The sequence below is a fragment of the Chelativorans sp. Marseille-P2723 genome (assembly GCF_902809845.1).
Classification (GTDB): Bacteria; Pseudomonadota; Alphaproteobacteria; order Rhizobiales; family Rhizobiaceae; genus Chelativorans.
On sequence record NZ_CADDWI010000007.1, the window covers coordinates 57,672 to 172,036 of the forward strand.

Annotated in this window: 106 protein-coding genes, 1 tRNA gene and 1 pseudogene (2 of these 108 cut by a window edge); 60 read left to right on the plus strand and 48 right to left on the minus strand. The window is 59.9% G+C overall.

Annotated elements, in window-relative coordinates; genetic code table 11:
• A protein-coding gene (groL, locus tag HUS57_RS00325) for a chaperonin GroEL (protein WP_173930946.1) crosses the window boundary here: on the minus strand, positions 1–1,316 show its 5' portion. Its footprint begins 313 nt before the window's first position; the window shows 1,316 of its 1,629 coding nt (coding positions 1–1,316); its start codon is at positions 1,314–1,316; its stop codon lies beyond the left edge, outside the window.
• A 56-nt stretch (positions 1,317–1,372) separates the two neighbouring features.
• Complete coding sequence (locus HUS57_RS00330; RefSeq protein WP_173930947.1) at positions 1,373–1,687, minus strand: co-chaperone GroES; 315 nt, start codon at positions 1,685–1,687, stop codon at positions 1,373–1,375.
• Between the two features lie 401 nt (positions 1,688–2,088).
• Here HUS57_RS00330 and HUS57_RS00335 point away from each other — a divergent pair, with 401 nt between their 5' ends.
• Positions 2,089–2,367, plus strand: a complete 279-nt coding sequence (locus HUS57_RS00335; RefSeq protein ID WP_173930948.1) for an usg protein — start codon at positions 2,089–2,091, stop codon at positions 2,365–2,367.
• Here the strand turns inward: HUS57_RS00335 and HUS57_RS00340 are convergent.
• From HUS57_RS00340 to HUS57_RS00360, 5 genes are all read right to left on the minus strand, one after another.
• Entirely contained in the window at positions 2,361–2,669 is a 309-nt protein-coding gene (locus HUS57_RS00340) for a DUF982 domain-containing protein (protein ID WP_173930949.1), read from the minus strand. The two genes, HUS57_RS00335 and HUS57_RS00340, sit on opposite strands and share 7 nt — an antisense overlap.
• A 309-nt stretch (positions 2,670–2,978) precedes the next feature.
• Positions 2,979–3,233 (minus strand): hypothetical protein, encoded by a 255-nt coding sequence (locus HUS57_RS00345; protein ID WP_173930950.1) that lies wholly within the window; start codon positions 3,231–3,233, stop codon positions 2,979–2,981.
• Positions 3,234–3,717: 484 nt separating this feature from the next.
• On the minus strand, positions 3,718–4,320 hold the full coding sequence (locus tag HUS57_RS00350; protein WP_173930951.1) for a hypothetical protein: 603 nt from the start codon (positions 4,318–4,320) through the stop codon (positions 3,718–3,720).
• A gap of 191 nt (positions 4,321–4,511) precedes the next feature.
• Positions 4,512–5,438 (minus strand): hypothetical protein, encoded by a 927-nt coding sequence (locus HUS57_RS00355; protein WP_173930952.1) that lies wholly within the window; start codon positions 5,436–5,438, stop codon positions 4,512–4,514.
• 97 nt (positions 5,439–5,535) lie between these two features.
• Positions 5,536–7,617 (minus strand): FAD-dependent oxidoreductase, encoded by a 2,082-nt coding sequence (locus HUS57_RS00360; protein WP_173930953.1) that lies wholly within the window; start codon positions 7,615–7,617, stop codon positions 5,536–5,538.
• 322 nt (positions 7,618–7,939) lie between these two features.
• Between HUS57_RS00360 and HUS57_RS00365 the strand changes: the two genes are divergently transcribed.
• The 3 genes from HUS57_RS00365 to HUS57_RS00375 all read left to right on the plus strand — a co-directional run bounded on the left by HUS57_RS00365 (position 7,940) and on the right by HUS57_RS00375 (position 9,746).
• Positions 7,940–8,149 (plus strand): DUF2945 domain-containing protein, encoded by a 210-nt coding sequence (locus HUS57_RS00365; RefSeq protein ID WP_173930954.1) that lies wholly within the window; start codon positions 7,940–7,942, stop codon positions 8,147–8,149.
• On the plus strand, positions 8,149–8,703 hold the full coding sequence (locus HUS57_RS00370; protein ID WP_173930955.1) for a DUF488 domain-containing protein: 555 nt from the start codon (positions 8,149–8,151) through the stop codon (positions 8,701–8,703). Before HUS57_RS00365 ends, HUS57_RS00370 begins: the two co-directional genes overlap by 1 nt.
• 278 nt (positions 8,704–8,981) lie before the next feature.
• Positions 8,982–9,746, plus strand: coding sequence for an SDR family NAD(P)-dependent oxidoreductase (locus tag HUS57_RS00375; RefSeq protein ID WP_173930956.1), 765 nt, complete (start codon positions 8,982–8,984; stop codon positions 9,744–9,746).
• Positions 9,747–10,943: 1,197 nt separating this feature from the next.
• On the opposite strand, the gene HUS57_RS00380 is transcribed toward HUS57_RS00375, so the two are convergent.
• Positions 10,944–11,017, minus strand: a tRNA-Gln gene (locus HUS57_RS00380).
• 296 nt (positions 11,018–11,313) lie between these two features.
• Between HUS57_RS00380 and HUS57_RS00385 the strand changes: the two genes are divergently transcribed.
• Both HUS57_RS00385 and HUS57_RS00390 read left to right on the plus strand, forming a co-directional pair.
• Positions 11,314–12,552 (plus strand): Ppx/GppA phosphatase family protein, encoded by a 1,239-nt coding sequence (locus HUS57_RS00385; protein ID WP_246727693.1) that lies wholly within the window; start codon positions 11,314–11,316, stop codon positions 12,550–12,552.
• Entirely contained in the window at positions 12,549–13,265 is a 717-nt protein-coding gene (locus HUS57_RS00390) for an RlmE family RNA methyltransferase (RefSeq protein WP_173930957.1), read from the plus strand. The genes HUS57_RS00385 and HUS57_RS00390 overlap by 4 nt, the downstream gene beginning before the upstream one ends.
• On the opposite strand, the gene HUS57_RS00395 is transcribed toward HUS57_RS00390, so the two are convergent.
• The gene (locus HUS57_RS00395; RefSeq protein WP_173930958.1) at positions 13,244–14,659 is read right to left on the minus strand and encodes an MFS transporter; all 1,416 of its coding nucleotides are present in this window, start codon (positions 14,657–14,659) and stop codon (positions 13,244–13,246) included. The two genes, HUS57_RS00390 and HUS57_RS00395, sit on opposite strands and share 22 nt — an antisense overlap.
• Before the next feature lie 182 nt (positions 14,660–14,841).
• On the opposite strand from HUS57_RS00395, the gene HUS57_RS00400 reads away from it, so the two are divergent.
• The 3 genes from HUS57_RS00400 to HUS57_RS00410 all read left to right on the plus strand — a co-directional run bounded on the left by HUS57_RS00400 (position 14,842) and on the right by HUS57_RS00410 (position 18,712).
• The gene (locus tag HUS57_RS00400) at positions 14,842–15,792 is read left to right on the plus strand and encodes a DUF2243 domain-containing protein (RefSeq protein ID WP_173930959.1); all 951 of its coding nucleotides are present in this window, start codon (positions 14,842–14,844) and stop codon (positions 15,790–15,792) included.
• Positions 15,780–17,282 carry an IMP dehydrogenase gene (gene guaB / locus HUS57_RS00405; protein ID WP_173930960.1) on the plus strand — a complete coding sequence of 501 codons (1,503 nt, stop codon included), beginning with the start codon at positions 15,780–15,782 and terminating at the stop codon, positions 17,280–17,282. The genes HUS57_RS00400 and guaB overlap by 13 nt, the downstream gene beginning before the upstream one ends.
• A 143-nt stretch (positions 17,283–17,425) precedes the next feature.
• Positions 17,426–18,712, plus strand: a complete 1,287-nt coding sequence (locus tag HUS57_RS00410; protein WP_173930961.1) for an RsmB/NOP family class I SAM-dependent RNA methyltransferase — start codon at positions 17,426–17,428, stop codon at positions 18,710–18,712.
• Between the two features lie 23 nt (positions 18,713–18,735).
• Here HUS57_RS00410 and HUS57_RS00415 read toward each other — a convergent pair whose 3' ends face one another.
• A complete protein-coding gene (locus HUS57_RS00415; protein ID WP_173930962.1) occupies positions 18,736–20,097 on the minus strand; it encodes a PQQ-dependent sugar dehydrogenase in 1,362 nt (453 codons plus the stop codon).
• A 252-nt stretch (positions 20,098–20,349) separates the two neighbouring features.
• Here HUS57_RS00415 and HUS57_RS00420 point away from each other — a divergent pair, with 252 nt between their 5' ends.
• Positions 20,350–20,796 (plus strand): universal stress protein, encoded by a 447-nt coding sequence (locus tag HUS57_RS00420; RefSeq protein ID WP_173930963.1) that lies wholly within the window; start codon positions 20,350–20,352, stop codon positions 20,794–20,796.
• 78 nt (positions 20,797–20,874) lie between these two features.
• On the opposite strand, the gene HUS57_RS00425 is transcribed toward HUS57_RS00420, so the two are convergent.
• Entirely contained in the window at positions 20,875–22,419 is a 1,545-nt protein-coding gene (locus HUS57_RS00425) for a phospholipase D family protein (RefSeq protein WP_173930964.1), read from the minus strand.
• A 386-nt stretch (positions 22,420–22,805) separates the two neighbouring features.
• Positions 22,806–23,606 (minus strand): STAS/SEC14 domain-containing protein, encoded by an 801-nt coding sequence (locus HUS57_RS00430; protein ID WP_173930965.1) that lies wholly within the window; start codon positions 23,604–23,606, stop codon positions 22,806–22,808.
• Between the two features lie 294 nt (positions 23,607–23,900).
• Between HUS57_RS00430 and HUS57_RS00435 the strand changes: the two genes are divergently transcribed.
• The 5 genes from HUS57_RS00435 to HUS57_RS00455 all read left to right on the plus strand — a co-directional run bounded on the left by HUS57_RS00435 (position 23,901) and on the right by HUS57_RS00455 (position 29,781).
• Positions 23,901–24,449: a DUF1269 domain-containing protein gene (locus HUS57_RS00435; RefSeq protein ID WP_173930966.1), complete on the plus strand. Its 549-nt coding sequence runs from the start codon at positions 23,901–23,903 to the stop codon at positions 24,447–24,449.
• Positions 24,450–24,556: 107 nt separating this feature from the next.
• Entirely contained in the window at positions 24,557–26,227 is a 1,671-nt protein-coding gene (locus HUS57_RS00440; protein ID WP_210256036.1) for an arylsulfatase, read from the plus strand.
• Positions 26,228–26,339: 112 nt separating this feature from the next.
• A complete protein-coding gene (locus tag HUS57_RS00445; protein WP_173930968.1) occupies positions 26,340–27,254 on the plus strand; it encodes a bile acid:sodium symporter in 915 nt (304 codons plus the stop codon).
• Between the two features lie 103 nt (positions 27,255–27,357).
• A complete protein-coding gene (locus tag HUS57_RS00450; protein WP_173930969.1) occupies positions 27,358–27,954 on the plus strand; it encodes a YetF domain-containing protein in 597 nt (198 codons plus the stop codon).
• A gap of 48 nt (positions 27,955–28,002) precedes the next feature.
• On the plus strand, positions 28,003–29,781 hold the full coding sequence (locus HUS57_RS00455) for a SulP family inorganic anion transporter (protein WP_173930970.1): 1,779 nt from the start codon (positions 28,003–28,005) through the stop codon (positions 29,779–29,781).
• 114 nt (positions 29,782–29,895) lie between these two features.
• On the opposite strand, the gene guaA is transcribed toward HUS57_RS00455, so the two are convergent.
• The gene (gene guaA / locus HUS57_RS00460) at positions 29,896–31,458 is read right to left on the minus strand and encodes a glutamine-hydrolyzing GMP synthase (protein WP_173930971.1); all 1,563 of its coding nucleotides are present in this window, start codon (positions 31,456–31,458) and stop codon (positions 29,896–29,898) included.
• A gap of 416 nt (positions 31,459–31,874) precedes the next feature.
• Between guaA and HUS57_RS00465 the strand changes: the two genes are divergently transcribed.
• From HUS57_RS00465 to HUS57_RS00480, 4 genes are read left to right on the plus strand one after another with little or no spacing between them, the layout of a single operon-like run.
• Positions 31,875–33,944: a N,N-dimethylformamidase beta subunit family domain-containing protein gene (locus HUS57_RS00465; protein WP_173930972.1), complete on the plus strand. Its 2,070-nt coding sequence runs from the start codon at positions 31,875–31,877 to the stop codon at positions 33,942–33,944.
• A gap of 23 nt (positions 33,945–33,967) precedes the next feature.
• Positions 33,968–34,933, plus strand: a complete 966-nt coding sequence (locus HUS57_RS00470; protein WP_173930973.1) for an ABC transporter substrate-binding protein — start codon at positions 33,968–33,970, stop codon at positions 34,931–34,933.
• A gap of 56 nt (positions 34,934–34,989) precedes the next feature.
• Entirely contained in the window at positions 34,990–35,829 is an 840-nt protein-coding gene (locus HUS57_RS00475; protein WP_246727671.1) for an ABC transporter permease, read from the plus strand.
• Positions 35,830–35,837: 8 nt separating this feature from the next.
• Positions 35,838–36,656, plus strand: coding sequence for an ABC transporter ATP-binding protein (locus HUS57_RS00480; protein ID WP_246727672.1), 819 nt, complete (start codon positions 35,838–35,840; stop codon positions 36,654–36,656).
• Between the two features lie 30 nt (positions 36,657–36,686).
• Here HUS57_RS00480 and HUS57_RS00485 read toward each other — a convergent pair whose 3' ends face one another.
• The 3 genes from HUS57_RS00485 to HUS57_RS00495 form a co-directional block, all read right to left on the minus strand.
• Positions 36,687–37,937 carry an FAD-dependent oxidoreductase gene (locus HUS57_RS00485; protein WP_173930975.1) on the minus strand — a complete coding sequence of 417 codons (1,251 nt, stop codon included), beginning with the start codon at positions 37,935–37,937 and terminating at the stop codon, positions 36,687–36,689.
• Positions 37,934–38,107, minus strand: coding sequence for a hypothetical protein (locus HUS57_RS00490; RefSeq protein WP_173930976.1), 174 nt, complete (start codon positions 38,105–38,107; stop codon positions 37,934–37,936). The genes HUS57_RS00485 and HUS57_RS00490 overlap by 4 nt, the downstream gene beginning before the upstream one ends.
• Positions 38,108–38,497: 390 nt before the next feature.
• Complete coding sequence (locus tag HUS57_RS00495; RefSeq protein ID WP_173930977.1) at positions 38,498–38,974, minus strand: MarR family transcriptional regulator; 477 nt, start codon at positions 38,972–38,974, stop codon at positions 38,498–38,500.
• 423 nt (positions 38,975–39,397) lie between these two features.
• On the opposite strand from HUS57_RS00495, the gene HUS57_RS00500 reads away from it, so the two are divergent.
• The gene (locus HUS57_RS00500) at positions 39,398–40,540 is read left to right on the plus strand and encodes a PQQ-dependent sugar dehydrogenase (RefSeq protein ID WP_173930978.1); all 1,143 of its coding nucleotides are present in this window, start codon (positions 39,398–39,400) and stop codon (positions 40,538–40,540) included.
• 67 nt (positions 40,541–40,607) lie between these two features.
• Here HUS57_RS00500 and HUS57_RS00505 read toward each other — a convergent pair whose 3' ends face one another.
• Both HUS57_RS00505 and HUS57_RS00510 read right to left on the minus strand, forming a co-directional pair.
• Complete coding sequence (locus tag HUS57_RS00505) at positions 40,608–41,399, minus strand: alpha/beta hydrolase (RefSeq protein ID WP_173930979.1); 792 nt, start codon at positions 41,397–41,399, stop codon at positions 40,608–40,610.
• A gap of 8 nt (positions 41,400–41,407) precedes the next feature.
• Positions 41,408–42,472 carry an aminopeptidase gene (locus HUS57_RS00510; RefSeq protein ID WP_173930980.1) on the minus strand — a complete coding sequence of 355 codons (1,065 nt, stop codon included), beginning with the start codon at positions 42,470–42,472 and terminating at the stop codon, positions 41,408–41,410.
• Positions 42,473–42,913: 441 nt separating this feature from the next.
• On the opposite strand from HUS57_RS00510, the gene HUS57_RS00515 reads away from it, so the two are divergent.
• Entirely contained in the window at positions 42,914–44,182 is a 1,269-nt protein-coding gene (locus HUS57_RS00515; RefSeq protein ID WP_173930981.1) for a CoA transferase, read from the plus strand.
• Positions 44,183–44,410: 228 nt separating this feature from the next.
• Here the strand turns inward: HUS57_RS00515 and HUS57_RS00520 are convergent, their stop codons facing one another.
• From HUS57_RS00520 to HUS57_RS00545, 6 genes are all read right to left on the minus strand, one after another.
• The gene (locus HUS57_RS00520; RefSeq protein WP_173930982.1) at positions 44,411–44,695 is read right to left on the minus strand and encodes a hypothetical protein; all 285 of its coding nucleotides are present in this window, start codon (positions 44,693–44,695) and stop codon (positions 44,411–44,413) included.
• 651 nt (positions 44,696–45,346) lie between these two features.
• Positions 45,347–46,117, minus strand: coding sequence for an alpha/beta fold hydrolase (locus tag HUS57_RS00525; protein ID WP_173930983.1), 771 nt, complete (start codon positions 46,115–46,117; stop codon positions 45,347–45,349).
• 24 nt (positions 46,118–46,141) lie between these two features.
• Entirely contained in the window at positions 46,142–47,776 is a 1,635-nt protein-coding gene (locus HUS57_RS00530) for a thiamine pyrophosphate-binding protein (protein WP_173930984.1), read from the minus strand.
• A gap of 271 nt (positions 47,777–48,047) precedes the next feature.
• Positions 48,048–48,644, minus strand: a complete 597-nt coding sequence (locus HUS57_RS00535) for a DUF4286 family protein (protein ID WP_173930985.1) — start codon at positions 48,642–48,644, stop codon at positions 48,048–48,050.
• Between the two features lie 55 nt (positions 48,645–48,699).
• Positions 48,700–49,515: a GntR family transcriptional regulator gene (locus HUS57_RS00540; RefSeq protein ID WP_173930986.1), complete on the minus strand. Its 816-nt coding sequence runs from the start codon at positions 49,513–49,515 to the stop codon at positions 48,700–48,702.
• A gap of 2 nt (positions 49,516–49,517) precedes the next feature.
• Positions 49,518–50,552 carry a Gfo/Idh/MocA family oxidoreductase gene (locus HUS57_RS00545; protein WP_173930987.1) on the minus strand — a complete coding sequence of 345 codons (1,035 nt, stop codon included), beginning with the start codon at positions 50,550–50,552 and terminating at the stop codon, positions 49,518–49,520.
• Between the two features lie 321 nt (positions 50,553–50,873).
• Between HUS57_RS00545 and HUS57_RS00550 the strand changes: the two genes are divergently transcribed.
• Positions 50,874–51,704 (plus strand): oxidoreductase, encoded by an 831-nt coding sequence (locus HUS57_RS00550; protein WP_173930988.1) that lies wholly within the window; start codon positions 50,874–50,876, stop codon positions 51,702–51,704.
• Between the two features lie 26 nt (positions 51,705–51,730).
• The gene (locus tag HUS57_RS00555; protein ID WP_210256037.1) at positions 51,731–52,726 is read left to right on the plus strand and encodes an enoyl-CoA hydratase/isomerase family protein; all 996 of its coding nucleotides are present in this window, start codon (positions 51,731–51,733) and stop codon (positions 52,724–52,726) included.
• A gap of 506 nt (positions 52,727–53,232) precedes the next feature.
• On the opposite strand, the gene HUS57_RS00560 is transcribed toward HUS57_RS00555, so the two are convergent.
• Genes HUS57_RS00560 through HUS57_RS00570 form a run of 3 tightly spaced genes read right to left on the minus strand, consistent with a single transcriptional unit; the run spans position 53,233 to position 56,269 of the window.
• Positions 53,233–54,744 (minus strand): tripartite tricarboxylate transporter permease, encoded by a 1,512-nt coding sequence (locus HUS57_RS00560; protein ID WP_173930990.1) that lies wholly within the window; start codon positions 54,742–54,744, stop codon positions 53,233–53,235.
• Between the two features lie 49 nt (positions 54,745–54,793).
• Complete coding sequence (locus tag HUS57_RS00565) at positions 54,794–55,267, minus strand: tripartite tricarboxylate transporter TctB family protein (protein ID WP_173930991.1); 474 nt, start codon at positions 55,265–55,267, stop codon at positions 54,794–54,796.
• A gap of 33 nt (positions 55,268–55,300) precedes the next feature.
• Entirely contained in the window at positions 55,301–56,269 is a 969-nt protein-coding gene (locus HUS57_RS00570) for a tripartite tricarboxylate transporter substrate binding protein (protein ID WP_173930992.1), read from the minus strand.
• A 697-nt stretch (positions 56,270–56,966) separates the two neighbouring features.
• Between HUS57_RS00570 and HUS57_RS00575 the strand changes: the two genes are divergently transcribed.
• The 5 genes from HUS57_RS00575 to HUS57_RS00595 all read left to right on the plus strand — a co-directional run bounded on the left by HUS57_RS00575 (position 56,967) and on the right by HUS57_RS00595 (position 62,763).
• Complete coding sequence (locus HUS57_RS00575) at positions 56,967–58,607, plus strand: ABC transporter substrate-binding protein (protein WP_173930993.1); 1,641 nt, start codon at positions 56,967–56,969, stop codon at positions 58,605–58,607.
• A 210-nt stretch (positions 58,608–58,817) separates the two neighbouring features.
• Entirely contained in the window at positions 58,818–59,801 is a 984-nt protein-coding gene (locus tag HUS57_RS00580; RefSeq protein ID WP_173930994.1) for an ABC transporter permease, read from the plus strand.
• Positions 59,794–60,711, plus strand: a complete 918-nt coding sequence (locus HUS57_RS00585; RefSeq protein ID WP_173930995.1) for an ABC transporter permease — start codon at positions 59,794–59,796, stop codon at positions 60,709–60,711. Before HUS57_RS00580 ends, HUS57_RS00585 begins: the two co-directional genes overlap by 8 nt.
• A 17-nt stretch (positions 60,712–60,728) precedes the next feature.
• Positions 60,729–61,751, plus strand: a complete 1,023-nt coding sequence (locus HUS57_RS00590; RefSeq protein WP_246727674.1) for an ABC transporter ATP-binding protein — start codon at positions 60,729–60,731, stop codon at positions 61,749–61,751.
• On the plus strand, positions 61,744–62,763 hold the full coding sequence (locus tag HUS57_RS00595) for an oligopeptide/dipeptide ABC transporter ATP-binding protein (RefSeq protein ID WP_173930996.1): 1,020 nt from the start codon (positions 61,744–61,746) through the stop codon (positions 62,761–62,763). The genes HUS57_RS00590 and HUS57_RS00595 overlap by 8 nt, the downstream gene beginning before the upstream one ends.
• A gap of 121 nt (positions 62,764–62,884) precedes the next feature.
• Here the strand turns inward: HUS57_RS00595 and HUS57_RS00600 are convergent, their stop codons facing one another.
• Entirely contained in the window at positions 62,885–63,082 is a 198-nt protein-coding gene (locus HUS57_RS00600; protein ID WP_173930997.1) for a hypothetical protein, read from the minus strand.
• Positions 63,083–63,139: 57 nt separating this feature from the next.
• Between HUS57_RS00600 and HUS57_RS00605 the strand changes: the two genes are divergently transcribed.
• On the plus strand, positions 63,140–64,111 hold the full coding sequence (locus HUS57_RS00605; RefSeq protein ID WP_246727675.1) for a pyridoxal-phosphate dependent enzyme: 972 nt from the start codon (positions 63,140–63,142) through the stop codon (positions 64,109–64,111).
• Positions 64,112–64,126: 15 nt separating this feature from the next.
• On the opposite strand, the gene HUS57_RS00610 is transcribed toward HUS57_RS00605, so the two are convergent.
• From HUS57_RS00610 to HUS57_RS00630, 5 genes are all read right to left on the minus strand, one after another.
• On the minus strand, positions 64,127–64,924 hold the full coding sequence (locus HUS57_RS00610) for a heme ABC transporter ATP-binding protein (RefSeq protein WP_173930998.1): 798 nt from the start codon (positions 64,922–64,924) through the stop codon (positions 64,127–64,129).
• 7 nt (positions 64,925–64,931) lie between these two features.
• The gene (locus tag HUS57_RS00615) at positions 64,932–66,020 is read right to left on the minus strand and encodes an iron ABC transporter permease (protein WP_173930999.1); all 1,089 of its coding nucleotides are present in this window, start codon (positions 66,018–66,020) and stop codon (positions 64,932–64,934) included.
• 29 nt (positions 66,021–66,049) lie between these two features.
• Positions 66,050–66,889, minus strand: a complete 840-nt coding sequence (locus HUS57_RS00620; protein ID WP_246727694.1) for a hemin ABC transporter substrate-binding protein — start codon at positions 66,887–66,889, stop codon at positions 66,050–66,052.
• 61 nt (positions 66,890–66,950) lie between these two features.
• Positions 66,951–68,009 carry a ChuX/HutX family heme-like substrate-binding protein gene (locus tag HUS57_RS00625; protein WP_173931001.1) on the minus strand — a complete coding sequence of 353 codons (1,059 nt, stop codon included), beginning with the start codon at positions 68,007–68,009 and terminating at the stop codon, positions 66,951–66,953.
• Between the two features lie 11 nt (positions 68,010–68,020).
• Positions 68,021–68,206 (minus strand): hemin uptake protein HemP, encoded by a 186-nt coding sequence (locus HUS57_RS00630; RefSeq protein ID WP_173931002.1) that lies wholly within the window; start codon positions 68,204–68,206, stop codon positions 68,021–68,023.
• Positions 68,207–68,437: 231 nt separating this feature from the next.
• Between HUS57_RS00630 and HUS57_RS00635 the strand changes: the two genes are divergently transcribed.
• From HUS57_RS00635 to HUS57_RS00660, 6 genes are read left to right on the plus strand one after another with little or no spacing between them, the layout of a single operon-like run.
• A complete protein-coding gene (locus HUS57_RS00635; protein WP_173931003.1) occupies positions 68,438–70,609 on the plus strand; it encodes a TonB-dependent receptor in 2,172 nt (723 codons plus the stop codon).
• A gap of 4 nt (positions 70,610–70,613) precedes the next feature.
• The gene (locus HUS57_RS00640; RefSeq protein WP_173931004.1) at positions 70,614–71,039 is read left to right on the plus strand and encodes a hypothetical protein; all 426 of its coding nucleotides are present in this window, start codon (positions 70,614–70,616) and stop codon (positions 71,037–71,039) included.
• 2 nt (positions 71,040–71,041) lie between these two features.
• Positions 71,042–71,734, plus strand: coding sequence for a MotA/TolQ/ExbB proton channel family protein (locus HUS57_RS00645; protein WP_173931005.1), 693 nt, complete (start codon positions 71,042–71,044; stop codon positions 71,732–71,734).
• A complete protein-coding gene (locus tag HUS57_RS00650; RefSeq protein ID WP_173931006.1) occupies positions 71,724–72,113 on the plus strand; it encodes a biopolymer transporter ExbD in 390 nt (129 codons plus the stop codon). The genes HUS57_RS00645 and HUS57_RS00650 overlap by 11 nt, the downstream gene beginning before the upstream one ends.
• Positions 72,110–72,508, plus strand: coding sequence for a biopolymer transporter ExbD (locus HUS57_RS00655; protein WP_173931007.1), 399 nt, complete (start codon positions 72,110–72,112; stop codon positions 72,506–72,508). The genes HUS57_RS00650 and HUS57_RS00655 overlap by 4 nt, the downstream gene beginning before the upstream one ends.
• Positions 72,505–73,509 carry an energy transducer TonB gene (locus HUS57_RS00660; protein WP_173931008.1) on the plus strand — a complete coding sequence of 335 codons (1,005 nt, stop codon included), beginning with the start codon at positions 72,505–72,507 and terminating at the stop codon, positions 73,507–73,509. Before HUS57_RS00655 ends, HUS57_RS00660 begins: the two co-directional genes overlap by 4 nt.
• Before the next feature lie 135 nt (positions 73,510–73,644).
• Here the strand turns inward: HUS57_RS00660 and HUS57_RS00665 are convergent, their stop codons facing one another.
• Positions 73,645–73,911, minus strand: a complete 267-nt coding sequence (locus HUS57_RS00665) for a YMGG-like glycine zipper-containing protein (protein ID WP_173931009.1) — start codon at positions 73,909–73,911, stop codon at positions 73,645–73,647.
• A gap of 374 nt (positions 73,912–74,285) precedes the next feature.
• Here HUS57_RS00665 and sbmA point away from each other — a divergent pair, with 374 nt between their 5' ends.
• Positions 74,286–75,599: a peptide antibiotic transporter SbmA gene (sbmA, locus tag HUS57_RS00670; RefSeq protein WP_173931010.1), complete on the plus strand. Its 1,314-nt coding sequence runs from the start codon at positions 74,286–74,288 to the stop codon at positions 75,597–75,599.
• Positions 75,600–75,714: 115 nt separating this feature from the next.
• Here sbmA and HUS57_RS00675 read toward each other — a convergent pair whose 3' ends face one another.
• Positions 75,715–76,698, minus strand: a complete 984-nt coding sequence (locus tag HUS57_RS00675; protein WP_246727676.1) for a polysaccharide deacetylase — start codon at positions 76,696–76,698, stop codon at positions 75,715–75,717.
• A 371-nt stretch (positions 76,699–77,069) separates the two neighbouring features.
• Between HUS57_RS00675 and HUS57_RS00680 the strand changes: the two genes are divergently transcribed.
• The 9 genes and pseudogenes from HUS57_RS00680 to HUS57_RS17880 all read left to right on the plus strand — a co-directional run.
• On the plus strand, positions 77,070–77,738 hold the full coding sequence (locus HUS57_RS00680) for a tetratricopeptide repeat protein (protein ID WP_173931011.1): 669 nt from the start codon (positions 77,070–77,072) through the stop codon (positions 77,736–77,738).
• Between the two features lie 19 nt (positions 77,739–77,757).
• Entirely contained in the window at positions 77,758–79,185 is a 1,428-nt protein-coding gene (gene der / locus HUS57_RS00685) for a ribosome biogenesis GTPase Der (RefSeq protein WP_173931012.1), read from the plus strand.
• 202 nt (positions 79,186–79,387) lie between these two features.
• The gene (locus HUS57_RS00690; RefSeq protein ID WP_246727677.1) at positions 79,388–80,557 is read left to right on the plus strand and encodes a cell wall hydrolase; all 1,170 of its coding nucleotides are present in this window, start codon (positions 79,388–79,390) and stop codon (positions 80,555–80,557) included.
• 277 nt (positions 80,558–80,834) lie between these two features.
• A complete protein-coding gene (locus HUS57_RS00695; RefSeq protein WP_173931014.1) occupies positions 80,835–81,194 on the plus strand; it encodes an AtpZ/AtpI family protein in 360 nt (119 codons plus the stop codon).
• A 38-nt stretch (positions 81,195–81,232) separates the two neighbouring features.
• Positions 81,233–81,982, plus strand: a complete 750-nt coding sequence (locus tag HUS57_RS00700; protein WP_173931015.1) for a F0F1 ATP synthase subunit A — start codon at positions 81,233–81,235, stop codon at positions 81,980–81,982.
• A gap of 62 nt (positions 81,983–82,044) precedes the next feature.
• A complete protein-coding gene (locus HUS57_RS00705) occupies positions 82,045–82,269 on the plus strand; it encodes a F0F1 ATP synthase subunit C (RefSeq protein WP_173931016.1) in 225 nt (74 codons plus the stop codon).
• A 68-nt stretch (positions 82,270–82,337) separates the two neighbouring features.
• Positions 82,338–82,919 carry a F0F1 ATP synthase subunit B gene (locus HUS57_RS00710; RefSeq protein ID WP_173931017.1) on the plus strand — a complete coding sequence of 194 codons (582 nt, stop codon included), beginning with the start codon at positions 82,338–82,340 and terminating at the stop codon, positions 82,917–82,919.
• Positions 82,920–82,929: 10 nt separating this feature from the next.
• Positions 82,930–83,409, plus strand: a complete 480-nt coding sequence (locus HUS57_RS00715) for a F0F1 ATP synthase subunit B (RefSeq protein ID WP_173931018.1) — start codon at positions 82,930–82,932, stop codon at positions 83,407–83,409.
• A 363-nt stretch (positions 83,410–83,772) separates the two neighbouring features.
• Positions 83,773–84,016 (plus strand): annotated as a pseudogene (locus HUS57_RS17880) (IS110 family transposase); the annotation flags it as partial.
• 961 nt (positions 84,017–84,977) lie between these two features.
• Here the strand turns inward: HUS57_RS17880 and HUS57_RS00725 are convergent.
• The 8 genes from HUS57_RS00725 to HUS57_RS00760 form a co-directional block, all read right to left on the minus strand.
• Positions 84,978–85,724 carry a ribonuclease HII gene (locus tag HUS57_RS00725; RefSeq protein ID WP_173931020.1) on the minus strand — a complete coding sequence of 249 codons (747 nt, stop codon included), beginning with the start codon at positions 85,722–85,724 and terminating at the stop codon, positions 84,978–84,980.
• A 151-nt stretch (positions 85,725–85,875) separates the two neighbouring features.
• A complete protein-coding gene (locus HUS57_RS00730; RefSeq protein WP_173931021.1) occupies positions 85,876–87,027 on the minus strand; it encodes a PA0069 family radical SAM protein in 1,152 nt (383 codons plus the stop codon).
• Between the two features lie 122 nt (positions 87,028–87,149).
• Positions 87,150–87,689, minus strand: coding sequence for a molybdenum cofactor biosynthesis protein B (gene moaB / locus HUS57_RS00735; RefSeq protein WP_173931022.1), 540 nt, complete (start codon positions 87,687–87,689; stop codon positions 87,150–87,152).
• Between the two features lies 1 nt (position 87,690).
• Positions 87,691–88,569 (minus strand): 4-(cytidine 5'-diphospho)-2-C-methyl-D-erythritol kinase, encoded by an 879-nt coding sequence (locus HUS57_RS00740; RefSeq protein ID WP_173931023.1) that lies wholly within the window; start codon positions 88,567–88,569, stop codon positions 87,691–87,693.
• Positions 88,570–88,580: 11 nt separating this feature from the next.
• On the minus strand, positions 88,581–88,766 hold the full coding sequence (locus HUS57_RS00745; protein ID WP_173931024.1) for a hypothetical protein: 186 nt from the start codon (positions 88,764–88,766) through the stop codon (positions 88,581–88,583).
• A gap of 164 nt (positions 88,767–88,930) precedes the next feature.
• Positions 88,931–89,791, minus strand: coding sequence for a S49 family peptidase (locus HUS57_RS00750; protein ID WP_173931025.1), 861 nt, complete (start codon positions 89,789–89,791; stop codon positions 88,931–88,933).
• 30 nt (positions 89,792–89,821) lie between these two features.
• The gene (locus tag HUS57_RS00755; RefSeq protein ID WP_173931026.1) at positions 89,822–90,646 is read right to left on the minus strand and encodes a methyltransferase; all 825 of its coding nucleotides are present in this window, start codon (positions 90,644–90,646) and stop codon (positions 89,822–89,824) included.
• 62 nt (positions 90,647–90,708) lie between these two features.
• Positions 90,709–90,933, minus strand: a complete 225-nt coding sequence (locus tag HUS57_RS00760) for a DUF2007 domain-containing protein (protein WP_173931027.1) — start codon at positions 90,931–90,933, stop codon at positions 90,709–90,711.
• A 148-nt stretch (positions 90,934–91,081) separates the two neighbouring features.
• On the opposite strand from HUS57_RS00760, the gene HUS57_RS00765 reads away from it, so the two are divergent.
• The 7 genes from HUS57_RS00765 (at position 91,082) to HUS57_RS00795 (ending at position 101,523) form a co-directional block, all read left to right on the plus strand.
• Positions 91,082–92,098, plus strand: a complete 1,017-nt coding sequence (locus HUS57_RS00765) for a polyprenyl synthetase family protein (RefSeq protein ID WP_173931205.1) — start codon at positions 91,082–91,084, stop codon at positions 92,096–92,098.
• A gap of 228 nt (positions 92,099–92,326) precedes the next feature.
• Entirely contained in the window at positions 92,327–94,411 is a 2,085-nt protein-coding gene (locus HUS57_RS00770; protein ID WP_173931028.1) for a tetratricopeptide repeat protein, read from the plus strand.
• A gap of 103 nt (positions 94,412–94,514) precedes the next feature.
• Positions 94,515–95,447 (plus strand): glycine--tRNA ligase subunit alpha, encoded by a 933-nt coding sequence (locus HUS57_RS00775; RefSeq protein ID WP_173931206.1) that lies wholly within the window; start codon positions 94,515–94,517, stop codon positions 95,445–95,447.
• A 644-nt stretch (positions 95,448–96,091) separates the two neighbouring features.
• On the plus strand, positions 96,092–98,314 hold the full coding sequence (gene glyS, locus HUS57_RS00780) for a glycine--tRNA ligase subunit beta (RefSeq protein ID WP_173931029.1): 2,223 nt from the start codon (positions 96,092–96,094) through the stop codon (positions 98,312–98,314).
• Positions 98,315–98,343: 29 nt separating this feature from the next.
• Positions 98,344–99,315: an L-threonylcarbamoyladenylate synthase gene (locus HUS57_RS00785; protein ID WP_173931030.1), complete on the plus strand. Its 972-nt coding sequence runs from the start codon at positions 98,344–98,346 to the stop codon at positions 99,313–99,315.
• 9 nt (positions 99,316–99,324) lie between these two features.
• Complete coding sequence (locus HUS57_RS00790; protein WP_173931031.1) at positions 99,325–100,752, plus strand: FAD-binding oxidoreductase; 1,428 nt, start codon at positions 99,325–99,327, stop codon at positions 100,750–100,752.
• 207 nt (positions 100,753–100,959) lie between these two features.
• Positions 100,960–101,523 (plus strand): DUF6101 family protein, encoded by a 564-nt coding sequence (locus HUS57_RS00795; RefSeq protein ID WP_173931032.1) that lies wholly within the window; start codon positions 100,960–100,962, stop codon positions 101,521–101,523.
• 113 nt (positions 101,524–101,636) lie between these two features.
• Here HUS57_RS00795 and ubiA read toward each other — a convergent pair whose 3' ends face one another.
• Positions 101,637–102,620 carry a 4-hydroxybenzoate octaprenyltransferase gene (gene ubiA / locus HUS57_RS00800; protein WP_173931033.1) on the minus strand — a complete coding sequence of 328 codons (984 nt, stop codon included), beginning with the start codon at positions 102,618–102,620 and terminating at the stop codon, positions 101,637–101,639.
• Between the two features lie 178 nt (positions 102,621–102,798).
• On the opposite strand from ubiA, the gene purD reads away from it, so the two are divergent.
• Positions 102,799–104,118, plus strand: a complete 1,320-nt coding sequence (gene purD / locus HUS57_RS00805; RefSeq protein ID WP_173931034.1) for a phosphoribosylamine--glycine ligase — start codon at positions 102,799–102,801, stop codon at positions 104,116–104,118.
• Positions 104,119–104,262: 144 nt separating this feature from the next.
• On the opposite strand, the gene HUS57_RS00810 is transcribed toward purD, so the two are convergent.
• Positions 104,263–105,321: a D-alanyl-D-alanine carboxypeptidase family protein gene (locus HUS57_RS00810; protein ID WP_173931035.1), complete on the minus strand. Its 1,059-nt coding sequence runs from the start codon at positions 105,319–105,321 to the stop codon at positions 104,263–104,265.
• A 46-nt stretch (positions 105,322–105,367) separates the two neighbouring features.
• Positions 105,368–107,203 (minus strand): dihydroxy-acid dehydratase, encoded by a 1,836-nt coding sequence (gene ilvD, locus HUS57_RS00815; protein WP_173931207.1) that lies wholly within the window; start codon positions 107,201–107,203, stop codon positions 105,368–105,370.
• A 349-nt stretch (positions 107,204–107,552) separates the two neighbouring features.
• On the opposite strand from ilvD, the gene HUS57_RS00820 reads away from it, so the two are divergent.
• Positions 107,553–109,328 (plus strand): acyl-CoA dehydrogenase, encoded by a 1,776-nt coding sequence (locus HUS57_RS00820; RefSeq protein ID WP_173931036.1) that lies wholly within the window; start codon positions 107,553–107,555, stop codon positions 109,326–109,328.
• Positions 109,325–110,083: a crotonase/enoyl-CoA hydratase family protein gene (locus tag HUS57_RS00825; protein WP_173931037.1), complete on the plus strand. Its 759-nt coding sequence runs from the start codon at positions 109,325–109,327 to the stop codon at positions 110,081–110,083. Before HUS57_RS00820 ends, HUS57_RS00825 begins: the two co-directional genes overlap by 4 nt.
• Before the next feature lie 12 nt (positions 110,084–110,095).
• Here the strand turns inward: HUS57_RS00825 and pdxH are convergent, their stop codons facing one another.
• Positions 110,096–110,713: a pyridoxamine 5'-phosphate oxidase gene (gene pdxH / locus HUS57_RS00830; protein WP_173931038.1), complete on the minus strand. Its 618-nt coding sequence runs from the start codon at positions 110,711–110,713 to the stop codon at positions 110,096–110,098.
• Positions 110,714–110,748: 35 nt separating this feature from the next.
• Between pdxH and HUS57_RS00835 the strand changes: the two genes are divergently transcribed.
• The 4 genes from HUS57_RS00835 to HUS57_RS00850 all read left to right on the plus strand — a co-directional run bounded on the left by HUS57_RS00835 (position 110,749) and on the right by HUS57_RS00850 (position 113,810).
• Complete coding sequence (locus HUS57_RS00835) at positions 110,749–111,186, plus strand: RT0821/Lpp0805 family surface protein (RefSeq protein ID WP_173931039.1); 438 nt, start codon at positions 110,749–110,751, stop codon at positions 111,184–111,186.
• A gap of 153 nt (positions 111,187–111,339) precedes the next feature.
• Positions 111,340–112,269: a DnaJ C-terminal domain-containing protein gene (locus HUS57_RS00840; protein ID WP_173931208.1), complete on the plus strand. Its 930-nt coding sequence runs from the start codon at positions 111,340–111,342 to the stop codon at positions 112,267–112,269.
• Between the two features lie 95 nt (positions 112,270–112,364).
• Positions 112,365–113,183 carry an enoyl-ACP reductase FabI gene (gene fabI, locus HUS57_RS00845; RefSeq protein WP_173931040.1) on the plus strand — a complete coding sequence of 273 codons (819 nt, stop codon included), beginning with the start codon at positions 112,365–112,367 and terminating at the stop codon, positions 113,181–113,183.
• Positions 113,184–113,222: 39 nt separating this feature from the next.
• The gene (locus tag HUS57_RS00850; protein ID WP_173931041.1) at positions 113,223–113,810 is read left to right on the plus strand and encodes a histidine phosphatase family protein; all 588 of its coding nucleotides are present in this window, start codon (positions 113,223–113,225) and stop codon (positions 113,808–113,810) included.
• A gap of 10 nt (positions 113,811–113,820) precedes the next feature.
• Here HUS57_RS00850 and HUS57_RS00855 read toward each other — a convergent pair whose 3' ends face one another.
• The gene (locus HUS57_RS00855) at positions 113,821–114,069 is read right to left on the minus strand and encodes a DUF1344 domain-containing protein (RefSeq protein WP_173931042.1); all 249 of its coding nucleotides are present in this window, start codon (positions 114,067–114,069) and stop codon (positions 113,821–113,823) included.
• A gap of 159 nt (positions 114,070–114,228) precedes the next feature.
• On the opposite strand from HUS57_RS00855, the gene aroC reads away from it, so the two are divergent.
• On the plus strand, positions 114,229–114,365 hold the start of the coding sequence (aroC, locus tag HUS57_RS00860) for a chorismate synthase (RefSeq protein WP_173931043.1). Its footprint extends 964 nt past the window's final position; 137 of the gene's 1,101 nt are visible here — the first part of the coding sequence; its start codon is at positions 114,229–114,231; the stop codon falls past the right edge of the window.

Sequence of the window (114,365 nt, forward strand, 5' to 3'; positions counted from 1 at the left end):
CCATGCTTCTGGTCGGGGTTCTCGGTCTCAACATTGTCGAGGGCTTTGGCCGCCCGCAGCAGCGCGACGCCGCCGCCCGGCAGGATGCCTTCCTCGACCGCAGCGCGGGTCGCATGCAACGCGTCGTCCACGCGGTCCTTCTTCTCCTTGACCTCTACCTCGGTCGAGCCGCCTACGCGGATGACGGCTACGCCGCCGGCGAGTTTCGCCAGCCGCTCCTGGAGTTTCTCGCGATCATAATCGGAGGTCGTCTCCTCGATCTGCTGCTTGATCTGGGCAACGCGGCCTTCAATCTCCTCCTTCTTGCCGGCGCCGTCGACAATCGTGGTGTTCTCCTTCTCGATCACCACCTTCTTGGCACGCCCCAGCATCTCAAGTGTGACGTTCTCCAGCTTGATTCCCAGATCCTCGCTGATCGCGGTGCCGCCCGTGAGGATGGCGATGTCCTCCAGCATTGCCTTGCGACGATCGCCGAACCCGGGAGCTTTCACAGCCGCGACCTTCAGCCCGCCGCGCAATTTGTTGACGACGAGGGTGGCAAGTGCCTCGCCTTCCACGTCCTCGGCAATGATTAGCAACGGCTGGCCGGACTGGACGACGGACTCAAGGACCGGCAGCATGGACTGGAGATTGGAGAGCTTCTTCTCGTGGATGAGGATATAGGGATCCTCGAATTCCACGCGCATCTTCTCCTGGTTTGTAATGAAATAGGGGGAAAGATAACCACGGTCGAACTGCATGCCCTCGACCACTTCGAGCTCCGTCTCGGCGGTCTTGGCTTCCTCGACGGTGATCACGCCTTCGTTGCCGACCTTCTGCATCGCATCGGCCAGGAAGCGGCCAATCTCGGAATCGCCATTGGCAGAAATCGTCCCGACCTGAGCGATCTCGTCATTGTTGGTAACCTTGCGGGCATTGCCCTTCAGCTCGGCGACGACGGCGTCAACCGCCTTGTCGATGCCGCGCTTCAGATCCATCGGGTTCATACCGGCGGCAACGGCCTTGCTGCCTTCCTGCACGATCGCCTGGGCAAGCACGGTAGCAGTAGTGGTACCGTCACCGGCGATATCGTTGGTCTTGGAGGCTACCTCGCGCAGCATCTGCGCGCCCATATTCTCGAACTTGTCCTCAAGCTCGATTTCCTTGGCAACCGAAACACCATCCTTGGTGATGCGGGGAGCGCCGAAGGACTTGTCTACGACGACATTGCGACCCTTAGGGCCGAGCGTAACCTTCACCGCATTGGCGAGAATATCGATGCCGCGCAGCATCTTGTCTCGGGCTTCGGTATTGAACTTGACTTCCTTTGCAGCCATGGGATCACTCCTTCAATAGGCAGTATTCAGCGACTGGTTGATTTCTCAAGAAGCCTTCAGGCGGCCTTTGCCGCCGGCGCGGCTGATTCAATCACGCCCATGACATCGCTTTCCTTCATGATCAGCAGCTCCTCTCCGTCAAGCTTGATCTCGGTGCCGGACCATTTACCGAACAGGATGCGGTCGCCCACCTTGACATCGAGCTCGAGCAACTGGCCTGCTTCATTACGCGCGCCCGGACCGACGGCGATGACCTCGCCTTCGCTTGGCTTCTCCTTGGCTGTATCGGGGATGATGATGCCACCTGCCGATTTCTGTTCGGCTTCAATGCGGCGAACCAGGATACGGTCATGCAACGGACGGAACTTCATCTCGTTCTCCTTCAGGACAAACAGATTTTGAGAGGTCCCACCGCTCCGATCCGGAGGAGCGGAACGGGGCGCGCAACCCTTGTCAGGCGCCGCGCGCAATATCGAGCTAATCCTGAAAAATCTGCGTTTCAAGAGCTTGCGCAAAAAAATTTGGCACTCGCAGTGCCGGACTGCTAGTGCCATAAAATCATTGAGGAAAATCGCCTATGGTGCTTATAACGAGCCTTGAAATCCCGCACGGATAAGACAAAAATCGCGGGATGCGGAAGGCTCAGTATCGGCGAATCGAACAGCTTTCGAGGACGGAGCCTGGGAATGCTGATACGAAAGGAAGGTGCGCGATGGACAGGACACTCTTTTCGATCATCTCTCCTCAAGGGTTGAACGGAGGGTGAAAACGAATGGGTGGAAAAACGAACCAGGAATTCCGGATGCAGATGCAAGGCTATGGTCTGACAACGGCGGAGATCCATTACCACATGCCCGATCATCCAAGCCTACTTCAGCTCTATGTCTGGCAGGAATACGATCTTGCTCCGGAGTTCCCGGAGCTACGCAGCTTCCTCGATTATTGGACTGAGACGCTGGAGGGTCCGCTGCACTCCGTGCGCGTCGCCCACCACCGCCTGATCCAGCCAGCCGAATGGAAAGCCGTTGATGGGATCATAACGCTTCACTGAAGTCCGAGGACCAAGTTGGTCTGGGGCGCGGACTTGTTTCGTGCCGCCCCGGGCCTTGCAGGCTGTACGAAACCGGCCCTCATGGCCGCTTTCATGAAGCTGCGGCGGGCCTCAGTGGCCGTGCGCCAACCCTCAAGGGCATCTCGACAGGTGCGCACCGCCACACGCCAACGGCGGCCGCGTGCCCATTCCGGCCAATCGCGCTCAAGACATTCGAGCGCTTCGAAGCTGGTGGCCACCTTCCGTTCACCAATACCCGACATGCGCAAAACGACAGGGACGGCAAAAGCGACATCTTCCATCACTTCCTCCTTGTGTTCTGATCGTCTCAGGAGCAAAGGTAGCCTACTTTGCCCGCTAATAATCATCTGGTGATTGACGACGCTTCTTCAAGGATCGGCCGGGTGGCTCAGCTCGGCGGACGCGTCCTGTTGGGGCTCAGGCTCTGATCCAGCGCTCCGGCAAGAGCGGCGGGCATGCGGCTATGAGGGGAATGGCCCACGAACCGCAAAGCGCTTTGCTGCTTGCCAACTAAAGCTTCGTGGAAGCCGTGAAAAACAGAATGATGTTTATGTGGAATGCCCTTGCCATTTCATAGAACGAGGCGGCAATTAGAAAACCGCTTTGCTCGCGGGGACCGCCGCTCCCGCGTGAACATCACCGTCAAGGGGTGGCCGGTCGACGCCCACGCAGTAATTATGGTCTACAGGCCGGATGATCAGGGTTGATTGAGGGGCGAGCTCGACGCTACAGCCCGCTCCAATCGTGACGAGGGCACTGCCGTCATGCCCCGTCCGCACGCTGTCGCCAATAGCCAGGTTCTGCCCCCGCTGCGCCGCTTGCCAACCTTGCGGGGTGGTCGCCATAACCGTGTTCCGGACGCTCTCGATACGCCCAGCCAATTTGATATTCGGTATCAGGGCTTGTGAGAAATAGCACCGGCACTCACCGGCCGATGCCTGTGGGACAAAGAATACAGTGCCAAGCCCCACCGCAAGCTTCGCGAAAATGGCTAAACACCGGCGGCGTGTCGAGCGTGTCAGCAGGCATTCATACCCTAGAGAAATAATCCTGCTTGCAACCATGGCTCTCCCCCGGATGTGCCCAAAGCGGACCTGCAATAGCCGCCTCATGATCAATCGTCCCAGATTATCTTCGCGATACCGTTTTTCTCGGTCAGTATGCATAACTGTCAAGAAACGGCGTTACCCTCTCATTAAGTCCCGAGCCATGATTTGGTGTTGCGGCATGATCCAGATGGCCGAACTTTTATCATCGCATGAGCGCCGCACCCTGGTAATGCTCGTTACGCTGGCGTCCGACGCCAAGCGTAGGTGGCATACGAGCGGCTCAGGCTGCCCTTTTTCTTGACCTGCCAATAATGACGTTGCGCAGCAGGGCCAGGACGATCAGGACGGGCCCGGTAGCGGCTGCCATCCAGTACCCGGGCTTCAAAGCGCCGATAAACCGGGTGTTGCTACCTGTAATCGGATTGAAGACCAGCGAAGTCCCTATAAATTGAACGCCACCGGCGCCCGATCTGATCTGCGCGATGATGAAGGCAGTCACGACGGCGATCAGGTAAGATAGGCCTACAAAACCGATCAGAAGCTGTGCCAGGGAAATCCTGAACCGGCCGAGACTGACGGTTTTAGTGACGAAAATGCTGACCGCCAGCGCCAGCATGCATACCCCCAGATAGGTCCACATGAAGGGCTCGAAGAACCCTGGCATCGAATAGAGTGCCCTATTGGCGTAAGTTCTGACTTCGCTTACCAGCTCAACGCCCCACGGACGCAGTACCATGTGGTCCCTGCCGGGAAGGTCACTTATCTGGGCGCCCCACCACGGGCTGAACCAGGAAGCCAGCATGAGCCCGGCGCCCGCAAGTACCAAAACTCCGTAGAGCCAGAACCTGAGACTTCGACGCTCTGACACCTGTTCCGCATTCATGAAATCCTCCTTTGGCCGGGCAAGCCTTACTGCAATCGAATACTTCGCTGCCTGAAGGCACTTCTTCAGGTTACGGCTGAAAGTTACAACCCACCATCGAAGAGGGCTGGCGTTACCATGCTGCTAGTTCTACATAGGCAAGACCCACAATGTTGCCATCGCACAAAATCGATATGCCGCTTAACGGCATATCAGACGTAGTAGGATGCCGGGTCGATAATGGGCTCAAGGCGAAGCCCGGCCCTGATGGTTGTATGGTCCCGCACTTCAATCGTCTGGCTGGAGGCCACGTATTTGGTTCCAGAAACGAGGAGCTTATAGGTTCCTTTCACGACTTTAAGCTTCGCCACTCCATCCTCGTCTGCCAAGGCCCTGTAAGGATGCATCACGACGCGGGCTCCCTTTATCGGCGCCCGGTTTTCAGCGTCGACTACCTTTACGGTCACCTCACAGTCGGGTGCTTCCATGACCTTAACCGGGAAGTCAACTGCGCCTTGAGCATGGGGTGCTTCCGCGATGGAAGCGGGAATTTCGATCTTCCACTTGTAGTCACCGGGAACAGACGGAGCCTTGGCTTCAATCTCTGCGTAGTAGAGGGCGCTGGTCCCCGGCCAGACCTCGCCACCCAGCGTGCGCGCCGCGACCTGTTTACCCTCCCCGTCAAAGACACCTACCTCCTTGCCGGCAAGGTTGCAGCCCGACGAGCATTTGACGCCCACCTTGAAGGTGAAGGGTTCCCCAGCGTCGATCGCGCTCGGCAGATTCCAGACATTCAGCCTCGTCGAGTGAGCCTTCACGATGAATGAAAACGTGGTGGATATCGGCTCACATGCGTCGTCTTGAATGATGAGGGCGCGCCAGACTTGCTCGCCCATGGTCAAGGGCGCAGTGAGGGTCACATTTCCTGTCGAATGAATGTCGTCCTCGATTTGCGTCAACTCGGCGGTGGCGACCTCTTCATCGTCGCTGTCCCGTATGGAAACGACAATCCCGGTATCCGCCAGTTCCGGAGGCAGGACCACCTGGCATGTAAAGGTGAACTCGCTTCCGGCATCCACTTCGTCGGGCACCTCGACTGACCAGGTGCCGTAATCAGTGCTCTCGTGTTCCGCAATCATGGTTTCCGCAATACCCGCAATGTTCTCGTTAGGCGGCTAAAGCCCTAAACTTCCGGTGGGTTTAGCCACCGGAAGTTTCTGTGCGATCGCTGATTGCTCAAGCTTCCTCGGTCAAAGCGGTGCCAGCGATAAATCCAGTCATGTGAGCCCTTCCGAGACCATGCTGGTTACCGCTACCGGTAGCCTCGCCTCCGGCATAAAGACCCGGGATCACCTGTCCTTCGAAGTCGAGCACCTGGGACCTGCCATTGGTGCGCAACCCGCCATAGGAATCATGCCAGACCACCATGATCGATGCGGCATAGAAGGGCGGCGTGTTGATTGCGTGCATAGGTGCATCTTCACCCCGTCCGAATTCCTCGTCCCTGCCGGCGGCCACGGCATCGTTCCACTTTTCGACCGTTTCCACCAGATATTGCAGCGGAACTCGCTGGAACTCGTGTCCCTCCTCAATAAGACCGACCAGTTCCTCAATGGTATCGGCGGTAAAGAAGTAGCCGTTGTCAGGTGAGGTGAAGGGCGGATTGATGTTCCATCCGTCGCGTTCCACTGCGGCGCTGTCGAAGATTGCCCATAGAGGCCCGGAATAATACTCAGGCGCGGTGGAGCCTTCATTCATCGCCAGCGCGGCATCAACGCCATCGTACCGGCTGTACATTTGGCGGACCCATTGAGGTTCGCAATTGCGCCAATCAAGCGGAACGTGTTCGACGCCGGATCTGGGTGTGCCAGCCGCGGGGCCACTAGGATACCAGGAGAACGGCACCACGCGCGTCAGATTGATCTCATTGAAGAATCTTTTCCCCACCTGGTTCACAGCGATCAGATGCTCGAAGGAGTTGGCTCCGAAAAGGGCGATTCCAGTCGATTTCCTGAAGGGAAATGTCGGATGTCCGGGAAGCTCGCCGCTATAGGCATCCCGTGTCGCTAGCCGGGCGGGTATATGGTAGGTAATGGGTATACCAAGATTCTGCTGCATTCCGGACAAGGTACCGCCGACCTTCATTCCGGCGATGATTCCACTCGCATCCTGACCTCGAGGTCCAAGTACGGCCCAGGTACTCGCCGGAAAGGCAGGTTCTCTCATCGCTGGATAGAACATGCTGCGGAACTGCGGATTGCCGGAGTGCCCACCCGTCGCGATCATCACGCCTCTACGTGCACGGATGGTAACGGTTTCGCGCGTTTCATCGATATTGCCGTCGCTCCACAAGCTTTCAAGGCGCTCGCCCGTGTCCGGATCATTGCGGGGGGAATAACTAGCACGGATACCAAGGATTCTGCCTGCGAACGGCTCCTCCCGGATAAGCTCGTCCATATGCCGGTTGAGCATAAATTGGACGCCCTTTTCCCGGGCGCTGAACTCCAGAGGTCTGGCAAGGCATGCGCCATTGCCCACAGTATCCGGTCCGGCCACATCGCTGGTATCACCCATGGCAATTGGAGCGAAATGACTGGCCCGCTCGTTCAGCGTGCCGGCATCCTCGCGGGTGATTGTCCCTGCCTTGATGTCGGTTACGTCGCCAAGCTTGAGGAAAGGACCGGCCTGCCGGGCCCGCGATATTCCTGAGTTCGGGTTCGAGCCGCGGATTCGGGCAAATCGAACGTAATTATCCATCAGAAACTGCCTGGTTGCAGGTGCATTTTCTGCCATGGCGCGCTGGATCTCACGCTCATTGTACCGATAAGGTGCCTGGGCTCCAGCATCCAGTATCGACCAATCCGTCCATTCGGTAAAAAGGCGGTCTACATCGTCAGTAAGTTCTTCGGCGGTGTGTATGGGAGGAACCGTAATATATCCCTCGGGGTCGCTTTCTCCCGCTATGTCCCGTTGTTGCAGCGGATCATTGCCGCCCAGAGAAACCTGTCCCCCGCTATGCAGCATCTTACCGCCAACGTCGAAGTTCTGGTCGACGACCATCACGTCAAGTCCGGCATCCCGCGCCCGGATGGCGCATACAAGACCAGAAGCTCCTCCACCACAGACCACAACGTCGACTTCATAGTCCCACTGTTGTTGTTGCTGTTGCCCTTCTTGCTCTTGCGCCGATGCCGGCACGGACAGAGCTGCTACACCTAAACCAGCGGCTGCGCCCGCCTTGAAGACCTCGCGCCGGCTTATGGCCTTCTGGTCCTGAAGCTTTGCTTCACGCTTGTCGATGTCGGTTTTTTTGGCCATGACTCTCCTCCTGTTACCAACGCCTCGCTCATAGGCGTAGGGCTATTCGCCTGCGACTTGGGACAACCGCAAGCTGGAAAAATTTCGCGTAACGTAAGGAAAGCTAACGCCGGCTAATAGTCGAGAATTTGCTTTCCCGCCTTAAGAAGGTGGCGCACCCTCTAGTGGGTGTCAATAGGAGCGATCACACAATGAACGATCGGCGCCTGAACCGCCCGTAGCGCAAGGGAATAAAGCGCTTACAAAATGTTTCCGCCAGAATGGGCGAAGCACGGAACCGAGATGATCCGGATGCCATTATCCTCTTGATGAGGAGGTCGGCATGGCGAAATTTTCAGTGGGCGATCATGTAAGCTGGAACTCCGAGGCGGGCAGGGTAAGCGGAAGGATCATCAAGGTCCATTACAAGGATTTTGACTACAAGGGGCATCGCCGCCGCGCGTCGCGAGGCGATCCGCAATATGAGATCAAGAGCGACAAGACCGATCACATCGCTGCGCACAAGGAAGGCGCGTTGACGAAAATCGAGTAATGGTGGCGCAGTTCACTACGATCGGACACTCCAACCGCAGCCTTGGGGAATTTCTCGGCCTGCTGCGCGACGCGCGGGTCAACCTGGTGGTCGACGTCCGGTCTTTTCCAAGGTCGCGCACGAACCCCGCATTCAACATAGATACGCTACCGCATGAGCTTGAGCGGGTGCAGATTGGCTATTGCCATTGTCCTGCTCTGGGTGGGCGGCGGCCGCGTCAATCGCAAGTTGACGAAAAGATCAATTCCTTGTGGCGTGAGCCAAGCTTTCACAACTATGCTGACTATGCCCTCGGCGATGACTTTGCCGCCGCTTTCGATGAATTGCTCCACCTCGGCAGTCGAGGGCGTTTGGCGCTAATGTGTGCAGAGGCGGTCTGGTGGCGCTGCCACCGCCGGATCATTACGGATTACTTGCTTCTTAGCGGTCACCCTGTCGATCATCTGATGGCGCCCGGAAAGATCGACGCCGCCGAGCCAACGCCCGGCGCCCGCATGAACAGCGCGGGGAAGGTGACCTACCCCGGAGCGGATCAAGCTGGCTCAATCTCGTAGCGGCAGTACTTCCAGTATCTGCGAGGCGGGGAAGGCGGCCCTTTGTGAGCCAGATACTTGCGATGGACCTTTGCAAGAAGATGGACCGTTGCAAGAAGAAGCATCTGGTTTGCTGCATTTGATCATCGTCTCGCTCAATGATCTTGATGTTGGATGAGCTGGCAGCCATCGGCCAGAAGCAGTTGGCCAAGACGAGATTTCCCGGCCGCACAGCGCCTCCTTTACAATGGCTGACCCTGCTTTATCTCAATAGGTCTTGCGACCCACGGAGACGACGCATGACGTATTCTGATCTCGCCGGAAAAGTAGTGCTGATAACTGGTGGAGCTAACGGCCTTGGCGCGGCCGTCGCGAAGGCCTTCCTGTCCGAAGGCTCCAAAGTCGCGATCGTCGATATTTCTGCAGACTCACTGGAGAAACGAGCGGCGGATCTCGGAGCTGGGCCCGATCGATTGCTGACCATTGTCGCGGATGTATCCAAGGAGGACGACGTCAAGCGGTACGTGGAGGAAACCGCCGCGCATTTCGGTACAATCGACGTGTTCTTCAACAATGCCGGAATTGAAGGGGAGGTGGCGCAGATCATTGAGCAGAAGACCGAGGATTTCGACCGCGTCATGGCCATCAATGTGCGCGGTAGTTGGCTTGGGCTGAAATATGTTCTGCCGGTGATGTATGCAAAGAGATCCGGCAGCGTCATCAATACTTCCTCCATTGGCGGCCTCGTCGCCGGGCCGATGCCGGTATCACCTTACGTGACGTCGAAGTTTGCAATTCACGGCATGACGCGCATTGTGGCGAATGAAGCGGCGCCCTACCAGGTGCGGGTCAATTCAATTCATCCTTCTCCAGCCAACACCCAGATGATGCGGTCTCTTGAGAGCGGTTCCGGTGCCTCGCAGGAGGAAATCGCCCGCTCTATTCCGCTGGGCCGGTATGCCGAGGGCGAAGACGTAGCCAATATGGTGCTCTTCCTGGCGAGCGAGAAATCCAGCTTTGTTACCGGGTCCCAGTTCCGCATCGATGGCGGTATGCTAAGCTGAGGATTGCTGAACTAAGGCGCGATTGAGCGACGTTGTTTCCCACGGGGGTCATCAAGTTGCCGCCGGATGTTCAGATTGGATCTCGTCCATTCTGAAAGACATCGCTGCTTGTTCAACTCACTGGCCCCAGGAACCTGAAGCCGCCAATTGTTTCTTCCGAGTAAATGCGGAAGACAGCGACAGTTGGTCGCAAATAGTTTTCACAATATTGTAATGAGTGGGCTTAAGTACTGCAGCCTCCGCTACCATATGGTGGTCACAAGCGGCATGCAGGGCAATATCCACTTCATGGTGGTAGAGCGCCTGCGGCAAAGTTCAAACATCCCCTGTCGCGTCGAATGCGATCAACCTGTATCTTGAAAGAGGATTATGCTCGATACTTCCAAACGTCCTGTGGGTGACGTTCCCCTGATGAACCTTGGGCGCGATCAATGCCGTTTTCCGGTTCAGGAAGACCCGTCGGCAACGGGCGGCTATCGTTTCTGTGCAGCGCGAACCGCTGCGGATCGAGTCTACTGCGATCACCATCACGAGATTGTCACGGCCACGGAACCCCGTAGAGAACGCTCGACCTTTATCCCGCGCCGCTCGCGCTAGGCGTCTCCAGCACACACACAGCGGTACCGTGCAGCCTCCTGCGCGCTGCCTGCAACATCCGTCTGGAGAGTCTCTGAAATTCAATTCACATGGTCGGGCACGGCCGTCCAGAGACTCGACACGTCCGCCGGGTTTCCGAGCCTTCCGCGGTGCGACGGCGCCTCGTCCGATGGTGGGGCGAGGCGCTCCGACGCTCGCGCCGGCCCTTTCCCCACAATCCCGGAGAAGAAGGTCGGCATACCTTCGCCTTGTTGTTCGCGGGAGCAGACAGACGATCAGAACGGATCATAATTTATCCGGCTAATGATAGACGCGAAGAGGCGCGAAGAGGAGTACGTCAAAAAACATGCCCTGGGCTGTCGAACATGCAGCCCGGAGCGGTTCAGGTCTTGGCCGGCAACATATGGCGTGGCCTCTTTCAAAAGATTTTCGCGACGGATCGGTTTTGGTGGTCGAGCGGCGAGACCTGCTGGACGGTGGCGGTGCCCGGTTCGGCACTGCCGTGTCGTCGGAGGTGCAATCCTAGCCTCGCCTGATCGCATCACTGCCTATTTCAGGAAATCGAACTCTTTCAAGCGCTGATTCATTGATAAATAGAGCTGGCTGGGGAACCTGGATTCGAACCAGGACTGACGGAGTCAGAGTCCGCTGTTCTACCGTTAAACTATTCCCCATCAGGAGATGCAAAGCCCCTCAGGGCGATGCGGGCCAAGCTATTGAACCTTGCTTACTTAATAGTCAAGCCCATCGGGCTTTTCAAATCGCTCTTGAGGAGAGTTTTCCGCATCGGTCGCTCTTGGTCATTTTGCCCTTCGCTGCTAATGTTGCGTTAACAGTGGATATTGAGCGTCTGCGTCGCTTTGAAGTTGTGCGCGGCGCGAAAGGGATTGCGGTGGACGACCAGGAGGAAGCTGACGGCCCACCGGTCGCGGTGTTCGTACGCGATTACGTCCCGTCCAGGGGCGGTGCGGTGGAAAAGGGTTCCGAGAGTCTGGCTTCATCTTCGCAGGGCGAAGGTGAAGGGCAAAGGCGGCGCAAGCGCTGCAGAAGGCGCCGCCGAGGCGTCTACGTCCGCGACCGCGAGGCGGCTTCTCAAGAAGGGCCAGCATTGCGGCCCGAACAGAGCAGCAAGCCAGCGGCAGCCCCGCCACCAACCCGAAAGCTGATTTTCACCCCCAGTTTCCGTTCTTGCCAGGAGACGGAAGCCCTTTATGCCGCCCTCGATCTGGGCACCAATAATTGCCGGCTTCTGGTAGCGACGCCAAGCCGGCCAGGGCGATTCCGCGTTGTCGATGCCTTCTCCCGCATCGTGCGGCTGGGCGAGGGGCTTGCCGCCAGTGGCCGGCTGGGCGAAGCGGCGATGGACCGCGCAGTGGATGCACTTGCCGTCTGTGCGCGCAAACTCGATGGCCGCAGTGTGCGCCGGCTGCGCATGATCGCGACGGAAGCCTGCCGATCGGCGGAGAATGGCGCACATTTCATGGAGCGTGTCCGCAGGGAGACGGGGCTTACGCTGGAGATCATCGACCGCCACACGGAAGCGCGGCTGGCCGTTTCCGGCTGCAGCTCCCTGGTCGAACGGAATACGGAAGGGCTCGTCCTTTTTGACATAGGAGGGGGCTCTTCGGAAATCGCGCTGATAGATTTGTCGAAGCGTAGCACCCCGCGGCTTGCTGACCACATTGTCGCCTGGACATCCCTGCCGACCGGCGTGGTTTCGCTTGCGGAGAAGTTCGGCGGGCATGTCGTCACGCAGGAGATCTTCGAGGAGATGGTCAGCGAGGTGACCGACATGCTTTCCCGGTTCGAGGGCGCGGAACGTCTTTCCCACCTTGCCGGCAGCGGCCGATTTCACCTGCTGGGAACTTCAGGTACGGTGACAACGCTGGCGGGCGTGCATCTGGGATTGCGGCGCTACGACCGGCGGCGTGTCGACGGGCTTTGGATGGACCGCCAGAGCATCGACCGGATGATCGAAACAATTCTTGGCTGGAGCTTCGACGAACGCAAGGCCAATCCCTGCATCGGCACAGAACGGGCAGATCTCGTGCTTGCCGGTTGCGCAATACTGGAGGCGATCCGCCGTCAATGGCCCGCCGAGCGGTTGCGCGTCGCAGACCGTGGCCTGCGTGAGGGCATGCTCAACGAAATGATGGCGCGCGATGGCGTCTGGCGCCGCCGCAGGCGCATCGGAGCTCAGGCTGCATGAAGAAACCGGACAAGGCCGGAACCGCGCCCCGGGCATTAAAGACGCGGGTGAAGAAGAAGCGCGGGCTTAAGAGTTCCTCCCGCCGGTGGCTGGAGCGGCACCTGAACGATCCTTATGTGCGCCGCGCCACTGCCGAAGGCATGCGCTCACGCGCCGCATACAAGCTGGCGGAAATAGACGATCGCCACCGCATTCTTGCCCCGGGCATGAAGGTGATCGACCTTGGGGCGGCGCCGGGCGGATGGTCTCAGGTGGCGGCGAGCCGCGTGCGGTCCGACCCGGCGCGGCCGAGCGTCGTGGCCATCGACTATCTGGAGGTGGATCCCATCCCCGGGGTGGAGATCCTGCAGATGGATTTTCTTGACGAGGAGGCGCCGGCCAAGCTGATTGAGACGCTGGAAGGCGCGCCAGATATTGTACTTTCCGACATGGCTGCTCCAACCACGGGGCACCGGCGGACGGATCATCTGCGTACCATGCATTTATGCGAGGTGGCCGCAGATTTCGCCATTTCCGTATTGCGGCCCGGCGGCCATTTTCTGGCCAAGACCTTCCAGGGAGGGGCAGAGGGCGATCTTCTGGCGCGGTTGAAGCGCAGCTTCCGGTCTGTCCAACATGTCAAGCCTCCCGCATCCAGGGACGAATCGGTCGAACTCTACCTTCTTGCCAAGGACTTCAAGGGGACGGAGGATCAGGATGCACGGGAGCGCTGATCGGCCGCCTCCAGGTTCCTGCGCCGGTGGCCGGAGACATTGCTTCCGGTATCATTCGGCAATGTCAGGAAAAACAGGGAAGAAAGCGCCGACAGCACCGCCACGATAACGAAGGCGTGGCCGAAATCGTCAAGGCCGAGCGAAGCGCCGCTTAGGCGCGTTGCCGCCTCTAATATACCGCCGCCGACTGCCACGCCAATGGCTATGCTGATCTGCTGGCTTGCCGCGGAAATAGCCGTTGCCTGGCTCGCTTCATGGTCGCCGATCTCTGCAAAGACGAGGGCATTGGCTGAGGTGAAGAAGAGCGAGCGGAAAAAGCCGTTTGCCACCAGAACTCCGATGATGAGTGCATAGGGCGTCGTAGGATTAACCAGGGCGATGGACGCGAACATGGCGCTAGCCATGAGCGCAGCAAAGATCAGTACGAAGCGAAAGCCGGCTGCGCGCAAGGCCGCCGTGGCGATGAACTTCATCGCTATCGCGCCAAAAGCCGAAACAAAGGTGAAAAGACCGGACTGGAACGGCGTCATCCCGAAGCCGAGCTGAAACATAAGGGGAAGCAGGAACGGTATCGCTCCCGCACCGATACGGAAAGCCGAGGCGCCGAGAATCGCGGACCGGAAGGCGCGGTTGGCGAAAAGCCGAAAATCGAGCAGAGGGCGTTGCGTGTTGCGGGCGTGCCGCAAATAAAGCCCCGCAGCAATCAGGCCGCCGGCCACTGTTGCGGCGCCGACAGCAGGAGGCAGCGCAGGGAGGCTGATAACGGACGTGCCGAAAACAACCCCTGAAGCGGCAAGCGCTGCCAGCAGGAAACCCGTTACATCCAGCCGGGCTCCTGCTTCCGCCTCAAAATGAGGCAGGACCCAACCGGAAATGACGATGCCGGCAATCCCAATCGGCACGTTGATGAGAAAAATCCAGTGCCACGAAAAATAGGTTGTAATGAACCCGCCCACCGGAGGACCGACGACGGGGCCGATGAGTGCGGGAACGGTTAGCCATGCCATGGCTGTGATAAGCTCGCTACGCGGTGTGGCTCGCACGAGCACGAGCCGGGCGATCGGCGTCATCATCGCCCCGCCCATACCTTGCACAAAGCGGGCCGCGATGAAGGCGGGAAGCGAATTGGAAAGGGCGCACGCGATAGACCCAAGAACGAACACGCCGATAGCCATCCGGAAGACGCGCTTGGCGCCAAAGCGGTCCGCCATGAAGCCGCTGATCGGGATGAAGATGGCCAACGCTACAAGATAGGTGGTGAGCGCAAGTTTCAGCGATACCGGACTTGTGCGTAGGTCCTCGGCAATGGCCGGGAGTGATGTTGCGATGATCGTCGAGTCCATGTGCTCCATGAACATCGCGACGGCAAGAATCAACGGAACGGACCTTTTCAAGACGCAGTCTCTGATGCTTGCGCCGCATTTCGGAGCAGTTGCGGCGGATCGATAGAACTGCGATTGCCATTACCACAGTTAAGGGGTTCTTCCTTCATGGACTTCGTTCAGCGGGCGGCACAGCCAGGGGAACAGAATCACGTTGCTGCGGTTGCGCATTCCATTAACGGAAAGATGCGCGCATGAGCTTGCCGATCTACGATGGTGCTGCCCGAACCTCATCCTTCCGGTGGGCTGGCTACGTTCTTGGCTTTGCCATTGGAGGCTTCTTCGACGGGATCCTCCTCCACCAGATCTTGCAGTGGCACCATCTTCTTTCGGGCCTTGAAGGCGGCCGGTTCGGCGATCTGCGTTTTCAAATCATGGCCGATGGCGCATTCCATCTTGTGATGTATGTGGCGCTCATGCTGGGGCTCCTGCTTCTATGGCGCTCGCGAGCCAATTTTGTCCAGCCCGCGGCAGACCGCGCGCTCGCCGCCAACGCGCTCATCGGCTTCGGCTTCTGGCATATTCTGGACGGGATCGTCTCGCATTGGGTCCTCGGCATCCACCGCATCCGAATGGATACCGACATTCCACTCCTGTGGGATCTCGTTTGGTTTGTCCTGTTCGGAGTGGCCTTTGTTATTGCAGGATATTTGATGCGGCGAAGCGGCGGTGGCGGGCGAAGGGGAGGGCGGCTTGCGGCGGCAATGACGATCCTTGCGCTGGCGGGTGGTCTCCTGGCTCTGCTGCCGCCTGGCGGAAACGCGACGACAATCATTGTCTTCCGTCCCGGGATTTCTCCAGGAGCAGCATGGTCGGCTTTGGCGAGCGTAGAAGGGGAGCTGATCTGGTCAGACACGAATGACGGGGTCTGGGCCGTTTCGCTTCCCGAGGATGCGTCTCGGCTGGAATTATACAGGCGCGGTGCGTTGCTGGTCAGCGGATCAGCGATCACGGTTGGCTGTGCTGACTGGGTGGACATTTCGTGGCTGAAAACGCCAGAAAAGCGTGCCGCCGGTGCTTTTCAACAGACGGTCGACGTGGTACGAGCCAGCGGCAATCCTGAAAGGGAATCATTTCCGAACAGCCCTCTCTCCCTTGAGAGCAGGGCATCATCCATTTCCAAGGGTTGGCCATGGCAAGAATAATTGAAACCGCTACCGGCGCCGAGGCGCTGACCTTCGATGACGTGCTCATTCAACCGGGGCATTCGGAGGTCATGCCAGGCCAGACGGATACCCGCACGCAGATTGCAGGCGATATCGAGCTCAACATCCCCATCATATCCGCCGCGATGGATACGGTGACCGAAGCGAAGCTGGCGATCGCAATGGCTCAGGCGGGAGGGCTCGGCGTCATCCACCGCAACCTTTCGCCCGCCGAGCAGGCGGAGGAGGTCCGGCAGGTCAAGAAGTTCGAGTCGGGCATGGTGGTTAATCCCATAACCATCGGCCCGGACGCGACACTTGCCGACGCACACACATTGATGGACGCGCACCGGATCTCCGGCATCCCAGTGGTGGAGAACGGCGGGCTAGGCGGCCACACCCGCGGCCGTCTCATTGGCATCCTTACAAACCGGGACGTGCGCTTTGCCTCCAACCCGGCGCAGCCGGTGCGGGAATTGATGACTCATGAAAGACTCATCACGGTCAAGGAGGGCGTGGACCAGGAAGAGGCAAAGCGCCTTCTGCACCAGAACCGGATCGAAAAGCTGCTGGTGGTGGACGATGACGGTAACTGTGTCGGACTTATCACCGTCAAGGACATCGAGAAATCGCAGCTCAACCCGAACGCTAGCAAGGACGCGCATGGCCGGCTGCGCGTCGCGGCGGCGACAAGCGTCGGCGAGGATGGCCTGGAGCGGGCGGAAAGGTTGATCGATGCAGGTGTGGACCTGCTGGTGATAGATACGGCTCACGGCCACTCTCAGCGCGTTCTCGATGCCGTGCAGCGCGCAAAGAAGCTGTCGAACGCGGTGCGGATTATGGCGGGTAACGTCGCCACAGCAGACGGCACCAAGGCATTGATCGATGCAGGTGCGGATGCGGTGAAGGTGGGCATCGGGCCGGGCTCAATTTGCACCACGCGTGTGGTTGCAGGCGTGGGCATGCCGCAGCTCACCGCCATCATGTCCGCCGTCGAAGTGGCGCGGGATGCAGGCATTGGCGTGATCGCCGATGGAGGCATCAAGATCTCTGGCGATCTTGCCAAGGCGCTGGCCGCCGGGGCCAACGCAGCGATGATCGGCTCGTTGCTTGCCGGTACGGATGAAAGCCCCGGCGAGGTGTTTCTCTATCAGGGCCGCTCTTTCAAGGCTTACCGCGGGATGGGCTCTATTGGCGCGATGGCACGCGGATCGGCAGACCGCTATTTTCAGGCCGAGGTCCGCGACACGCTGAAACTGGTACCGGAGGGTGTTGAAGGGCAGGTGCCTTACAAGGGTCCCGTTGCCGGCGTTCTCCACCAGTTGACCGGGGGCCTGCGCGCAGCGATGGGCTATGTCGGCGCCCGCGATCTGCCCGAGCTGCGGGAGAAGGCCGTTTTCGTGCGGATATCCGGGGCAGGCCTTCGGGAGAGCCATCCGCATGACGTGACGATCACTCGGGAAAGCCCGAATTATCCCGGCGTGGGCTGAGACAGAGAGACCGGTATTCACTATTCAGCAGTTTTTAATGCCCCGGGTTCATGACTCGGGGCTTTTCTTTCGGCACAGTGAAGCTTGTCTAGGCAGCCCGACCAGCGTAGCAGGGGCCAAGACGGGCAACCGAAGGATAAGACATGCGGCTTGGCGGCAGGCTGGCGGCAGCCATCGAGATTCTTGAGGATATTGAGAGGCGGCATCGCCCTGCGGCGGACGCGTTGCGCGAGTGGGGGCTTGCACACCGCTTTGCGGGGGCCGGCGATCGTGCCGCGATCGGCAATCTGGTCTTTGACGGGCTGCGTCGCAGGCGCTCGGCGGCCTGGCTCTTTGATCAAGACACACCGCGCGCGCTCGTCTTTGGCGCATTTCTGCTGGAACGGGGTATTCTGCCGGAAGCCGTCAACAACGCGCTCGCTGATGATCGTTTCGCGCCGCCGCTCCTGGAAGAGGCCGAAATAGCGATGGCAGGAGAGCGTATTCGGCAGACGCCGCCCGACAGTGTCCGGGCAAACATACCAGAATGGAGCATGCCGCTGATGCAGCGATCCTTTAGCTCAGCATGGGTGGAAGAGGGGGCAGCGCTTGCCGAAAGGCCACCGCTCGACATGCGGTCGAACACGCTCAAGGCATCGCGGGAAAAGGTGCTTGCCAGGCTCTCGAATCTTGGTGCAATCCCTACAAGGCTGGCCCATGATGGCCTGCGCATACCGCCTGTCACCGGCGATGGAAGGCATCCTAACGTGCAGGCGGAGCAAGCCTTTGGCGACGGCTGGTTCGAGGTGCAGGACGAAGGATCCCAAGTGGTGGCCACGCTTGCCGGCGCGGCTCCCGGCAAGCAGGTTCTCGACTTCTGCGCGGGCGCCGGCGGCAAGACGCTCGCTATGTCGGCTGCGATGGGCAATCGCGGCCAGATATATGCCTACGATGCCGACAGGCAGCGCCTTGCGCCGATCTTTGACCGGCTGAAGCGCGCCTCATGCCGCAACGTGCAGGTTATTTCCGACCCGGCTCAGCTCGCGCCCCTCGAAACACAGATGGACATCGTTCTGGTCGATGCGCCGTGCACTGGCTCGGGCACCTGGAGGCGCAGGCCGGATGCGAAATGGCGCCTCTCGCCGTCGCAGCTCGACATGCGCAGGCAGGAGCAGATGCTCATCCTCGATGCAGCGAGCCGCTACGTGAAGCCGGGAGGCTGGCTTGCCTATGTCACCTGTTCCATCTTTACGGAGGAGAACGCGGAGGCAATCTCCGCGTTCCTGAAACGCTCGCCTGCCTTCCGGTTGCTTGACCACGAGGCGATATGGCGCCGCCATTTCCCTGCCGAGCAGACTCGGCCAACTATTACCGAGGGTATCACCCTGACGCCTGCAACAACCGGCACGGACGGCTTCTACTTCGCTGCCGTGGAACGCATCACCGCGTAGGGACACTCCGTTGTACGACCGGGCTACTGCGCATCACCCTCGTAGGTGATCCGGAATATCGTGCCGTTTGCGTCGTCGCTGACAAGAAGGGCGCCGTCAGGGGTTACCGCGATACCGGTTGGACGGCCCCAGACGGTATCCTCGTCGATGACGAAGCCGGTCATGAAGTCTTCATAGACCCCGGTGGGCTTGCCATCTTCCATCAGGGCGCGGATGACCTTATAGCCTGTCCGGTACTCCCGGTTCCAGGAGCCGCGCATCGTGGCAAAGATATCTCCTCGATACTCCTCCGGAAATGCGTCCGCATCGTAGAAGACGAGTTGCATGGTGGACGAATGCGCCTGCAGAAGTACGTCCGGCGTGATGACGTCCTCGCCAAGGTCAGGACGTTCCCCGGCATGGGCAGGATCTTCATTGCCGCCCGCATAGTACCAGGGCCAGCCATAGAAGCCGCCTTCCTCGACCGTCGTCAGGAAATCGGGCGCGAGATCCGGGCCGATATGGTCGCGTTCATTGCCGGTGCACCATAAGTTGCCGGTATCGGGCTGCACTGCCATGCCCGAGCAATTTCGCAGGCCGGTCGCATAGTTTTCGATATTGTCGCCCTCCGGGTCGAACACGCGCACGACGGCGCGATTTTCCTCCTCGTCCCAGGCGGCACCGCGGCCATGGGTTTCCTCATGCGCTCTGATCTCTTCTTCCGTCTTCTCCGACATTCCGCCAGCGACATTCGAGGCGGAACCGATGGAGACGAAGAGGCGATCTCCATCCTGAGACACCGCCAGATCACGGGTCCAGTGGCGCTCTGTAGGAATATCGGAAACGATGATTTCTGCCTCACCGCTCGCAGTTCGGTCGCCTTCACTATAGGGGAAGCGGACGACCTGGCTTGCTTCACCCACATAGATATATTCGGGCTCGTCCGGCGGGTAGAAGGCGATGCCGAAGGGACGGTCCAGACCTTCAACAAAGGCCTCCGGCTCTGCCGGCAGGTCTTCGGCCGAGTCCGCGGCGAAGACGGCGATGCGGCCAGCCTCACTTTCGGAAACGAAGATGTCGCCATTGGGCGCGATCCGGATGACGCGGGGCTGGGTCAGGCCGGTGGCGAACACCTCCACCGCAAAACCTTCCGGCACCTCCGGCGCAGCGCCCTCGGGCGCGTCGACCAGATTTGGCGCATTCTCGAAATCCGGCGCTTCGGGATCGTTTTCATGGTGGCTGGGCGGCGGGAGATCCTGCGGTGTAATGTGTCGGCGCATGCCGACAGCATCGTCTTCAGCGCTCCCGAAGGCAGCTTCGCCGGTCAAGACCTCCTGAGCTCCTGCCGGCACGGTGGCGATCACAAGTGCCAACGGCACGCTCGCCAAAATGGTCGATGCTCGCATGATTCTCTCCCTGGGATGGAATGCAGCGCTCGAACCGCGTCATGCGCCGAAGGTTCCGCGTAATGCGAGAGCTGCACGGTCATGTTACCGCGTGCATCCGCATCAGACCGTTCACTCGGGAAGCTCCTCAGAACAGTTCGCCGCGCTACCTATCGGGAATAATCGCAAGTGGAGGGGGGTGCTCAGTAGCCTTTTCTTGGCAGGACAACATCTCTTCTCAAGGTGGCTGCCAATAACTGTCGGGAGGACGATATGTACAAGCACATCCTAATTGCGACGGACGGCTCAGAATTGGCCGACAAAGGTCTGGAGCATGGCCTGAAGCTTGCCAGCGCGCTCGGCGCACAGGTGTCTGTTCTTACAGTATCTCCACCGCTCTCGCATAACGTAGTGCAGGCGGCCCGCATTGCGGGCATTGAGGACCCGATCTCCCGCTACGATCAGCAGATTGCCGACGAAATGAAGGAGCAGTTTGCGAGTATCGAAAAGAAGGCTGCGGCGCACGGGCTCAAGATCAATCTCATTCATGAGATCGACGACTTTCCCGCGGAAGCGATAGTGAGATTTGCCAAGCTGAAAGGTTGCGACCTGATCGTGATGTCGTCGCATGGCCGCAGAGGCGCTCGCCGATTGATCCTCGGCAGCCAGACGGCAGAAGTTGTGACGACGACCACCATACCAGTGCTGGTGGTCCGTTAGGCATCTGCGATTTCACGAGCCGGCCAGGCAGGACAACGCAGGACGCGCCAGGTGACGCGGTACCCTTCCTAGTGCGTGTTACAGGAGCCATTCGATCGGAAGCAGGCCGAGCAATCGCAGAAATAGGCGTGACAGCGGGCTGGTCTGCGGCTCCGTGTAGTGACGGATCCGCTCACCGTCGATCCCGACTTCGTCCCAGACGATCCCGTCTTCGCCCGTAAGCACAGGCAGGTAGCTCACCTGGGGGAAACGTTCGACAAATGCAGCGGCAACGGCCTCCGCAAGCCTCGGGCTGTCGATCAGGACGCCCATCTCCGTGTTAAGATGGAAGGAGCGGGGATCGAAGTTGAAGGAGCCGATGAAAATGCGTTGCCCGTCCACGGCGAGGGTCTTGGAGTGCAGGCTCGCCCTCGACGATCCAGCCAAGCCCTGCGTGCGCGGCTCCTCGCGAATCGCATGCTCCGGCTTGAGTTCGTAAAGCTTTATTCCTGATTGCAGAAGCTCTGGCCGGTATTTCACATAAGCGCTGTGAACGACGATAACATCGGTCGCCGCTTGGGAGTTGGTGAGTATCCGAACACGGACTCCTCCATCCGCAAGTTGTCTCAGCGCCCTGGAAAATGTCCTGCCAGGAATAAAATAGGCCGAAACGAGATCGACTGAACGCGTCGGCATGGACAGAAGCGACATCAGCTGCGGAAAAAGCAGATCGCGGTTCTCTGCCTTGCCCAGTCCCTTGGCCGGATCGTCACTGACCAAGGTAACTTCGGTCCACTCGAAATCCGGTCGGCCCGCGATTAGGTCACCGACGAGTTCCGAACTGCGCAGCCGTTCGAAATAAAGTCTTCCCTCTGCCGATTCCGCCGCACGCCGCGCGTCGGATATGAGGCGCTCAAGGGAATTCGCCTGCGGGCTGCCGATGATCCGCGCCACCGGATGGGAAGAGCCGCTGTGCCAGTAGCGATCGAAATCGGTTCCCACATCGGCGGCTGCCTTGCCCGCGACAATTACGTCGGTATCGATGAACTGGACACCATCACCGAAGCCGAAATAGACATCGCCGATATTACGTCCGCCAAGAATGCTGACTGCCCCGTCTGCGGTTAGCGCCTTGTTGTGCATCCGCCGGTTGAGACGCAAGAAGTCAAACGCATATCCAAACAGCTTGAACTTCCGCAAGATAAAGGGGTTGAAAAGCCGGACCTCGACATTGGGGAGGGCGTCAAGCGCCGCCAGATCTTCATCGAGCCCGGTGATTCCATTATCATCAAGCAGAAGCCGCACGCGCACTCCACGAGCGGCAGCCTTGCGTAGTTCGTCCAGCAGGATGAGACCCGTCGCATCGCGCTGCCAGATATAATACTGGACGTCCAGCGCAAGCTCGGCAGTGCGGATGAGGGCTATTCTAGCGGCAAAGGAATCGGGGCCGTCGATGAGCGGCAGGACACCGCTATCGCCATTCGGGCGCGGCTTCACGGCGAACTTGCCGAGCGTCGTCGCAGGAGAGGGCGACACGGCGCGGCTGGCAGTTCGTCCCTCAAGCGGCGGCGGCATGAAGATGAAATGCGCGCAAAGCGGAACCCCCGCGACGAGCGCTACTGTCAAGCCGATCTTCTTCAGCACCTTATGGCAGCGCCTTTCCCGTCACAGCGCCAGGCGTCAAAGCAAACGCACAAAGGACATTGCACGTTTATTATTGAATACGCTCATCCTCAGCTTTGACCAGAAGACCGTTTCCGGTTCTGGGCCCAATACCATAGCATCCAAGGTCTTCTGGTTCTATCAGAGCCGGAAGGTCAAGACCTGACGCAAAACTGGCCGGCCTATGTAGCGATTTATCCGAGCACGAAGGACGTCCAACATACCCGCAGGTGGTTCCTGGAAAGGTCTGATGGTTACCCGCTGACACTGCCGGAGGATCGATGCAAACGGCTGCCCTTTTCGATCGATAAAACGCCACAGGAAGAGCCAACCGCGTGGCCGACATCAAGAAAATCCGGTCTGCTGTTTCAAGCATGCACGCCCCGATCCGGGGCCCTGCTGTCTTTGTGGGGTCTTGTCCCGATCCAATCCCAGGCAGCCGCCTCGTCCTCAAGCGAGAAATGACGAATTTCGCCCTTGGTCAAGGCATCTATAAAAGTAACCCATCCCGCTAGCCATGCCGGCCCGCCTATCAGTGCATATCGCTCCACGTTTGAGAATGCATGCAGCTTCATCTTTACGAAATCGTCGTCGAAGAGACCCTTCATCTCGGCCCCGCCAAGGCGGATGATCTTGCCGATCACGCGTTTGGGCGCTGGTCGGCTCTCCTCTGGCTCGAACCGTTCGACAATCGTTTCTAGCTCATCTTCGGAAAGCTTTCCGTCGATCTCGAACGCCAGAACGTCTGGCCGGCTTGTCTCAATAATTTGTAGGCCCGCACCATGCGGCCTTGGCTCCCGGCCTTCAACCCATGCAAGGGCGCGCTCGCGCTCGCTCAGGTCGAATGTCTCGTAGCTGATGTTCGGCAGTAACGCGCTCTCGATCCTGGCGAGGGTTCGCAGCCAAGCCTGGTCAGAGACCACTGCAATGCGCCCGAAGCGTTTCAGCTTGCCGAGCAGCGGCAGCCCGCGCCGCAAATATTCCGGAACATGCTGGGGTTCGAAGCCGCTGAAATCGATGGCCTCGACAAGTACGTGCGTTTTTTCGTTTCTGAATAGCAAGTCCTCCAGCAAGTCGATCACGCGCAGCACATCTTCGTGCTCCGCCTTACCCTCGATGCGAAGAAGAACGACGTCCGGCGCAGAGGAAGGAAGAATTTCTATAGTCATCCTGAGACCTTTCCTGGCTGTCCATACAAGCCTTTTCCACCATGAGACAATTGGGGAGCAGCTCATCGTTTTGGCTCAGCCCGCCTGCGCTCAGCCTAAAGTAAACGGCCGGGGACCGGAATTGTTTCGAAGCTCACAAAAGCCAGAGAGGTCGAGCAGTCCATCCGGTGTCTCGATATACGGCATATGGACGAGCGGCACGGTTTGCTCCGCATCGACTGAACCTGGCTTCACTTGCCGCCCCACTCCGCCGCGCTATCTCTGCTCGTGATCGGAGTTTCAAAGGAGAAGATCATGGCCGAGCTCGTCGTCGTAGGGTTTGACTCGCCCACGGAAGCAGACCGCGTTCTGACCGAACTCAGCCGGCTTCAGAAAGAACATCTTGTCGATCTGGAGGATGCCGTTGTCGTCAGTCGTGACGAGAAGGATAAGCTCTACCTTAAGCAGGCCGTCAATCTCGTCGGCGCGGGTGCAGTGTCCGGCGGGTTGTGGGGCGGCCTCTGGGGAGCGCTTGTGGGCCTGCTTTTCCTCAACCCCATGCTCGGCCTCATCAGCGGAGGCATCTTGGGGGCGGGGGCAGGCGCGCTGTCAGGGCGCCTTGCCGACTACGGCATCAACGACGACTTCATCAGATCTATCGGCGAAACGCTTAAAGCCGGAAATTCGGCACTTTTCCTGCTGGTGCGGAAAGTGCAGCCAGAAAAGGTGTTCGATGAACTCTCCGAGTATAGCGGTCGAGTGATTCATACCTCGCTTTCTCCTGAACAGGAGAGCCGCCTTCGTGAGGCAATCGAAAGCTCAGGCGTGGCGCTTCCTGGCAGCATTGCTCAGCAAGCCGAATAGCCTTCGCGCGCCGCGTCTTTGCGTCTTCCGAGGCGCTGCAACTTGCTGAAGACGCGGTTTGTGGAAGCGGAAGCGGCGATCGAGGCAGCTGGTCAATGGAGGATTCGATGGTGACCCAGGGCAAGAAGCCGAACTTCCTGCTGATCGTAGTCGACGATATGGGATATTCTGATTGTGAACCCTTTGGCGGTGAAATCCGCACGCCAAACTTGGTCAAGCTGGCCGAAGAAGGCGTTCGCTTTCGCCATTTCTATACGTCATCGCTTTGTGCTCCCACACGCGCGCTACTGCTGACGGGTGTCGATAATCACCTGAACGGCCTAGGCGTCATGCCGCCTATGCACTCGACGAACCAGTTCATGAAGCGAGGCTATGAGGGTACGCTGAACGGCAGCGTCGCAACCATCGCAGAGCTTCTCGGCGATGCCGGGTATTTTACCTGCATTTCCGGCAAATGGCATCTTGGGAAAAATGCCGGCCAGAGGCCTGAGGATCGCGGCTTCCAGCGCGTGTTCAGCTTCCTGGGCGGGGGAGCGTCCCACTTCTCTGACGCACGCGCATTGGCACCGTCCGAGCAGCCGCACACCGTTTATGACGATGACGGCAAGGACGTAACCCACGAACTGCCTGACAATTTCTATTCCACGACCTTCTACACCGAAAAGATGATTGAGTTCCTGGAGGCCAGACCGAAGGAAAAGCCGTTCTTCGGCTATCTTGCATATACTGCTCCGCACGATCCTCTTCAGGTGCCGGATGAATGGCTGGACCGATATAGCGGCCAATATGATGGCGGTTATCCAGCTATGAGGATGGAACGTATGCGCCGGATGAAGTCCCTCGGCTTGATCAGGCAGGATATGGAGCTCAACCCAGGCACAGGCCAGTACGAGAATTGGGAAGACCTCACCGACGAGCAAAAGCGCCTCCAGGCCCGCAAGATGGAAATCTATGCAGCCATGATCGAGATGGTGGACGAAAGTATCGGCAAGATCGTCGAGCACCTTAAGCAGACGGGAGAATACGAGAACACGATCATCCTGTTCATGTCGGACAACGGAGCCAATCCAAAAGATCCCCATTTTTACTCCGACCTCACTCCCGACGAAATCGATGAGATTTTCGATAATAGCTGGGATAATCTGGGCAGGGTCGGCTCCTTCATCTCAATCGGGGGCGCCTGGGCAGAAGCGTGCAACACGCCGCTGTCCTACTTCAAGCTGACGACCGCAGATGGTGGAGTGCAGGTGCCGCTGATCGTGAGCGGTCCGGGGATCGAACAACGAGGCATCATCGCCGATCAGCTTCTTCATGTAACGGACGTGCTGCCGACACTGCTAGACTATGCTGGCGCGGAGCGACCAGAAACCAGAAATGGCCAGCGCCTGGCCCCGCTCTACGGCCGCTCGTGGCGTGCATTCCTAGAAATGACCTCCCGCCAGCCTATCCGCGGCCATTACGATGCGGTGGGCTTCGAGATGATCGAGTGCAAGGCGGTGATTAAAGGCTGCTGGAAAATCCTGTTCATGGCGCCTCCTTACGGCAAAAACGAGTGGCATCTCTACAATCTTTGCGATGACCCGCAGGAGCTTACGAATGTCGCGGACGAAAACCCCGACAAGCTGGCGGAGATGCTTGCAGAGTGGGAGGCATATTCCAAGGCCGTTGGCTATATCGAAGCTTCCGGCGAAAGGGTGCTATCCACGATGAGCCCAGAGGAATTCTTCGTCCGCTACGGCCACCAGGCTTCGCCGACGCCTGCTCTCGGCGACGATTGACGGGCTAACCCCTTGTCTACCAACTCGCCGCCAAGCGCAATCGCTCGAATGCGGCCAGCTCCGGCAGCGTCCTTGAGCAGAGCACTGATCAGGCATTCAGGGGCGTGAGGGCATGAGCGGGATTATCCAAAGCCTGAACAGCGCCTTCACCCTGGCCTTCGTCGTCACCAGCATGTTCGGGCTCGGCCTTGGCATGACGGTTCAAGATCTGCTTGCGCCCCTCAGGAACGTCCGGCTGGTCGTGGCGATGATCGGGATTAATTTCATTTTCATCCCCTCGCTTGCCTCGTTACTGACCCGCCTGCTTCCGCTTGAGCCGGATCTCCAGATTGGTCTCATCATCATGAGCACCGTCGCCGGTGCGCCGCTCGCGATCAAGGCTTCCCAACTTGCACGCGGCAACGTTGCTGTCGCCGGAAGCCTCGTGGCGCTTCAGGTTATCTTCACCGTTGCTTATCTGCCTTTTGTGCTTCCCCGTCTCATCCCGGGCATCGCTGTTGATACTGTGGCTATCTCTTTGCCATTGTCCCTCCAGGTCCTGCTGCCTCTTGCCGCCGGTATCGTCATGAACATCAGATATGATGAAGAGGCGGAGATGGCGCGGCCGATCATGGCAGACATCTCCAATATAAGTCTTGCTATAATGCTCGTCCTGAACCTCGGAAATGTGCGGCAAGTCCTGGGTCTGGTCGGAACGGGCGCAATCGCCGGAATCCTCATTCTCATCGTTGCAGGCCTAACGGCAGGGTACCTGCTGGGTGGACCGGACACAGGAACCCGTAAGACGCTTGCTCTGGGATCGGCGCAGCGGAACTATGCGGCTGCATTCGTGATTGCGCAGGGAAACTTCGCCGACCAGCCCGACGTCTTTCTGATGCTGCTGACGGCATCTCTGATAAGCATGATTGTCATTCTGGTTGTCGCAGGAGAATTCGGCCGCCGGGTCCGCGGTGGCGGGAGCAATCCAGCCAGGCCGGCTGCCGCTGTCCGGGAGCCTGTGAAAAGCGCACAGCAAGGAAAGCGGTGATGACGCCCACGAAGTCGCCGAAAACAAACCGGCTACTGCCTCTTTGGACGGAGCTTGGCAGGCAATTAGTTGGCGGTGAATGCAAGCTTCAGGGAGATGATGCTTGATCGACACTTGGTGGACAGTGCTTCGCGCCGTCCTTGAGCAGTTCAATTCGATACTTGGGTTTGATCGGGAACTGAGTGACGTTAACTCCGCCCAGATGGCGCTGCGCGCCGCCTTGACCTATACGCTGGCATTGTTGCTGGTGCGTATCGGCAGCAAGCGGTTTCTTAGCCAAGCGACGGCGTTCGACGTTATCATTGCAATAATGCTCGGCTCTATCCTGAGCCGCGCCATTAACGGGACGGCCCCATTCCTGCCAACCATTCTGGCGTCTGCCGCGCTGGTTGGGCTTCATTGGCTTTTCGCAGCGCTTGCTGTCAACACTTCGTTCTTTGGGCCGCTTGTGAAGGGAGAAAGGCGTCTCCTGATCGAGGATGGAAAGGTTCTGGAAGATCAGATGCGGGCGGCAAATCTCTCCGAAAACGATCTGAAGCAAGCGTTGCATGCCCAATCGCTGCGCGATCCATCCCGGGTGAAACGCGCCTATTTGGAGCGGGATGGAAGCATCAGCGTAATTCCCCTTGAGAGAGAACCGCGCATTCTTGATGTCGCGGCAGAAGAGGGAATGCATACCATCCGTATCAAGATCGAATGACATTTACGAGAAGTTGGTACCTGTAAGACGCGCCGCCAGGAGAAGACCTTGAGTCAGATAGAACGGCCACCGACCAAGATGGATGAGGCACCGGGGACAGCGGAAACAGACCAGCCGGGGCTCGCCGCAGTCCGCACTGCCGTCCATAACAGGATCTGGACCCGGCTCCCGAAGGGAGCCACGCTGCGGCGGGATGTCATCGCCGCATTGAGCAGCGCCGTCAGCAACGTACCCGATGGAATGGCGAATGGCGCTCTTTTGGGCGTCAGTCCCGTTCATGGGCTGTATGGCGCGATGGTTGGACCCGCGGTTGGAGGAGCCCTTTCCAGCACGAAAATGATGATGATAACCACGATGGCTGCGGCCTCGCTATCCGCCGCTCAGGCCCTCGGCGATCTAAAGGGCAGCGAGCGCATGGATGGTCTATTCGCCATGGTGATCCTGATCGGCATCATTCAGGTGCTCGCCGGTCTGTTTCGGCTCGGCCGGCTCCTTCGTTTTGTCTCCTATTCGGTCACTACAGGCTTTCTCCTCGGCGTCTCTGTTCTTCTTATCCTGAACCAGTTGCCGGTCGTAACCGGCCGCGATTCAGATGGCGGCATTGGCGGTGCGATACAGCTTCTCTTTTCGCCTGAGACGATTCACATGCCTTCGCTCGTCATCGCGTCGATCGCATTAATTCTGGCGCTCGCTCTGCCTTATACTCCTGTCAAGAATATCGGCCGGCTGATTGCTGTAGTTCTCCCATCCCTGATCGTTCTTGCGCTAGGGCTGGATGACGTAACGCAGGTACGCGACAACGGCGATATTCCTCAGGGCCTTCCGCTGCCGGTGCTTCCGCCGCTCTCCGCATTTACCCCGTCGGTGGTGACGGGTGCCTTCGCGGTGGCCATCATAATCCTTGTACAATCGGCAGGGGTGAGCCAGAGCGTTCCCAACCCGGATGGTTCCGCAAGGAAGATCTCGCGCGATTTCGCGGCCATCGGCTTTGCGAATATGCTCTCCGGATTGCTGCGCGGCCTTCCTGTGGGTGGCTCGCTCAGCGGAACGGCGCTGAGTGTGCTTTATGGCGGTGAAACAAGGTGGACGGCAATACTCGCTGGCTTCTTCATGGCGCTGATCGTCCTGCTGTTCTCGGGCACTGTTGGCCTCGTCGCCATGCCGGCACTGGGGTCCTTGCTGATCCTCGCCGGCTTCTCCAGCATCAACCTGCATGATATCCGTTTTGTTGTCGAAACAGGCTGGCCTTCATGGCTTGCAGGGGGAACGACCTTCGTCGCGATGCTTTTCCTGCCGATCCAGGCGGCGGTGGGCTTCGGCGTGGTGCTTTCCGCATTCCTCTATATCAACCGTTCGTCAACCGATGTTTCCGTCGTGGAACTGGTGGAGCGGGATGACGGTTTTATCGAGGAGCGCCATCCTCCGAGGCAACTTCCCTCAGAGGCCGTTACGGTTCTCGATGTGTACGGGCATCTGTTCTACGCTGGCGCGCGGACTCTTGAGCGCTTGTTGCCGCGCCCAGGCGACGCTAACCGCCCGGTTGTAGTCTTGCGGTTGCGCGGGCTGACCTCGATGGGCGCAACGCTGCAAGACGTTCTCTCGGACTACGCCGACAAATTGTCTTCGCGGGGTGGCCGTCTTTATCTCACCGGAGTGAGACCGGAAGTGCGCGTCCAGGTCAACCGTGCGAACCGCCTCGATCTTAGCGGCCCGGTGACGATGCTCGAAGCAACTGCGACACGCGGCGAATCTACGCGCAGAGCGGTCGCCGAAAGCCACACATGGCTGGTTCAGGGTGCTGCGGCTGAAGACCTCGAAAATGGCTGACTGCGCTGCGATGCGCGCAGCTTGCCAAACAGCAAGCTACCTTCCGTACAAATTTTGCAGGCAAAGCCAGACCTTGGCCCCTTCTCCGGTTCTACGCTTGCTCCAGCCGTCGAATTACTCCCACTCGATCGTTCCCGGCGGCTTTGATGTCACGTCGTAGACGACGCGGTTGATGCCGCGTACCTCGTTGATGATGCGGGTGGCGGCGCGGCCCAGGAACTCCATGTCGTAGCGGTAGAAATCCGCCGTCATACCGTCCACTGATGTTACGGCGCGTAAGGCGCATACATATTCATACGTACGGCTGTCACCCATAACGCCCACCGTCTGCACGGGAAGCAGAACGGCAAACGCCTGCCAGATCGCGTCGTAAAGGCCGGCTTTGCGGATCTCGTCCAGATAGATGGCATCGGCAGCACGCAGGATGTCGAGCTTCTCGCGGGTGACGCCGCCCGGGCAGCGGATCGCAAGGCCCGGACCGGGAAAGGGATGCCTGCCGATGAAGTGGTTGGGCAGGCCAAGCTCCTTGCCGAGCGCACGCACCTCGTCCTTGAAGAGCTCACGCAGGGGTTCCACCAGTTCCATATTCATGCGCTCGGGCAGTCCGCCCACATTATGGTGGGACTTGATCGTAACAGAGGGGCCGCCGGTGAAGGAAACGCTTTCGATCACGTCCGGATAAAGCGTTCCCTGCACCAGAAAATCAGCGCCGCCGAGTTTCTTCGCCTCCTCCTCGAAGACCTCAATGAAGAGGCGGCCGATAGTCTTGCGCTTCTTTTCAGGGTCGCTCTCGCCATGGAGCGCGGAGAGGAAGCGCTCCGATGCGTCGACCAGAACGAGGGGAACGTTATAGTGCTTGCGGAACATCTCTACGACTTCCGCGGCCTCGTTCTTGCGCATCAGACCATGGTCGACGAGAATGCAGGTGAGCTGTTCGCCCACGGCCTCATGGGCAAGCAGTGCGGCGACGGATGAATCCACCCCTCCGGAGAGGGCGCAGATCACCCGGCCTTCACCCACCTGAGAGCGGATGGCGGCGACTGCCTGCTCGCGATAGGTGGCCATCGTCCACTCGTCCTTCAGCCCAGCAATTTCCCGCACGAAATTAGCGATGAGCCGGGCGCCATCGGGTGTGTGGGCAACCTCAGGATGGAACTGAACGCCGTAGTAGTGGCGCTTGTCGTCGGCGATAGCGGCAAAAGGTGCGCCCGCCGATATGCCGATCACCTTGAATCCCTCCGGGAGGGCGGTCACGCGATCGCCGTGACTCATCCAGACCTGGTGGCGCGTCCCCGGCGCCCAGATTCCCTCGAAAAGCGGGTTGTCCGTTTCAATTTCCAGATAAGCGCGGCCAAATTCACGGTGATCGCCCGTTTCCACCTTCCCGCCGAGCTGGGCGCACATGGTCTGCTGCCCATAGCAGATGCCAAGCACGGGCACACCCGACTCAAAGACAATATCGGGCGCGCGAGGGCTGCCTATGTCGGTCGCAGAGGCCGGGCCGCCGGAAAGGATGACAGCCTTTGGCCTGAGGCGCCGAAATGCCTCTTCCGCGTTTTGAAAGGGAGCGATCTCGGAATAGACCCCCGCTTCGCGCACGCGCCGTGCGATGAGTTGGGTAACCTGGCTACCGAAATCGATGATCAGTACAGTTTCAGGATGAATAGCAGTGCCCATGGCGAGCCTTTAAAGAAGGATGGCGCAGCGCGCAACCGGTTTGCCGGACTATGTACAGGAACGAATGTCCCCCGCCCCGCGCCCGTTGCAGATGGACCATCCTGCTCTTCATGGCAAGAGCGAAGGGAACCGATGTTCATCCTGCAGGCGGGGTGAAAGCCGGTTGCGGTGTGCCCGCCAACCGGTGCGACGGTTCTGCCATGGGTGATGGACTGGCATAGACGGTAAGATTATGCCAGTAGAGCGTCGTTCTTCCGCCCATTTGGACAGAACTGTCGAATCCTGGACTGGCGAATGGAATGCGGATGTTGGCGGGTATATACCGACATCTCTTGATTTATAGCTCAAAAATATGAAGGAGGAACATGCGATGAAGCCGAACCGGCTGGATCGGGCGTATCGCGAGGGGTGACCTGGTGGAGCGGGCGGTCAATCATTCTGCTATGGCGGCGGTTGGGTATACGACGCCATGGAGCGTCAAGGCGGGGGAGCCTGTGGCGTTGCATCTGTCTTGCGGAAAGCCATTGCGCGGCGTTTCCGTGCGCCGGCTGGATCTGCCTAATCCGGAAGCGATGGGCTGGCCGGTCGAGGCGGCGGACGCCGCACTCCAGCACCGCACCCTCAAGCAGGGCTCCTACCTGCGGGTGAGCGCCGAGGACTTGGCAAAGGCCGGGCAGATCAGCGGCCTGCGTTTCGAATTGCTGCTGACGCGGAATCCAGGGCAGAGAACGATCTTCGAGGCAGGCTCGCTTCGCCTGACCATGTCCGACGGCGTGATTGCATTGGAAAACGGTGGTAGCAAGCTGGCGGATGGCATCGAATTTCCTGCCCGAACGTGGCTAACCTTGCGCCTGATGCAGGATGACGGATACATCTGCCTGAGCGTGAAAGGGCACGATCCGCTTGCTCCTTATAATTTTCAGAGTCGGTTTGCGGATGCCGCCTGGAGGGGACTGAACGGCGACCTTCTGTTCGGGGCAGATAAAGGCTTCAGCACGCCGACACTCAATGCCCGGTTTGCCGCCATTACGCTGGAGACGGACAATGGCGCTATTGGCTGGTCCTTCCCGACCTTGCTGCCGGCCGGCCCGATTTCCTCCACCGGTCCGGCCAAGTTATTTCTGGAAGCGGTGAACCAACCGACATTCTGCGTGACCTCTGTACGCTGGGACGGGTCGAGCTTCGATCCACGGACAGTGCCTTCTCATTACGACGCGGTACACTGCCATGACGACGACATGGGCCCGCTTGACTGGCCTGCTTCACACCTCGTTTTGGTGCCGGATGATGCGGAGGCGGGGGTCTATGCCTTCGTGGTCGAGTATGAAGGGGGAACCGAAGAGATTATCTTTTTCGTGGCTTCCCATGAGGTGCGCGCTCCGATACTCTTCCTGGTGCCGACGGCGACCTATCTTGCCTATGCGGACGAGTTTTTGCCCGCGCACCTTTACGAATGGAAATGCGAGGATCGCGGACAGCGTTTTGCCGTCGATAACAATCTGCGCTCCCTCTACGATTATCATAGCGATTTCAGCGGTGTTTCCATCTGTTCCTACAGGAAACCGAAGGCAACGCTGCGCGCCGATTACCGCTACCCGCTCTGCGGCTGCCCGCACAATCTTCCCGTCGATCTTCATTTCCTGCGCTTCTGCCGCGCCAATAACATCGCCATTGATCTCATCACCGACCATGACCTGCATGAAGACGGGGAAGCCTGCCTGCGCGGGTATCGTGCGCTCGTAACAGGCAGTCACCCGGAGTATATGTCGGTCGAGATGGAGCAGACGATCCGCTCCTTCCTGGCCGAGGGCGGGAGCCTTGCTTACCTCGGGGGCAATGGCTTCGCCGGCACTGTTGCGTTCAGGGACGATCTGATGGAGTTGCGGCGTTCGCCACTAGAAGCGGGACGCACCTGGGATGGGCCCGTGGGCGAGCAGGCACTGTCGATCACCAATGAGCCGGGCGGCTATTTGCGCTCACGCGGGAGCGGCGAGTTCTCGCTGGTTGGGGGAGCCATCTCGCTGATGGGCTTCGAAGGCTCCCGTCCCTTTACGCGTACGGCCGAAAGCTATGCACCGGAATATGCCTGGCTGTTCGACGGCGTGGAAAAGGACACCTTTGGCGAGGAGGGAATCGTACTGGGCGGGGCGGCAGGGTACGAGGTGGATGCTACGGACCCGCATCTCGGGACCTCTCCTGACGTGGTCGTCATTGCCCGTGCCGATGGTTTCCCTGATTCCTTCTACCACGACCCGGGTCGCTGGTATGCGGGCGGTGACGCAGAGCTTGAAAAGAGGCGTTGCGCAGAGATGACGCTCCGGCGTCTTGCTTCCGGCGGGTTGATCTTCAGCGCAAGTTCCGTCGCCTGGTGCGGCGCGCTCCCCTTTCCGGGAGCAATGAACGAAGTCGGAAGAATCGTCTTGAACCTTTTGGGCCGTCTTTCGGGCCAGAAGCAGGCCGACGGGGCACAAGATTCCAACCTGTAAAGCTGCCACTAGAGGAGATTGTCATGATTAGGAAACTAGGATTTGCATTAGCGGCGCTTGCCGCGGGCGCGGCAACGGCAAGCGCCGATCCGGTCCGGTTGGGCCTGCAGCCATGGCTGGGTTACGGCCCGCTCTGGGTCGCCGAGGAAAAGGGCTTTTTCGAAAAGCATGGCGTCGATGTGGAGCTTACGAACTTCAACTGGGATCAGGACATGACCGCTGCACTTGCCAGCGGCAATCTTGATGTCATCGCCGCCGCCACCAACACAACGATCGTCAACATCAATCAGGGTGTCGACCAGATGGGCTTTCTGGTCATGGATCTTGCCTTCGAAGCCGATGCGATTCTGGCTGGAGAGGGGATTGAGTCTATTGCCGATCTGAAAGGTAAAACCGTGGCGTTCGAGAGCGGCACAACGAGTGATCTTCTGATGAACTACGCGCTTCGTGAGAACGGCATGTCGATCGCTGATATCCAGCATGTGCCCATGGGGGCGTCGGAAGCAGGCCTGGCACTTATCGCCGGCCGGGTCGATGCTGCCGTTACTTACGAGCCCTATGTGTCGACAGCCCTCTCGCAGGACGAGAGCTTCAAGGTGATTTATACGGCAGCGGAAAAGCCTGGCCTTATCAGCGACATGCTTACGGCGACCTCAGACTGGATCGAGGCCAATCCCGAGGCTGTGCAGGGCCTGATCCGCGCTTGGGACGATGCGATAAACTTCATCCGCGAAAACCCGGAAGAGGGCGAAGCGATGATCGCGGAGGCCGTGGGCAGCCCTATGGAGGAGTTCAAGCCGGCCTTTGAAGGTGTGCGCCTCTACAATGTCGCCGAAAACGTGGAGTTCCTGGAGGGCGAATTCCAGGCCACAATTCAGGAGATCGGCGAGATCATGATGGAGACGAACCCGAGCGAGATAAAGAAAGTCCCTTCGGCGGATGAAATTCTCGCTTTGGATAACCTCTACGCGGTTGCAAACGAGCAGTAAGCGCACGGCACGGCGCCTCCTTGCGGGGCGCCGCAAATCCGGTACGGAGTCAAAATGTGAAGCGGCGTCAACCCAACCCTGCCGCGCCATACAGGAAGCGGCGCATCGGAAACCTTTTCCGCCTCCGCGAGGAGATTCCCCGCAGCATTTACTCCGCGGCCGGCTTCATCGTCCCGGCCGTCCTGCTTCTGGCATGGTGGGCGGTGACCTATTTCGGTCTGGCACGGCCGCTGTTCCTGCCCAGCCCCGGCGCTGTGCTTTCGGAAGGGTGGCGCCAGCTTACCGAGGGGATCCTGCTGGCGGATGCCTCGGTCAGCATCTACCGTATCGTTGTCGGCTGGCTTGCCGCCACTGTCGTGGCTGTTCCCGTCGGCATCCTCATGGGTAATTTCAGGATCTTCGAGGGCGCGCTCGAACCGCTCATCTCCACGGTCCGTTACATGCCGGTGGTGGCGCTCATACCGCTGTCGATCCTGTGGGCAGGCATTGGCGACGTGCAGAAGATCCTGATCCTGTTCCTGGGGACGTTCTTCCAGCAGGTGCTGATGATCATGGATAACGTTAAGAATATCGACGTGAACCTCATTCGCGCGGGCCAGACGCTTGGCTTCAACAACCGGGAGATCCTGATGCGCATTATTCTGCCGGCTGCCTCGCCGGCGATCTGGGATACGTTCAGGATCACCATCGGCTGGACGTGGACTTATCTGGTCGTTGCCGAACTGGTAGCCGCGAATGAGGGGCTCGGGCGCCGCATCATGGATGCACAGCGTTACCTGGCAACCCACACCATCCTGTTCGGCACGCTGTTCATCGGGGTGCTCGGTCTCTTGACTGACCAGATCTTCAAGCGCGCTGGCCAGTTGATGTTCCGCTGGAACATCCAGACACGATGAGAGGTATCGTGGCGCAGCAGAAGACAGTGACGCCGAAAGTCGCGATCGACGCCGTATCAAGGATCTTTCTCGTTGACGGGGCGCCCCTTGTCGCCATTGAGCGGATCGACCTCGACATAAAGGAGAATGAATTCGTCTCAATCGTCGGCACGTCCGGTTGTGGCAAGTCAACGCTGCTTAATATGATCGGCGGGCTTGACGAGCCGAGTTCCGGCGAGATCCGGATCGATGGCGTGCCAGTCGTGGGTCCGGGCCGCAATCGCGGCTTTGTCTTCCAGTCCTACAGCCTGTTCGAATGGATGACCGTCGAAGGGAACATCCGCTTTGCCCTGGAAAAGAGCCAGATCTCGAACGCCGAGAAGAAAGAGCTCGTTGCCCATTTCATCCAGGCGGTCGGGCTGTCAGGCTTTGAAGCAGCTTATCCAAGGCAGCTTTCAGGCGGAATGCGCCAGCGGGTGGCGATAGCGCGGGCGCTCGTCTACAGGCCTTCCATTCTCCTGATGGACGAGCCTTTCGGCGCCCTCGACGCGCAGACGCGCGGCATGATGCAGGAGCTTCTTCTGAAAGTGTGGGAGGACCACAAGGTGACGGTCGTCTTCGTCACCCACGACGTTGACGAAGCAATCTTTCTAGCGGACCGGGTCGTTGTGCTGGCAAGCCGCCCCGGCAGGGTCAAGAAGGACATCCGCATCACGCTCGAAAGGCCGCGCAGCTTCGAGATCATCACCGATGCGAAATTCACCGACTACAAGCGGGAAATTCTTGCGGATATTCGGGAAGAGACGCTGAAGGTGATGGCTCAGCAGGCCGGATCTTCAATCGTGTAAACCGGCCAAGCGGCGTTTAGTCTGGATGCCTCAGCCCCTGCCTTGCGCCGGTTCGCCCTTGGCAGGCGAGGCTGCTTGCTTGAACGCTTCGTTGGCGCGTCCGGCAGCCGCATCGCTGCGGCTAGGCGAAAAGCCAGCGGCAATCATCCTTCGCCCCATCATGTGGTCGGCGGGACGGTTGACCGAGTCGATCGCAATCAGTTTTCCGGCGGAGAAATGATAGACGGAAAAGGCATTGGCCGCCGGATCGCCGGAGATGAGCTGCTCGTCAGCGCCGATGGAGAGCCCTACCATCTGAAGCTTCATGTCTCCGATGTCGGACCAGAACCAGGGCACAGCCCGGTAGGGTTCGCGTATTCCCATGATCGTCTTGGCTAAAAGGCGTGCCTGATCGGTGGCATTCTGCACGGATTCCAGCCGCACCCTGGAGCCTGTCTGCCAATGCGGAAAGCGTGCGCAATCCCCGAGTGCGTACACATCGGGGTGCGAGGTCTGGAGGTACTCATCTACCAAAATCCCATCGTCGCACGCAATGCCTGCTTCGCGTGCAAGTTCCAGATCCGGTTCTGCGCCGATGCCTACAAGAACGAAGTCTGCAGGCAGTTCCTCGCCGCTGGTTGTAGCGACGGCCATGACCTGATCGTTGCCGAGGATCTTTGATACACCTGTATTGAAGGCAATCTTCGCCCCCGCGCCTGCCAGCCGCGAGGCTACATGTTGCGATATTGCAGGGCATACGGCGCGTGCCAGCAGCCGGTCTCCAATCTCGATTATGGTGACTGACTTTTCCATGGCAGTAAAGGTGGCCGCCGCCTCCAGGCCGATGAAGCCTCCGCCTGCCACGACAATGTGCCTTGCCTGCGGCAGGCGTGCGCGAATGCGGCGTGCATCCTCCGCTGTGCGAAGGGCGAAAACGCCATTTAGATTCGTCCCGGCGACACAGGGCCAGCGCGGCTTTGCCCCCGCGGCAAGCACGAGTTTCTCAAATGGGCGCTGAAGCCCGCCTAGACGGCAAAGCTTCCTTTCAAGGTCAATGCCGGTAACGGTGGTCGAAGGCAAAAATTCGATGGCGTTCTGCTTATAGAAAACATCCGCGCGCAACGACTGGATGCGGCTATCCTCACCCTTCAAGAATGTCTTGGAAAGGGGAGGCCGGTGATAGGGGAACTCCGGTTCGCTGCCAATCAGGGTTATAGGTTTGTCGTAGCCTTCCTGCCTCAGCGAAGCGGCAAGCTGGGACCCGCCATGGCCGGCACCGACGATGATGGTGCCATGGCTCATGCTGCGTTCCGGGCGAAAGCGGCATCCGGGCTGGCCAGCCACACTGCTCCGTCTGCCGCACAGTGCTGACCGCGCTTGTTCATGAGCATCGTGATCGTGGTGTATAGCCTGGCTGAACGAACGTGTAGGGCAGGGTATCCTGCAATGTTCTCAACTTTACGAACGAGCATTCGCTCCTTCCATGACCGATCCGCGATCAAGCTGGATTGCGGCTCGTTCCTTGTTTGCCCCATAAAAAGGAGGCAAGGCAGAGGTAGGAAAAATTGCGGCCCACGTCAATATTTCTCCGGCGAATGGGCGAGGCATCGTGCCTAGCGGATGCACAAAATTCCAAAAAGCTAAATAAAGCCAACGTGTTTGGTTTGCGAACAGTGAAGCTCGCACGCGCCGGCGGGGGTGGATTGGCCCGTAGCGGACGACCGCCTCTCCCACAGGTGGCGGTGCAGAAGCTCGCCTATTTCGGAGAGGCCGAGATGCTGTTCCTTGCAGAAGGGGATTGATGCCGCCACGGATCGTGGCGCACCTCCTTTTCTGATTTTGCCTATAACTGCTAAACGACCCTATCTCCGGTCGACCGGACCCACGTCGAGCAGCGGCGAGGCGTCAATGGCGCCAGCGTTCAGCATCGCACCCACCTTTTCAAGGGCGGCCACGATCATTGCCTGCTCCCAGTCGGGCAGCGCCTGAAATTGCTGCGAGAAAGTGCGCTGCAACGGGTCGGGCGCGGCTTCCAGCATCTCATGACCTGATTCGGTTGCGGCTACCCACACAACGCGCCTGTCTTTCTCGCTGCGGGTGCGGGTGACCAGCCCGCGCGCTTCCAGCTTATCGACCAGTGAGGTGGCCGTTGCTTGCCCGACGCCCGCCTTCGTGGCGATGTCCTTGGAGGTGATGCGGCCAGCAGCCGCAACAATCTCCAGAACGATGAGCTGAGGGGTTGTAAGCCCGGTGGCACGCGCAAGGGTACGTGCGTTAAGCTCTGTCGCTCGCAGGATGCGCCGGAGCGCAATAAGGCTTGTCTGGGTACGGTTTTCCATGGATCGAGGCCATCAGAAGGATAGGGTCATTCTTTGATAGCAGAAAAAACCTGATTTGATGAGCGAACGGATTTCCGTCTAAAAAACAATAGGAAAGGTGGCTGTGCTTGCTTGGTCAAAATGAGAAGCGACAATTTTCGCTGCAATGCCATTCGCAGACCGTAACATCAACCACTACGGAAGAGAGGCCGTGGCCATGGCGATATTGAGCTTTCCGGAATGCGCTGCCCAATCTTCCGTATCCGGACACTGAAAGCCGGCAGCTGTCCCAAGCTCTTGAGCGATACGAGCATCTGCGGAACAACTAAGCTGTGCAAGTGCCACAATTCCGGCGACTTTGGGAACGGTGACTCCAAAGGGGCTTTTATGCAATCCGGGACTGCGGCATGATTGCCGGCTGCTAAAGCGAGGAGAGAACCTGCCATGTCCAAATCGCTTCTATTAGCCAGTTCCTCGATTGCCCTTTTTCTCGCCTCGTCCGCATTCGCCGTGGATGAAGTTTTCGATACGGAAGAGACATCAATTCGCGTCACAACGCTTGCGGACGGACTCGCTCACCCCTGGGCGCTCGCCCTCCTGCCGGACGGTACCATGCTGGTTACCGAACGCCCCGGCCGGCTTCGCCATGTTAGCCGGGATGGGCAGCTCTCGGAACCGGTTGCGGGCGTGCCGGAGGTCGATGCCCGTGGCCAGGGCGGGCTTTTGGACGTCGCGATTGACCCTGATTTTCAGAACAACAGGCTCGTTTATCTCAGTTTTGCCGAAGCAGGCGAGGGCGGCAATGGCACGGCAGTGGCTCGTGGCCGGCTTAGCGAGGATATGACCAGCCTTTCCGGCGTCAAGGTGATCTTCCGCCAGCAGCCGAAACAGAACAGCACCGCTCATTTCGGATCGCGTCTCGTCTTCGATGAGGGCGGATATCTGTTCGTCACGCTCGGAGAACGTTCCAGTGTCCAATTTCGGGGGCAGGCGCAGGAGCTCAATTCGCATCTGGGAAAGATCGTTCGCATCCACCCTGACGGCTCGGTGCCGGGCGACAATCCATTCGTAGGGCAGGAGGGTGCATTGCCGGAGATCTGGTCCTATGGACATCGCAACATTCAGGCTGCCGCAATCAACCCGCAAACGGGCGTTCTGTGGGAGATCGAGCATGGCCCAAGGGGAGGGGATGAACTGAACATCGTCCAGCCCGGAGCAAATTACGGCTGGCCGATCGTGAGCCTTGGCATCAATTATGATGGTTCCCCTGTGGGGGAGGGCATTCAGCAGGCGGAGGGCATGGTGGACCCGAGCTATAGCTGGACGCCGGTCATCGCTCCCTCCGGGATGATTTTCTATCAGGGGGCAGCTTTCCCGGAATGGCGGGGCAACCTGTTCGTCGGCGGGCTTGCCTCCACCGCGCTTGTCCGCCTTGAACTGAACGGCAATGCCGTTGCTTCGGAAGAAAGGCTTCTCGAAGCTCTCGGCTTGCGCATCAGGGACGTCGCGGAGGGACCAGGTGGAGAGATTTTTGTGGTGACCGACCAAAGGAACGGCGAAATCCTGCGCATTACGCCGGCCGGATAGATGCCATTGCACTCGTCTTCATGCGTGTTGGCCTTCGGCTAGAGCAGGAACCGGATCGCGTCCTCCATCAGCCACGAAGCCGATGGCGGTCGAGAAAGGACGAGACGGTTTCGCCGAAGCGCCCGGGCTGCTGATAGGGAATGAAGTGCGCGCCGTCTTCGAACGCCACAAGTTCCGCGTCCGCAACCTGTCGGGCTATTTCTTGCGCGTGCATGGCCGCTGGGAAGAGCCCGTCGAGGCCGCCGGGCACAAGCATTGTGGGGCAGCGTATCAGGCCAAGCACTCCCGTGAGATCCGCTCCCTGTAATCCAAGTGCCGCCCACGCATAACCATCGGGATCATGGGACAGGAAGCGCTGTTCATAGCGCCGCCGGTTCGCTTCGTCGGTGCATCCCGCAAACGCATTGTCGATGGCCCCGGGCAGAAGCGCCTGCATGCCTTCGCAGCGGACCTTTCGTGCTCTTTCCGCAAGGTCAGCCCCCGCCGCTTCGGATATCTTGATTCCGGGGTTTGCCATGACGAGCCCGGCAGTCCGCTCGGGATGGCGAGCGGCGTAAAGGGCGGCAACCATAGCGCCCACCGCACAGCCGATCATCACTGCCCGTTCGATTCCAAGATGCGTTTTCAGCAAAGCTATGTCTTGGACACTACGCTCCAGCGTTACGGGTGCCGTAGCCGCGGGCGAGCTGCCCGCACCGCGAAGGTCGCAGGCAATGGCGCGCACACCTCCGCCAAACAAGCGGCGGCACTCCTCCCAGAACCGGCGGTCTGCCCCGAGCGGATGAACGAGTATGAGGGGGATGCCTCCCGCCTCACCCTCGACATCATACGCAAGCGTGCCTTCCGTCATGTTCGGCATGTAAAAGCTTAGTCCATTTCCCGTTCGATCGGTACCAAGAAGCGGCCACGCTCGATCTTCTTGACCCCGTCGACCTCCAGCGTCGGATGCAGGATCACGCCATCCATGTGAATCTTGGACTTGATTGAGCCACCGACATCGACATTGGTGCCGAGGCCGAAATGCAACGTGCCCCAGATGTTTTTGTCCTCTCGTTGTATGCCGCGGACGACTGCCTTGGCATTGACACCGATGGAGGCTTCTGCGGGGCACATATAGGCGTTCTCGTCGCCATAGGTTTCCAGATAGTCGCGCAGGATGCGGGCTTCGGGCCCCCCATCGATCCCGACCACTCGTCCATCCTTTACCGTGAGCTCGATCGGCGTCAGGAGCCGCCCGATATGGTGCATAGTCAGATCGATGACCAATTTGCCATTAGCGCTGCCTTCGACGGGAGCGACATTGAACTCGCCCGTCGGGAAAAGATAGTAGAGCAGGTTGTTGCCCGGACGGTTCTCGTCCTTTGCGAAATCTATAATCTTGTATTGATCGAAGTCGGACCCGGGTAGCGGCGGAAGGGTTATGCGGTTCTCGACGCTGTAGGTGAAGTCGGTTCCATAGTCGGAGGTCACGCGGCACATCCTGGCATTGGAGCCGAAGACATTCTTCGAGACATAGTGCTTGCGCACGGCGATCATTCTCATGTCATCCGTCACGGCACCCGACTGAAACATCTCCAGTGTCATTCCGCCATCCATGCAGATGGACGGGATGCCTGCGGCCATCGCATTGAAGCTGGCCGAGGAATGCAGCATTCCGGTGGAGGCAAGAAGGATATTGAAATCCGACTTCATCATGGCTTCTACGACGGCTGATGGCGGGTCGTAATAATCGGCCGGGCGTCGCTCGAAAAGGGTGAGCGTGGCATCCGCACCGATATCGGCAAGGATGGTCATCACCGCCTGCCAAACGCGCGGATCGTGATCGAAATCGGACAGTACCAGAACCTTCTTCCCCGCCTCGATGTTTCTGACAAGGGGGCGCCGGAGATATTCCAACGTCCCGCTTATCATCCCGCCTGTCGCCAAACTCATGAGCCCACTCCCTGTCAAGATGCGCGGATTTGCCGTTGCAACCTCGCATGAAGTCGACATTTTAGGAAAGTGTCAACAAGCAATTGAAGCTGAAAGACTCCGGGTGTGTACTATTAAGCACTTGTTTTATAAGAAAAAATGATGTTAACGCGCATGAAAAGCATCAACGAGTTTTTTGTTCTCTGTGATAGAAAACCAAAATGTGTCGACTTTCGATCTTGCAAGCGATGGCAGGATCCGCTTACGCCGTGTCATTTGCGGGTTGAGCGTAAAAGCTTCAACTGTGTCGACTTCTTGTACCTTATATCCGTTACATATGGACAATTTCGCTTGATTTTGGAAAGATAGTGTCGACAAAACATCGGAGCGAGACTAGGCTTGAACCAGTAGCGGACCCGGCCGCGCTCAGATTTTGTGCTGGCGAAGGAACGAGGGATCAGAATGCCTAACAGCAGTTCGATGCATGAAAGAGCGGGAGAGCAATTCGCCGCGGGGATTGGGGAGAAAGCCCTAAGAGATATTACAGTCGTCGATCTGACCCAGTTCGAGGCGGGACCCTCTTGCACTCAGATGTTGGGTTGGCTCGGCGCCAATGTGATCAAGGTCGAGCCGCCGGTAAAGGGAGAGCAAGGCCGCCGCGCCTCGACGGATGACCCGGAAGTCGATTCTGTCTATTTCATGCTGCTCAACGCTAACAAGCGCAGCGTCACATGCAATCTGAAGCATGAGAAGGGCAAGGAGCTTCTGCGCCGGCTGATCGAGAAGGCGGACGTCTTCATCGAGAATTTCGGCCCCGGTGTGATCGAGCGGCTTGGTTTCTCCTACGAAGAAGTGCAGAAGATCAATCCGCGCATCATCTACGCACAGGTAAAGGGCTTCAATCCGTCCGGACCCTATGCGAACCTGCTCGCCTTCGACAACATTGCGCAAGCGGTGGGGGGTAGCCTTTCGGTAACGGGCGACGCGGACGGACGGCCGCTTACGCCGGGCGTGAATGTAGGCGACACCGGAAGCGGCCTGCATTGCTCGGTGGGGATACTTGCCGCGCTTTGGCAACGTCAGCGCACCGGGAAAGGACAGCGGATCGAGATCGTCATGCAGGAAGCGGTCATCAATTTCGGCCGCATCCTTTATGCCGCACAGGACATTTTCAAGGCTCCGGTACCGCGCCGTGGAAACGCGCACATCATGGGAGCTAGCGCCCCTTGCGAGGTTTATCCATGCAAGGGAGGCGGGCCGAATGATTACTGCCTCATTTATACCAGCCGCGCGGGAAATCATCAGTGGCACGCCCTGCTTAAGGTAATGGGGCGGGAGGAGCTCATGGACGATCCGCGCTTTGCCAGTCCGCAGCTTCGCTTCCAGCATCAGGATGAGATCAATAAGCTGGTAACGGAATGGTCGCTTCAGAGGGACAAGCATACCTGCATGAAGGAGCTTGGCGAAGCAGGGGTGCCGGCGGGCGCCGTCTTCGATACGATGGAGCTTTATGAGGATCCCGTGCTTCGCAAGCAGGGCGCCTTCGTCACGGTCCAGCATCCGGTGCGCGGGGACTTTACTATGCCCGGTTGTCCCGTACGCATGTCGGATTCGCCAATAGAGACCAAGGCGGCGCCTCTCCTTGGCGCCGATAATAACGATGTTTACCGTGGTCTGCTCGGGCTTTCGGAAGCTGAAATTGCAGGACTTGCGGAAGAGGAAGTGATCTAACCTAAAGGATCTTAGCAGCTCCCGTTCGCATCGGGAGCTGCTAATTTACGCGGCGAACCCTGCCCGGCCTACCAAATAGGAAACCTGCAGGTTTTAGTTTGTGCGACGCCCATGCGCGCCAGCATCCCTGCGTCCACCAGATCGGTCATGGCGAGCTTTGCCAGTGGCTTCGGAAAACCGTTTTGCCTGGCGCGGGTTCACCTTGACCACGCGTCGGCGAGCCCACGCTCAAAAGCGCGGCGATAGAGGTCCCGCCGGCTCGTAGATCGCCCGGATAGGATGCGCCGAGCCATGACAGTAGGGCGCTGTGGCCGCTCCGTCATTGGTGAAGCGGCGGCTGGTGCCCTCGCTCACGCGGTAGGCATCGAGATTGGCTTTTGAGATGTCGACGCCGATGCTATCGTTGGTCATCTTTTGCTTGTCCTCCGGAGCCAAACTCCAGGTATCGTCAGGACCAAAGAGAAAGACGGCGGCGATTACCTTTAGCTCGAAACTGGATAGCCGGAGGTTCATCGATCCGCCTCTCGCCGCTTAGGAAGGGACGCAACCCTTTCCCAGCGGTTCATGTTCGCTGGCTTAGCGAAGAAAGTGACAAGCGGTTCAGGCTGTGTCTGAATCGGAGGGGATTCCGGCTTACTGTGTATTGTGATTGAAGATGCTTATTGAGTGGCGACCAGCATCGGTTGGCGCGACCTCTTTCGAATGATCTTCGCAAGCGTAGTTCTGGCGATCAAGGCGCGGGAACGTTGCCCGACGGTGTGGTCTGCGGCGAAGTGGTCCAGCCTCACCGCCTAGGCGGGACTGTTAGCCGGATAAGACAAGATGGGCGGGCGCCGCAAGCGCGTTCTGGAGCCGGCCGGACTTTCATCGCCGAGCGGATCAGCCAGATGCCGCATCCGACGCTGCACAAGCCGAGGGAAGAGCTGGCAGTGGATGGGGTGATGATAGCGCACGATAGTGCGATTTTTGCGCCGCGAGAGGCTGCCGTTCAAGAAAAACGCTGTTCGCCGGGGAGAACGCGGCCGGCATTTCTCCCGGCGGCAAGGCTGGCGTGCCGTTCAGCCCGGTCTCGATCCCAGACGCCTGGTGTTCATCGACGAGACCTGGATCAAAGACCAACATGGCACCACTATGGCTGTGGACGAAAAGCCAAGCGCCTGCGCTCTAAATCTTCATCTCGGAGAGGAAGCTGTCTACCGCTGCGGCGAAATCTTGCGGGCATTCCACCTGCATCATGTGCGGCGCATTTTCGAGAACTGTCAGCCGAGCGCCGGGGATCCGCTCTGCAATCGCCTGTAGCACCGCCGGGGGCGAGGCGGGATCGTGCCGTCCTGCAATGCATAGGGTGGGAACATTGATCCGATGAAGGCGGGGTTCGATATCTACCTGGCTGATCGCTTCCCAGACGGCGTTCCAGCCGGCCGGATCATCGGCAAGCAGTCGCTGCCGCACGGCTTCCGCTCCCCCACTTTCGAGAAATGCCGGCGTGAACCAGCGTTGCAGCGTCTCGTCCACAATCGCTTCCATCCCCATCGCGAGCGCAGCGCTGCCTCTGGCAGCCAGCACGGGGCGCGCCTGAGGCGGAAGGGTGGCAGGGCAGCCGGCCAGAACCAGCCGCGATGCCGCTTCCGGATAGGCGAGCGCCAACTCCTGGGCGACCATGCCGCCAACAGAGAGGCCCACTATGGCGGCCGGCAGAAAATCCGCCTGCTTCAACGTGTGGTAAACATCCCCTGCATAGTCGGCCAGCGTCATGCCGGCGCGCGCGGGCGACGAGGCCCCATGACCTGCCAGGTCAAGCCGCAAAATGCGAAACCGCGGCGAAAGCAGGGCAGCGACCTCGTCCCAGCCCGTTAGGTCAAGCCCGGCAGGGTGAATGAGGACGACCCTCGGTCCGGAGCCACTGATTTCATAGTTGAGCGTTTGGGGCGTCACGACCTCCTCCTCCCGGCCATGTTCCTAGGTGCTGTAATTGGTGAAGTTAGCAGTGCCCGCTCGGGCCCGCCAGTCGGTTACCACATTGACGAGCGCGACACGCCCCTTGGCGACCTCGGCCGCCGCCCGTTCGAGAGCGGGCCGGATACCCTCCGGCCGCTCCACATACTCCCCATAGCAGCCGAAGGCCTCTGCCATCTGGTCAAACCGAGTATAGCCCAGGTCGCGGCCGGGCTTCTTCCGTTCGGGATCCGCAGTCCAGCCGCCATTCAGGCTGATAACGATGAGGACTGGCAGCTTGTGGCGAACTGCCGTGTCGATTTCCAGCCCATTGAGTCCGAAGGACCCGTCGCCGTGGAGCACCACTACATCGCGCTCCGGCGCTGCCGCCTTCGCACCGAGCCCGAAAGGCAAGCCGACGCCCATCGTCCCGAAGGGCCCAGAATTCAGACGATGACCCGGACGGTAGCTGGGAATCGTCTGCCTGCCGTAGTTCAGGATCTCCTGACCGTCCACGCACAGAATTGCATCGCGAGAGATGAAGTCGCGGATCTCCTTGCACAGCCTGAGCGGGTGGATCGGCGTTTGATCGCTGGAAAGCGATGCTTCGTGCTTTTCTTCCTTGCGCCGGTTTTCCGCAGCAAGACGTTCCCGCCAGGGGGCATAGCGTTCGGGGTCCAACTTGCCTTCCGCCGCGCTGCGCAATTGGTTAAGCACTTGTCCGGCGTCTCCGACCAGTCCCGCTTCAAGGCGGAGCGAGCTGTCGATCTCTGCCGGATCTATGTCGATCCGAACGAGCCGCGCATTCTCGGAAAAGCGCGGTGGCTCGCCATAGGAGAAGACGTAGTTGAGCCGCGTTCCCGCAACGATCACGAGGTCTGCTTCGCGAAACGCCGCTGAGCGCGCAAGCGGAAAGAAGAAGTCGTGATCCTCGGGGATGACACCACGCCCCTGCGGGGTGGTGTAGAAGGGGATGCCCGTTGCCTCCACGAAGGCCTGCAGGACTTCGGAAGCTTGCGACCAGATGATGCCGCTACCGGTCAGAAGCAGCGGACGCTCGGCCTTGCCAAGCAGTTCGACAACCCGCGCTATCTCTGCGGGGTCGGCCGCCGGCTTCGCCTGCGGCTGCTTCCGCGGCCAGCGGACGGAAGCCTCGTCCACATCTGCGTAAAGCACGTCGCCCGGCAGGTCGAGATAAACGGGGCCGGGCTTTCCGGACGCCGCAATGCGGAAAGCACGCGCCACATATTCGGGAATGCGGGCGGCGTCATGAACACGCTCGGCGAATTTCGTTACCGGCTTCATGATCGCAAGCTGGTCGATTTCCTGGAAGGCGCCGCGTGCATATTGGCCAATCGGGCTCGACCCACCAAAAGCGACGACAGGGGCACAATCGATCAGCGCATTGGCAAGGCCGGTGGAAAGATTGATAGTGCCCGGACCAGACGCGGCGACGCAGAAACCGGGTTTTGCCCGTATGCGCGCATAGGCTTGCGCCATCATCGCCGCTGCCTGCTCGTGGCGTACGTCGATCATGCGCACGCCCTGCGCCGTGCACGCTTTGATCGCGTCATTGGAGGGGCCGCCCATGAGGAAGAAGCCGACGTCACTCCCTTCGGCTGCCACTGCCTGTCCGAACAGCTCGTATCCCTTGACCATCGCTAATACCCCTTTCCCGTTCCATCCTTGCCGGACTGCCCGCTCTTCCAGCCTGACGGATAGCCGGGGCCGTTCGTACGGCTAGTTGGCTAATTGGTATGCTATAGTTGAGCGGCCATCTTGTCGACATAACATATATCTACAGACAGTACATAAGCATATTCAGAGAAAACAGCCTATAACTGTCGACAGAAATGGAGCGCGGGACAATGATGATGCTGCTCAACGGCAGCCTCTCAGATGCAGACGTTTGTTCTGCGAGAGAAGCCGTTCAAAGCCTGGGATCGTAGGGCGCGTAGGTGGTGGCAAGATCCAACGCGTCGGCAAAGCGCCCCAGCCGCGGCAGCAACACACCGATGGCGATTGGCGCATGCGCCTCGACCAGTACGTAATGATCGGCGCTCTCGCTGCAGGCGAACACGCGCAACCTGGTAGTCTCCAAGTGCTTGCCGAAGGCCTCGCGCAGCGTGGTGACCAACTCCGCTTCCCCGTTTCCGGCAATTCCATGAAAACGCAGGACCATGAGGCGGGAGGCGCGTCCGGTGAGGGCGTTACCTGGTTCGATCTGCCGGCCGATCCGCCGGTCGACTAGGACGCGGCTGGTGACACGCTTTGTCCAGGGGCTGGATGATTCGCCTGAGACTGCTTTGTAGGCTTCGCTGTCCAGTACATCTGGCCTTTCCAGATCGTACATTGCCAGATAGCGGGGATGACCATCGACGCTGACAAAGCGGCGCGCCGAGAGAAACCCAGGCACAGCCAGCCGTTCCGGCACATGTTCCGTATCATACCATTCGTTGAATTCCTCTTCCATCGCCGGCGGCGGCTGCATCATGACAAGGAGAAAGCCGTATTGCGCGTTGTCCATCTGCTCCTCACCTCATTCTTACAGGCGTTGTTGGTGATTGCTTTCCCTGTGCGGCTCAACGTTTGCTGCGCTGGCCACGTTTGCTGGTCGCTTCCTCCGCGGCGAGGAAGCCTTCGAGCCGCTTCAAGGCGCCTGCGATGTTGGAGCGCATGATGGCCTGGGCAAGAACGGGGTCGCGATCACGATAGGCCTGAAGGAGATAGCTATGGTCGCGGCAGGACCGCTCGATGCCTTCCGGCCGTGACAGGCTGAGCTTGCGGAAGGAAAGCGAGCGCAGGTGAAGGGAATCCAGTATGCGCGTGACCACCTGATTGTTGGCTATCCTGTTGTTTTTCTCGTGAAAGTCGGTGTTGCTCCACAAATACGCGGAATAGTTCCGTGCCGCGCAGTCGGCCTTCATGATTTCAAGCTGGTCTGCAAGTTCGTCGATCTGCTCGGGCGTGGCCGTAACGGCAACCTTGGCCACAACCAGTTCCAGCAGCGCGGAACGGGTGTGATAAATGTCACGCACCGCTGAGGCGTTCCACTTCATGACTCTCGGGCGCCGTCGCGGCGGAATGTCGACAAGGCCTTCCTTTTCCAGAAGCATAAGGGCTTCGCGGATCGGCGTGCGGCTGGTGCGGTACTGGGTGGATAGGTCAACCGAATTCAGGTCCTCGCCTGGCTGCCGGATGCCCTCGATGATCTCGGCACCAATCTCGCAGGCAAGCTCCGATACGAGGGATGGCCGGACATGCCGTTGCGCCACGACGCGGCGTACCATAGCCGCAGCGTTGCGGAAGGATTCTGTGCGTTCCGCGCCGTTCTCTACCCATTCCGGCCGGAATATGGTTTCTCCGGAGGGACGGTTATCGTCGTCTGGATTTTGCATGGCTATTTCCCCGCAGTTTCCTCCAGCATCGCTAGCGGCTCATCAGGTGTGCCGCGCTTTTCTCCCGATTTTCCTCCGGTTGCATATGCGCTGTCCAGTAATCTCACTACCTTGGCCATATCACTCAGATCTGCGACCGGCGGAAGGCCTTCCCGCAAGCGTCGCACGACGTCGCGCACGAATTGAGGATATATCTCGATGTTGGTTGTCGTACCGGCGATGCGCCGGCGGTTTCCGGCCAGATCGCAAATGTCGATTGCGCCGGGCCCGGTCGCGGTGAAATAATGGTTCTCAGTGCGCACGGAGAAGTGCATGTCAAAAATGCCTGTAGGAGCTGGATATAGATAACCCGTCTCAACGTGGCCAAGCGCGCCGCCATTGCGAAGAGTCACGGCGGCAAAGTCCTCGACGTTACCTTCACCGCTGAAGTTCATGAATTCTGCGGAGGAAACGCTTGTATCGTCCACGGAGGTCAGCACCTGCATCAGATCGAGAAAATGCACGCCAAGATTGGTAAGGGAGCCGCCGCCCGCTTCTTGCCGGTCGAACATCCACTCGCAGCCTGCCTCACGGTAGCGCGAGGTAAGCCCCGCAATGAACTTGAACCCGGCATAAAGCACTTTCTCGCCACCTGCAGTTTCACGCACCGCCTGCATGAAGCCGCTGGAACGGAAGACAAGGGGCACGGCTGCAAAGACCCCGGCTTTTTCGGCTTCCCGTGCGATGCCTTCGACCTCTCCTGCGCCGATGCCTGCCGGCTTCTCGATCACGAAAGGAATACGCTCGCCGATAAGATAGCTGGCGGACTCGGCCATGGCGGAGTGCTTTCCCAGCACGAATGCGAGATCCGGGCGGGCGGAGGCGCAGAGCCGCTCAAGACTGGTCTCAGATATGCATCCGTACCGATTCGCAAGCGAGGCCGCCACCTGCGCATCGGGATCGCAAACGCCGGAAAGCTGGACGCTCTCCAGCCGCAGCAGCGGTTCGAGGTAGAGCGGCGTATGCCAATGGCTTACGCCAGCGAAGACAACTTTCATGGTGCGCGGATCTCTTCCTGTTGGCACGAGATTGCATTGTCGAGGGACAAGTGTCGACTTTTTGGGGCGTTGTTGCAAGCGCTTTCGTGGCGCGACGTTTGTCAAGAGGACGCTTGTCGTTCTTGCGGATCGCGGAAGATGGCTGGTTTCTTGTGTGGACGAAACTTCTTGCGTTGAGGGAAGAAAAGTTTGGGTGACCCAAGAGGGAGAATTCCGACTTGGGCAGGATTATAGAAAGTCGACACTTTAGCAATAATGCGCAATATTCACGCTGCCAACCTCCGTCTGGAGTGTCGAAGAATCATCATAAGGGAGTAAAGGATGAAGACCTGGCTGGTGACGGGCGCCTCGGGTGGCTTGGGAGCGGCAATCACAAAAGCAGCGCTGCACCGCGGCGACCGGGTGGTGGTCAGTGCGCGGAATATTGAAGGCGCTCGCGCGCTTGCGAGGGAAGTGCCCGACAGGGCACTGGCCGTTCGGATCGACGTAGAGGATTCCCAAAGCATCAGCCGGGGGATTGAGGAGGCCCTCGCCTGGGCAGGGCGGATAGACGTGCTCGTCAACAATGCCGGTAGAGGATTTCACGGCGCAGTGGAGGAGGTGAGCGACGCGGAGGCACGTGCCCTATTCGAGACTAATGTCTTCGGCCTGCTTTCCGTGACCCGCCCTGTTCTTGCCCATATGCGTGAAAATCGCACTGGGCATGTCATCAATATCGGATCCATGGCAGGATTGGCTTCGGGCGCTGGAACCGGCATCTATTGCGCCACGAAATTCGCCCTGGAGGGAATATCCGAAGCAATGCACGCGGAACTTTCGCCCCTGGGCATCAAGGTGACGATTGTGGAGCCTGGTCCGTTCCGTACGGAATTTAATGGCAGTTCCATTCGTCAGGCGGCGCGCTCCATTCCCGACTATGAGAGTACAGCAGGCGAGCGAATCGCGGCGTTGCGCGCGTCCAACGGCCACCAGCCAGGCGATCCCGCCAAGGCGGCAGAACTCATCTGCGACATTGCAGCCATGGATAGCCCGCCCTTGCATCTGGTGGTCGGCGGAGCCGCCATTGAACGGGCGCAAAGAAAGCTGGAGCAGCTCGGCGCCGAGATTGCCGCCTGGGAAGAACGCAGCCGCGCCACCAGCTTCAGCAGTTGATTTTCTTCAGAGTGTGAAGATATGGGATGGGAGAGGAAACATTGGGGAACGGGAGAAGTGACGGTGAAGACCGTCCCATTCGCACAGAGGAACTAGGGTCAGCCAGGATAATCGTGCTCGACAGGCCAAGGGCGCTTAATGCGTTGAGCCAGGCCATGGTGGATGCGCTTGCCGAAACGCTCGGCAACTGGCGCCGGGACGCTTCGGTAAAGTCAGTCATCCTAAAGGGCGCGGGAGACAGAGCTTTCTCTGCAGGCGCTGACGTGCGGGCGATGTGGGCTCATGCCCGCGCGGGCGAATACGATGCCATCGAGGACTATTTCGCAGCCGAATATGCGCTCGACCTAGCAATTGCGATCTATCCGAAACCCATATTGTCGATTGTGAACGGCATCTGTTTTGGCGGTGGCATGGCGCTTGCGGTCCACAGCCGATACTGCGTGGCGGGGGAGGGAGCGAGCTTCTCCATGCCGGAGACGCTGATCGGCTTCTTCCCCGATGCCGGAGCGACGTATTTCCTTTCCCGTCTTCCAGGAGCCATTGGCCGTTATTTGGGCATGACGGGTGCCCGGCTGAGCGGAGCGGACGCCGTGCATCTCGGCCTTGCCACCCACTACGTACCGGGCAAGGACCATGAACGAGCAGCGCAGGCTTTTGCAGAAGGCGGCGAATCTGCCCTTGCTGAATTGACGGTGCCGCTGCCGCCTTTCTCCCTGGCGCCCCATCGCGAGGCGATCGATGCCGGTTTCAGTGCTGACACGGTGGAAGGCGTATTCGAACGCCTGCGTGCGCAGGATACCGAATGGGCTCGGCAGACGCTGGACGTACTTGAGCAGCGCTCCCCGGCCTCGCTGCAGTGGACTCTCGAAAGTTTGCGGGCCGGTAGAGGGCGGACGCTCGAAGAATGCCTTGCAGCGGAACTTGAACTGGTTCGCGTCTCCACCGCCCATCTCGACTTTGCGGAAGGTGTCCGGGCCGCTCTTGTGGACAAGGACCGGCAGCCAAATTGGCAACGCAGATAGAACCGGCAGCGCATCATGCGCCGGCTGGCCTCAAGCGGTCGCTCAACCCTTCGCAAGGTTCGATATTGCAACTTTCTCCAAGGGCGTTCCGTGTCCGGTAATTAACCTGGCTCTCGTCCTACGGGATAGGCTAAACGCCGCCGAGCTAGAGCACATCCGGTTTAATATGGTGCATATTTTAATATGGTGCATATCCGGAAGCTTGAAGCAATTTCGCGCATTCTGTGGAGTGAAGCGGCCGAGGATCGAGGCGATCGTGTCCCTAGGGCAGCGATGTTCTTTCGGCCTTTGCGCGCAGCAGCCCTTTAGAGCCTGCAGGCGCGACGCACGCCTAGTCAATGTCTACCGAACAACCCATGCGGTACGCCATCCTCCCGCGCTCATTGTTCTTCCCATCACCCACCTGCGCCAAAGCGGACCCTGAAGCACCCGCCAACGCAAAACGTCACATCTCAATCGACTCATCGATAGCGAGGCGTGCTCCAGGCTGGTCCTGCCTCTTGCGGTCAAATGCTTTCTGGCTCCTGGAAGACCACGTTGCGCTTCTTGCGTAGTCCAGGCAGCGCCATCAATACGAGAGCAAGAAGCGAACAGCCCAATAGGCCGGCACTGATCGGCCGTTCGATGAATATCAGAGGGTCGCCTCGCGAGATGATCAAGGCGCGTCGGAACTGCTCTTCCAGAAGCGGTCCGAGGACAAAGCCCATCAGCAGTGGTGCTGGTTCGAAACGCAGCCGCATCAACGCGTAGCCCATCAGCCCGAAGAAGGAGACGAGCACCACCTCCACCGTGGAGAGCGAAACAGCATAGACCCCGACCATGCAGAAGGCGATGATGGCGGGAAACAGGTATCTGTAGGGGATGAGCAACAGTCTTACCCAAAGCCCGATCAGCGGCAGGTTTAGGATGACGAGAAAGATGTTGCCGATCCACATGGATGCTACCAGGCCCCAGAAGAGCTCGGGATTGCTTGAGATCACAGTCGGTCCTGGGCGGATGCCCTGGATGATGAGCGCCCCGATCATCAGTGCCATGACCGGATTGGCCGGCAGGCCGAGCGTCAGCATGGGAATGAAGGAGGTCTGAGCGGCAGCATTGTTTGCCGATTCAGGTCCCGCTACGCCTTCGATCGCCCCATCTCCAACCTTGACCGGCCCCTTTGCGAAGCGCTTTTCCGCGGAATAGGACGCGAAAGAGGAAAGCGTCGCACCCGCTCCGGGCAGGAGTCCGAGAAAAGAGCCGATGGCCGTGCCTCGAAGTATGGAGGGCGTCATCAGGCGGAAATCCCGCAGCGTGGGGAAGAGACCTTTCACGCGAGTCGTGGTCAGGTCCTGCTGGGTGGTATTCTCCAGATTGCGGATGATCTCACCGATGCCGAACAAGCCAACGGAGATAACGACAAAGCTGATGCCGTCTGCCAGCGCCATGTAGCCGAATGTCAAGCGATGGCTGCCTGTGTACAGATCGGTGCCTACCATCGACAGCATGATGCCTACGATGATCATGGCGAGCGACTTCAGTACCGGACCGTGCGCCAGGGTTGAGGAAGCAACGAGCCCGAGCACGATCAGGGCGAAATATTCGGCTGCGCCAAAGCGCAGCGCCAGATGCGACAGAGGAAGGGCAAAAAGAGCAATGAGAAAGGTCGCCACCGTACCGGCGAAGAGCGAGCCGAGCGCGGCTGTGGCGAGTGCGGGACCCGCGCGGCCCTTCTGCGCCATCTTGTAGCCGTCTATCGCCGTAACGACGGAAGAACCTTCCCCCGGAATGCGTACCAGAATGGCGGTGGTCGATCCGCCATATTGCGAGCCGTAATAAATGCCGGCCAGCATGATGAGTGCAGGCAGCGGATCGAGCGCGAAGGTGATCGGCAGAAGCAGCGCTATCGTGGCTGTTGCGCCGATCCCCGGCAGCACCCCGATCGCCGTTCCGAGAATGGCACCCACGAGGCAATAAAGAAGATTTTCAAATGAGAAGACAGCGTTGAAACCGATGCCCAGGCCTGCCAGTATCTCCATCAATCCTGTCCCGATATGTTGTTGCGCCTCTTCCGGCTTGCCTCAGGGCTCAGAACGCAAGCAATGGGCCGAACATCTGCAGCGGCAGGCCGAGCATCCATCGGAAAAGCGCAAGGCAGAAAAGCACCATGGCGAGTGAGACGCCGAGCGCGCCGACCAATGTTGTCGTGCGATTGGCGAGTGCGGCGGCGAACACGGAAACACCCAGCGCCGGGGCAAGGCCTAGCGGCACGACAATAAGCGCGAAGATGAGTGGGGCAGCCGCAACCAGCAGGATGCCGCGCAGCGGTACCGGCCCGCCCGCTTCGCCCGGGTGCTCCTCCTCTTCGCTCGAAGGGTCTGCCCTAAGGGCCTGGACGGTCATTGCTACGCCGAAAAGAACCAGAAGCCCCGCGAGCATCATGGGAAACAGGCCTGAGCCTATTCCCAGTGAACTCGTCATGCTCAGATTGCTGGCTGCGAGCGCATAGACGCCCGCAAATGCCAGCAAAGTGAGCCCGCCGGCGAAATCGCGTTTGAGCATGCTTTCTCCTCCAGCGCCCCGGCACGATCCGCCCTATTCGACGCGAATACCCGCAGCTTCGACAATCTCGCCCCAGCGCTTTGTGTCCGCGATGATGAGATCGCGCAATTCCTCTGGCGAGGAGGAGACTGGATCAAGGCCGCTGTCGTGATAACGGTTGATAACCTCTTCATTGGCAAGAGCGGCCTGCGTAGCCTCGCTCACCTTCTGGATGACCTCGTCAGGCGTCCCGGCCGGAGCCATGAGAGCACCCCAGGCAGCCGCCTCATAACCTTCAAGACCCGCCTCCTGCATCGTTGGCACATCAGGCAGCGTCCGGTTTCGCCGCGAGTTGGTCACCGCAATGGCGACCAGTTCGCCAGATTCGATATGCGGCAGTGCGGAGGGCGGTGAGTCCATCACCATGTCGACCTCACCGGACACCACGGCCACGCGGGCTTCCGCCGAACCCTTGTAGGGCACCTGACGCATTTCAATGTCCGCCATCATCTCCAGCATGACCGCGAACATCTGCACGGAGGAGCCGATCCCGGCCGATCCATAGGAAAGTTCTTCCGGCTTTTCCTTCGCCAGGGCGATTAGTTCCTCAAGCGTATCGACGCCGAGCGAGGGACGGACCACCAGCACGTGATCGACCTCGAAGGTCTTTGAGATCGGAACAAGGTCTTCCATCACGTCGAAATCCGTTTCGTAAAGATGCGGATTCGTCGTCATGGTGCCCATGGTCGCATAAAGCAGCGTGTAGCCGTCTGGGGCGGCAGCGGCGCCATAGGCCACGCCGATATTACCCGCGGCGCCTGTACGGTTTTCCACGACCACGGACTGGCCGAGCTCCTTGCTGAGCTGGTCGGCGAGGATGCGCGCGGAAACGTCAGTCGCTCCGCCGGGTGCGAAGGGGACGACGAGCGTGATGGGCTTGGATGGCCACTCCTGAGCGGCCGCAGCGCCGGTCAAGATGCAGGCGGCGGCCGCGAGACCAAGAAAAGTGCGACGAACGATCATTGATTCCTCCCTGAAAGAATCCTGTTACAAAATGGGCTCCAGTTGCAGCCGCCCATAAATGCATCATATCTGACCGAGTGGAGTTGTCGACACTTTTGATGAAGTGGTGCCCCTAAGAATCTGGCATGTTCCCGCACCGGAGGGGAAAGTGTGCTATGCTTGGACTTTGAACCAGGCGCTGACCGGGCGCCCCGCGCGGAAAGGCCCGTACTATGGTGGCCCACTGGGCGGAGCCGGAAGGCCGTAGCGCGCGCAATGACAGGCGTAACCGTGTCTTTCTTTGCCTCGCATGCCTTCCACGAAATCTTCCTTCGCGCGATGGTGGCTTTTACAAGCTATCCTGAAAAGCAGACTTTACGGCGACATTCACCATCTTTATCGGCTCTCCGCTCTTGCCTGTAAGTTCTGGCGGATGAGAAAAAAGCGCTCTCCCTCGGCGGAGCGTTCATTTTAAGTGTCGACATATTTATAAAAGTGGATCATTCTGAAGTTTCGGCTGTCCCAGCGGGGCCATGCGAAACGTGGTGTGGCGGGGGCCTGCGCTGCTAGTGATCGAGCCGAGAGAAGCGGCGCCTGCGGCGCAAAGTTCAGGAACGAGGCGGATTTCCGCCTCCGGCAAATCGGCGGCAATCGGCGCAAGTGTGCTCGCGTCGGCTACCATGGCGCTGCCGTGGTGGGAGGAAACGGGAGAAGAGTAATGATAAGCAGGTATTTGGCCGCGTTCCTTGTGGCGATGGTGGGAGGCTATGCCCACGCCCAGGATGCGAATGCGGATGTTGAGGGGCCGCGCTATGGCGGCACCTTCGTTGCGGCAATCGCCGGCGAACCGGGCGGGCTCAATCCGGTGCTCTGGCAAGGTGCGGAGCCGCAGATATCGACTTCGCCCATATTCGATCCGCTCATCCGGCTGGACATGGATGCAAATCCGACGGGCGTGCTTGCCGAGTCGTGGGAGGTCTCGGAAGACCGTACGACGTTCACCTTCAATCTGCGCGACGGCGTCACCTGGCACGATGGCGAGCCCTTCACCTCCGAGGATGTGCTGTGGACCTTCCTTGGCACGCGGGATGATTACATGCCCCACCCGCGCTACCAGTCGACCCTCGATACGCTGGTGGAGAGCTACGAAGCGCCTGATCCCGACACCTTCGTAATCAAGCTCAAGCACCCTTACGCACCCTTCCTCACCGTCTTCGGGGCGTCCAACTACGCCATGCCGATCGTGCCGAAGCATGTCTATGACGGGACCGACATCGCCAATAACGAGGCGAACTGGGCGCCCGTCGGAACAGGCCCCTTCAAGTTCAAGGAATGGGTGCGAGGCAGCCATATCGAATTGGTTCGTAATGAGAACTACTTCATCGAAGATCAGCCGCGTGTCGATTCCTTCATCATCCGCATCATGCCCGATGAAACAGCGCGGCTTCTGGCCCTCAAGCAGGGTGAGGTCGACTATCTCTACTACTATGCAGTCGCCTACAACTCGATTCCTGAACTGCAGAATGATCCGAATATCGTTGTTACGAGCGATGGAGCCGGTCTTCAGGGCCTCATCGAAATGTTCCACTTCAATCTGAAGCAGGAACCTTTTGACGACCTGCGCGTGCGGCAAGCCTTTGCCCATCTTCTGGACCGCGAGCTCATCAACCAGGTTGTCTATTATGGGCTGGCCCGACCGACTGGAAGCGCAATCGGCAAGACGGTGCCCTTCTGGAACGAGGAAGTGCTAGCCACATACGACAAAGGCGGCCTGGAGGAAAATATCGCTGAGGCAGAGCGTCTACTAGATGAGGCCGGATACACGCGTGACGCCTCTGGCAACCGCTTTGAAGTGACGTTGCTCTACATGAGCGGACGTCCTTATGCGGGCAAGGTTGGAGAGGTCTTCAACGACAATCTGAGCAAGGTCGGCATCCGCATGACCACGCAGCCGATGGATCGGCCTGCCTTCATCGAGCAGACCCACACACGGTGGGACTACAAGATCTCCGAGCAGCAGTTCTCGTCCGGCCCGCATCCCTATCTTGGCCTGCCGCGCTATCTGCTGTCCTCCCAGCACCAGCCCGGGATCTACCCCGCAAATGCAATGGGGTATGAAAATCCCGAGGTAGACAAGCTGTTTGAGGAGTCCACGGTGGCTTCGGGTCCGGAGGAAGAAGCCAAGATTTGGGCTGAGGTGCAGCGCCACCTTTCGGAAGACCTGCCGATCCTGCCGATCGTGGAGATGCCCTATACGAACATTTATCGCGCTGAATGGAAGGATGTGTTCTCCAGCATCGACGGTGTGTTCGACGTCAGCCGCACAGTATGGTCGGTAAACGGCAGCCCAAATCGCTAGATCGGCCCGCGTGATTTCTTCGGCGCCGGCGAACACTTCCACGTGGATCCGGCGCCCAAGGATTATGAAACGCAATCGCTAACACCGGGATGTCGAGACAATAATGATGCCGCCCCGCTTAGCCCACGCTTCCGAACGATGCCTGGCGTCTGTTCCAGCGCGGATGCGCCAGGAAATGCGCTGTCTGCATGAAGACGAGGCTAGTGCGCGATGAAGAGTACGTCCGTCGCCACGCTGGCTTACGTGATTCGGCGCTTGTTCCAGGCGATACCGCTCATCCTTGGCGTCATCGCCATAAACTTCACCCTTATCCATCTTGCCCCGGGCGACCCGGCGACTCTTCTGGCCGGCGAGTTTGCCAGCCCGGAAGCCGTTGAGCGGCTGCGGGAGGAGTTCGGGCTGAACGATCCGTTCTATAAGCAATTCCTGACCTATCTGGGTAAGGTCGCGACGGGAGATCTGGGCTATTCCTACCGTTTCCGTGCTCCGGTGCTGGATATCGTATTGGATCGGATCCCCAATACGCTTCTGCTTCTTTTCGTCTCCTTCGTTCTGTCGATGATCGTGGCCGTAGTGCTTGCCGTGCTATCGGCTCGGCGGCCGAACTCGCTCTTCGACAATGTGGCTTCCAGCCTTGCCATGGTCGGATATGCTCTGCCCATGTTCTGGCTCGGCATGATGCTGATCCTGGTGTTCTCCTCCCAACTCGGCTGGCTCCCGACGGGCGGGATGTATTCCCTGCGGGGAGAACGCACCGGGCTGGCGATGGTGCTCGACATGGCGCGCCATCTCGTCCTGCCTGCGACCGCCTTTGCCGCCTATTTCATGGCAATGGCCTATCGGCTCACGCGCAGCAAGCTCATTGAAACGCTTCGCGAGGACTATATTCGCACTGCCCATATGAAGGGGCTGAGCGAGAGGGAGGTCCTCTTCCGCCATGCCCTTCGCAACTCGCTCGTGCCGGTGATTGCGGTAATGGGGCTCGACCTTGGCGTCATGGTCGGCGGCGCGGTGGTCGTCGAGACTGTGTTCACGTGGCCCGGTGTCGGACGGCTGATGTATGACAGCATTCTGGCACGCGACTATCCGCTTTTGCTCGGTATCTTCGTCGTCGTCTCCTTCGGCGTCATCATTATCAATCTTCTGGCGGACCTGGTTGCCGCCCTCGTCGATCCGCGGATCATCTATGACTAGCAATCTCGTCAGCACTGCCGCACAGGCGCCGCAATCGGCGGTATCCGCACCGTCCCGCCGCAAGCAGGCTGCATTCCGCCTCTTTCTCAGGAAATATGCCGAGAACAGATCCGCTCTCGTCGGTGTCGCGCTTGTGCTGCTGCTCGTAGTTGTCGCAGTGGCCGCTCCGCTTCTGACGCCTTTCTCCCCGCGCACCCTCGGTAATGTCCCGCTGCAGCCGCCAAGCCTCACCCATTTCATGGGTACGGACGATCTTGGCCGTGACGTGTTTGCCCAATTCCTCTATGGCGGGCGCGCATCAGTGCTGGTGGGCGTTGTGGCGGCGACGATATCCACCGTCATCGGCGTGCTTCTGGGCGCGGTCTCCGGTTATTGGGGTGGATGGATCGATGACATCATCCAGCGTGTCACCGAAATGTTTTCGATCATCCCCCGCTATTTCCTCGCCATGGTGACCGTCGCCATCCTGGGCGCCAATCTCTTCAACGTCATCGTCGTGATCGGCCTTCTGAGCTGGCCGGCGGCCACCAAGCTGACGCGCGCAGAATTTGTTACCCTGAAGACGCGCTCCTTTGTCGATGCGGCAAAAATGAACGGCGCCAGCTCCTGGTCCATCGTGTTCAGCGAAATCCTGCCCAACGCCATGCCTCCTATCATCGTCCAGACAATCCTCACCATTTCCGTTGCGGTGCTGATGGAAGCGACCTTAAGCTTCCTGGGCCTTGGCGATCCGAATCTGGTGAGCTGGGGGCTGATGCTCAACAAGGCACAGAGCTTCCTGACCATCGCACCCTGGATGGCCATCTTCCCGGGGTTGGGCATCTCGCTGTTCATCCTGGGCCTTAATCTGATGGGTGACGGGCTTAATCAGGCGCTTAACCCGCGCTTACGCCGGGAAGCCAAGGCATAAACAGGAAGGAGCGAGCATTGACCGGGACTCTCTTGGAGAGCGAGACCGAGGCAACCGTGAAGGCCCGCGACCTTCTGGAAGTCGATCGCCTCGCTGTGCATATCGATACCTACCGCGGCACCGTGAAAGCGGTGGACGGCGTTTCCTTCCGCATCGGGGAGAAGGAATCCGTCGGCATCGTCGGAGAATCGGGAAGCGGCAAGAGCATGACCGCGCTGAGCCTGCTGCGCTTCACGCCACCTGGGGCGCGCTTTGCTGAAGGCCGCATCTTGTTCGAAGGGCACGACCTTGTCCGGCTGTCGCAGGAACAGATGCGCTCGGTTCGCGGCAATCGCATCTCCATGGTTTTTCAGGACCCCATGACCTTCCTTAATCCGCTGATGAAGGTCGGTGACCAGATTGCAGAAGGTCTGGTGAAACAGGGCGTCGGCCGCAGGCAGGCTCGGGAGAAGGTCATCGAGGCGCTGCGCCAGGTGCGCATGGCCTCGCCAGAGGATGTGGCCGATCAGTATCCGCACCAGCTTTCAGGTGGCATGCGTCAGCGGGCGCTCATTGCGATGGCGATCATCCGTTCGCCAGCGCTGCTCGTGGCCGATGAGCCAACCACCGCACTTGACGTGACGGTGCAGGCGCAAATCATCAATCTTCTGCGCGAGATCAAGGAGGAGCACGGTCTTTCGCTGCTCCTGATCACTCATGATCTGGGCATCGTCGCCCATGTTTGTGACCGCATCTATGTCATGTATGCCGGGCGCATCATGGAGGAGGCCGACGTGTTCTCCCTGTTCCGCGACGGCAAGCATCCTTATACGCGCGGCCTCATCGCTTCCGTGGCCTATGAAGATCAACCGGGCGGTGCTGTCAGCTTCATCGAGGGCAGCGTGCCCAGCCCCATTAATCCACCGGCCGGTTGCCGCTTCCAGACCCGTTGTCCGCACGTCATGCCAGTCTGCCGCGAAAAGCAGCCGCCGCGGACACGTATTTCCGATACGCAGGCGGTCTATTGCTGGCTTTACGAGGAGGAGGGCAGGGATGGCTGACATGACCACGGCTCCCGACATTCTGAGCGTCGAGAATGTCAGCCGGCATTTCACCCTCAGTAGCGGCCTTGCCTCCCTGCTGACGGGCGAACAGCGCGTATTGCATGCGGTCGACGGCGTGTCCTTCAGCATCCGCGCGGGGGAGACCTTCGCAATCGCGGGAGAAAGCGGCTGCGGCAAGTCAACGCTCGCGCGGCTCATCTGCCGCCTCGATTTGCCAACGGGTGGCGCTATCCGCTTCCTGGGCGAAGACACGGCAAAGCTCGATCGAGAGGGGATCAAGCGGCTTTATCGGAATGTGCAGATGGTCTTTCAGGACCCTATGGCTTCGCTCAATCCGCGCAAGTCGATCCACAGCATCCTGTCCCGCCCCCTTGCCATACAGGAGGGGCTGTCGGGCGCCGAACTGAACCAGCGCGTCCTGAACCTGCTCGAAGACGTGGACCTCAATCCGGCCGCCGAATATGCGCAGCGCTACCCTCACGAACTGAGCGGCGGTGAGAAACAGCGCGTTGTGATCGCACGTGCCGTGGCGCTGCGCCCCAAGCTCGTCGTTGCGGACGAGCCCGTCACCTCCCTTGACATGTCGATCCGTGGCAAGATCCTTAATCTGATGCGTGAGCTGCAGGAAAAATATGGGCTCGCTTACATGCTGATCACGCATGATCTGCGGGTCCTCAGGATCATGTCTTCGCGCGCAGCGGTGATGTATCTGGGGCAGGTGATGGAGATGGCGCCCACCAAGGCGCTCTTCGGCAATTCCTATCATCCCTATACAAAGGCGCTCTTTGCCGCGGAGATGGTACCGGATCCGGCTTCGGCACACCGCACCCGGGGCGAACTCCTACAAGGAGAGGTGACTTCCGCCGTGAATCCGCCTTCCGCCTGCCGCTTCCGCCAGCGTTGTCCGTTCCGGAAGGCCCGCTGTGATGCGGAGGCACCGGTTCTAGAGCAAGCCGGGGAGGAACACTGGGTCGCCTGCCATTTCTGGCGCGAAATAAGCGCGAACTAGCTGCATGGGAAGTGCCGCCTTCCGGAAGAGCGTTCTTTAGGTGGTTGGTCCACTGCGCTCTCCATTAGTGGAACAATGACGAAAGATAGGATTTTAGATCCTAACAGATTGAGAAAATAAACTAGATCGGTTGATATATCTTGCGCGTTGAAGCTGCGGGAGAGTACCAAGCAGTGACGCCGCTAATCAGATACTGCCCGTCTCTTTCTACGCCCGCGCTGATAGGGGACCTGCCACCGGTTTGATCGGCAAGTGCTTCCTTCGGCACCTGTTTTGGAAGACCGGTTATTTCTCGATGGAAACCATCTTCGAAGGTCATCCTCTTCTGCTGACGGGATGATGCATTAGTGGCAGACGCAGGGGTAAGGAGGCTGCAATGCATACGGCGCCGACAAGCGCGATGACGCTCCCCACCTATAACGATGTTCTGGCCGCACATGAGAGAATCGGTCCGTATATTCACCGCACGCCCGTGCTGACCTCCACCTTCATGAATGAGCGGACAGGCGCAGATCTGTACTTCAAATGCGAGAACTTCCAGAAAGCCGGAGCCTTCAAGGCGCGTGGCGCAGTGAACGCGGTCTTTTCGCTTCCAGAGGCGGCAGCCGCAAAGGGGGTTGCAACCCATTCTTCCGGCAATCACGCACTTTCCCTTTGCTATGCCGCTGCGCGCCGGGGCATCCCGGCGAGGGTTGTCATGCCCGCAACGGCGCCTTCTGCCAAGAAGGCGGCGGTTCTTTCCTATGGCGGGCAAATTGTGGAATGTGCACCCTCAATGGCCGCGCGGGAAGCCGCAGCCGCCCGCATTATCGATGAGACGGACGCCGATCTTGTCCATCCCTACGACGATCCGCGGGTAATAGCCGGCCAGGCCACCGCGGCCAGGGAACTGGCCGAGGACATCGCTGATCTCGACGCCTTCATCGCGCCAATCAGCGGTGGCGGCCTTATTTCCGGCTGCTGCCTTGCACTGTCGGCGCTTTCGCCGATGACCGCTATCTATGCTGCGGAACCTGATAATGCCGCCGACGCCCATGAATCATTGAAGGTCGGCCGTATCGTGCGGAAGGAGGCGGGCGAAACGGTTGCTGACGGGCTGAAGGCGTGTCTCAGCGAACGCACCTGGCATTTCGTTTCCCGGCATGTGGCGGACATCCTCACTGTGACGGAAGCTGAAATCATAGAAGCAATGCGGCTCGTCTGGGGACGCATGAAGATTGTTATCGAGCCATCGAGCGCGGTGCCGGTCGCGGCCCTGTTGAAGAATCCCTCCATCTTTGCGGGAAAAAGGGTCGGCATCCTGATCAGCGGAGGCAATGTGGACCTCGACCGGCTGCCCTGGCAGTAACCTCATCGGCCGGGATCACGGAGCACCAGAGCATGCCGTCTGGGGCAGCACGAAAGGCACCATGCCGCCTGGCAGGGCATTCACCTTCAAAGCGCATTGAAACACGCGGGCGAGGATATCATCCTTCAACACCTCGGCCCGCGCGCCGCTTGCCGCGAGCCGGCCGCCGCTCATCACGATCACATGATCAGCGAACATGGCCGTCAGATTCAGATCGTGCAGGATCGCCACGACGCCGCCTCCATTGCGAGCGAAATCTTGGGCGATTTCCATGATGACGAGCTGGTGCCTGATATCGAGGCTGGAGACTGGCTCATCCAGAAGGAGGTATCGTGGCACACCCTCCTCGACAGGCTGCCAGACCTGGCAAAGGACGCGGGCAAGCTGTACGCGCTGCTGCTCGCCGCCTGAAAGCTCCTGGTAGAAGCGGCCTGCGTAGCCGGCAAGGTCCACCCGCTCCAGCGCAAGTTCGGGCAGGCGCTCGCTTTGTGCTGCCCCGCCCGGTCGGCCGTCCAGAATGCCAAGTCGCACGATCTCACGCACGGTAAAGGGGAAGGCGAGGCTCGTTGCCTGCGGCAGCACGGCACGCATGGCGGAAAGTTGCCCGAGCTTTGTTCCCGCGATCTCGTTTCCGTTCATGCGGATACTTCCCGCATAGGGGATCTCGCCCGAAAGCGCCCTCATCAGTGTCGTCTTGCCGGAGCCGTTCGGGCCAATGATGACCGTTACCTCTCCGGCCCGGGCCTTCAGGCTGACTTCCGAGACGATGGGCTTTACACCGATCGCGACGGAAAGCCCCGAAGCTTCAATCATGGCTGCCTCACAGGTCGACTATTCCACGGATCCGCAGGAGCATCCAAAGGAAGAATGGTGCGCCTACGGCGGCCGTCACAATGCCGATGGGTAGCTCTGCCGGCGCCACCACCGTACGCGCAGCCGTGTCTGCCAATAGCAGGAGCACCGCACCAAGCAGTGCTGACGCGGGCAGGAGATAGCGGTGATCAGGCCCGATGAGCAGCCGCAGAAGGTGCGGAGCGACGATGCCCACGAAGCCGATGCCGCCGCTAACAGCCACCACCGCGCCGGTGGCCGCGGCCACCGCTATGATGGCGACATGTTTGAAGCGCTGCACCGAGACGCCCAGATGGCCCGCAACAGCTTCCCCCAGCGCCAGCGCGTTAAGCCCCTTGGCGAGGAAAGGAGCGGCACACAAAGCGGCGGCGACGGTGGGCCCGATCGCACCGAGCTTCACCCAGGTTGCTCCAGCAAGGGAGCCCAGCCCCCAGAAGGTGAGTTCACGCAATTGCTGGTCATCGGCGATGAAGATCAGAAGCCCGGTAAAGGCCCCGGCCATGGCTGCGATGGCTATTCCCGCAAGAAGCATGGTCGCAACGGAGGTGCGGCCCTTGCGCGTTGCCAGCCGGTAGAGTGTTGCCGTGGTGGCGAGTGCGCCGGCAAAGGCTGCGAGCGGCAGGGCATAAGAGCCCAGCGGTTCGATGAATGGCGCAAGGAACGTGTCTCCAAGGACGATGATGGTAACCGCGCCGAGCGCGGCACCGGAGGAAACTCCGACTACGCCCGGATCTGCCAGCGGGTTGCGGAACAGACCTTGCATGACCGCGCCGGAAAGAGCGAGCGAGGCTCCGACCAGAGCACCCATTGCGACGCGTGGGAGCCTGATGTCGTAAATGATGATCGTATCCGTCGCTGCAAGCGCCTCGCCGGCGAAGATGCTGCGCAGAAGCGCCACAAGGGAAGCATCCGACGCGCCGGCTGAAAGGCTGAAGAGGAAGGCGACCGGCAGCATAAGGAGGAGGACGGCGATCACGAGCCGGGCGCGGATGGATCGATCTCCCTCCGTCCGTGCCTGACGATGGAAGGAAGAGAAAATTCTGCCACCCCTTTCCATGCAAGACACCATCTCGGCTTTTCCTGACACTAGCGTGCGGCCTTCCTGCCATAGAATGCGGTGGAAAGGTCCCGAATGGCGGAAGGGGTGCGGGGGCCGAAGCCAAGGAGATAGGCACCGTCCATAGTCACGAAACGACGTTCCTGCCCCGCAGGAGTCGCAGCGATGGCCGGATGGGAGAGAAGCTCGTCCTTTGCTATGTTAAGGTTCTCGCTTCGGTTCATCATCAGGATTACGTCCGGCTGTGCTTCGATCAGCGCTTCCTCGGTTAGCTGTTTGTAGCCTTGGAAGCCTTCGACCGCATTCACCGCGCCCGCCATCCGGATGATCCCGTCTGCCGCGGTGCCGCTGCCGGAAGCAAGCACCCTCCCGCCCTGCAGCGAGAGGATGAAGAGGACGCGCACGCGTTCTGAAATATCAGCGGTGGCGCTTTCCGCCGCCTTGATATCCGCATCGACTGTCCGCGCAAGAGCAGCGGCCTCCTCCGGTATACCGAGGGCGGCGCCTACGGCCTCTATCTTTTTGACTATGCCGTTTCTGTCATATGTCTCCGGCACCAATCTGAGGGGAACGCGCGCCTTCCGGAGTACCTCCAGTGCTTCTGGCGGCCCGCTTCCTTCCAGCGCGATGATGCCCGTTGGATTCATCGAGAGCACACCTTCCGGCGAGAGCTGGCGCATATAGCCTACATCCGGCAGTTCCAATGCATCGTCTGGATAAATGCTTGTGCTATCGCGAGCGACCAGACTGTCCTGCTTGCCGAGCGCATAGACGATTTCGGTGATCGAGCCGCCGATCGTCACCAGCCGTGAGGTGTCGGTAATCGTCGTGTCCTCCGCCAGGGCGAAGGACGGAGCGAAGAGCGCCACTGCCAAGAGGCCAGCGCCGCTCTTACGCAGGAAAGGGAAGGGCAGCCTCACAGGGGCGCTCCTATGCTGCCGATTTCTGGCTGAGGCGCGGCAGGTTTTCCACCAGCATGCGCCACTGAGGCCGCTCCTCCTCGCCCTCCTGGCGCTGCCCGAAGAATTGTATGATGAGGTTCCCGGTCGCGTCATAGGCTTCGACGGAGGTGACATGGCCTTCGCTATTAGGCTTGCGCACGGCCCAGGCTTCACTGATGTGGTCGAGGCGCAGATGCAGATGGAAGGTCGGGTCCATCACATTAAGCCAAGGCCCCATCGGCCGGATGTGGGCGATTAAGCCGGTGTGGATCTGTATGCAGCCCCTGTTTCCAACAAAACACATGATGGGCAATGCCTCATTGGCGCTGAGGCGCATCAAGGCTGCCACCGATCCGGTGTCGAGCGGCCAGGCAAAATCTTCGCCGACGAGCCGTACTGCCTGATGTCGCGACAGGTTCAGCTTGCGCAAAATGCCAACGAACTGGTGCACGTCCGTCATCCGGCTCCACCGGTCGCGAAGCTCATTGAGATCCGCCGCTGGCTTCTCCGCTTCGTCGCTGTCATCCCCTGCTTGCGTGATTTGAAGCGCTTGCGATTGATCCTCCGACAACAGTTTATCTACAAGTCTGCGGTAGGCTTTTAGGTCGGAGTTAGGCCGCAGATGAATCTTGTGCACAGCTTCGCCGGATGCGTCGAAAAACTGAAGGCTGCGGCGGACCTCACCGTCGTCCCGCTTCTCTACCGCGAAGCCATGGCGCCATAGTGCCGGAAAGATGCGCAGGTCGATCTGCGCGCCCAGCATCAGCGCGTGCTGCTTGCCCGTGATAGGCTTGTCATAGACGCCGATTTTCTCGTGGACAGCACTTTCGTTGCGGGTGAGCGCCATGACTTCGCCAATCGCCTCCATGCCCAAGAGCAGGTCGTTGACGCGCGGTTCGATCCGCGTCACCGTTTCCCCGCAATAGGCGGCGAGCAATTCAGCTTCGGAAATCCCCATTTGATGCGCAAGATCGCGCTCACGCATTTTCGGGTTATCCGCTCGTGCCTTTCTAATGGCTGCGGTCTCCGGCCTTTCGGTCTTATCCATTCACTTCCCCCTTACTTATTCAGAATGAGCTTGCCCTGACGCGTGATCTTCAGGCGATAAAGAGAACCGGCATGTTCAATGGCGATCTCCGTCGCGCCCGAAAAAAGCTCCCGGCTCGAATAGGTCCTGACCAGCGGCAACGGGCGGAGGGTGGTAGAGCCACGCTCCTGGCTCTTGGAAGAATCGTTATACGGCATGCTGCAATGCTCGCGGCTATTCACGGAACAATGCCTTTCTGGCTGTTCGCGCCGGGCTTGCAATGCTGGCTGGGCGCCGTAATCAAGTGCGATTGCTGTTTATGTTGACAGTCAGTATCAAGTTTTTTAGGAGATGCAATAGTTGAGTTGCGCAGTCAAGTATCCTGAATAATCAATGCGAGCAAGCGATGAAGCCAGCCAGCATGATCTCGTTTCAAAGGAGTATCGGAAATGGGGTTGGCATCTGGCGATTCGGCCTTGCTTCGGGCGGGCAGAGCGGGCCGTTGCAGCCACGCATTCCTTCTCGCGGGAACAGCAGTTGCATCATTTTTTGCCGTTGTAGCGTCAGCGCAAGAAAGGGAGCCGGTTGCTGCTGAACCAGCGCAGCCAGGGCAGGCGGACACTACACTTCTCGACCGGATCACTATCATCAGCCGTACCGGCGAAACGCCGATCGAGACCATGGCTTCAGTAAGCCAGGTTGAGGGGGAACAGCTTGAGCGCCGCATGGCAAGCACGCCGCAGGATTTGCTGTTCAGCGTACCCGGCGTTTCCGTTCAGGCGGATTCCAAGCGCGTCGCCTCCAGCGTCAATATAAGGGGGCTTCAGGATTTCGGGCGCGTAGCAGTCATCGTCGACGGGGCGCGGCAGAATTTCCAGCGTTCCGGCCACGGCACGCAAAGCATGGTCTTCATAGACCCTGAACTCGTGCAGCAGGTGGATGTCATCCGCGGCCCCGTCGCGAACACCTATGGTTCGGGAGCCATTGGCGGTGTTGTTTTCTTCGACACCAAGGATGCGGAAGACTTCCTGCTGCCGCACGAGACATACGCCGTCTCTACGACCGGGCGGCTGGAAACTAATGGCCCGGGTTGGACGAACAGCACGGTGGGTGCTTACCGCGTCACCGAGTCCTTCGACGTGCTCGGCAACATCGTCTGGCGCGACAATTCAGATTACAGAGACGGGAGCGGCGACCTGTCGGAAGGCACCGGGTTCGACGTCTTGAGCGGACTTGTGAAGTCGACGATCCGTCCGACGGAAAACAGCGAGCTCAAGCTGGGATGGATGGGCGCGGATGATGGCTGGGTCGAGGGTCTCGACAGATATGATGTCGGCCTGAAACAGAACACCTTTACGGCGCGCTACCACATGGCCGACCCGGATCAGCCATGGCTCGACCTGCATGTGAACACGGCCTACAGCCGCACCGGATTGGACCAGACATTCCTGCAGGACGCGGCGCAATATCACTCCGGCACAGGTATGCCCATCGTTATACCGGCAGGCTCCCGCACTACTTACGATCTTGACACGCTCGGCGTTGATGTTTGGAACACCTCGCGCTTCGCGACGGGGCCTCTCGACCACGAATTGACCTATGGTGGCGACTGGCTTTCCGATGATGTGGAGACGGAAAGCCCAGCGGGTGGCAGCGACGTTTATACACCTTCGGGGAAGCGGCGCGTCTGGGGCGCCTATATCCAGGACAAGATCCGCTTTGACTGGTTCGAGATCGTCGGTGCACTGCGTTATGACAGTTACAGCCTCGACGGCGCCTCCGGTGAAAGCTCCGGGGACCGCCTGTCGCCGCGCCTGACAGTCGGCATCTCCCCCTTCGAGGGCGGTGCGATGAGCGGCCTTCAGTTCTACGGCACCTATGCCGAAGGATACCGTTCGCCCACGGTTACAGAAACCCTGATGAGCGGCCTTCACCCCAATGGCGTTGTTTTCCCATTCCTGCCTAATCCGGACCTGAGACCGGAAACAGCCAAAACCTGGGAACTCGGCATCAATTACGGGGTTGACGGCCTTTTTCACGGGGATGACCGGCTGCGCCTCAAGGCGGCTTACTTCCACAACGATATCAGCGACTATATCGGCCTGCGGGAGCTTTCCGCGTTCGATCCGACGGCCGGGTGCCCCTTCGTTCCGGGGCCGGGGCGGATCCCCATCTGCAACCGGTACGAAAATTTCGCCGAAGCGCGTATACAGGGTTTTGAACTTGAAGGCATCTACGATGCTGGCGCCTACTTTGGCGGCCTCAGCGTCTCGCTCATGGATGGATACAGGGTGAGCGAGGGCGTCAGGGAGGATCTGATCGACATTCCTTCCTCGCAGGTGACGGCGCAACTCGGGGTGCGGCTTCTTGAAGAAAGGCTGACGCTGGGCGGTGAGGTCCAGTACAACGCGGCTCCCGACGGCAATGACTATGCGGACGACTACACGCTGGTGAATCTGTTCGCCAGCTACCGCGCGACCGACAACTTCCGTTTCGACCTGCGCGCCGACAACATCTTCGACGTGAAGTACGCCCATCCGTTGAACGCAAGCACGACCACGCCCGTCTATGAGCCGGGAATCAACATCAAGCTGGCGGCGACGCTTCGCTTTGGAGGTTAGACGAATGAAGGAATGGAGCCGTTACGCATGGCTTTCGGCCTGCCTGGTCCTTGTCTGGCCGCAGGCATATGCGGAGGCGAAGACCACCATCGAACTGGAACTCAATGCACTCGAAGCGCGGGGTGCGGGCTGCCGCATGACGTTTGTAATCTCCAATGGGCTGAACGCCGACATCGGCAGGGCCGCATTCGAGCTTGCCCTTTTCGGCGGGCAGGGACTTGTCGAAGGGCTGACGGTTGTCGACTTCGGAAGCCTGCCGAAAGGCAAGACGAAGGTGAGCCAGTTCGATCTTGCTAAGATAGCCTGCGAGAACATCTCACGTGTTCTCGTCAACGATGTTGCAGAATGTAGCGGACCGGGGATCGACGCGGAAACTTGCTTAAGGAGCCTTTCAACCACCACCAGAAGCGAAACAGGTTTCGGGAGCTAGAAATGCTGGAAGCGATTCGATCCATCTTGTCGCTCGGCGGCCCCGTGGTCGCTGTTCTTCTTGTTTTATCCATCTTCGCGTTGGCGCTGATCCTGCTGAAGGCATGGCAGTTTGCGGCAGAAAGGGTGGGCTTGCATGGCCGGGCGCGCCAAGCGGTGGTAGCGTGGCAGCAGGGCCGGGGCTCGGAGGCCATTGAGTTTCTACAGGCCGACCCATCGCCGCTGGGAGCAGCCTTGTTTCGCGCAATCGCAATGAGTGTTCATCGCGCGTCTCGGCGGGACATCGAAGAAGAGGTGCAGCGTATTGCGACCGAGCGCCTCCATGCTCTGCAGAAGGGCTTCCGTGCGCTCGATGCTGTCGCCCAGGTAGCACCGCTACTGGGGCTCTTCGGCACGGTACTCGGCATGATCGAGGCATTCCGCCAGCTTCAGGGCGCCGGAAGCGCCGTCGATCCTTCGCTGCTTGCGGGCGGCATCTGGGTCGCATTGCTCACCACGGCCGTGGGACTGGCCGTGGCCATGCCCGTCTCGTTGGTCCTGACGTGGTTCGAGACGCGGCTTGAGAACGAGCGCGTTTCGATCGAGACGATGACCCTGGCCGTTCTGGGGCATGCAACCGGCAACTCCGTGGCTGACGAGGACTGCAAAACCGCATCCAGCCACGAAAGAAGGGAGATGCCGGCCCATGCGCATTGAACTTGCCGTGCGGCGCCGGCGGAACGTTTCGCTTACCTCACTCATAGACATCATCTTCCTGCTGCTTCTGTTCTTCATGCTGTCATCCACTTTCACGCGCTTTGCTGAAGTGGAAATCTCCGGTGGCCGCGCGGTTGCTGGGGCACAAGTCGAAACTCCCGATATTCTCATGCGCCTTGATGAGAAGGGCTGGAGCGTGAATGGTGGCCCGGCGGTTCCCGGCCGGGAGGCCATGGCCGAACTCCGGCGCCTTGAAGAGGAGGTGGGGGCGGCAACCCTCGTCATCCTCGCTCGCGGCGAGGCAACGTCCCAGATGCTTATCGAGGCCGTTGAGCGCATCCGCGGCCAGAGCAAGCTTCAGGTTTCGGTGGCGCGATGACAGTGCGACTTTCCCGTCCGCCGGTCAGGCGGCAGGCCGAGAGCACGATCGCGCTCATCAATATCGTGTTCCTCATGCTCATCTTCTTCCTGATCGCAGGAACGCTTGCGCCGCCTCTGGATGGAGAGGTCACGCTGATCTCCACTACCGATGCGCAGCCGGTTGCGCCGCCGGATGCGCTTTTCATCACCGCGGAAGGGTCGGTACGAGCCGCGGGCAAGCAGATCGTTTTGGAAGAATGGATGGCAGAGAAGGTGGGCGCGAGCGGAGGCGAAGCGCCCTTGGTGAGCGTTGCAGCCGATAGGGACCTTCCGGCGGAGCGGCTAGTCGATTTCGTGGCGGCGCTACGTGCCGCAGGTGCCGGCACGATCCGGATCGTGACTGAAAGGCAATGACCAGAAGCACATTGAACTGGGTTGTCGCCATTGCGCTGTCGCTGGTGCTCCACGCGTCGGCGGCCGCAATGCTCGCAGGAACCATGGACGGGACCCGGATAGAAGGCGGCAGCGCCACCACTGAAATTGCGGTGCTTGGAAACGCTTTCGAGGAGATGGTAGCGGCGGGTGAGGGCAATGACCATTCCGCAGCCATAGCGACTCCGGCGAAAAGCGTTTTGCGGCCGGTAGAGCCAGAGACGGTGGCGATTGCGCCAACACCTTCTACCCAAGCGGTGTCGCCAACCGGGGCTGCTCTGTCCAAGCCGGTGGCTGCCGAGACCGTGACGGCTGAAGCAATCCAGCGGAAAGCGGATGTAGTCGTTGCGGCCGCTTCGGAACCTGCGGGGGAAGCCCGGGAACAGGAAGCGGTTGTCACGGAAGCGCCGGAAGCGACGCGGGCAGAACCGGCAGAGGAAACGCACCGGGAACTGGATGCATTGCAGCGCATCCCCATGCCGACGCCGCGCCCAGACTATACGCCGCCCCAGCAGACGCGCGCCAAGCCCCCTGCTGCCAAACAGCCCGCCAGGCAGGCGCGCCCTGCACCGGCAGCAGGTTCGGGTGGCGCGCAGGAGAGGGACGCACGGCGAGGTGCCGCAGAGGGAGGCATGACAGGACGCAGCGTTTGGGCCCGGGCGCAAGGCGCGGTTTCCAGCCGGGCCGGCAGCGCTGCCGTCACGAACTATCAGGGGAAGGTTCAAGCGAAGCTGCGCCGGGCGCAACGTTATCCCCCCGAGGCGCGGCGGGACAGAGTGCAGGGCGAGGCGCATGTCGCCTTCACCATATCGCGGGACGGGAGCGTAGGCTCCATCACGGTCGTTCGCAGTTCCGGCGTGCCGCTTCTCGATCAAGCGGCGGTGGAGACGGTTCGCCGGGCGGCGCCCTTTCCCCCTATTCCGACAGAAATCGGTAGGGCAAGCTGGGCCTTCACCGTGCCGATGAGCTTCACGATAAGGTAGCCTCCTGGCGGTGCGGCGAGCGGTAGAAACCTCGCGGTAAATGCATGCAGCTTAAAAGCGCATAAAGAAGACGGGCCGGGGTTTGGCCCCGGCCCGTTGCCGATCATCCGCCAGTCTGCGGTGGAAATTAACTTATCAGTAGCCTCTCGGGCACGCAGCCGTGTATTGGCGGCCATACTGGTCACGATAGACGCACTGGCCGCTGCCCTCGGCTGCACGTCCTATCAGCGCACCAGCAATCGCACCGGCAGCACCGCCGATCACCGCACCTTCAAGTTCGTCGCCGGCAACAGCCGCGCCTATGGCAGCGCCACCAACGCCCCCGATCGCCGCGCCCTGTTGAGTTGGGGTGCAAGCAGCAAGGGCAATCAAAAACGGGATCGTCAGAATCGCTTTCTTCATAGGTCTCTCCAGGATAAAACTGCACCACGCCCAATCCGCTATCAGGCAAATTGTTCCAGATCGCGAACGCCGGATGCTTCGGTTCCATGGTAGGGAGAGTCAACCAACAGAAGGTTAAACGGCGTAATGCTATTTATATAGCGCCCTCTTTTTAGCCGTCATCTTGCCGCAGGACGGCCAAATATAGCCGAGTGGCAGATTTTCGACTCAATCTGCATTAAAGAGACTGCTACTGTCATCCCCGACCGGAAACCGGCGGCTCATGAGCGTCTTTTAACCATTGTTCTGACACAGATGCCTCAATAAGATGCCCGCCGCAAACAGGGCCTGATCGGATCCGATCCCGTTCCGCCTTCACCTTCCAAAGAGCGCACATGTTCGTTTCCTTCTTTCCTCGGCCGAGGCTCTTCTTCTCAAGCTTTGTCCTATGGTCGCTTTTCTGCATCCTTCTATGGTACTTCGCCGCGAAGGATTGGGGTCACGCTGTCAGTCTGGGCGGCCTGTTCGGCTTCGGCTATCCGGGAGCCGTGCCGCCGGATGCTGACGAGGCGGCTAGAACTGCCGCACAGGAGGCGCTGTCCTGGGCTCAGGGCTTCTGGTTCTACCAGTACTTCCTCCTGGCCATCGGCATTTTCGTCGGTAGCTGGATGGTGTTCTCGCCCCATACCTGGGCGCGCTGGTCCGTGGCCGGTTCCGCGCTCATCTTCTTCGTCAATTGGTTTCTGGTCCAGCTCGACGTGATGATCAATGGCTGGTTCGGCGTCTTCTACGACATGGTGCAGAACGCGCTGGGCAATCCGGGTTCTGTGGAAGCTGGCGATTTCTACTGGCAGTTCATTGTCTTCTTGCGAATTGCGCTGGTCTACGTCTTCTTCGGCACGCTTTTCCGCTTTTTCGTCAGCCACTTCATCTTCCGGTGGCGCACCGCAATGAACGCCTATTACATGTCGCAGTGGCAGAAGCTGCGCCATATCGAGGGCGCCGCACAGCGCGTACAGGAAGATACGATGCGTTTTGCCTCCATCGCGGAAGGGTTGGGCATCAGCTTCGTCGATTCCATCATGACGCTTATAGCATTCTTGCCGCTGCTGTGGGTTCTGTCGGGGCACGTGCAGGAACTGCCGATCATTGGCGAGGTAAGCCAAGGGCTCGTCTTTGTCGCCATCCTGTGGTCCGTCATCGGCACGACGCTGGTGGCAGTCGCCGGCATCCGCCTGCCTGGGCTCGAATTCCGCAACCAGCGGGTGGAGGCCGCTTATCGTAAGGAACTCGTCTATGGTGAGGATCACGCGGAGCGTGCTGACCCGCCTACCATTCGCGAACTCTACGACAATGTGCGGAAGAACTATTTCCGCCTCTACCTCAATTACATGTACTTCAACCTGGTGCGGATCTTCTATCTGCAACTGGGTGTACTGGTGCCATATTTCGCGCTCGCACCCTCAATTCTAAGCGGCGCAATTACGCTTGGCATCCTACAGCAGATTACCCGTGCCTTCGGGCGGGTGGAAAGCTCGTTCCAGTATCTGGTCAATTCCTGGACGACCATCGTCGAGCTGATGTCGATCTATAAGCGTCTCCATGCCTTTGAGGCTACGATCAAGGGCGAGCCGCTGCCGGAAATCGATCGCCACTATCTGGAACGCGAAAGGAAGGGCGTGCAGCCGGAGGACCAGCCTGCTACCTAGATTGTCTCAACATTCCATGGAAAACGCTGGAAGGATCTAAGCTGCCGATCTTATTTCGCAATTGCAGGGCGGCCGCTTATCTGGAATGCCCTGGGGGAGTAGCGGCCTGCGACTGTCAGCTTCGGCCGTCTTGTCGCGGACCGGAAACCGCATCGAGATAGTCACGGTAGCTGACGCAGCGGACATCCGGTTTCACGCATACGTCCTCGGCAAGCTGTTCGAGCGCCTGCCAGTAGGCTCCGTCATTCATCAAGGTGAAGTGGAAGCCGATCTGAAGCGGCGTGCGTCTGCCGGAATATTCGCGATCGAACGCAGCGCGGAAGGCGCTATAGGCGCGCTGGCGGAAGGCAGCAGCTTCTTCCGGCTTTTCAACGCCGCCGGAATGGCGGACATAAAGATTGTAGTCCATCGCGATGATCTTCCTGCCCGCTGGCCCTTCGGGAATGAGCGGAAGGGAGAAGCGTGCAAGACCGCCCTTGATCGGCGGGTTTTCTGGTTGCGGTGTGACGGTGCTCGCGTCATAGCGGAAGCCACCTTCCGCAAGCGCGGCGAAGAGGCCGGGGCTTGTCTCCAGGTAAGGCGCGCGGAAGCCAACGATCTCCTTTTCGACGAAGGAGCGCCATCCCTGTGGTTCGCCATTCAGGCCATTGATGCGCCAGGCGTCGGTTACGATGGCATTGAACTGCCGGAACTCTTCCTTCCAGTCCTCCGCCTTCCAAGTGCTGCCATCGAAATGCCCGCAACCATGATTGGCGATCTCGTGGCCCTCGCCACGAGCCTTCCAGATTTGCTCAAGGCGTCGATGAACGTCTTTGCGTGAATATCCGTAACCAACATTCGAGCGGCCGGCCTTGTATCCGGGTGCGCGGTAAAGATCGCGGTGTTCTGGCGCCAGAAGATAAACGCAGGAAAGGAAATATGTGAAACGTGCGCCGGTTCGTTGAGCGAGTGCCCTGCTGCGCTCCCATTGTTCGATGAGAGACGCGCCATCGAAGGAGATAATCACATACTGGGGTGGAAGTGACACCTGTGCTCCAGAGGACAAGGTGGTCAGAAGAAGCATCAATGCGCCAATGCCGAAGCGGGAAAGAAGAGACATTCAACAGCCATAGTTCAGATGAGCCCCGTGGCTCGTTACGAAGCAAATGTGGCCAGGTAGGGATCGGCAGATGCACACGCTGTGAATTGGTAAATGACGAACTAATCAGTGGCATCACCAAGGGTTTTAAGGGAAGGAGGAGTTGCATTGACCTCGGTGCCCGCGGCCATTCGGGCAAGGCGAGTGATCGGCAAATGGTCTGGTTCAGGGCAATGCTGCGCAGGCAAGAGGCTGCAAGGCTCAGGCTCATTGCCGCTGTTTTCTAAGACAAATGCGTACAAATCTGTTCTGCCTCTTCCATGCGCGCAAATTTTCGTTAAAACGCGAGCAGGATGTTGCTGGGCAAGGGCCCGGCCGGAAGCGGGTACTTGATGTCCGACGATAGTTTTATACGCGAAGTCAATGAGGAGCTTCGCCAGGATCAGTTCAAGGCGCTCTGGCGCCGTTATGGGGCGATCATCATTGCTGCCGCGGCCTTCGCAGTTCTGGGGACCGGCGGCTATGTGGCGTATGAGCAATGGACGGAAGCGCGTGCAAACCGCTCCGGCGATGCTTTTGCCCGCGCTCTGGAGCTTGCCGAGCAGGGTGAAAGCGAGCAGGCCCTCCAAGTGCTGGAGGAATTACAGGAAACCGGCTACGGCGCTTATCCGGTGCTGGCGCGGCTGCGCGCGGCCACCACGCTAGCGGAAAGCGGCAACCCGGAAGAAGCTGTCGCAATGTTCGATGCCGTTGCAAATGACAGCTCGGTGATCGGCCCTCTTCGCGATATTGCGCGCCTTCGTGCCGCCCTTCTGCTTGTCGACCATGGTAGCTATGCCGATGTCGCCGCGCGCGCGGAAGCATTGACGGGCGAAAGTCACGACATGCGCCATACGGCGCGAGAGGCGCTGGCGCTTGCCGCGTGGAAAGAGGGTAATCGTGAGAACGCGCTCGCGCTATTCAGCCAGGTTGCCGATGATCCGCAGGCTCCACCCGGAGCCCGTCAGCGGGCGGAAATGATGTCGGAGCTGATCACCGCTTCTGACGCCGAATCCGGCTAGATGGGCTGAGAGACCGGCCATGGCCTTCAAGGTCGCTATCATAGGCCGGCCTAATGTCGGCAAGTCGACGCTCTTTAACCGGCTCGTGGGGCGGCGTATCGCACTTGTGGATGATACGCCGGGCGTCACGCGGGACAGGCGCTTGCATCCGGCTCGCCTCATGGACCTTCGCTTCGATGTTGTCGACACGGCAGGGTTGGAGGATGCGGCACCGGAGACGCTCGCGGGGCGCATGCGCGCACAGACGGAAACCGCGATCGAGGAGGCAGACCTCGTCCTCTTCATGGTTGACGCACGCGCCGGCCTGATGCCGGACGATCATACCTTTGCCGATGTCGTCCGGCGTAAGGGCAAGCCGGTGGTTCTCGTTGCCAACAAGACTGATGTGCGCGGTGCGGATGCGGGCGTTCTGGAAGCCTTTAACCTGGGTCTTGGCGAGCCGATTGCCCTTTCTGCCGAGCATGGGCATGGTATGGCCGAGTTGCGTGACGCGATAGCCGAACATGGCGGCGCGGCAATTGTGGATGCACCGGAGGAGCCGGGCGCGCAGGGCGGGGTGGATACACTTCAAGGCGAAGATATAGATCCCGACGCCGAAGGTCTGGCCTACGACCGGGAGAAGCCCGTCCGCATTGCGATCATCGGGCGGCCCAATGTCGGCAAATCGACACTCATCAACGCGCTTATCGGTGAGGAGCGGATGCTGACGGGCCCTGAAGCCGGGATCACGCGCGACTCAATCGCTGTCGAGTGGACCTGGCGAGACCGCGCTGTCCGGTTGTTCGATACCGCAGGCATGCGGCGGAAGGCTCGCGTACAGGAGAAACTGGAAAAGCTTTCGGTCAGCGAGACCTTGCGTGCCGTGCGCTTTGCCGAAGTGGTCATCGTCGTCTTCGATGCCACGATGCCCTTCGAAAAGCAGGATCTGCAGATTGCCGACCTTGTTGTCCGCGAAGGCCGCGCACCAGTCCTGGCCTTCAACAAATGGGATCTCGTGGAGGAAGGCCGGGAAAAGCTCGCCGAACTACATGAGAAGACGGACCGGCTTCTGCCGCAGGTGCGCGGCCTGCGGGCGGTACCCGTTTCGGCCGAGACGGGCCGCGGCCTCAACCGGATGATGGAAGTGGCGATGGCCGCTCACGAAGTGTGGAACCGGCGGATACCTACCGGGCCCCTCAACCGGTGGCTGGAGCGCGCGACAGCGCAGCATCCTCCCCCTGCCGTCGCCGGCCGGAGGCTCAAGGTCAAATATATGACACAGATCAAGACGCGGCCGCCCGGATTCGTGCTCTCCTGCTCGCGCCCGGAGGTGATGCCGCAATCTTATGTGCGCTACCTTGCAAACGGCCTGCGTGAAGCGTTCGACATCTATGGCGTGCCGATCCGTATCGCGCTGCGCACCTCGGAAAACCCGTATGCTGGCCGGGCACGGCGCAAGAGCAGTTAAACCACGCTCCTTCTCATCGGAAATTGTTGAAAGGAGGACGCGCGGCAGTCAACTGCCTGGTGCAAATCACCAAGTTGCCCGCTTTCCCTCCCTGTCCTGGCGCCAATGCTTGCAATCGTTCCCGCCATTAACGGCTGATCAAGGTTAATCAATTACCTTGGCCCTCTCGAAGTATTTTAAGCGTATCAGGATGAGGGTCGGGGTGCTGATTTCGAGTGCAAGACGGCGAAAGGTTTCGGGTCAACGGCGCGCTCTTCTTCCTACGGTTGTCTACGGCATCGCCGTCTGGCTCGCCTTTCCGACGGTTGCCGCCTATCAGGATATGGTGAGCCTCGTTGCAGGACAGCAGGCGGAAAACCGCTGGGCAGCGGTGGTCGAAGCAGCGGTGGCAGGGTCCGTCCATAAGGCGGAGATGCCCTTCTCCAGTACGAGCGAACAGCTTGGTGTGCTTTCAGGGGCGGGCGTGCAGGCGCACACGGTCGGCACAGTCGCCTTCCGGACTACCAAGGGCGACCGCCTCCCAGGCTCCGACGAGAAGGGCATCAATCGTCGTGAAAAGAAGAGCCGACTCGTCAAGACGCTTCCTATGGCACCGCCCCGGCTCTTCAATGCTGGCTCCATCTTCAAGCAAACCAGCCTGCTCATGGAACCCGCGCCTATGGGCGAGAAGCTGATGGCTTTCGGCCGACCAGACATAAAGGGCAGGGAGGTGGCGATCGCATCATCCTTCCATCTGCGTCATAACAAGGCTCGCGACAGGCTTCCCACGGCGATAGCCGAGCTTATCACCAATGACGAGCCAGACATTCTGGCATCGGCCTACGCGCCGCGAGAACCGGATTACGCCAGGGCCTCCCCCTTTGCATCCATTCTGCGGGATGAAAATGACGGACGTTTCATTCCCCCTGTGGCGCCCGATGATCATGAATGGGGGCGACGGCCTCTTCCGCCGCATGTTTTCTCCGATAAGGAGCAGCAATGCCTCGCAGCCGGGATTTATTTCGAAGCGCGGGGCGAGCCGGTGCGCGGGCAGGCTGCGGTTGCCCAGGTCATCCTCAACCGCGTGCGCAATCCCGCCTATCCCGACACCATTTGCGGCGTGGTGTACCAGAATGAGAACTGGCGCAATCGTTGCCAGTTCTCTTTTGCCTGCGACGGGATACGCGACCGCGTGCGCAGTCCAGAGCATTTTCGAACCGCCAAGGAAGTAGGTTTTGCAGTCACTGCAGGCAAGATCTGGCTGGAGGAGGTGGGTACCGCCACGCATTACCATGCCACCTATGTGCAGCCCCGCTGGGCGAGGGCCATGGAGCGCAAGAAGAAGATCGGCCAGCACATCTTCTATCGCACCTACGGCGGCGGCTGGAACTAATCGATGGCGCGCCTCGTAAACGAGAATCGGGCTTGCCCGAAAGGAAAGCCGATAACGATTAATGGGCCGGCAGGCGTCCGGGGCAGGGCGATTCCATAGCTGCGCGCTCCAACGCACCGGTAGGCGCTTTGTCGCACCGAGGCATATTATTGATATTATAGGGCAAACCGCCCCAAGCTGTTAGCCGCCGAGCGGCTTGACTGGGGCAAGGCTGCTCTCTATGTTGCGCGCGGTTTTCGAGGCGGGGCTTGCTGCCTGAACCGGCGTGGAGGCTCTTATGGCGGATGGACAAGAGCCGGACGATCTGGATGGGCGGCGGCGCAAACTCGAAGCGGCCTTGGCGGCGCGGCGGACGAAAGAACCAGGCGATGCCGAGGATGCAAAGGCGAACGGTACGGGCGGCTTCGGCAACGCGCTGAGACTTTCCAGCGAGTTCATCGCCGGTATCGTGGTAGGCGCCGCTTTGGGCTGGTTCATCGACCGGCTCGCAGGCACCTCGCCTTGGGGTTTGATCGTATTCCTGCTCCTTGGTTTCGGGGCGGGAATTCTCAATGTCCTGCGTGCTGCAGGGCTTGTTGCGGATTTCGGATCGCAGTCGCCAAAAAAGGACGGCGACGATCCGCGGGAAAGAAGATAGGCGGCATCGCCGCTGCAATAAGGTGCGAGGGGCTTTACGTGGCCACAGACCCGATCGAACAGTTCCAGATCTCCAATTGGATTCCGATTGAAATCGGCGGCCTGGATTTTTCCTTCTCCAATGCTTCGGCATTCATGGTAGTCACCGCTGTGTCGGCCAGTGCCTTCCTCTACCTGACCACTTCCAGCCGGGGGCTCGTTCCGGGGCGGCTCCAGTCGATCTCGGAAATGACCTACGAGTTCATCGCCTCCATGTTGAGGGAGGCGGCCGGCAGCAAGGGTATGCGGTTCTTCCCGCTCGTCTTCTCGCTGTTCGTGTTTATCCTGGTGGCCAATCTTCTGGGCGTGTTCCCGTACTTCTTCACGGTAACCAGTCATATCATAGTCACTTTCGCGCTGGCGCTGCTCGTGGTCGGGACCGTGATCATTTACGGTTTCTACAAGCACGGCTTTGGTTTCCTGAAACTGTTCGTGCCGGAAGGAGTGCCCGGCGCGCTGGTGCCGCTCGTCGTGGCCATCGAGATCGTATCGTTCCTGTCGCGTCCAGTAAGCCTTTCGGTTCGTCTTTTCGCCAACATGCTTGCGGGACACATCACGCTTAAAGTCTTTGCCGGCTTCGTGACGACCCTGTCTGCATTTGGCCTGGCGGGTGCCGCAGGTGCTGTCCTGCCTCTGGCGATGACGATTGCGATCACCGCGCTCGAAGTTCTTGTGGCTTTCCTGCAGGCCTATGTGTTTGCGGTCCTGACATGCATGTACCTGAATGACGCCGTGAACCCGAGCCACTAGAAACCCTCACCCGCGGCTAGCCGCGTGACGAAACCACAAAGAGTTGATCCAAGGAGTTGGAAATGGAAGCAGAAGCAGCAAGATTCATCGGTGCCGGTCTCGCCTGCCTGGGAATGGCCGGAACAGCACTCGGCCTTGGCAATATCTTCGGCAGCTATCTGTCGGGCGCGCTGCGCAATCCTTCGGCGGCTGACGGTCAGTTCGGCCGGCTGGTTTTCGGTTTCGCCGTGACCGAAGCGCTGGGCATCTTCTCGCTGCTCATCGCTCTCCTCCTTCTGTTCACCTGATTTAACGACGAATCCGGTGAAGGCCGGCCGCTGTGTGCGGCCGGTTCCGTATGATCAAGGGGAAAGCCATGTTTGTGGCACCGGCTTTGGCACAGGCGGGTGATCCGCCAGTAGTCGACATGCAGGCTGAGACGGAGGTCGCGCTCGACCAACCGGCCGAAGGTAATTTTCCTCCATTCGACTCCTCCAGCTACCCGTCGCAGCTTCTCTGGCTGGCCGTTTCATTCGGACTTTTTTATCTGTTCCTGAAACGGGTGGTCCTGCCGCGCATAGGTAGCATTCTGGAAGTGCGGCGCGATCGCATTGCTCAGGATCTCGACGAAGCGGCTCGCATGAAGGAAGAGGCGGACGCGGCGGTTGCGGCTTACGAACAGGAGCTTGCGGATGCGCGCAAGAAGGCTTCTGCGATAGCTCAGGAGGCCCGGGACGAGGCCAAGGTAGAGGCAGAGGCAGAGCGGCGTCGGATCGAGAACGAGCTGGAAGAAAAGCTCGCCGAGGCTGAAGCGGGCATAGCGCGAATCAAGAGCGCGGCGCTAAGCGATGTCGGCATGATTGCCGAGGAGACGGCAGGAACCATCGTTGAACAGCTTGTCGGCGGGACGGTCGACCGCAAGGCTGTTTCAGCGGCCGTCAAAGCAATGGCGCAGTAGGAAAGGCAAGATGGACGCGACATTCTGGGCTCTCGTAGCGCTGATCCTATTCCTGGCTATTCTCGCCTATATGAAGGTTCCAGCGATGGTGAACGGCGCGCTCGACCAGCGTGCCGACCGCATCCGCAACGAACTGGAAGAAGCGCGTAAGCTGCGCGAGGAAGCGCAGCAGCTTCTGGCCGAGTATCAGCGCAAGCGGCGCGAGGCGGAAGAGGAAGCCAAGGATCTGGTGGCGGCCGCCAAACGCGAAGCGAAGGCAATCGTCAGCGACGCCAAAGTCAAGACGGAGGAATATGTCATGCGTCGCACGGCGCTTGCCGAGCAGAAGATCGCTCAGGCCGAAAGCGACGCAATAGCTGAGGTGCGTGCACGGGCCGTCGACGTCGCGGTTGCGGCTGCTGGCAAGCTGATCGCCGACAAGGTGGATGCCAAAACCGGTAGCAAGCTTTTCGACGCTTCGCTTGAGGAAGTGAAAACGAAGCTGAACTGAGCGTAGCCATTGCGATCCGCCTCAGCCTTATCAATGATAAATGCCGCCGGTCTTCCGGCGGCATTTGCATTCGTCTGTGGCCTTTGTAGCCTCCCCATTCCCGAAGAGGGCGTCTAGAAGGGCTGTAGCAAGCCGAAAGACGCCTCTCCCATTTGCATATGTGGGCGCCCCTCACGACATCGATGGCCAGAGCGGTCATGTTGAGAACCACCGGAACGCGCTCATGACATACGTTGGCACTATCGGCCTCGACCTGGCCAAAACCAATTTTCTAAGCCCAAGGCGCAGATGCAGGCGGCACCGTCATGTTCGGAAGGCGGCGCGAACCGGTGCTGACCGTCTTCACTGCGCAACCGTCACGCCATCGCGGCGATGGAAGCCTGCTCTGGCGCTTACGTTTTGGGGGCGCGAGATCGGCAGGCTGGGCCATAAGGTCCAGACTGATCGCCCCTCTTACGCGAAGCCTCTCGTCAAGCGCCAGAAGAACGATGCCGCCGATGCCGAAGCTATTTGTGAAGCGGCGCGACGACCGACAATGCGTTTCGTGGCGATCAAAAGCATGGAGAAGCAGGCTGCGGCTGTGATCTTCGGAGCTCGCGATGTGCTCGAGGTAATAGCCCGACCAGTAGAGACATTCCGACACTGGGCGCAACTTTGCAGCCTGGAGCGGCACCGGCGAGCGACGCGGGTCGGAGAGGACGCTGCGGCGCCTGCTCATTAATGGGTCCAGCGCCGTGGCTCCTTGCCAAACGGAATGGCAAGCCAGCCGATTCACGATTCCACAGAATGCGGGCGCGCAAACCACCTATGCCTGTGACCGTGGCACTGGCAAACGTGAGAAGGTCGGCGGACAGGCATGGTACATAGTCAGCAGGACGGGATCACGAGAACCAGACGCATGGGGGACGCTTGGACGCATGGGTAGCGCTTCGAGCGCGTTCCAGTAATGTGGACCTGCCTGGCAAGCTGCCATACGGGGCCATGACGATGCGGCAGTAAGAGGCCAAACACATGGCAACACCTGATCACGCGCAATAACCTACACCGAAGATTCACTCTTGCATCCGGCGGGACGTCCACGCGTGGCCCATGCAGCAAGCCGGGCTTTGCAGTCGTTGGCCGCGTGTTGCCCGACCCCGATCGAACCCGTGTTGGTCTTGGCCCAGATCTCTTCGATGAAGATCAAGCGGCATGGATGAGGGGCCGGTACGTCTTGCACGAACCCACCCCTGTGGTGTCGAGAAGGTGCTGCTGCTCACTTGGCAGAGCGGTTTTCTTGAAGCTCGTCCCTTGACGTGTGAGATGTGCCCGAAGTTCCAGACCGTCCGGTAGTCCACCTTCCCGCGTCCGGCAAGCTCGGCCTGAAGACCGTACAAGGTGACATGCTCGCCGCTGCCGAGCCGCTCCAGCAAGCCAGGTTGGATGCGGTGCAAGAAGCAACGGACGAGGCCGACCGACAGCCCGACGGGGAGCCGCGCTCCCCGCCGCTCGATAGATCATTATCCGTTTATCGATCTCGTGCAGATTCAGCTTCTGCGGCGGGATGAGGGCTTGCCGTGCCCGTCCGCTTATGGCTTGGGATGGCCTGCTGCGAGCGGATCTCGGCAGGAGGCAGGGACGGGAGTTTCCATAAGATCTACGATATCCATGCCGTCCGGCTCTGCCTGTGTCTTGAACGGAGCAAAGCTCATGCGGTGCAGGCGTTTGATGGGGCCGTGCTCGGAGATCGCGGTGCGGTGGCGTTCGGTTGCGTATCCCACATGGCTGTCGAAGCCATAAAGAGGCAGGAGGGACGCCGTGCGCGCCATCATACGATCGCGGGCGACCTTAGCGACGATGGAAGCGGCCGCAATCGATTGGGAGAGCCGGTCGCCCTTGATCACCGCGCGGCAAGGGCAGGGCAGCCCCGGAGGGATGTCCCGGCCATCTACCAACGCGTATGCCGGCCGTACGCACAAACCCTCAAGGGCGCGCCGCATGGCTTCCAGGCTTGCGATGAGGATGTTGGAGCGGTCGATGCTATCGGCCGACAGGGAGGCAACGGACACGGCAATCGAGGTCGCAAAAATTTCCTGGACGAGCGCTTCCCGGCCTTCGGCTGAAATGCGCTTGGAATCGTCAAGACCCTCGGGAATACGATTCACGTCGAGCACAACCGCGGCGGCAACTACTGGGCCGGCCAGCGGGCCGCGTCCCGCTTCATCGAGCCCGGCCACCGGCGCGAGGCCTTCCCGCATGATCCCGTTTTCCAACGAGAGATCCGGTCGCAGCGGCAATTCAAACAGAAGCGGAGAATCGGGACGCAATGGAGCCATGAGGCGGTAATGCTTGCATCGCTCCCGGTTTTTCCGCAAGCCCTTCCAGAGCCCAGCACACATTAAAAGCTGCAGGATGCTGACGCCATGCTGGCAGCAGGTTCATCCGGTCGCAAAAGGACGGAGCCCCTGCCGGAGGCCTGCAGGAAGCTCAAAGCAGAACGAGCTGTTCTTCCCTTGAGTTTGCCTTGAAGAGATCAGTCCGCAGTTTGCGGCGTTCGACATTGAGGCCAAGACGCCGCGCGGCTATCTCGAAGCGGCGCCCGATTTGCCAGGCATAGGGCCCGCTGCCCTTCATCCGCTTGCCCCATTCGGCATCGTAGTCCTTGCCGCCACGCATGGAGCGGATGAGCGATATCACGTGACGAAAGCGATCCGGATAGTGGCGCAGGAGCCAGTCCTTGAAAATCGGGCTTACCTCAAGCGGCAGGCGCAGGATGATGTATCCCGCCTCCCGCGCCCCCGCTGCATGTGCCGATTCCAGTATACGCTCGATCTCGCTGTCATTCAGGCCGGGAATGACCGGCCCGATCATGACCGAAACCGGCACGCCCGCTGCATGGAGTGCCTTGAGCGCTTCCAGCCTGCGCGTCGGGGTCGCCGCTCGCGGTTCCATGGTGCGCGCAAGCTTTCGATCAAGGGTGGTGATGGAGAACGCGACCTTCGCAAGTCCTTTCTCCGCCATGCGCGAGAGGATGTCAATGTCGCGCACGATGAGGGCGGATTTGGTCACAATGCCTACTGGATGCGCATGCGCCTCCAGTACCTCCAGAATGTCGCGCATGATGCGCCATTTCTTCTCGATCGGCTGGTAGGGATCGGTATTGGTGCCGATAGCAATGGTGCGAGGCTCATATCCCGGCCTGGAAAGCTCCCGCTCCAGAAGCCGCCCGGCATCCGGCTTTGCAAAAAGCTGCGATTCAAAGTCGAGGCCTGGCGACAGGCCCATATAGGCATGTGTCGGCCGCGCGAAGCAGTAGACGCAGCCATGTTCGCAGCCTCGATACGGATTGATCGAGCGGTCGAAGGAAATATCAGGCGATGAATTGCGCGTGATGATGTTGCGTGGCTTCTCCACCTGCACCACAGTCTTGAAGGATGGCAGTTCCTCCAGTGTCTCCCAGCCGTCATCGAAGACCTGGCGCGTCAACGGCTCATATCGCCCGCTGGGATTGACGCCGGCGCCCCGCCCCCGGCGCCGCTCCTCGGCGATGCGCAGGCCCGCCTCTTCGATGATGGCGTTCGCCAGCGCCGAGCCGCCGCCTATGAAGGCTGCATTGTCTGCACGCGCGATCTCTTTCATGACTCGCTCTCCGCCTACGCAGGGTGCTCAGAATGACTCCGTTCCTATCTCCGAAATAAGAACAAAGCAAGAACATTTGCGTAAAAGGCGTCTGAGCGAGGTATCTGGAGATTGAAGAACGCTCAGGCGCGAGCGCCCCTTCGCAGATGCTCGCCCAGCCGAGGCATGATCTCAACGAAATTGCAGGGTCGGTGCCGATAGTCGAACTGGTCCTTCAAGATAAGGTCCCAGGCGTCGCGGCAGGCACCGGGAGACCCGGGTAGCGCGAAGACAAAGGTCTGGCCGATGAGCCCCGCGGTAGCACGGGACTGTATCGTGGAAGTGCCAATCTTATCTTGGGATATCCTGTGGAAAACCTGTGAGAAACCGTCCATGCGTTTTGAGAAAAGAGGCTCCAGCGCCTCTGGTGTCATATCGCGCCCGGTAAAGCCGGTCCCTCCGGTGGTGATCACCGCGTCGACATCGCTGTCCGCGCACCATGCGAGCACAGTGTGACGGATGTGCTCTATATTGTCCGGTGCAATGGCCCTGCGGGCAAGTTCGTGACCTTCTCCCAAAATGCGTTCCGCAAGCGTGCGGCCGGACACATCATCTTCGAGCGTCCGGCTGTCCGAAATGGTAAGTACAGCGAAACGAACGGGGATGAAGAAACGTTCAGGCATGTCAGGCTTCCAGAGGCTCGGTAGAAGTCACCGTGGCGCGCACGAACCATCCGGGATTGCTGGCGGCTATTGCCGCCCCGGCCCGCTCGGCGGCCTCGACCGTATCGAAAAGCCCGAAGCAGGTCGCCCCGGAACCGGACATGCGCGCGATAAGCGCTCCGTTCGCACGAAGGAGCGAAAGCAGGTCGCCGATCTCAGGGGCAAGAGAAAGTGCGGCTGCTTCCAGATCGTTGCGCGTGGTGCGTAGAAAATGTGCGATATCCTGAAGGCTGCCGCCCGGCAGCATTGCGGGCAAGGGCGGGTTTTCACGCCGAGGAAGGGTGTCGAAAACCGCGGGGGTGAGCAAAGGCACGCCCGGATTGACGAGAAGAAGGGCAAGAGCAGGCAGGTCCACTGGCTCCAGCGCCTCCCCGATGCCGCGCGCCAGCAGTGGCCGCGGAGAGAGGCACATCGGCACATCCGCTCCAAGTGCAAGGCCCAGCCGGGCAAGTTCGTCTTTGCTGACATCAAGTTCCCAGAAGCATGACAGCAGGGCGAGAGCAGCGGCCGCATCGCTCGATCCGCCGCCGATTCCCGCTGCCACCGGCAGGTTCTTTTCAAGCTCCAGCGACACGGGCGCTGCCGCCTCGCCTCCGAAATGCTGGCGCAGAAGATCACGCGCACGGATGACCAGATTGTCCTTTTCTCCCTTTAGCTGGGTGGCAAAGGAGCCGCGGACCAGAAAGCTGTCTGCTTCGGCTTCCCGTACCCGCAGACGGTCGGCGTAGCGGGTGAAGACCACAAGACTTTCAAGCAGGTGATAGCCATCGGCTCGACGCCCGGTCACATGGAGGGCAAGGTTCACCTTTGCAGGCGCAGCGCGTTCCAGCCTGACGGGCATCGGAGCCTGCCTCAATCTTTCGCCAGATGGTATTCGCCGGTTTCGGGGTCCTTTACCAGCGTTCCGGAACTGCCGGTTGCCGCCTCCCTGCGGACACGCTCCATCCGCCGGGTCACGCGTTCGGCCTCGCGTACGAAGGCGCGGTAACCCACATAAGCGACGATCGCGACGAGTACGACGAGGATCATTTGCGGCATGGCCGGGCTCCTTCCTGGTGCTCAGGCGGTGTTCATCTTAGGTTGGATAGCGCGCGGCGCAAGGCAATGTCCGGCGCATCGCATCTCCGAATGCAACATCAGGTCCTCGGGAAAATGAGCATTCAAACAGGAGATAGGGTCGATCAAGAGGCTGCCCACGGCTCCTAAAGTCCAAACCGCCGCCATAGCGCCTTTTCCTCTAGCGCTTCCAGCAGGCCTGCGGCAGCAACGGCAGCAAGTTCGCTGCCGGGCTGGTGCGCCTCGAAAAGCCCAAGCCTGCGGGCAAAAAGGCTGCGCGAGGGCGCAATGAGCTTCAGTCGCGTCTTTGGACCAAAGCGGCTTTTCAGATAGGTTCGCATGTCGCCCAGCGCATCAACCAGCCCAAGATCCTTGCTACGCCTGCCCGTCCAGAAGAGGCCGGTAAATAGCTCCTTATCCTCAGCAAGACGGGAGCCTCGCCGCTCTTTCACAAGGGTGATGAAGTCGGTGTGTAGCTCCTCCTGAAGCGCTTTCAGCCGCGCCACGTCCTCTTTCTTCTCCGGCTGGAAGGGGTCAAGAATGGCCTTGTTGCTTCCGGAGGTGTAGAGCCTGCGCTCCACGCCGATCTTGCCGATCAACTCATGGAAGCCGAAACCTGCGGAAACGACGCCGATAGAGCCGACAATGGAAGACGGGTCAGCTACGATCTCGTCTCCGGCAAGCGCGATCATATAGCCACCGGAAGCTGCCACATCCTCGACGAACACATAGACCGTCTTCTTCTTCTCTCCGGCCAGGTCGCGGATGCGCCGATAGATAAGGCGCGATTGCACGGGCGATCCGCCGGGTGAATTGATCGAGATCGCCACTGCCGGCGCCTTCATGGAAAAGGCACGTTCCAGAAGCCCAGCCGTTGTTGCGAGGGACAGGTGCTGTCGCATCGGGCTTCCTCCTGCGAAGATGGCGCCTTGCATGCGCACAACGGGAATGGTGATGCCATCAGATCGGAGGAAGGAAGGCAGATATCGTGCCAGCAACTGGTTCACGTGGGAAATCTCCGGTGTTTCGAACAGTTCTCATGTAGGCCTTCGCCTTGCCGGCGCAATGGTTTTGCCCTGTGCGGCGGAAAAGAGCGCGCTTCGCCCGTTGATGGCGTCATCCGCCTCCTGCGTGAAGGCGTGCCCATCGCTTCCGTGTAAGATCAGCGGATGAAGAAGCCGTAGCCCACCGCGCGCCCCTTTTGTCGCTTTCAGGAGAATTCGGATAGCATCCGCGCCGGGGCGCGGATGTACCGGCAGAACCGCCGGGCTGCCAAAACGACCTGAGAGAGCCTGCAGAATCTCGCCTAAAGAAGCGGGGCGGGCGATTACGGCTAACTCCGCTCGTGGGCGGGCGATGGCGGAGGCAGTCCGCAGCCATCGCTCGAAAAGGTTGCCCTCCATCACGTGTGCCTGACGCCGCAGCGCATCGGGCGTTGCGCGATCCTCCGGGGCGTTGAAAGGCGGATTCATGATTACGAAGTCGAAAGCGTTATCGGCAAGCCCGGCTTCCACCCGGGCGCGGCCGCAAAGTTCCACATCGGCCTGCAATAGCCGTAAGCGCGGCGCGATTGCTGCATTGGGTTTAAGCGCGATGCTTCGGCGCGCGCAGTCCACCATCTCGGCAGAACGCTCAACCAGTATCACCTGCGCCTTAGGGCAGCGTGCTGCAACCGCGAAACCTGCTGCGCCTCCGCCCGCCCCAAGGTCGGCGAGGCGGCCGTCGAACCCGCCCGGGACTGTTGCGGCAAGCAGCATGGCGTCAAGCCCTGCGCGATGGCCGCGGCCTGCCGGCTGAACGAGGTGAAAGCGCCCCCGGTGGAAGGAATCCGTGGTGAAGGAAGGACCGTTTTCATGCGGCATGGACGGCTCCGCGCCTTTGGCCAGACTTGCTGGAGAAGAGAAAATTAGGATTGGAAGCTGCTTCAGCCGGCACTTCCTGCATCCGTCACCCCGGCATCCGCCAGCAGTTTGTGAGCCTCCGCCGCTTCTTCCTCAGCCACTAATATGCGGCGCGGCAATACCCCGAGAGAACCTTCCATGATGCTCATGTTCTGGTCGGCCACCATATAGCCGATGCCTGCGTCGCGCAGAAGACTTTCCACGAATGAGATAATGACGGCATCATTGGTTCGGATAAGCTCTACCATATTACGAAGTTGGCAGGTCGGCGCCTTCTTGTAAATGCAGCGCGGTTGTCATACCGAGTTACGCGCTAATTCGCCACTTGCCGTGACGCCGCCTCAAACCATACATTCGCGCGCGGCAAAGCTGTAGATGGACTGGAAGGAAGAGCTCGTGGGCGTTGTTGTGAACCTGGAGGAGGGCAAGCGCGGCGCAGGCTCGATCAAACGGCTGATCGAGCTTACGGCGGACGATATGGCCAGGGTCAACGAGCTTATCCTGTCAAAGGCGGGATCGGACGTTGAACTCATTCCGGAGCTTGCCTGGCACCTGATCTCTTCCGGCGGCAAAAGGCTGCGGCCGATGCTCACGCTGGCAGCTGCACAGATGTTCGGATATTCGGGCGAGGGGCATGTAAAACTCGCCACCAGCGTCGAGTTCATGCACACAGCCACGTTGCTCCACGACGACGTCGTGGACGAGAGCGACTTGCGGCGCGGCCGGAAGACGGCGCGCATGATCTGGGGCAACCAAGCCAGCGTCCTGGTGGGTGACTTCCTGCTGGGGCAGGCTTTCCGCATGATGGTGGATGTGGGCTCTCTGGAGGCGCTCGACGTGCTCTCCACCGCAGCCGCCATCATTGCAGAAGGCGAGGTGATGCAGCTTGACGTTTCCAAGAATCTGGAGACGACGGAAGACGAATACCTTTCTGTTATCAAGGCCAAGACCGCAGCTCTCTTTTCGGCAGCGGCGGAAGTGGGGCCGATCGTTGCCGGGGCGTCGCGAAATGACAGGGCGGCACTTCGCTCGTTCGGGATGAATCTCGGACTCGCCTTCCAACTCGTGGATGATGCGCTGGATTATGGCGGCAGCACCACGGACCTCGGCAAGAATGTCGGCGACGATTTTCGCGAGGGCAAGGTTACCCTACCGGTGATCCTTAGCTACCGGCGCGGATCGGAGGAGGAGCGCCAGTTCTGGAAAAAGGCGATTGAGGAGAATGAAACCGATCAGGCAGCCCTGGACAAGGCTGTCAGGCTCATGAACAAGCATGGCGCGATCGGCGACACGATCAGCCGCGCGCGCCATTTCGGGGAGATTGCGCGCGACGCTCTGGCCCCGCTCAAGAACGAACCGCAGAAAGTTGCTCTCATCGACGTGATAGATTTCTGCATCAGCAGGGTCGCGTGATATGGTTGTTCAAATTGCAATGACTGGCCGTGCCAAGAGCGGACCCCGGATGCAGGCCTAGCGTTGCAGGAAGAAGATGCGAAAGCTTGCGGGAAAGGGTGGCTGATGCTCGCCCGCCAAGCTTATCGCAAAATGGCCATGCTCTGCGACTAGCGAATGTTCGAACGCGAGTCGCCTTTCCCCTCAGATGGCGGCCAAGCGCACGAAAGGGACACTATGCGGGGAATAATGCAAAAGCTTCAGGTGACCGTGTTCGGCGCGGCCGTTCTGGCTCTCTCCTCGGCGGCGGGACTTTCCGAGGAAACGGCTACATCCGTTCAAACGGTGCCGACGCATTCGTTTTCCGGTGCCTATCTGGCTGGCCGTGCGGCCGAGTTCGACAACGATCTGGAAAGCGCGATCTCCTACTACGAACGAGCGATCTCCTATGACCGCGAGAATACGGAACTTCAGCAGTCCCTCCTTCTGACCCTGATTTCGATTGGGCGCTTCGATGATGCGCTGCCCTATGCCGAGAAGCTGAAGACCGAGCCGCAATCCGAGCGTTTCTCCAGGCTTGTGCTGGCAGTCGATGCTTTCCGCAATCAAAATTACAAGGTGGCCGAGCGCTGGCTGGAACTGGTTCTGGAGTCGGATCTTGACCGGCTGATTACCAGCATCATGACGAGCTGGGCCAAGGCCGGGCAGGGAGATTTCGACAGCGCAATCGCCTTTCTGGAGGATCTGGAAGGCCCCGAGTGGTACGACCTTTTCACAAACTACCATCGCGCCTTGCTGCTTGCCGCATCCGGCAGCGAAGAGGAGGCAGGCGAACAGTTTCACGAGGTCCTCGAAAATCTTGCGCCTCGCTCGGTTGCGCCTGACACCCTCGGGCGAATTGCCCATGCCTATGCGGCGTTCCTTTCGGACCGTAGCGAGAATGAGGAAGCGCTCGCAGTTCTTGAGAGAGCGGTGGAGCTGGGTGGCGGAGTTGCCTCCATCGAAGCGCTCCGGCGCAAGCTGGAAGCAGGCGAGGTATTGGAGCCGACGGTTACTGCACCCATTGATGGCGCGGCGGAAATCCTGCTCAATATAGCAACGGAGCTCGCCAATGGAGGCACAGATTCGATCGTGCGGCTCTATTTGCGCTATGCCGAAGCTTTGAGGCCGGAGGGCGACGCCATCCTGATGCAGCTTGCCCATGTGGCCGAGCGCCAGCAAAAGGGCGAGGAAGCCATCGCTCTTTACCAGAAGGTTCCTGAAGATTCTCCGTGGGCGCGCTTTGCTTCGTTCCAGGTGGGGCTCAACCTTGCCGATCTGGACCGCAAGGAGGAGGCTATTGAGCACCTGAAGGAAGTACTGGATGACGACCCGACCGACATGCGTGCCTATCTTGCGCTAGGGGGCGTTTACGCGTCCCAGAATGATTTTCGCTCGGCGGCTGGGGTTTACGAGCGGGCGGTAGCGCAGATCGAGACACCGGAGCGGCGGCACTGGAACATCTTTTATCAGCGCGGCATCGCCTATGAACGCTTGAAGGAATGGCCCAAGGCGGAACCCAATTTCCGGAAGGCGTTGGAGCTCTTTCCCGACCACCCGCAAGTCCTGAACTATCTGGGCTATTCCTGGGTGGACATGAACATGAACCTGGATGAGGCGATGGAGCTCATCCGCCGCGCGGCGGAACTGAGGCCGAGCGACGGCTACATCATCGACTCGCTCGGCTGGGCGCATTACCGGCTCGGTGAGTATGAGGAGGCGGTCGAGCATCTGGAGCGTGCGGTCTCGCTGCGTCCGGAAGATCCCATCCTCAACGATCATCTGGGCGATGCCTATTGGCGCGTCGGCAGGCAGCTTGAGGCGCGCTACCAATGGTCGCACGCCCGCGATCTCGAACCGGAGCCCGAACTGCTGGCCGAGATCGAGAAGAAGCTGGAGAATGGCCTTCCGCCGCAAAACAACAGAAAGCTGGCTGACGCGGCCGGCACCGGGCGCAACGTCATCAGCGACAGCGCCGCAGAGACAAGTGCCACCCCGGAAGAGAAGGCCTCCACGGACGAAGAGCAGACCGCCACAAGCGAAGAGAAGGATGCCTCCGGAACCGCTGAAGAAACCGGCGAAAACGAGGGAGCGGAAAGTCAGCCCGAGGCAGGTGCCGAAGCGGAGAGCCGGCTTTACACGGTGAAGGCCGGCCAGACGCTCTGGTCGATCGCCGCGGAGGTACTGGGAGATGGCGGGCGCTTCCGCGAAATTCTGGATCTCAATCCCGAACTCAGGCGCGATCCCAACCGCATCCGCCCCGGTCAGGAGCTAAGGCTTCCTTCCGCGCCGTGACGCGAGAGACGCGCGGCTTGACGGCGTAGCGGCTGCCGAATAGGACGGGGCCGCACTCCAGAAAGCCGGAGAAGCCCGCGTGACCTCTGCCATCCCGCCACACATGCATCCCGCCCGTTCGTTCCAGGGCCTGATCCTCACTCTGCAAGCCTATTGGGCAGAGAGGGGATGCGTCATTTTGCAACCCTACGACATGGAAGTCGGTGCGGGGACGTTCCATCCGGCCACCACTTTGCGCGCGCTTGGTCCGCTACCGTGGAACGCCGCCTATGTTCAGCCCTCGCGCCGTCCGAAAGACGGACGCTACGGGGAAAACCCGAACCGTTTGCAGCACTACTACCAGTATCAGGTAATACTGAAGCCTAACCCACCGGATCTGCAGGAGCTTTATCTGGGGTCGCTTGCCGCAATCGGGCTCGATCCGCTGCTGCACGACATCCGTTTTGTAGAGGACGACTGGGAAAGTCCGACCCTCGGCGCCTGGGGGCTTGGCTGGGAGTGCTGGTGCGACGGCATGGAGATCTCGCAGTTCACCTACTTTCAGCAGGTCTGCGGCATCGAATGCGCGCCCGTCTCAGGGGAGCTTACCTACGGGCTGGAGCGGCTGGCCATGTATGTGCAGGGCGTGGACAATGTCTACGACCTCAATTTCAACGGCCTCGAAGGTCCCGGCAAGGTGACCTATGGCGATGTCTTCCTGCAGGCCGAGCAGGAATATTCGCGCTATAATTTCGAACATGCGGATACCGGGCTGCTCTTCCGCCATTTCGAGGATGCGGAAAGGGAATGCATTGCGTTGCTTGAGGCTGGAGCCGCGGACGCGGAAACTGGCGGCTTGCACAAAATGGTCTTGCCGGCCTATGACCAGTGCATCAAGGCATCGCACGCATTCAACCTGCTCGACGCGCGCGGCGTGATCTCGGTTACGGAGCGCCAGAGCTATATCCTGCGTGTTCGCGAACTGGCGAAGGCTTGCGGCGAAGCCTTTCTCAAGACGGAAGCGGGCGGCGCTAATTTGCACAAGCAAGCCGCATGACGATTCTTATCCACCAGCGCCAAATCCAATTTCAAGCTGAGCATACCTGATGCCCGATCTTCTTCTTGAACTTCGCAGCGGGGAAACTCCGGCCCTGCCGCGCACCCGCAGCGCCAGAGGCGCGAGGACGCGCATACAAGAAACCGGCATGCTTGCGGAGATGCGCTGATGCCCGATCTTCTTCTTGAACTTCGCAGCGAGGAAATTCCGGCCCTGCCGCGCACCCGCAGCGCCATAGGCGCGAGGACGCGCATACAAGAAACCGGCATGCTTGCGGAGATGCGCTGATGCCCGATCTTCTTCTTGAACTTCGCAGCGAGGAAATTCCGGCCCTGCCGCGCACCCGCAGCGCCATAGGCGCGAGGACGCGCATACAAGAAACCGGCATGCTTGCGGAGATGCGCTGATGCCCGATCTTCTTCTTGAACTTCGCAGCGAGGAAATTCCGGCCCTGCCGCGCACCCGCAGCGCCAGAGGCGCGAGGACGCGCATACAAGAAACCGGCATGCTTGCGGAGATGCGCTGATGCCCGATCTTCTTCTTGAACTTCGCAGCGAGGAAATTCCGGCCCTGCCGCGCACCCGCAGCGCCAGAGGCGCGAGGACGCGCATACAAGAAACTGGCATGCTTGCGGAGATGCGCTGATGCCCGATCTTCTTCTTGAACTTCGCAGCGAGGAAATTCCGGCTCGCATGCAGCGCAAGGCGGCGGGCGATCTGAAGAAGCTCGTGACAGATGGTCTGGTGGAGGCGGGGCTTACCTATGAGGCTGCTACCCCCTACTGGACGCCGCGGCGCCTGACGCTTGATGTGCGCGGCGTGACTGCCCGTTCCCGCGATGTGCGCGAGGAGCGCAAGGGCCCGCGGACCGATGCGCCGGAAAAGGCGATCGACGGCTTTCTGCGTGCTGCCGGCCTCTCATCGATTAATGAGGCCGAGGTCCGGTCCGACCCCAAGAAGGGGGATTTCTACGTCGCCGTAATCGAAAGGAAGGGGCGGCCCGCGGAGGAGATCATTGCCGATCTCATGCCCGGCATCATACGCCATTTTCCATGGCCCAAATCCATGCGCTGGGGAAAGGCTTCCCGCAATCCCGGATCGCTTCGCTGGGTGCGCCCGCTTCAGTCCATCGTCTGCACCTTCGGCCCGGAAACGGAAGAGCCGGTGGTGGTCGATTTCGAGGTGGACGGAATTCGCGCCTCCAATATCACCTATGGTCATCGTTTTCATGCGCCGGACGCTATCATCGTGCGCCGGTTCGACGATTACGCGAAGAGTCTGGAAGCGGCGAAAGTGGTTCTCGATGCGGAACGCCGCAAGCGCATCATCCTCGACGACGCCAAGAACCTCGCCTTCGCCAACGGCCTTGAACTGGTGGAAGACGAAGCCCTTCTGGAGGAAGTTGCCGGGCTGGTCGAATGGCCTGTCGTTCTGCTGGGAACTTTCGAGGAAGACTATCTTTCCATTCCCTCCGAAGTGGTTCGGCTTACCATCCGGGCCAACCAGAAATGCTTCGTCACGAGGCCGCAGGGCGAGCCTGAGATGCTTTCCAACCGCTTCGTCATCACGGCCAATATCGAAGCTTCCGATGGGGGCGAAAAGATCGCCTACGGAAATGGCAAGGTGGTGCGCGCGCGGCTCGCCGATGCGCTCTATTTCTGGAAGACCGATCAGGCCAACCTGCCGGACCTTGGCGACCTGAGGGATTCGGCGGAAAAATTCGGCCTCGACCTTCAGAGGCCGCTTGATCAGCGCATGGCGCGGCTCGACCATCTGAACGTCACCTTCCACGCAAAGCTTGGTACCCAGGGCGAGCGTGTGGAGCGCATCCGTCAACTTGCCCGTGAGCTTGCACCGCTCGTGGGCGCTGACCCTGATCTTGCCGGGCGGGCGGCTCTGCTCGCAAAGGCCGACCTACAGACGGAGGTGGTGGGCGAATTTCCCGAGCTTCAGGGGGCCATGGGCCGCAAATATGCCGAGTTGCAGGGCGAGCATCCTTCCGTCTGCGCGGCGATAGAGGAGCATTACAAGCCGCTCGGCCCCTCCGATGTTGTGCCGAACGACCCTGTATCGATAGCGGTGGCGCTGGCCGACAAGCTGGACACGCTCGTTGGCTTCTGGGCCATCGACGAGAAGCCGACCGGCAGCAAGGACCCTTATGCGCTGAGAAGGGCGGCGCTGGGCGTGATCCGGATCGTGGTGGAGAATGGGGTGCTGCTGGCGCTCCTACCTACTATCCAGCGACACCGGATGGAGAAGTTCTATCCGGAAGATCTCGAATCTGAGGTTTCCAGTGCAAAGAAAGATGGACAGCGAATTGACGGGAGGATGATCAACCTCATCTCCTTCTTTCACGACCGGCTGGAGGTCTATCTGCGCGACAGAGGTGCGCGTTACGATCTTATCGACGCGGTTTTGGCAAGCGGATCGGGAGATGTTGCCGCCAATGACGATCTGCTCCTGATCGTCCGCCGCGTCGAGGCGCTGTCGGAGTTGCTTGGGACCGAGGACGGCAAGAACCTGCTTGCCGGTACCAACCGCGCCGTAAGCATCGTGGCGGCTGAGGAGAAGAAGGGCACGCGGATTGCAGAATCGGTCAATCCGGGCCTCTTCACCGAACAGGCGGAAAAAGCCCTTTACGCTGCGGTGAATCAGGTTGAGAAGGACGCTGGCCATGCGATTCAAAATCAAGACTTTTCCGCCGCGATGAAGGCGCTTGCAACGCTGCGCGAACCGATCGATTCATTTTTCGAGGAAGTCCTCGTAAATGTCGAAGATGACTCAGTTCGCGCCAACCGCCTTGCGCTGCTGGCCCGCATCCGGCAGGCCACCGGCCAGGTGGCCGATTTCGCGAAGATCGCGGACTGAGACAAGCTTTCCGGGGAAGGAGCGATAGCGTGGCAGAGATCCTGCCGGAGGAACTGGCGCTCGAAGCGGCCTGCCGATTGCTTGAGGCGGGGGAACTGGTGGCCATCCCCACCGAGACCGTTTACGGCCTTGCTGCCGATGCCACCAATGGCGATGCGGTGGCGCGGATTTTCGAGGTCAAGGGCCGGCCACGGTTCAATCCGCTCATTGCCCATGTCGCTGATCGAAAGATGGCGGAGCGCATCGCCATCTTTTCGCCGCTTGCCGCCCGCCTCGCCGATTCCTTCTGGCCGGGGCCGCTGACGCTCGTCCTGCCGCAGGGGGAAGGCTCGTCAGTTCATCCGCTGGTTACGGCGGGGCTCGACACTGTCGCTGTGCGATGTCCGAAAGGCTTCGGCAGAGCCCTGACCGCGCAGCTTGGCCGCCCGGTCGCCGCTCCCAGCGCGAATCTTTCCGGCCGCATTACTCCAACTACAGCGGAGGCGGTCAATGCTTCGATCGGAGAGCGTATCCGCCTCGTGGTGGACGGAGGACCTGCGCTGGTCGGCGTCGAATCCACCATTGTCAAGGTGGCGGGCGACTCGCTCGTGCTGTTGCGGCCCGGCGGGGTTGCCTCGTCCGAGGTGGAAAAAGTGGCTGGCCTTGCCCTCCAGCGCGAAGTAAAGGGCGTTGAGGCTCCGGGCATGCTGTCCTCCCATTATGCGCCTGATGCGCAGATGCGGCTCGACATCGATACCGTGGAGGATGGCGAGGCGCTGCTCGCCTTCGGCCCGAACCGGGCGGGCAATGCGCAGAAGGCGGTAATGATGCTCAACCTTTCGCCCAAGGGCGACCTGCGCGAGGCCGCCGCCAACCTGTTCTCCTACCTTTCCACTCTCGATGCGACGGGAGCCACTACCATCGCGGTCGAACCGGTGCCGCGACAGGGGCTGGGCGAGGCGATCAATGACCGGTTGTCGCGCGCTGCTGCCCCGCGTGACACGCTGCGAGGCAAGGACTAAGCTTCGGCCATGAACGCGCCAACCATGCTTGACCCGGCCCTTGCTTCCCGTTTTGCCGAGATAGTTGGTGAGCGCCATGCGCTACGCGACGAGGCTGAAATCGCGCCTTACACTGTGGAGCCGCGCGGGCTTTTTGGGGGACCTGCCGCCCTTGTGCTGCGGCCATGCACCACGGAAGAGGTGAGCCGCATCCTTGGCCTTGCATCCGAAACGGGGACGCCCATCGTCCCACAGGGGGGCAACACTGGGCTCGTCGGCGGCCAGATGCCGGATTCGACAGGAGGCGAGATAGTGCTTTCCCTGTCGCGGATGAACCGGATCCGTGAATTCGACCTGAGTTCCAACACCGTCACCGCCGAGGCTGGCGTTGTGCTGCAAACGCTGCAGCAAGAGGTGGCGGCGAAGGACCGGCTTTTTCCGCTTTCGCTCGCTTCGGAAGGCTCGTGCCAGATCGGGGGCAATCTTTCCTCCAATGCAGGTGGGATCGGGGCGCTCGCCTATGGCACTGCGCGCGATCTTTGCCTGGGGCTGGAAGTGGTGCTGCCCACCGGGGAGATCCTGGACGATCTGCGCAAGCTGAAGAAGGACAATACGGGCTATGACCTGAAAAACCTCTTCATCGGCGCGGAAGGCACGCTCGGTGTCATAACGGCCGCCGTCCTGAAGCTTTTTCCGAAGGCAAAAGGGCGCGAGCTTGCCTGGGCGGCGGTTGCATCGCCTATCGCCGCCTTACGGCTCTTCGAGGCAGCAAATGACCGCGCCGGCAACGCTCTCACAGCTTTCGAGCTCATGGAGCAAACGCCCCTCAATTTTGTGCTGAAGCACATGCCGGCCAGCAAGCCGCCTTTCGCGAAAAGCTACCTTTGGCATGTCATGATCGAGGTCTCTTCTGGCCGTTCGGCAGAGGACGCCCAGTCCCTCATGGAGGAAATCCTAGGGCAGGGGCTGGAGAAAGGCTGGGTGGCGGATGCCGTCATCGCCCAGACTGTGGCGCAGGCCGCACAGCTTCGCCGCCTGCGCGAGGGCATGTCGGAAGCGCAGAAGATGGAAGGCGGGTCCATCAAGCACGATGTCTCTGTACCTGTTGCCGCCATCCCCGAATTCATCGCCCGCGCAGGAAAGGTGGCGCAAGAAGTACTGCCCGGCTGCCGTGTCGTCTGCTTTGGCCATATGGGCGACGGTAACCTCCACTATAACGTCTCGCAGCCCGTGGGGATGGATAAGGCCGTGTTCCTTTCCCACTACAAGGCCATGAATGAAGCAGTGCACGCAGTCGTGCGTACCTTTGGTGGCTCCTTCTCTGCCGAACACGGCATAGGCCGCTTGAAGCGCGAGGAGCTTGTCGCGACCCAGCCGGCAATCGCCACCGATCTGATGCGCCGCCTCAAGCAGACGCTCGATCCGAAGGGCATCATGAATCCCGGCAAGGTCATCTAGATCTGGGATTGCAGTAAGGCGCGCCGCTTTGATTAGCCGCAGGCGGTTGTAAATTGCTAACCAACGGAATACTCAGCAAAATTTAACCGAATTTCTAAGGGTCGGAGTAAGAACCCACGCGCTAGGGTGCCTTCCATAAGAGGTCGCGAAAAGCGGCCCGGGAGAACCGGAACACCGGCTCTCAGGAGTAACAGGAAGGCATGAAATATGGCGAGTGTTGTCAAGCCAGTTTGGGCCGGGCGCGCTATGCGGCTCGATCCGTTCCACCTGCCTCAGGCAGTCAGCTACGCCTCGCACGATGATTTTGGCGAGGTGATGATCACAATCGGCCGGCGCGGCGTGCGAATGCGCCGGGTCCTCGACCGCGCCCAGATACCTGTCACCTTTGCATTGCCGCCCGCCGCCTTTCGTGGGGTTGCGGCACGAGCGATTGAGGACGAAGATGGCGCGGTGACCATCACGCTTGAGCTTCTGCACGAAGATCCCAAGCTTTCGGTACCCCTACTGGTTGCCGGCAATCTGGACGATGTGGCGGGGGACTGGCGCGCCTGGGCCGATGCTTATCAGCTTCCCATGCTATTGGTGGAGGGAGATGGCGTTGCGCGGACGCTGGAGGAATCGCTCGGACAGGTGAAGACTTCAGCCACGCATGAACGACGTCAAGGGCGCGCCGTGCGCAAGCGCCGCCCGCGCTTCCTCGCCCGCCGCAAGCAAGGCTCGCTCGGCCTGCGCGTGATCGTTGATGGGGAGGAGATCATTGCGCGGCGCTGATCGTGGCGCGATGCTTGGATCATTTCAGGTTTCATGAAGCCTGAAATGATCCAAGTCTTTGTTTGCTGCAATTTCGGACGGAAAACCGATACTCATTCTTTCTGAAATGCATATCAGAAAAGAGGGCTGAGGGGTGCCCACGCAGCCCCGCCAAGAAGGCCCAGAAAGATCAGCCAGCCAACCACCGAGTTGGATTTGAAGAGCGCCAGGCACTGATCGGGATCATCAATATCGATGCTCCGGATCTGCCGCCCCATGTGGGCTCCGGCGGCAACCAGCCCTGCCAGTGCTGGCATTGGCACTTGGGCCAAAGCGAAAGCGACGGCGAAGAACAAAAGCGCTCCACCATACAAGGCCGCAAGCCAACGTTTGGTATTCTTGCCAAAAAGCAGGGCTGTCGAGCGGACGCCGACCAGAGCATCATCCTCCTTGTCCTGATGGGCATAGATTGTGTCATAGCCGATCACCCACAGGATCGAACCGCAATAAAGAAAGAGAGGCGCAAGGGAGAGCGAGCCGAAATGCACGGCCCATCCCATGAGCGCGCCCCAGGAAAAGGCAAGGCCCAGAAAGAATTGCGGCCAGTCGGTGAATCTCTTTGCGAAAGGATAGATCGCAACTATGGCGAGAGCAGCCAGGCCGGTCAGTATCGCGAATAAGTTGAATTGCAGGAGAACGGCAAGCCCAACGAGCGCCTGCGCGATGAGGAACAACCATGCTTGCCTGCGCGAGACCTGCCCGGAGGGCAGAGGTCTTGAACGCGTGCGATCCACCGCCTCGTCGATATCCTGATCCACAAGGTCATTATAGGTGCAGCCCGCCCCGCGCATTGCCACGGCGCCTGCCAGGAAAAGGAACAGGATCCCGAGCGACGGCATGACGTCCGCCAACGATGCTCCGGGCTGGGCGCCGGCACTTGCCGCCATGGCAAGCGACCACCAGCACGGCCACAGCAGAAGCTTCCAGCCTATGGGGCGGTCCCAGCGGGCAAGCTGGGCGTAGGGCCACGCCCCACGGGGCAGAACGCGGTAGACCCAATGGCCGGAAGGGGCGTCCGCCACCCGGCCCTGTATCTGCCGAGACTGAATAATATCCATACCGCCTATCTCCTACGCTCTGCGAGGGAGTGGCAAGGGGTGAAGGCGGCGTCAAGCCCGGATTATTTCCGAAGGTCCAGCAGGGCTTTCACCGGGAACTTCGCGCAGCCGCCTTGACCTGAAGCCAATTCGGCCATAGCCGGTCCAGAACGCATTTTATGCCAAGGGCGGTTCTGGAATGAATGTTCTCCTCATCGGTTCGGGTGGCCGCGAGCATGCGCTGGCATGGAAGATTGCCGCATCGCCGCTGCTGGACGCTTTTTATGCCGCTCCCGGCAATCCGGGCATTGCCGAGTATGCCACATGCGTTCCGCTCGATACGCGAGACCATGAGGCAGTAGTGAACTTCTGCCGTGACAAGAACATCGATCTCGTCGTCATCGGTCCGGAGGCGCCGCTCGTGGGAGGGCTTGCCGACGATCTTATCGCTGCGGACATTGCCGTTTTCGGTCCAACGGCGGATGCAGCGCGGCTTGAAGGCTCCAAAGGATTCACGAAGGATCTGTGCGCCCGCCATGGCATTCCTACCGCGGCCTATGCTCGGTTCGGCGATGCCGCTCATGCGAAGGACTACGTCCGGAAACATGGAGCGCCCATCGTGGTCAAGGCGGATGGGCTTGCAGCCGGCAAGGGCGTGACCGTCGCCATGACGAAAGAGGAGGCGTATGCTGCGATCGACGAGTGCTTTTCGGGTCTCTTTGGGAAAGGCGGGGCCGAGGTCGTCATCGAGGAGTTTCTGGAGGGGGAGGAGGCAAGCTTCTTCTGTCTGTGTGACGGAAAGACTGCGCTTCCCTTCGGAACGGCGCAGGACCACAAGCGCGTGGGCGCAGGCGATACCGGCCCGAACACCGGGGGCATGGGCGCCTATTCACCGGCTCCCGTCATGACGGAGGAAATGATTTCCCGCACCATGCGCGAGATCATCGAGCCGACGCTGAAGGGCATGGAGGAGATCGGCGCGCCCTTCATCGGCGTGCTCTATGCGGGGCTGATGATTACCGAAGAAGGGCCAAAGCTCATCGAATACAATGTGCGTTTCGGAGACCCCGAATGCCAGGTGCTGATGTTCCGGCTGAAGGATGATTTGCTTGCGCTCATGAAGGGGGCTACCGACGGCCAGTTGGCCCACATGTCGGCACGTTGGCATGACGAGGCCGCCCTGACTGTCGTTCTTGCCGCCAAAGGATATCCCGGAGCGCCAGAGAAAGGCTCTGCAATCGGGGGGCTGGACCAGGCACCGGAAGAGGGGGTGGAGATTTTTCATGCCGGTACGGCCGTTCAGGACGGTGTGCTTTGCGCCAATGGCGGGCGTGTCCTGAACGTGACGGCGCTCGGCCGCACGGTAACCGAGGCCCGGGATGCCGCCTATCGCACCCTTGACCGGATCGACTGGCCCGACGGCTTCTGCCGTCGCGACATCGGCTGGCGGGCGGTAGAGCGGGAAGCCACCGGGAAAAGTCTGAGCGTTGCAGCGCAAGACCAGCAGGTAGCGGACTAACCCGGCAGCCTTTCAATTCGCCCAGAATGCCTGCATGCAGGCCGCCTTCCCTGAAGCGTGTTTCCGGCCTCTCGCCCCCGCTCTTCCCGCTTTTCTTGGAGAGAGCAAAGCCGGCATTCTTGGGATAGCTCTACAAGATGGCAGTTACCGCGAGGCAGCCGGATAAGGAGGCCGTGGCGTCGGGATGGGAACAGGCCCTGTCACAGGCATGGTCCAGGTCCTGATTTCGTGAACGAGGATCTGTCCGGGCGCGTTGAGGAAACTTTCGTTCCCGGGCAAGCCCATCGGGTAGAGCGCCTCGCGCGAGCGCTCATAGGCTGCGGCCTGATCGCTGCACAGTCGGACGCGCATATCCTCCGGCTGTTTGCCTGCATCGTTCGGCAGGTCGAGAAGGGTTGCGCCCATGGGCCTTAGAGCGCCCGCAAATGCCTGGTTGAAAAACTGGGCCGTGCGCTCGTTCCGCTCCCGGTCGGTCGTCGCGCCGAGAAGGACAACCATCACTTTCCTGCCACTCCGCTCCGCCAGCGCGACGATGTTTCTGCCGGATGCGCAGATAAAGCCGGTTTTCAGGCCGATCGTGCCGGGGTAACGGGCGAGAAGATGGTTCAAGGAATCGATGTTTCGGCCATCGATAATGACGCGCGAGGTTCGGAAAAAGCGCCGATGTTCGGGAAACTGCCTGTCGACGGCGATGCCGAGAAGGGCAAGATCGCGGGCCGAAACCTGCTGCGACGGATTGAAGAGTCCGTTCGGATTTTCAAAATGGCTCGCAGTCATGCCGAGGCGCGCCGCCGCCTCGTTCATCATCTTCACGAAGGCTTCTTCCGCTCCCGCCACCGTTTCCGCCAAAGCCACGGCAACGTCATTCGCGGAACCGACGATAACCGCATAGAGTGCATCCTCCAGCGTCATCGCGCTCCCGGCACGAAGGCCAGATTTCAGGAAAGCCTGGTTTGCCGCATTCCGCGACAGGACGACGGTGGTGTCCATCGTCACCCTGCCTTGGCGCAAGGCTTCAAAGACGACGAACGCTGTCATCAGCTTGGTGGTCGATGCGGGATACCAGGGGCGTCCCGCATCTTCGTCGTAGAGCACCTGGCTGGATTCGACATCCACCACCAGCGCAGGCGTTGCCGTGGCCTGTGCGCTCAGGAAGAGGAGGAGGTGGGCGGCTAGTACCAGCCACCCTGCGATCCGCAGCATATGAACCTCGCTTATCCGCGTGGCGTTCAGCAAACCTGCTCCCCAATCATTCTGGCAGGATACGGACGGCCCCCTTGTCGGCGGAAGCTGCAAAGGCAGCGTAGGCTTTCAACGCCGTCGTCACGTTGCGCTTGCGCGGAGCGGTGGGTTTCCAGCCGAGCTTGTCCTGTTCGGCGCGGCGGGCGGCAAGCTCCTCGTCGGAAACTGCCAAGTTGATCTTCCGGTTAGGAATGTCGATCTCGATGATATCGCCATTGCGTACCAGGCCGATCGCGCCGCCCTGCGCCGCCTCGGGAGAGATGTGACCGATGGAGAGCCCCGAAGTGCCGCCCGAAAAACGTCCGTCGGTGATCAGCGCACAATCCTTGCCGAGGCCGCGCGACTTCAGGTAGCTGGTGGGGTACAGCATCTCCTGCATTCCCGGGCCGCCCTTGGGGCCTTCGTAGCGGATCACAACCACGTCACCCGCCTTGACCTCTTTGCCAAGGATGCCCTTCACGGCGGCGTCCTGACTCTCATAAACCACGGCGGGGCCGGTGAATTTCAGGATAGATTCATCCACGCCCGCGGTTTTCACGATGCAGCCATCCAGCGCGATATTGCCCTTGAGCACGGCCAGCCCGCCATCTTTGGAGAACGGGTTCTTGACCGAGCGGATGACGCCGTTCTCACGATCCAGGTCGAGCTCTTTCCAGCGAGCTTCCTGGCTGAAGGCAGTCTGGGTGGGGATGCCGCCCGGCGCCGCCTTGAAGAAATCATGCACGCTTTCGCTGTCGGTGCGGTCGATCGCCCAGCGATCGATCGCTTCACCGAGCGTTTCGGCGTGAACGGTCGGCGTGTTGCGCTGGATCAGCCCGCCCTCGTCCAACTGTCCGAGGATCGCCATGATGCCGCCGGCTCGATGGACATCCTCCACATGCACGTCCGCCTTGGCAGGGGCGACTTTGCAAAGGCAGGGTACCTTGCGCGACAAGGCATCGATGTCGTCCATGGTGAAGTCGATCCCGCCTTCATGCGCGGCGGCAAGGATGTGCAGCACCGTGTTGGTGGAGCCGCCCATAGCGATATCGAGCGACATGGCGTTCTCGAAAGCCCGCTTGTTTGCCACGTTCCGTGGCAGGACCGATTCGTCGTCCTGCTCGTAATAGCGCCGGGCAAGGTCAACGATGAGGTGGCCCGCCTCGACGAAAAGCCGCTTGCGGTCTGCATGGGTGGCGAGCACCGAGCCATTGCCGGGCAATGCAAGGCCCAGCGCCTCGGTCAGGCAGTTCATCGAATTCGCCGTGAACATGCCCGAGCAGGAACCGCAGGTGGGGCAGGCCGAGCGTTCGATGACCTGGACATCGGCATCGGAGATGGTTTCGTCCGCCGCCGCTACCATCGCATCGATCAGGTCCACGGCCTTCGTCTTGCCACCGAGGACGACCTTGCCAGCCTCCATCGGCCCGCCTGAGACGAAGACGGCCGGAATGTTCAGGCGCATTGCGGCGTTGAGCATGCCGGGAGTGATCTTATCGCAGTTCGAGATGCAGACCATCGCATCGGCGCAATGGGCGTTGACCATGTATTCCACGCTGTCGGCGATGACTTCACGCGAGGGCAGGGAGTAGAGCATGCCGTCATGGCCCATGGCGATGCCGTCATCCACTGCGATGGTATTGAATTCCTTTGCGATGCCGCCGGCTGCCTCGATCTCCCGCGCTACGAGCTGCCCAAGATCCTTCAGATGGACATGACCGGGAACGAACTGGGTAAAAGAATTGACGACGGCAATTATCGGCTTGCCGAAGTCACTGTCTTTCACTCCTGTCGCACGCCAAAGGCCGCGAGCTCCCGCCATGTTACGGCCATGCGTGGTTGTTCTTGAACGGTATTCTGGCATAAGTCGTCGTCTTTCACTCATCTGTCGCTCTGAGGAGAGCCGGTTCATTTGCCTGTGTAGCCGAAGTTTCCCCACTCTCAAATGCCGCTTTCCATCAGGAGGACTGATTTCTGTTATGGGAGACGGGATGGCCACAGGGAGTGAAATCTCGCAGGCAGGGGGAACGATCTCAAGCCTTTTCCACCCGCTTCCTGTTTTCGCGCGCAGCAATGGAAAAGCATAGCAGCCGATTGTGGCCGAACTCATTCAAGGGCAGGTGAGCGCGGTACTTCCTGCAATGAACTTCTTTCGGCTGGAGACGGCGGATCAACACCGCTAGTTTCTCTGAAGCGAAATTTCGGGAGGAACCATGTATCGCGCACCTCTAGATGACATCCGCCACGCCCTCAACGATATTGCCGGCCTGAAAGCTATGATGAACAAGGGCCAGTTGGGCGATCTTTCTCCTGATGTGGTAGAGGCGATTCTTGCTGAAGCGGCTCGCTTTGCAGAAGAGGAGATCGTGCCGCTCGCACCCATCGGCGACAGGGAAGGCGCGCGGCTGAGGGATGGTGCGGTGACCATGCCGGGCGGCTGGCACGATCTTTACCGGAAGTGGCGCGAGGGCGGCTGGAACGGGCTGTCGGCGCCGGAAGCATGGGGCGGACAGGGCCTGCCGATGACGCTAGCCATGGCTGTACTGGAAATGTGGAATTCCGGTTCCATGGCATTCGCAATCGGCCCGACTCTCACCATTGGTGCTGTGGACGCTCTTGAGAAACACGCCAGCGAAGAGCTGAAGAAGACATATCTGCCAAAGCTCGTATCCGGCGAGTGGGCGGGAACCATGAACCTCACCGAGCCTCAGGCCGGGTCCGATCTCAATATGCTGAAGGCCCGCGCTGAGCGGGCAGGGGACGGGACCTATCGGATTTTCGGGCAGAAGATCTTCATCACCTATGGCGAGCACGATCTTACGGAAAACATTGTGCATCTTGTGCTGGCACGTCTGTCGGACGCACCGGCCGGCACGCGTGGCATTTCGCTGTTTCTGGTCCCCAAATTCCTTGTGAACGGGGATGGCACGCTCGGCCCTCGCAATGACGTCTTCTGCGCTTCGATCGAGCACAAGCTGGGCATCCATGGCTCACCCACCTGCACGATGATCTATGGTGACGGCAAATACGGGGAGCAGCCCGGCGCCGTCGGATGGCTCATCGGCGAGGAGAATCGCGGCCTTGCCTGTATGTTCACCATGATGAACAATGCGCGACTGGCTGTCGGCATCCAAGGGGTGGCAGTGGCCGAGGCGGCCTACCAGAAGGCACTTGCCTATGCGCGCGAGCGGCGGCAGGGCCGTGCGCCGGGCTGGTCCGGCGAAGAGATGAGCCCCATCGTGGCCCATCCAGATGTCAGCCGGATGCTCCTGACCATGAAGGCAATGACCGAAGCTGCCCGTGCCATTGCCTATTCGTGCGCCCACGCCATCGATATGGCGAGGCTTGGCGGCGCAAAAGCGTCTCACTGGCAGGAGCGGGCGAACCTCTTGACGCCTCTGGCAAAGGCTTTCCCCACCGATATCGGGGTCGAGGTGGCGTCGCTCGGCGTGCAGGTCCATGGGGGGATGGGCTATATCGAGGAGACGGGCGCTGCGGCCCTGCTGCGCGATGCGCGGATTGCTCCGATCTACGAAGGCACGAACGGCATTCAGGCCATCGATCTGGTAACCCGCAAGCTGCCGCAATCCGAAAGCGCGCATATGCGGGCTTATATCGCTGAGTTGCGCCGCGACGCCGAAACTGTGCGGCGCGCGAACCTGCCGGAATTCGGGGATACGGCCGCATGTCTTCTAGCCGCTCTTGATGATCTGGACGAGGCGACCGAACATTTGCTAGAAGCGCTGGCGGCGAAGAAGGGGCGTGTTGTCCTTTCCGGCGCTACGCCTTTCCTCCGCCTGTTCTCGCTGGTTGCGGCAACGGCAATGATGGCGCGTGGCGCTGTCGTGGCGAGCAATCCACGCCGTGCACGGCTCTGCCGCTATCTGGCGGAGAATCACCTTGCCGAGACAGCGGCGTTGCGGCGCGCGGTGACAAACGGGGCGGAAAGCCTGCTTAAGGCGGCGGAAGATCTGGAGAGCCTGACATGAGCGAGCATATCCTTGTTGAGCGGTCGGGAGCCGTTCAGGTTATCCGTCTCAACCGGGCGGAAAAGAAAAACGCCATTACCCGCGCCATGTACGCCCGCATGACGGCTGCCCTTGCTGAGGCCGAAGAGGATCCCGCCATCCGCTGCCACGTCTTCCTGGGAGTGCCGGGCGCATTTTCAGCGGGCAACGACCTGTCGGATTTCCTGGCCGTGTCGACCGGCGAGGCGTCCGATACGGGAGAGGTGTTCGAGTTCCTCCCGACACTGGCCGGCTGCCGCAAGCCTGTCGTGTCTGGCGCGGACGGGATTTCCGTCGGCATAGGCACCACCTTGCACCTGCATTGTGACCTGACCTTCGCCACACCGGAAACCGTGTTCAGAACGCCCTTCGTAGATCTGGGGCTTGTGCCCGAGGCGGCCTCCAGCCTTCTCATGCCGCACATTCTCGGCCATCAGCGCGCTTTCGCACTGCTTGGTTTGGGCGAGGGACTAAGCGCGCAGGAAGCGCTTGCAAAAGGACTAATCTACCGCGTCGTAGCGGCCCAAGAACTGGAAGAAGCGGTGTTCGGGGCCGCGCGAACGCTGGCGGAAAAACCGCCTGAAGCGCTCCGCATCACGCGCAGCCTTCTGCGCGGCAACCGGGCGGAAGTGTCTGCACGGCTGAAGGAGGAGGCCGAACATTTCCGCGAAAGGCTAAGGTCGCAAGAGGCAAGGGATGCCTTTACTGCGTTCATGAACAGGAAGAAGCCGAAGTAAAGGCATGCTCAGCTACGGATAGAGCCTTGTCGTCGTCCAGCGGCCGTCATCAGTGGCCGAGAAGACGAGCCGGTCGTGCAGGCGGAACTGCTTGTCCTGCCAGAATTCAATACTCATCGGCTTGATGCGTAAGCCTGACCAATAATCCGGCCGGGGAATCTCACCGACGGAAAACTTTGCCGTGTACCCGGCCACGGCCTTTTCAAGCGCATAGCGGCTTTCGAGCGTCCGGGACTGCTTCGACGCCCAGGCGCCGATTCGGCTGCCGCGCGGGCGTGAGGCAAAATAGGCGTCGGCTTCTTCGTTGCTCACCTTTTCCACCGAACCCCGAATGCGAACCTGCCGGCGCAGGCTTTTCCAATGGAAGCACATAGCTGCCTTCATCGAGGAGAGGATTTCAACGCCTTTCGTGCTTTCAAAGTTTGTGTAGAATACGAATCCGCGGTTGTCGTATCCCTTCAGCAGCACCATACGGACATTGGGCATGCCATCCGGATCCACTGTCGCGAGGGCGACTGCATTTGGATCGTTCGGCTCCGATCGTTCCGCTTCCTTGAGCCATTCGCCAAACATGCGAAAGGGCTCGTCGCGTTCAGTCGTTTGTGTGTTTTTTAACTCGTTTTGCGTCATCACGGACTCACTTGCACGTTTTTGGAGAATGCCAATTGTCTGGGTTACTGCATAGGGATGATTTTCCTGGCCTGGTAAACCTCGGCAAAGCAGTGTTAGTAACGCTCGCCTGCCTCTTGGCTCAAGCATGCAGCGGAGGAGGCGGCAAGACCGAAACGCTCGACTCGATGCTAGTGACCTCCTCCGTTCCATCGAAGGCCGTTCTGGACGATGACGGGCTGGCTGAAGACGGGCAGGCGGCACTTTCCGCCCTCTGGAATCACAATGACGACCCCGTCGGCCTGGCGTGGGAAAACCCGGAGAGCGGTGCAACCGGACTCATTACCGCTTATGGTGCGGACGTGGAGGATGGGCGCAGTTGCCTGAATTTCACGACCACACATGAAAATTTCAGCGGCATAAGTCTTTACAAAGGAAAGGCCTGCGAGGATCAGGCAGGCATCATGCGCCTGCGTAAGTTCATGGCGCTTTAGCCGTTGACGATCCCGGTATCCGGGGCGGACGCTGGCGGAATCCTATTCGGCCCCGGTCTGGAATCCGCAGCTCAACGTACGCATATAAGAACGGAATACTACTGGATAATTCCCGGTTGCCGGCGTGACGCGCCGGATTTGGGTATGGCAGAGATGAAGAATCCCTATGACGTGCTGGGCGTGCCGAAGAACGCGTCTGAGAAGGATATCAAGTCGGCGTTTCGTCGCCTGGCAAAGAAATATCACCCGGACCAGCGGCCGGACGATCCAAAGGCCAAGGAGCGCTTTGCAGAAATCAGCCAAGCCTATGAGATTCTTGGCGAGGAGAAGATGCGCCGAGCTTTTGACAGAGGCGAGATCGATGCTGCGGGCAATCCACGTTTTCACGGGTTCGAAGCGGGTGCTCACGGTGATCCCTTTGGCTCCTTCAGGCAGGGCGCTGGTGGGCCAGGCCGGACGCACTTCGAGTTCCGCACCACTGGCTTCGATGGTGATCCGCTGAGCGGAGCCGATATTTTCAGTGAGTTGTTCGGCCAGACGTTCTCAGGCGCTGGGGGAAGGACACGCAGGGCAGGCCGCCCGGAGGGACTTGGCGATATCCACGCTACCCTCGATGTCAGTGTGGAGGAAATTGCCAAGGCGGAAAAAGTGACGGCGCTGTTCCCGGACGGCAGGCGCCTTGCGGTCAAGCTGCCACGCTTTGTTGAGGACGGGCAGACGATAAGACTTAAAGGGCAGGGCGCCGAAACACCTTTCGGTGACCGCGGCGATGCGTTCGTCAAGCTGCGTCTTCGGCCGCATCCTCAATACAGGGTGGAGGGGCGCGACCTGCATATCGATCTGCCGGTCAGCCTGCGCGACGCCGTTCTGGGCGCCAAGGTGGCGGTTGAGACGCCAACGGGAAAGCTGGCCGTCTCCGTTCCCCCCTGGTCTAGCTCAGACCGCGCCCTTCGGCTGAAGGGGCGCGGCCTGCCCGTGAAGGACGGTGGAAACGGTGACCTTTACGCCCACGTGCGAATCATGCTCCCGCCGGAGGGCGATCCGGAGCTGGAGGCGCTTTTCCGGAAAGCTGAAGCCTCCTGAAGCCCTTAAGTTTGCCGGGCATCAGACCTGCAAGCTTGATGCCCGGCTGCCGCTGTGCGATACGGCTCCGGCCGCAACACGTTCGGAGATAAGACATGGCAGGTGGCAATGGCCTCATGGCCGGCAAGCGTGGACTTGTTCTGGGTATCGCCAACAACCGCTCTATCGCTTGGGGAATAGCAAAGGCATGCGCGGTAGAGGGAGCCGAGCTTGCGCTCACCTATCAGGGCGATGCGTTGAAGAAGCGGGTCGAGCCGCTTGCTGCCGAATTGAATGCACAGGTCGTCGGCCATTGCGATGTTACCGATCTTGCAACCCTGGACGCGGTCTTCGCGGAGGTGGAGAAGCGCTGGGGCAGGCTAGATTTCCTGGTCCATGCCATCGCTTTCTCGGACAAGGACGAGCTGACCGGCCGTTACGTAGATACCACGCGGGAAAATTTCCTGCGCACCATGGACATCTCCGTCTATTCGCTTACGGCCGTTGCAAAACGCGCTGAAAAGCTGATGACGGATGGCGGGTCAATTCTCACGCTTACCTATTACGGGGCGGAGAAGGTCATGCCCCACTATAATGTGATGGGTGTGGCGAAGGCGGCCCTTGAAGCCAGTGTCCGCTATCTGGCCGTCGATCTGGGCGGAAACAACATCCGCGTGAACGCCATTTCTGCGGGCCCGATCAAGACCCTTGCTGCCTCCGGCATAGGCGATTTCCGGTATATTCTGCGCTGGAACGAGTACAATTCGCCGCTGAAGCGGGTCGTTACCATCGAGGAGGTAGGTGACACCGCCCTTTATATGCTTTCCCATCTGTCACGGGCGGTCACCGGCGAGGTGCTACACGTGGACGCGGGCTATCATGTTGTGGGAATGAAGGCGGTCGACGCGCCTGACATATCCACCGTCTCCGATTAAGGGAACCGGCTGCGGGACCAGGCCGGTCGAAAGGCAAACGTGCTTCCGCTCCTTTACATCGTGCGCCATGGCGAAACCGACTGGAACGTGGAAGAGCGTCTCCAGGGGCAGGCGGAAACGGACATTAACGCGCGTGGCCGGGAACAGGCCGCTCGCAACGGCGTGCATCTGGCGCGGCTTATCGAGGAGCCGGGAATATTCGATTTCGTATCGAGTCCATCCCGTCGCACGCGCAACACGATGGAGCGCATTCGCAACCGGATGGGACTTGCACCCGATGCTTACCGAACCGATCCCCGCCTTAAGGAGGTCCATTTCGGCGATTGGCAAGGGTTCACCTACGCGGAATTGGAGGAGAGGGAACCGGGCGTTACATCAAAGCGCATGGTGGACAAGTGGCATTTCCTGCCTCCCGGACGCGAGGCAGAAAGCTACGAGGTGATGGCGCGCCGCGTTCGTTCCTGGCTTGGTGAACTGAAGCGGCCTACGATCTGCGTGACCCATGGTGGCGTCGTGCGTGCCATCTTCCATCTGGTTGGAGGGGTGCCGGTCCAACAGGCCTCCGACCTGGAGGTGCCGCAAGACAGGATCTTGCGCGTGGAAGAAGGAAGGCTTGAATGGCTTTAGCGTCCTTCTCTCATTCGGGAAGGAACATGTCGGTTATCTGCCTTTCTCCATTCTCGCTGATCCTGTAGGCGATAACGACTTCCACGCCATCGGAGATGGCCGACATGTCAATCTCCGCAGGCAACTTGTAAGTCGAGCCGTCCTCAAGGGTGATAGTCATGGCTTGCGGATCGACAGTCGTGATGGTGCCCTCCGCATCGTTTGCCAAAGCTGGGCTCGCAAGCAGAGCAAGGCAGATTGCCGTTATTGCTGATCGCATGAGAAACCTCTCGTCTGATAGTTGGTGCTTTTACACGCGAACGTCCCTATCCGCACTACAAAACCGAATTGTGTCGAAACTGGAACGACAACGCGGTTTGACCGCGTCAGCAAAGAGAAATAGAAGCCTTTCCGCTGCTGTTGTGAAGGAAGAAGTCGAATGTCGCACAACACTTTCGGCCATTTGTTCCGGGTGACCACCTGGGGCGAGAGCCATGGACCGGCCATCGGTTGTGTGGTCGACGGCTGTCCTCCGGGAATCCGCTTCCGCCTGGCCGACATCCAGGCCGAACTCGA

Coding starts and splice junctions, on each gene's coding strand:
- HUS57_RS00725 (WP_173931020.1), bottom strand. CDS start 85,724: ATGGCTCCATTGCGTCCCGATTCTCCGCTTCTGTTTGAATTGCCGCTG.
- HUS57_RS00485 (WP_173930975.1), bottom strand. CDS start 37,937: ATGAGCCATGGCACCATCATCGTCGGTGCCGGCCATGGCGGGTCCCAG.
- HUS57_RS00355 (WP_173930952.1), bottom strand. CDS start 5,438: ATGATTGCGGAACACGAGAGCACTGATTACGGCACCTGGTCAGTCGAG.
- HUS57_RS00730 (WP_173931021.1), bottom strand. CDS start 87,027: ATGAAAGAGATCGCGCGTGCAGACAATGCAGCCTTCATAGGCGGCGGC.
- pdxH (WP_173931038.1), bottom strand. CDS start 110,713: ATGACGCAAAACGAGTTAAAAAACACACAAACGACTGAACGCGACGAG.
- glyS (WP_173931029.1), top strand. CDS start 96,092: ATGCCCGATCTTCTTCTTGAACTTCGCAGCGAGGAAATTCCGGCTCGC.
- guaB (WP_173930960.1), top strand. CDS start 15,780: ATGGCAAGAATAATTGAAACCGCTACCGGCGCCGAGGCGCTGACCTTC.
- HUS57_RS00825 (WP_173931037.1), top strand. CDS start 109,325: ATGAGCGAGCATATCCTTGTTGAGCGGTCGGGAGCCGTTCAGGTTATC.
- ilvD (WP_173931207.1), bottom strand. CDS start 107,203: ATGCCAGAATACCGTTCAAGAACAACCACGCATGGCCGTAACATGGCG.
- HUS57_RS00840 (WP_173931208.1), top strand. CDS start 111,340: ATGAAGAATCCCTATGACGTGCTGGGCGTGCCGAAGAACGCGTCTGAG.
- HUS57_RS00515 (WP_173930981.1), top strand. CDS start 42,914: ATGCCTAACAGCAGTTCGATGCATGAAAGAGCGGGAGAGCAATTCGCC.
- HUS57_RS00600 (WP_173930997.1), bottom strand. CDS start 63,082: ATGACCTTCGAAGATGGTTTCCATCGAGAAATAACCGGTCTTCCAAAA.
- HUS57_RS00555 (WP_210256037.1), top strand. CDS start 51,731: ATGGGAGAGGAAACATTGGGGAACGGGAGAAGTGACGGTGAAGACCGT.
- HUS57_RS00430 (WP_173930965.1), bottom strand. CDS start 23,606: ATGACTATAGAAATTCTTCCTTCCTCTGCGCCGGACGTCGTTCTTCTT.
- HUS57_RS00360 (WP_173930953.1), bottom strand. CDS start 7,617: ATGGCCAAAAAAACCGACATCGACAAGCGTGAAGCAAAGCTTCAGGAC.
- ubiA (WP_173931033.1), bottom strand. CDS start 102,620: ATGGATATTATTCAGTCTCGGCAGATACAGGGCCGGGTGGCGGACGCC.
- HUS57_RS00550 (WP_173930988.1), top strand. CDS start 50,874: ATGAAGACCTGGCTGGTGACGGGCGCCTCGGGTGGCTTGGGAGCGGCA.
- HUS57_RS00645 (WP_173931005.1), top strand. CDS start 71,042: ATGCTGGAAGCGATTCGATCCATCTTGTCGCTCGGCGGCCCCGTGGTC.
- HUS57_RS00435 (WP_173930966.1), top strand. CDS start 23,901: ATGGCCGAGCTCGTCGTCGTAGGGTTTGACTCGCCCACGGAAGCAGAC.
- purD (WP_173931034.1), top strand. CDS start 102,799: ATGAATGTTCTCCTCATCGGTTCGGGTGGCCGCGAGCATGCGCTGGCA.
- HUS57_RS00400 (WP_173930959.1), top strand. CDS start 14,842: ATGAGCTTGCCGATCTACGATGGTGCTGCCCGAACCTCATCCTTCCGG.
- HUS57_RS00585 (WP_173930995.1), top strand. CDS start 59,794: ATGACTAGCAATCTCGTCAGCACTGCCGCACAGGCGCCGCAATCGGCG.
- HUS57_RS00660 (WP_173931008.1), top strand. CDS start 72,505: ATGACCAGAAGCACATTGAACTGGGTTGTCGCCATTGCGCTGTCGCTG.
- HUS57_RS00345 (WP_173930950.1), bottom strand. CDS start 3,233: ATGGCGACCACCCCGCAAGGTTGGCAAGCGGCGCAGCGGGGGCAGAAC.
- HUS57_RS00630 (WP_173931002.1), bottom strand. CDS start 68,206: ATGCCGTATAACGATTCTTCCAAGAGCCAGGAGCGTGGCTCTACCACC.
- HUS57_RS00470 (WP_173930973.1), top strand. CDS start 33,968: ATGATTAGGAAACTAGGATTTGCATTAGCGGCGCTTGCCGCGGGCGCG.
- HUS57_RS00510 (WP_173930980.1), bottom strand. CDS start 42,472: ATGAGTTTGGCGACAGGCGGGATGATAAGCGGGACGTTGGAATATCTC.
- HUS57_RS00575 (WP_173930993.1), top strand. CDS start 56,967: ATGATAAGCAGGTATTTGGCCGCGTTCCTTGTGGCGATGGTGGGAGGC.
- HUS57_RS00370 (WP_173930955.1), top strand. CDS start 8,149: ATGGTGGCGCAGTTCACTACGATCGGACACTCCAACCGCAGCCTTGGG.
- HUS57_RS00665 (WP_173931009.1), bottom strand. CDS start 73,911: ATGAAGAAAGCGATTCTGACGATCCCGTTTTTGATTGCCCTTGCTGCT.
- HUS57_RS00790 (WP_173931031.1), top strand. CDS start 99,325: ATGAACGCGCCAACCATGCTTGACCCGGCCCTTGCTTCCCGTTTTGCC.
- HUS57_RS00570 (WP_173930992.1), bottom strand. CDS start 56,269: ATGATCGTTCGTCGCACTTTTCTTGGTCTCGCGGCCGCCGCCTGCATC.
- HUS57_RS00795 (WP_173931032.1), top strand. CDS start 100,960: ATGGCGAGTGTTGTCAAGCCAGTTTGGGCCGGGCGCGCTATGCGGCTC.
- HUS57_RS00810 (WP_173931035.1), bottom strand. CDS start 105,321: ATGCTGCGGATCGCAGGGTGGCTGGTACTAGCCGCCCACCTCCTCCTC.
- HUS57_RS00655 (WP_173931007.1), top strand. CDS start 72,110: ATGACAGTGCGACTTTCCCGTCCGCCGGTCAGGCGGCAGGCCGAGAGC.
- HUS57_RS00740 (WP_173931023.1), bottom strand. CDS start 88,569: ATGCCCGTCAGGCTGGAACGCGCTGCGCCTGCAAAGGTGAACCTTGCC.
- HUS57_RS00650 (WP_173931006.1), top strand. CDS start 71,724: ATGCGCATTGAACTTGCCGTGCGGCGCCGGCGGAACGTTTCGCTTACC.
- HUS57_RS00705 (WP_173931016.1), top strand. CDS start 82,045: ATGGAAGCAGAAGCAGCAAGATTCATCGGTGCCGGTCTCGCCTGCCTG.
- HUS57_RS00445 (WP_173930968.1), top strand. CDS start 26,340: ATGAGCGGGATTATCCAAAGCCTGAACAGCGCCTTCACCCTGGCCTTC.
- fabI (WP_173931040.1), top strand. CDS start 112,365: ATGGCAGGTGGCAATGGCCTCATGGCCGGCAAGCGTGGACTTGTTCTG.
- HUS57_RS00410 (WP_173930961.1), top strand. CDS start 17,426: ATGCGGCTTGGCGGCAGGCTGGCGGCAGCCATCGAGATTCTTGAGGAT.
- sbmA (WP_173931010.1), top strand. CDS start 74,286: ATGTTCGTTTCCTTCTTTCCTCGGCCGAGGCTCTTCTTCTCAAGCTTT.
- der (WP_173931012.1), top strand. CDS start 77,758: ATGGCCTTCAAGGTCGCTATCATAGGCCGGCCTAATGTCGGCAAGTCG.
- moaB (WP_173931022.1), bottom strand. CDS start 87,689: ATGCCTGAACGTTTCTTCATCCCCGTTCGTTTCGCTGTACTTACCATT.
- HUS57_RS00340 (WP_173930949.1), bottom strand. CDS start 2,669: ATGGAAGATGTCGCTTTTGCCGTCCCTGTCGTTTTGCGCATGTCGGGT.
- HUS57_RS00335 (WP_173930948.1), top strand. CDS start 2,089: ATGGGTGGAAAAACGAACCAGGAATTCCGGATGCAGATGCAAGGCTAT.
- HUS57_RS00635 (WP_173931003.1), top strand. CDS start 68,438: ATGGGGTTGGCATCTGGCGATTCGGCCTTGCTTCGGGCGGGCAGAGCG.
- HUS57_RS00675 (WP_246727676.1), bottom strand. CDS start 76,698: ATGTCTCTTCTTTCCCGCTTCGGCATTGGCGCATTGATGCTTCTTCTG.
- HUS57_RS00540 (WP_173930986.1), bottom strand. CDS start 49,515: ATGCAAAATCCAGACGACGATAACCGTCCCTCCGGAGAAACCATATTC.
- HUS57_RS00490 (WP_173930976.1), bottom strand. CDS start 38,107: ATGCTCGTTCGTAAAGTTGAGAACATTGCAGGATACCCTGCCCTACAC.
- HUS57_RS00560 (WP_173930990.1), bottom strand. CDS start 54,744: ATGGAGATACTGGCAGGCCTGGGCATCGGTTTCAACGCTGTCTTCTCA.
- HUS57_RS00415 (WP_173930962.1), bottom strand. CDS start 20,097: ATGCGAGCATCGACCATTTTGGCGAGCGTGCCGTTGGCACTTGTGATC.
- HUS57_RS00520 (WP_173930982.1), bottom strand. CDS start 44,695: ATGAACCTCCGGCTATCCAGTTTCGAGCTAAAGGTAATCGCCGCCGTC.
- HUS57_RS00745 (WP_173931024.1), bottom strand. CDS start 88,766: ATGCCGCAAATGATCCTCGTCGTACTCGTCGCGATCGTCGCTTATGTG.
- HUS57_RS00500 (WP_173930978.1), top strand. CDS start 39,398: ATGTCCAAATCGCTTCTATTAGCCAGTTCCTCGATTGCCCTTTTTCTC.
- HUS57_RS00710 (WP_173931017.1), top strand. CDS start 82,338: ATGTTTGTGGCACCGGCTTTGGCACAGGCGGGTGATCCGCCAGTAGTC.
- HUS57_RS00775 (WP_173931206.1), top strand. CDS start 94,515: ATGCATCCCGCCCGTTCGTTCCAGGGCCTGATCCTCACTCTGCAAGCC.
- HUS57_RS00770 (WP_173931028.1), top strand. CDS start 92,327: ATGCAAAAGCTTCAGGTGACCGTGTTCGGCGCGGCCGTTCTGGCTCTC.
- HUS57_RS00365 (WP_173930954.1), top strand. CDS start 7,940: ATGGCGAAATTTTCAGTGGGCGATCATGTAAGCTGGAACTCCGAGGCG.
- HUS57_RS00855 (WP_173931042.1), bottom strand. CDS start 114,069: ATGCGATCAGCAATAACGGCAATCTGCCTTGCTCTGCTTGCGAGCCCA.
- HUS57_RS00605 (WP_246727675.1), top strand. CDS start 63,140: ATGCATACGGCGCCGACAAGCGCGATGACGCTCCCCACCTATAACGAT.
- HUS57_RS00505 (WP_173930979.1), bottom strand. CDS start 41,399: ATGCCGAACATGACGGAAGGCACGCTTGCGTATGATGTCGAGGGTGAG.
- HUS57_RS00820 (WP_173931036.1), top strand. CDS start 107,553: ATGTATCGCGCACCTCTAGATGACATCCGCCACGCCCTCAACGATATT.
- HUS57_RS00760 (WP_173931027.1), bottom strand. CDS start 90,933: ATGGTAGAGCTTATCCGAACCAATGATGCCGTCATTATCTCATTCGTG.
- HUS57_RS00390 (WP_173930957.1), top strand. CDS start 12,549: ATGAAGAAACCGGACAAGGCCGGAACCGCGCCCCGGGCATTAAAGACG.
- HUS57_RS00695 (WP_173931014.1), top strand. CDS start 80,835: ATGGCGGATGGACAAGAGCCGGACGATCTGGATGGGCGGCGGCGCAAA.
- HUS57_RS00545 (WP_173930987.1), bottom strand. CDS start 50,552: ATGAAAGTTGTCTTCGCTGGCGTAAGCCATTGGCATACGCCGCTCTAC.
- HUS57_RS00610 (WP_173930998.1), bottom strand. CDS start 64,924: ATGATTGAAGCTTCGGGGCTTTCCGTCGCGATCGGTGTAAAGCCCATC.
- HUS57_RS00495 (WP_173930977.1), bottom strand. CDS start 38,974: ATGGAAAACCGTACCCAGACAAGCCTTATTGCGCTCCGGCGCATCCTG.
- HUS57_RS00625 (WP_173931001.1), bottom strand. CDS start 68,009: ATGGATAAGACCGAAAGGCCGGAGACCGCAGCCATTAGAAAGGCACGA.
- HUS57_RS00350 (WP_173930951.1), bottom strand. CDS start 4,320: ATGAATGCGGAACAGGTGTCAGAGCGTCGAAGTCTCAGGTTCTGGCTC.
- HUS57_RS00375 (WP_173930956.1), top strand. CDS start 8,982: ATGACGTATTCTGATCTCGCCGGAAAAGTAGTGCTGATAACTGGTGGA.
- HUS57_RS00535 (WP_173930985.1), bottom strand. CDS start 48,644: ATGGACAACGCGCAATACGGCTTTCTCCTTGTCATGATGCAGCCGCCG.
- HUS57_RS00530 (WP_173930984.1), bottom strand. CDS start 47,776: ATGGTCAAGGGATACGAGCTGTTCGGACAGGCAGTGGCAGCCGAAGGG.
- HUS57_RS00755 (WP_173931026.1), bottom strand. CDS start 90,646: ATGCCGCATGAAAACGGTCCTTCCTTCACCACGGATTCCTTCCACCGG.
- HUS57_RS00440 (WP_210256036.1), top strand. CDS start 24,557: ATGGTGACCCAGGGCAAGAAGCCGAACTTCCTGCTGATCGTAGTCGAC.
- HUS57_RS00595 (WP_173930996.1), top strand. CDS start 61,744: ATGGCTGACATGACCACGGCTCCCGACATTCTGAGCGTCGAGAATGTC.
- guaA (WP_173930971.1), bottom strand. CDS start 31,458: ATGGGCACTGCTATTCATCCTGAAACTGTACTGATCATCGATTTCGGT.
- HUS57_RS00680 (WP_173931011.1), top strand. CDS start 77,070: ATGTCCGACGATAGTTTTATACGCGAAGTCAATGAGGAGCTTCGCCAG.
- HUS57_RS00420 (WP_173930963.1), top strand. CDS start 20,350: ATGTACAAGCACATCCTAATTGCGACGGACGGCTCAGAATTGGCCGAC.
- HUS57_RS00640 (WP_173931004.1), top strand. CDS start 70,614: ATGAAGGAATGGAGCCGTTACGCATGGCTTTCGGCCTGCCTGGTCCTT.
- HUS57_RS00715 (WP_173931018.1), top strand. CDS start 82,930: ATGGACGCGACATTCTGGGCTCTCGTAGCGCTGATCCTATTCCTGGCT.
- HUS57_RS00615 (WP_173930999.1), bottom strand. CDS start 66,020: ATGGAAAGGGGTGGCAGAATTTTCTCTTCCTTCCATCGTCAGGCACGG.
- HUS57_RS00330 (WP_173930947.1), bottom strand. CDS start 1,687: ATGAAGTTCCGTCCGTTGCATGACCGTATCCTGGTTCGCCGCATTGAA.
- HUS57_RS00580 (WP_173930994.1), top strand. CDS start 58,818: ATGAAGAGTACGTCCGTCGCCACGCTGGCTTACGTGATTCGGCGCTTG.
- HUS57_RS00565 (WP_173930991.1), bottom strand. CDS start 55,267: ATGCTCAAACGCGATTTCGCCGGCGGGCTCACTTTGCTGGCATTTGCG.